At 71.6% G+C, this 113,212-nt stretch carries 110 protein-coding genes, 1 tRNA gene and 1 riboswitch (2 of these 112 only partly in view); of the genes, 35 read left to right on the top strand and 76 right to left on the bottom strand.

The genetic code is table 11. The features are described 5' to 3' along the window. The 4 genes from OH804_RS11460 to eis form a co-directional block, all read left to right on the top strand. Positions 1 to 394 carry the end of a cytochrome ubiquinol oxidase subunit I gene (locus tag OH804_RS11460; protein WP_196923111.1) on the top strand. Its footprint begins 1,019 nt before the window's first position, so 394 of the gene's 1,413 nt are visible here — the last part of the coding sequence; its start codon lies off the left edge, out of view; the stop codon is at positions 392 to 394. Positions 395 to 408: 14 nt separating this feature from the next. Next, entirely contained in the window at positions 409 to 1,407 is a 999-nt protein-coding gene (gene cydB / locus OH804_RS11465) for a cytochrome d ubiquinol oxidase subunit II (RefSeq protein WP_406064959.1), read from the top strand. A gap of 57 nt (positions 1,408 to 1,464) precedes the next feature. Beyond that, positions 1,465 to 2,298, top strand: a complete 834-nt coding sequence (locus OH804_RS11470) for an arginase family protein (RefSeq protein WP_406064961.1) — start codon at positions 1,465 to 1,467, stop codon at positions 2,296 to 2,298. Positions 2,299 to 2,574: 276 nt separating this feature from the next. Beyond that, the gene (eis, locus tag OH804_RS11475; RefSeq protein WP_406064963.1) at positions 2,575 to 3,762 is read left to right on the top strand and encodes an enhanced intracellular survival protein Eis; all 1,188 of its coding nucleotides are present in this window, start codon (positions 2,575 to 2,577) and stop codon (positions 3,760 to 3,762) included. A gap of 51 nt (positions 3,763 to 3,813) precedes the next feature. Here the strand turns inward: eis and OH804_RS11480 are convergent, their stop codons facing one another. Beyond that, positions 3,814 to 4,260 carry a hypothetical protein gene (locus OH804_RS11480; RefSeq protein ID WP_406064965.1) on the bottom strand — a complete coding sequence of 149 codons (447 nt, stop codon included), beginning with the start codon at positions 4,258 to 4,260 and terminating at the stop codon, positions 3,814 to 3,816. Between the two features lie 97 nt (positions 4,261 to 4,357). On the opposite strand from OH804_RS11480, the gene OH804_RS11485 reads away from it, so the two are divergent. Next, the gene (locus OH804_RS11485; RefSeq protein WP_196923106.1) at positions 4,358 to 4,810 is read left to right on the top strand and encodes a MarR family winged helix-turn-helix transcriptional regulator; all 453 of its coding nucleotides are present in this window, start codon (positions 4,358 to 4,360) and stop codon (positions 4,808 to 4,810) included. Positions 4,811 to 4,816: 6 nt separating this feature from the next. Here OH804_RS11485 and OH804_RS11490 read toward each other — a convergent pair whose 3' ends face one another. From OH804_RS11490 to OH804_RS11500, 3 genes are all read right to left on the bottom strand, one after another. Then, on the bottom strand, positions 4,817 to 5,500 hold the full coding sequence (locus OH804_RS11490) for a hypothetical protein (RefSeq protein WP_196923105.1): 684 nt from the start codon (positions 5,498 to 5,500) through the stop codon (positions 4,817 to 4,819). Positions 5,501 to 5,584: 84 nt separating this feature from the next. After that, entirely contained in the window at positions 5,585 to 6,046 is a 462-nt protein-coding gene (locus OH804_RS11495) for a peroxiredoxin (RefSeq protein WP_307788707.1), read from the bottom strand. Positions 6,047 to 6,091: 45 nt separating this feature from the next. Then, positions 6,092 to 6,925 (bottom strand): patatin-like phospholipase family protein, encoded by an 834-nt coding sequence (locus tag OH804_RS11500; RefSeq protein WP_196923104.1) that lies wholly within the window; start codon positions 6,923 to 6,925, stop codon positions 6,092 to 6,094. 88 nt (positions 6,926 to 7,013) lie between these two features. Between OH804_RS11500 and OH804_RS11505 the strand changes: the two genes are divergently transcribed. Then, positions 7,014 to 7,742 carry an SDR family NAD(P)-dependent oxidoreductase gene (locus tag OH804_RS11505; RefSeq protein ID WP_406064968.1) on the top strand — a complete coding sequence of 243 codons (729 nt, stop codon included), beginning with the start codon at positions 7,014 to 7,016 and terminating at the stop codon, positions 7,740 to 7,742. 61 nt (positions 7,743 to 7,803) lie between these two features. Here the strand turns inward: OH804_RS11505 and OH804_RS11510 are convergent, their stop codons facing one another. The 3 genes from OH804_RS11510 to zwf form a co-directional block, all read right to left on the bottom strand. Continuing rightward, positions 7,804 to 7,929 (bottom strand): hypothetical protein, encoded by a 126-nt coding sequence (locus OH804_RS11510; RefSeq protein ID WP_256442137.1) that lies wholly within the window; start codon positions 7,927 to 7,929, stop codon positions 7,804 to 7,806. Next, a complete protein-coding gene (locus OH804_RS11515; protein ID WP_406064970.1) occupies positions 7,926 to 9,356 on the bottom strand; it encodes an OFA family MFS transporter in 1,431 nt (476 codons plus the stop codon). The genes OH804_RS11510 and OH804_RS11515 overlap by 4 nt, the downstream gene beginning before the upstream one ends. Positions 9,357 to 9,498: 142 nt before the next feature. Then, entirely contained in the window at positions 9,499 to 10,878 is a 1,380-nt protein-coding gene (zwf, locus tag OH804_RS11520) for a glucose-6-phosphate dehydrogenase (RefSeq protein ID WP_406064972.1), read from the bottom strand. Between the two features lie 218 nt (positions 10,879 to 11,096). Here zwf and OH804_RS11525 point away from each other — a divergent pair, with 218 nt between their 5' ends. After that, positions 11,097 to 12,695 carry a beta-N-acetylhexosaminidase gene (locus OH804_RS11525; RefSeq protein ID WP_406064974.1) on the top strand — a complete coding sequence of 533 codons (1,599 nt, stop codon included), beginning with the start codon at positions 11,097 to 11,099 and terminating at the stop codon, positions 12,693 to 12,695. Positions 12,696 to 12,747: 52 nt separating this feature from the next. On the opposite strand, the gene OH804_RS11530 is transcribed toward OH804_RS11525, so the two are convergent. Next, a complete protein-coding gene (locus OH804_RS11530) occupies positions 12,748 to 13,212 on the bottom strand; it encodes a hypothetical protein (protein ID WP_406064976.1) in 465 nt (154 codons plus the stop codon). 250 nt (positions 13,213 to 13,462) lie between these two features. On the opposite strand from OH804_RS11530, the gene OH804_RS11535 reads away from it, so the two are divergent. From OH804_RS11535 to OH804_RS11545, 3 genes are all read left to right on the top strand, one after another. After that, a complete protein-coding gene (locus tag OH804_RS11535; protein ID WP_406064978.1) occupies positions 13,463 to 14,179 on the top strand; it encodes an alpha/beta fold hydrolase in 717 nt (238 codons plus the stop codon). A gap of 110 nt (positions 14,180 to 14,289) precedes the next feature. Then, on the top strand, positions 14,290 to 14,955 hold the full coding sequence (locus tag OH804_RS11540) for a hypothetical protein (protein WP_406064979.1): 666 nt from the start codon (positions 14,290 to 14,292) through the stop codon (positions 14,953 to 14,955). Positions 14,956 to 15,092: 137 nt separating this feature from the next. Then, on the top strand, positions 15,093 to 16,127 hold the full coding sequence (locus OH804_RS11545) for a hypothetical protein (protein ID WP_196923097.1): 1,035 nt from the start codon (positions 15,093 to 15,095) through the stop codon (positions 16,125 to 16,127). Between the two features lie 91 nt (positions 16,128 to 16,218). On the opposite strand, the gene OH804_RS11550 is transcribed toward OH804_RS11545, so the two are convergent. Then, positions 16,219 to 16,980 (bottom strand): hypothetical protein, encoded by a 762-nt coding sequence (locus tag OH804_RS11550; RefSeq protein ID WP_406064981.1) that lies wholly within the window; start codon positions 16,978 to 16,980, stop codon positions 16,219 to 16,221. Continuing rightward, a complete protein-coding gene (locus OH804_RS11555; RefSeq protein ID WP_406064983.1) occupies positions 16,977 to 17,528 on the bottom strand; it encodes an AAA family ATPase in 552 nt (183 codons plus the stop codon). The genes OH804_RS11550 and OH804_RS11555 overlap by 4 nt, the downstream gene beginning before the upstream one ends. 58 nt (positions 17,529 to 17,586) lie before the next feature. On the opposite strand from OH804_RS11555, the gene OH804_RS11560 reads away from it, so the two are divergent. Then, entirely contained in the window at positions 17,587 to 18,582 is a 996-nt protein-coding gene (locus tag OH804_RS11560; RefSeq protein WP_406064985.1) for a tyrosine-type recombinase/integrase, read from the top strand. A 6-nt stretch (positions 18,583 to 18,588) separates the two neighbouring features. Here OH804_RS11560 and OH804_RS11565 read toward each other — a convergent pair whose 3' ends face one another. From OH804_RS11565 to OH804_RS11585, 5 genes are all read right to left on the bottom strand, one after another. Next, a complete protein-coding gene (locus OH804_RS11565) occupies positions 18,589 to 19,263 on the bottom strand; it encodes a fasciclin domain-containing protein (RefSeq protein WP_406064987.1) in 675 nt (224 codons plus the stop codon). Positions 19,264 to 19,354: 91 nt separating this feature from the next. Further along, on the bottom strand, positions 19,355 to 21,457 hold the full coding sequence (locus OH804_RS11570) for a M14 family zinc carboxypeptidase (RefSeq protein WP_406064989.1): 2,103 nt from the start codon (positions 21,455 to 21,457) through the stop codon (positions 19,355 to 19,357). Between the two features lie 114 nt (positions 21,458 to 21,571). After that, positions 21,572 to 22,372 (bottom strand): MBL fold metallo-hydrolase, encoded by an 801-nt coding sequence (locus OH804_RS11575; protein ID WP_406064991.1) that lies wholly within the window; start codon positions 22,370 to 22,372, stop codon positions 21,572 to 21,574. Next, positions 22,369 to 23,169, bottom strand: a complete 801-nt coding sequence (locus OH804_RS11580; protein WP_196923092.1) for an alpha/beta hydrolase — start codon at positions 23,167 to 23,169, stop codon at positions 22,369 to 22,371. Before OH804_RS11580 ends, OH804_RS11575 begins: the two co-directional genes overlap by 4 nt. Before the next feature lie 106 nt (positions 23,170 to 23,275). Next, positions 23,276 to 24,055, bottom strand: coding sequence for an endonuclease/exonuclease/phosphatase family protein (locus OH804_RS11585; RefSeq protein WP_406064993.1), 780 nt, complete (start codon positions 24,053 to 24,055; stop codon positions 23,276 to 23,278). Between the two features lie 183 nt (positions 24,056 to 24,238). On the opposite strand from OH804_RS11585, the gene OH804_RS11590 reads away from it, so the two are divergent. Both OH804_RS11590 and OH804_RS11595 read left to right on the top strand, forming a co-directional pair. Further along, complete coding sequence (locus tag OH804_RS11590) at positions 24,239 to 25,012, top strand: TSUP family transporter (protein WP_307788704.1); 774 nt, start codon at positions 24,239 to 24,241, stop codon at positions 25,010 to 25,012. After that, positions 25,012 to 25,794 (top strand): GNAT family N-acetyltransferase, encoded by a 783-nt coding sequence (locus OH804_RS11595; protein WP_406064995.1) that lies wholly within the window; start codon positions 25,012 to 25,014, stop codon positions 25,792 to 25,794. The genes OH804_RS11590 and OH804_RS11595 overlap by 1 nt, the downstream gene beginning before the upstream one ends. A 147-nt stretch (positions 25,795 to 25,941) precedes the next feature. On the opposite strand, the gene OH804_RS11600 is transcribed toward OH804_RS11595, so the two are convergent. Next, on the bottom strand, positions 25,942 to 26,451 hold the full coding sequence (locus OH804_RS11600; RefSeq protein ID WP_091398002.1) for a peptide deformylase: 510 nt from the start codon (positions 26,449 to 26,451) through the stop codon (positions 25,942 to 25,944). A gap of 32 nt (positions 26,452 to 26,483) precedes the next feature. After that, positions 26,484 to 27,677 (bottom strand): chorismate-binding protein, encoded by a 1,194-nt coding sequence (locus tag OH804_RS11605; RefSeq protein WP_406064998.1) that lies wholly within the window; start codon positions 27,675 to 27,677, stop codon positions 26,484 to 26,486. 123 nt (positions 27,678 to 27,800) lie between these two features. On the opposite strand from OH804_RS11605, the gene OH804_RS11610 reads away from it, so the two are divergent. Beyond that, complete coding sequence (locus OH804_RS11610; protein WP_007460326.1) at positions 27,801 to 28,001, top strand: DUF5999 family protein; 201 nt, start codon at positions 27,801 to 27,803, stop codon at positions 27,999 to 28,001. 150 nt (positions 28,002 to 28,151) lie between these two features. Here the strand turns inward: OH804_RS11610 and gcvP are convergent, their stop codons facing one another. The 3 genes from gcvP to OH804_RS11625 all read right to left on the bottom strand — a co-directional run bounded on the left by gcvP (position 28,152) and on the right by OH804_RS11625 (position 33,223). Beyond that, positions 28,152 to 30,974, bottom strand: a complete 2,823-nt coding sequence (gene gcvP / locus OH804_RS11615) for an aminomethyl-transferring glycine dehydrogenase (RefSeq protein ID WP_406065000.1) — start codon at positions 30,972 to 30,974, stop codon at positions 28,152 to 28,154. Between the two features lie 73 nt (positions 30,975 to 31,047). After that, positions 31,048 to 31,146: riboswitch (glycine riboswitch) on the bottom strand. Positions 31,147 to 31,220: 74 nt separating this feature from the next. Continuing rightward, positions 31,221 to 32,063, bottom strand: a complete 843-nt coding sequence (locus OH804_RS11620; protein ID WP_406065002.1) for an NAD-dependent protein deacetylase — start codon at positions 32,061 to 32,063, stop codon at positions 31,221 to 31,223. A 92-nt stretch (positions 32,064 to 32,155) separates the two neighbouring features. After that, complete coding sequence (locus tag OH804_RS11625; protein ID WP_406066506.1) at positions 32,156 to 33,223, bottom strand: MerR family transcriptional regulator; 1,068 nt, start codon at positions 33,221 to 33,223, stop codon at positions 32,156 to 32,158. Between the two features lie 118 nt (positions 33,224 to 33,341). Here OH804_RS11625 and OH804_RS11630 point away from each other — a divergent pair, with 118 nt between their 5' ends. Continuing rightward, the gene (locus tag OH804_RS11630; RefSeq protein ID WP_406065004.1) at positions 33,342 to 33,998 is read left to right on the top strand and encodes an NAD(P)-binding oxidoreductase; all 657 of its coding nucleotides are present in this window, start codon (positions 33,342 to 33,344) and stop codon (positions 33,996 to 33,998) included. 24 nt (positions 33,999 to 34,022) lie between these two features. Next, the gene (locus tag OH804_RS11635; protein ID WP_406065006.1) at positions 34,023 to 34,301 is read left to right on the top strand and encodes a DUF1905 domain-containing protein; all 279 of its coding nucleotides are present in this window, start codon (positions 34,023 to 34,025) and stop codon (positions 34,299 to 34,301) included. Positions 34,302 to 34,347: 46 nt separating this feature from the next. Here the strand turns inward: OH804_RS11635 and OH804_RS11640 are convergent, their stop codons facing one another. From OH804_RS11640 to OH804_RS11710, 15 genes are all read right to left on the bottom strand, one after another. Beyond that, entirely contained in the window at positions 34,348 to 35,043 is a 696-nt protein-coding gene (locus tag OH804_RS11640) for a DivIVA domain-containing protein (RefSeq protein ID WP_406065008.1), read from the bottom strand. Between the two features lie 52 nt (positions 35,044 to 35,095). Next, entirely contained in the window at positions 35,096 to 36,277 is a 1,182-nt protein-coding gene (locus OH804_RS11645) for a globin domain-containing protein (RefSeq protein WP_406065010.1), read from the bottom strand. 2 nt (positions 36,278 to 36,279) lie between these two features. Beyond that, complete coding sequence (locus OH804_RS11650; RefSeq protein WP_196923084.1) at positions 36,280 to 36,678, bottom strand: group 1 truncated hemoglobin; 399 nt, start codon at positions 36,676 to 36,678, stop codon at positions 36,280 to 36,282. Positions 36,679 to 36,936: 258 nt separating this feature from the next. Continuing rightward, positions 36,937 to 37,533 carry a MerR family transcriptional regulator gene (locus OH804_RS11655; protein WP_196923083.1) on the bottom strand — a complete coding sequence of 199 codons (597 nt, stop codon included), beginning with the start codon at positions 37,531 to 37,533 and terminating at the stop codon, positions 36,937 to 36,939. Between the two features lie 159 nt (positions 37,534 to 37,692). Further along, entirely contained in the window at positions 37,693 to 38,157 is a 465-nt protein-coding gene (locus OH804_RS11660) for a bifunctional nuclease family protein (RefSeq protein WP_030327706.1), read from the bottom strand. Between the two features lie 185 nt (positions 38,158 to 38,342). Continuing rightward, positions 38,343 to 39,044, bottom strand: coding sequence for a MerR family transcriptional regulator (locus OH804_RS11665; RefSeq protein WP_196923082.1), 702 nt, complete (start codon positions 39,042 to 39,044; stop codon positions 38,343 to 38,345). A gap of 50 nt (positions 39,045 to 39,094) precedes the next feature. Beyond that, a complete protein-coding gene (locus tag OH804_RS11670) occupies positions 39,095 to 39,547 on the bottom strand; it encodes an FHA domain-containing protein (protein WP_007071101.1) in 453 nt (150 codons plus the stop codon). Between the two features lie 214 nt (positions 39,548 to 39,761). Beyond that, entirely contained in the window at positions 39,762 to 40,142 is a 381-nt protein-coding gene (gene gcvH / locus OH804_RS11675) for a glycine cleavage system protein GcvH (protein WP_091397961.1), read from the bottom strand. 60 nt (positions 40,143 to 40,202) lie between these two features. Beyond that, entirely contained in the window at positions 40,203 to 41,216 is a 1,014-nt protein-coding gene (locus tag OH804_RS11680; RefSeq protein WP_406065013.1) for a DUF881 domain-containing protein, read from the bottom strand. A gap of 11 nt (positions 41,217 to 41,227) precedes the next feature. Next, positions 41,228 to 41,560 carry a small basic family protein gene (locus OH804_RS11685; protein ID WP_030327710.1) on the bottom strand — a complete coding sequence of 111 codons (333 nt, stop codon included), beginning with the start codon at positions 41,558 to 41,560 and terminating at the stop codon, positions 41,228 to 41,230. Further along, positions 41,557 to 42,501 carry a DUF881 domain-containing protein gene (locus tag OH804_RS11690; protein ID WP_196923080.1) on the bottom strand — a complete coding sequence of 315 codons (945 nt, stop codon included), beginning with the start codon at positions 42,499 to 42,501 and terminating at the stop codon, positions 41,557 to 41,559. The genes OH804_RS11685 and OH804_RS11690 overlap by 4 nt, the downstream gene beginning before the upstream one ends. Continuing rightward, positions 42,498 to 43,130, bottom strand: coding sequence for a CDP-alcohol phosphatidyltransferase family protein (locus tag OH804_RS11695; RefSeq protein ID WP_196923079.1), 633 nt, complete (start codon positions 43,128 to 43,130; stop codon positions 42,498 to 42,500). Before OH804_RS11695 ends, OH804_RS11690 begins: the two co-directional genes overlap by 4 nt. Before the next feature lie 296 nt (positions 43,131 to 43,426). Further along, positions 43,427 to 43,894, bottom strand: a complete 468-nt coding sequence (locus OH804_RS11700; protein ID WP_406065016.1) for a MarR family winged helix-turn-helix transcriptional regulator — start codon at positions 43,892 to 43,894, stop codon at positions 43,427 to 43,429. Positions 43,895 to 43,950: 56 nt separating this feature from the next. After that, on the bottom strand, positions 43,951 to 45,123 hold the full coding sequence (locus OH804_RS11705; RefSeq protein WP_196923077.1) for a PP2C family protein-serine/threonine phosphatase: 1,173 nt from the start codon (positions 45,121 to 45,123) through the stop codon (positions 43,951 to 43,953). Positions 45,124 to 45,194: 71 nt separating this feature from the next. Further along, positions 45,195 to 45,941 (bottom strand): SAM-dependent methyltransferase, encoded by a 747-nt coding sequence (locus OH804_RS11710; RefSeq protein ID WP_406065018.1) that lies wholly within the window; start codon positions 45,939 to 45,941, stop codon positions 45,195 to 45,197. Positions 45,942 to 46,053: 112 nt separating this feature from the next. On the opposite strand from OH804_RS11710, the gene OH804_RS11715 reads away from it, so the two are divergent. From OH804_RS11715 to OH804_RS11725, 3 genes are all read left to right on the top strand, one after another. After that, a complete protein-coding gene (locus OH804_RS11715) occupies positions 46,054 to 46,935 on the top strand; it encodes a universal stress protein (RefSeq protein ID WP_406065020.1) in 882 nt (293 codons plus the stop codon). Between the two features lie 99 nt (positions 46,936 to 47,034). Continuing rightward, positions 47,035 to 47,247 (top strand): phosphatidylethanolamine-binding protein, encoded by a 213-nt coding sequence (locus OH804_RS11720; protein WP_088989541.1) that lies wholly within the window; start codon positions 47,035 to 47,037, stop codon positions 47,245 to 47,247. Next, positions 47,244 to 47,720, top strand: coding sequence for a hypothetical protein (locus OH804_RS11725; RefSeq protein ID WP_196923074.1), 477 nt, complete (start codon positions 47,244 to 47,246; stop codon positions 47,718 to 47,720). Before OH804_RS11720 ends, OH804_RS11725 begins: the two co-directional genes overlap by 4 nt. Here the strand turns inward: OH804_RS11725 and OH804_RS11730 are convergent, their stop codons facing one another. Then, positions 47,721 to 47,924, bottom strand: coding sequence for a hypothetical protein (locus tag OH804_RS11730; RefSeq protein WP_196923073.1), 204 nt, complete (start codon positions 47,922 to 47,924; stop codon positions 47,721 to 47,723). 134 nt (positions 47,925 to 48,058) lie between these two features. Between OH804_RS11730 and OH804_RS11735 the strand changes: the two genes are divergently transcribed. Beyond that, on the top strand, positions 48,059 to 48,709 hold the full coding sequence (locus OH804_RS11735; protein ID WP_406065022.1) for a hypothetical protein: 651 nt from the start codon (positions 48,059 to 48,061) through the stop codon (positions 48,707 to 48,709). A gap of 6 nt (positions 48,710 to 48,715) precedes the next feature. On the opposite strand, the gene OH804_RS11740 is transcribed toward OH804_RS11735, so the two are convergent. From OH804_RS11740 to OH804_RS11760, 5 genes are all read right to left on the bottom strand, one after another. Continuing rightward, positions 48,716 to 48,901, bottom strand: a complete 186-nt coding sequence (locus tag OH804_RS11740) for a hypothetical protein (RefSeq protein WP_036410487.1) — start codon at positions 48,899 to 48,901, stop codon at positions 48,716 to 48,718. Between the two features lie 73 nt (positions 48,902 to 48,974). Beyond that, a complete protein-coding gene (locus OH804_RS11745; protein ID WP_196923071.1) occupies positions 48,975 to 50,252 on the bottom strand; it encodes a hemolysin family protein in 1,278 nt (425 codons plus the stop codon). A gap of 80 nt (positions 50,253 to 50,332) precedes the next feature. Further along, entirely contained in the window at positions 50,333 to 50,530 is a 198-nt protein-coding gene (locus OH804_RS11750) for a hypothetical protein (RefSeq protein ID WP_030327722.1), read from the bottom strand. Positions 50,531 to 50,588: 58 nt separating this feature from the next. Continuing rightward, positions 50,589 to 51,326: a hypothetical protein gene (locus OH804_RS11755; protein WP_406065025.1), complete on the bottom strand. Its 738-nt coding sequence runs from the start codon at positions 51,324 to 51,326 to the stop codon at positions 50,589 to 50,591. A 70-nt stretch (positions 51,327 to 51,396) separates the two neighbouring features. Continuing rightward, positions 51,397 to 52,005 carry a TetR family transcriptional regulator gene (locus OH804_RS11760; protein ID WP_406065027.1) on the bottom strand — a complete coding sequence of 203 codons (609 nt, stop codon included), beginning with the start codon at positions 52,003 to 52,005 and terminating at the stop codon, positions 51,397 to 51,399. Between the two features lie 95 nt (positions 52,006 to 52,100). Between OH804_RS11760 and OH804_RS11765 the strand changes: the two genes are divergently transcribed. Beyond that, positions 52,101 to 53,141 (top strand): NAD(P)-dependent alcohol dehydrogenase, encoded by a 1,041-nt coding sequence (locus OH804_RS11765; RefSeq protein WP_406065029.1) that lies wholly within the window; start codon positions 52,101 to 52,103, stop codon positions 53,139 to 53,141. Between the two features lie 28 nt (positions 53,142 to 53,169). On the opposite strand, the gene selB is transcribed toward OH804_RS11765, so the two are convergent. From selB to fdh, 6 genes are all read right to left on the bottom strand, one after another. After that, the gene (selB, locus tag OH804_RS11770) at positions 53,170 to 54,939 is read right to left on the bottom strand and encodes a selenocysteine-specific translation elongation factor (RefSeq protein WP_406065031.1); all 1,770 of its coding nucleotides are present in this window, start codon (positions 54,937 to 54,939) and stop codon (positions 53,170 to 53,172) included. 3 nt (positions 54,940 to 54,942) lie between these two features. Then, entirely contained in the window at positions 54,943 to 56,247 is a 1,305-nt protein-coding gene (gene selA, locus OH804_RS11775) for an L-seryl-tRNA(Sec) selenium transferase (protein ID WP_406065033.1), read from the bottom strand. Positions 56,248 to 56,270: 23 nt separating this feature from the next. Further along, positions 56,271 to 56,366 (bottom strand) — tRNA-Sec (locus OH804_RS11780). Between the two features lie 13 nt (positions 56,367 to 56,379). After that, positions 56,380 to 57,588: an NrfD/PsrC family molybdoenzyme membrane anchor subunit gene (gene nrfD / locus OH804_RS11785; RefSeq protein WP_406065035.1), complete on the bottom strand. Its 1,209-nt coding sequence runs from the start codon at positions 57,586 to 57,588 to the stop codon at positions 56,380 to 56,382. Further along, the gene (locus OH804_RS11790) at positions 57,585 to 58,559 is read right to left on the bottom strand and encodes a 4Fe-4S dicluster domain-containing protein (RefSeq protein ID WP_196923064.1); all 975 of its coding nucleotides are present in this window, start codon (positions 58,557 to 58,559) and stop codon (positions 57,585 to 57,587) included. The genes nrfD and OH804_RS11790 overlap by 4 nt, the downstream gene beginning before the upstream one ends. Then, on the bottom strand, positions 58,549 to 61,821 hold the full coding sequence (gene fdh / locus OH804_RS11795) for a formate dehydrogenase (RefSeq protein ID WP_406065038.1): 3,273 nt from the start codon (positions 61,819 to 61,821) through the stop codon (positions 58,549 to 58,551). Before fdh ends, OH804_RS11790 begins: the two co-directional genes overlap by 11 nt. A 179-nt stretch (positions 61,822 to 62,000) precedes the next feature. Between fdh and OH804_RS11800 the strand changes: the two genes are divergently transcribed. Genes OH804_RS11800 through OH804_RS11815 form a run of 4 tightly spaced genes read left to right on the top strand, consistent with a single transcriptional unit; the run spans position 62,001 to position 69,281 of the window. After that, positions 62,001 to 62,348, top strand: a complete 348-nt coding sequence (locus OH804_RS11800; protein ID WP_196923061.1) for a CU044_2847 family protein — start codon at positions 62,001 to 62,003, stop codon at positions 62,346 to 62,348. Then, positions 62,345 to 64,102 carry a trypsin-like peptidase domain-containing protein gene (locus OH804_RS11805; RefSeq protein WP_196923060.1) on the top strand — a complete coding sequence of 586 codons (1,758 nt, stop codon included), beginning with the start codon at positions 62,345 to 62,347 and terminating at the stop codon, positions 64,100 to 64,102. Before OH804_RS11800 ends, OH804_RS11805 begins: the two co-directional genes overlap by 4 nt. 9 nt (positions 64,103 to 64,111) lie before the next feature. After that, a complete protein-coding gene (locus OH804_RS11810; RefSeq protein WP_307788703.1) occupies positions 64,112 to 65,122 on the top strand; it encodes a MoxR family ATPase in 1,011 nt (336 codons plus the stop codon). Next, the gene (locus tag OH804_RS11815; RefSeq protein WP_406065041.1) at positions 65,112 to 69,281 is read left to right on the top strand and encodes an SAV_2336 N-terminal domain-related protein; all 4,170 of its coding nucleotides are present in this window, start codon (positions 65,112 to 65,114) and stop codon (positions 69,279 to 69,281) included. Before OH804_RS11810 ends, OH804_RS11815 begins: the two co-directional genes overlap by 11 nt. Here OH804_RS11815 and OH804_RS11820 read toward each other — a convergent pair. The 6 genes from OH804_RS11820 to OH804_RS11845 form a co-directional block, all read right to left on the bottom strand. Then, positions 69,278 to 69,460: a hypothetical protein gene (locus tag OH804_RS11820; protein WP_196923058.1), complete on the bottom strand. Its 183-nt coding sequence runs from the start codon at positions 69,458 to 69,460 to the stop codon at positions 69,278 to 69,280. The genes OH804_RS11815 and OH804_RS11820 overlap by 4 nt on opposite strands. Continuing rightward, a complete protein-coding gene (locus OH804_RS11825; protein WP_406065043.1) occupies positions 69,447 to 71,042 on the bottom strand; it encodes a hypothetical protein in 1,596 nt (531 codons plus the stop codon). Before OH804_RS11825 ends, OH804_RS11820 begins: the two co-directional genes overlap by 14 nt. Positions 71,043 to 71,045: 3 nt before the next feature. Then, entirely contained in the window at positions 71,046 to 73,451 is a 2,406-nt protein-coding gene (locus OH804_RS11830) for a GTPase-associated protein 1-related protein (protein WP_406065045.1), read from the bottom strand. Next, a complete protein-coding gene (locus OH804_RS11835) occupies positions 73,452 to 74,657 on the bottom strand; it encodes a hypothetical protein (RefSeq protein WP_406065047.1) in 1,206 nt (401 codons plus the stop codon). After that, on the bottom strand, positions 74,657 to 75,589 hold the full coding sequence (locus tag OH804_RS11840; RefSeq protein WP_196923054.1) for a hypothetical protein: 933 nt from the start codon (positions 75,587 to 75,589) through the stop codon (positions 74,657 to 74,659). Before OH804_RS11840 ends, OH804_RS11835 begins: the two co-directional genes overlap by 1 nt. A gap of 881 nt (positions 75,590 to 76,470) precedes the next feature. Further along, a complete protein-coding gene (locus tag OH804_RS11845; RefSeq protein WP_406065049.1) occupies positions 76,471 to 77,031 on the bottom strand; it encodes a hypothetical protein in 561 nt (186 codons plus the stop codon). 704 nt (positions 77,032 to 77,735) lie between these two features. Between OH804_RS11845 and OH804_RS11850 the strand changes: the two genes are divergently transcribed. Both OH804_RS11850 and OH804_RS11855 read left to right on the top strand, forming a co-directional pair. Then, positions 77,736 to 78,077 (top strand): hypothetical protein, encoded by a 342-nt coding sequence (locus OH804_RS11850; RefSeq protein WP_091400038.1) that lies wholly within the window; start codon positions 77,736 to 77,738, stop codon positions 78,075 to 78,077. Beyond that, a complete protein-coding gene (locus OH804_RS11855) occupies positions 78,074 to 78,733 on the top strand; it encodes a nucleotidyl transferase AbiEii/AbiGii toxin family protein (RefSeq protein WP_307788702.1) in 660 nt (219 codons plus the stop codon). The genes OH804_RS11850 and OH804_RS11855 overlap by 4 nt, the downstream gene beginning before the upstream one ends. Before the next feature lie 39 nt (positions 78,734 to 78,772). On the opposite strand, the gene OH804_RS11860 is transcribed toward OH804_RS11855, so the two are convergent. Next, positions 78,773 to 79,675, bottom strand: a complete 903-nt coding sequence (locus tag OH804_RS11860; RefSeq protein ID WP_406065052.1) for an SDR family oxidoreductase — start codon at positions 79,673 to 79,675, stop codon at positions 78,773 to 78,775. A 186-nt stretch (positions 79,676 to 79,861) separates the two neighbouring features. Between OH804_RS11860 and OH804_RS11865 the strand changes: the two genes are divergently transcribed. Continuing rightward, on the top strand, positions 79,862 to 81,655 hold the full coding sequence (locus OH804_RS11865; protein WP_406065054.1) for a bifunctional metallophosphatase/5'-nucleotidase: 1,794 nt from the start codon (positions 79,862 to 79,864) through the stop codon (positions 81,653 to 81,655). 54 nt (positions 81,656 to 81,709) lie between these two features. Here the strand turns inward: OH804_RS11865 and OH804_RS11870 are convergent, their stop codons facing one another. Beyond that, the gene (locus OH804_RS11870; RefSeq protein WP_167362358.1) at positions 81,710 to 81,883 is read right to left on the bottom strand and encodes a hypothetical protein; all 174 of its coding nucleotides are present in this window, start codon (positions 81,881 to 81,883) and stop codon (positions 81,710 to 81,712) included. Positions 81,884 to 81,967: 84 nt separating this feature from the next. Next, positions 81,968 to 83,128: a geranylgeranyl reductase family protein gene (locus OH804_RS11875; RefSeq protein WP_406065056.1), complete on the bottom strand. Its 1,161-nt coding sequence runs from the start codon at positions 83,126 to 83,128 to the stop codon at positions 81,968 to 81,970. Positions 83,129 to 83,275: 147 nt separating this feature from the next. On the opposite strand from OH804_RS11875, the gene OH804_RS11880 reads away from it, so the two are divergent. Both OH804_RS11880 and OH804_RS11885 read left to right on the top strand, forming a co-directional pair. Continuing rightward, positions 83,276 to 83,512 carry a hypothetical protein gene (locus OH804_RS11880; RefSeq protein WP_091397890.1) on the top strand — a complete coding sequence of 79 codons (237 nt, stop codon included), beginning with the start codon at positions 83,276 to 83,278 and terminating at the stop codon, positions 83,510 to 83,512. Positions 83,513 to 83,597: 85 nt separating this feature from the next. Beyond that, a complete protein-coding gene (locus tag OH804_RS11885; protein ID WP_406065058.1) occupies positions 83,598 to 85,037 on the top strand; it encodes an MFS transporter in 1,440 nt (479 codons plus the stop codon). A 97-nt stretch (positions 85,038 to 85,134) separates the two neighbouring features. Here the strand turns inward: OH804_RS11885 and OH804_RS11890 are convergent, their stop codons facing one another. The 4 genes from OH804_RS11890 to OH804_RS11905 all read right to left on the bottom strand — a co-directional run bounded on the left by OH804_RS11890 (position 85,135) and on the right by OH804_RS11905 (position 90,144). Next, positions 85,135 to 85,692, bottom strand: a complete 558-nt coding sequence (locus OH804_RS11890; protein ID WP_406065060.1) for a hypothetical protein — start codon at positions 85,690 to 85,692, stop codon at positions 85,135 to 85,137. A 679-nt stretch (positions 85,693 to 86,371) separates the two neighbouring features. Then, positions 86,372 to 87,001: a hypothetical protein gene (locus OH804_RS11895; protein ID WP_406065062.1), complete on the bottom strand. Its 630-nt coding sequence runs from the start codon at positions 86,999 to 87,001 to the stop codon at positions 86,372 to 86,374. Between the two features lie 13 nt (positions 87,002 to 87,014). After that, complete coding sequence (locus tag OH804_RS11900) at positions 87,015 to 88,793, bottom strand: DUF4012 domain-containing protein (protein ID WP_406065064.1); 1,779 nt, start codon at positions 88,791 to 88,793, stop codon at positions 87,015 to 87,017. Positions 88,794 to 88,878: 85 nt separating this feature from the next. After that, on the bottom strand, positions 88,879 to 90,144 hold the full coding sequence (locus OH804_RS11905; RefSeq protein ID WP_196923045.1) for a glycosyltransferase family 4 protein: 1,266 nt from the start codon (positions 90,142 to 90,144) through the stop codon (positions 88,879 to 88,881). Positions 90,145 to 90,312: 168 nt separating this feature from the next. Between OH804_RS11905 and OH804_RS11910 the strand changes: the two genes are divergently transcribed. After that, positions 90,313 to 90,867, top strand: coding sequence for a low molecular weight phosphatase family protein (locus OH804_RS11910; RefSeq protein ID WP_196923044.1), 555 nt, complete (start codon positions 90,313 to 90,315; stop codon positions 90,865 to 90,867). Here OH804_RS11910 and OH804_RS11915 read toward each other — a convergent pair. Beyond that, the gene (locus OH804_RS11915; RefSeq protein ID WP_196923043.1) at positions 90,848 to 92,311 is read right to left on the bottom strand and encodes a polysaccharide biosynthesis tyrosine autokinase; all 1,464 of its coding nucleotides are present in this window, start codon (positions 92,309 to 92,311) and stop codon (positions 90,848 to 90,850) included. The genes OH804_RS11910 and OH804_RS11915 overlap by 20 nt on opposite strands. A gap of 337 nt (positions 92,312 to 92,648) precedes the next feature. Here OH804_RS11915 and nhaA point away from each other — a divergent pair, with 337 nt between their 5' ends. Beyond that, the gene (nhaA, locus tag OH804_RS11920; RefSeq protein ID WP_406065067.1) at positions 92,649 to 94,007 is read left to right on the top strand and encodes a Na+/H+ antiporter NhaA; all 1,359 of its coding nucleotides are present in this window, start codon (positions 92,649 to 92,651) and stop codon (positions 94,005 to 94,007) included. A gap of 105 nt (positions 94,008 to 94,112) precedes the next feature. On the opposite strand, the gene OH804_RS11925 is transcribed toward nhaA, so the two are convergent. From OH804_RS11925 to OH804_RS11970, 10 genes are all read right to left on the bottom strand, one after another. Further along, the gene (locus tag OH804_RS11925; RefSeq protein ID WP_406065069.1) at positions 94,113 to 94,316 is read right to left on the bottom strand and encodes a hypothetical protein; all 204 of its coding nucleotides are present in this window, start codon (positions 94,314 to 94,316) and stop codon (positions 94,113 to 94,115) included. A 4-nt stretch (positions 94,317 to 94,320) separates the two neighbouring features. Then, positions 94,321 to 94,644 (bottom strand): hypothetical protein, encoded by a 324-nt coding sequence (locus OH804_RS11930; RefSeq protein ID WP_406065071.1) that lies wholly within the window; start codon positions 94,642 to 94,644, stop codon positions 94,321 to 94,323. After that, on the bottom strand, positions 94,641 to 95,003 hold the full coding sequence (locus OH804_RS11935) for a DUF1622 domain-containing protein (protein WP_406065073.1): 363 nt from the start codon (positions 95,001 to 95,003) through the stop codon (positions 94,641 to 94,643). The genes OH804_RS11930 and OH804_RS11935 overlap by 4 nt, the downstream gene beginning before the upstream one ends. 39 nt (positions 95,004 to 95,042) lie before the next feature. Beyond that, positions 95,043 to 95,630, bottom strand: coding sequence for a TMEM165/GDT1 family protein (locus tag OH804_RS11940; protein WP_196923038.1), 588 nt, complete (start codon positions 95,628 to 95,630; stop codon positions 95,043 to 95,045). Between the two features lie 217 nt (positions 95,631 to 95,847). After that, entirely contained in the window at positions 95,848 to 96,813 is a 966-nt protein-coding gene (gene egtD / locus OH804_RS11945; protein ID WP_406065075.1) for an L-histidine N(alpha)-methyltransferase, read from the bottom strand. Between the two features lie 20 nt (positions 96,814 to 96,833). After that, a complete protein-coding gene (egtC, locus tag OH804_RS11950; RefSeq protein ID WP_406065077.1) occupies positions 96,834 to 97,610 on the bottom strand; it encodes an ergothioneine biosynthesis protein EgtC in 777 nt (258 codons plus the stop codon). A gap of 43 nt (positions 97,611 to 97,653) precedes the next feature. After that, on the bottom strand, positions 97,654 to 98,991 hold the full coding sequence (gene egtB / locus OH804_RS11955) for an ergothioneine biosynthesis protein EgtB (RefSeq protein ID WP_406066508.1): 1,338 nt from the start codon (positions 98,989 to 98,991) through the stop codon (positions 97,654 to 97,656). 80 nt (positions 98,992 to 99,071) lie between these two features. Further along, positions 99,072 to 100,307: an ergothioneine biosynthesis glutamate--cysteine ligase EgtA gene (egtA, locus tag OH804_RS11960; protein ID WP_406065079.1), complete on the bottom strand. Its 1,236-nt coding sequence runs from the start codon at positions 100,305 to 100,307 to the stop codon at positions 99,072 to 99,074. Positions 100,308 to 100,464: 157 nt separating this feature from the next. After that, positions 100,465 to 101,289: a hypothetical protein gene (locus OH804_RS11965; protein ID WP_406065081.1), complete on the bottom strand. Its 825-nt coding sequence runs from the start codon at positions 101,287 to 101,289 to the stop codon at positions 100,465 to 100,467. 16 nt (positions 101,290 to 101,305) lie between these two features. Continuing rightward, positions 101,306 to 101,953: an RNA polymerase sigma factor gene (locus OH804_RS11970; protein WP_406065083.1), complete on the bottom strand. Its 648-nt coding sequence runs from the start codon at positions 101,951 to 101,953 to the stop codon at positions 101,306 to 101,308. 522 nt (positions 101,954 to 102,475) lie between these two features. Here OH804_RS11970 and OH804_RS11975 point away from each other — a divergent pair. Together OH804_RS11975 and OH804_RS11980 are read left to right on the top strand one after the other, a co-directional pair. Beyond that, a complete protein-coding gene (locus OH804_RS11975) occupies positions 102,476 to 103,846 on the top strand; it encodes a protein kinase domain-containing protein (RefSeq protein WP_406065085.1) in 1,371 nt (456 codons plus the stop codon). Between the two features lie 124 nt (positions 103,847 to 103,970). Continuing rightward, positions 103,971 to 105,233 (top strand): nucleotide sugar dehydrogenase, encoded by a 1,263-nt coding sequence (locus OH804_RS11980; protein ID WP_196923031.1) that lies wholly within the window; start codon positions 103,971 to 103,973, stop codon positions 105,231 to 105,233. A 108-nt stretch (positions 105,234 to 105,341) separates the two neighbouring features. On the opposite strand, the gene OH804_RS11985 is transcribed toward OH804_RS11980, so the two are convergent. From OH804_RS11985 to OH804_RS12000, 4 genes are all read right to left on the bottom strand, one after another. After that, the gene (locus tag OH804_RS11985; RefSeq protein WP_406065087.1) at positions 105,342 to 107,816 is read right to left on the bottom strand and encodes an ABC transporter permease; all 2,475 of its coding nucleotides are present in this window, start codon (positions 107,814 to 107,816) and stop codon (positions 105,342 to 105,344) included. Between the two features lie 147 nt (positions 107,817 to 107,963). Further along, positions 107,964 to 108,629: a response regulator transcription factor gene (locus OH804_RS11990; protein ID WP_196923029.1), complete on the bottom strand. Its 666-nt coding sequence runs from the start codon at positions 108,627 to 108,629 to the stop codon at positions 107,964 to 107,966. Further along, a complete protein-coding gene (locus tag OH804_RS11995; protein WP_406065090.1) occupies positions 108,626 to 109,846 on the bottom strand; it encodes a sensor histidine kinase in 1,221 nt (406 codons plus the stop codon). The genes OH804_RS11990 and OH804_RS11995 overlap by 4 nt, the downstream gene beginning before the upstream one ends. Before the next feature lie 46 nt (positions 109,847 to 109,892). Continuing rightward, complete coding sequence (locus tag OH804_RS12000) at positions 109,893 to 110,600, bottom strand: DUF305 domain-containing protein (protein WP_196923027.1); 708 nt, start codon at positions 110,598 to 110,600, stop codon at positions 109,893 to 109,895. Positions 110,601 to 110,738: 138 nt separating this feature from the next. Between OH804_RS12000 and OH804_RS12005 the strand changes: the two genes are divergently transcribed. Then, the gene (locus tag OH804_RS12005) at positions 110,739 to 112,184 is read left to right on the top strand and encodes an LVIVD repeat-containing protein (protein ID WP_196923026.1); all 1,446 of its coding nucleotides are present in this window, start codon (positions 110,739 to 110,741) and stop codon (positions 112,182 to 112,184) included. 75 nt (positions 112,185 to 112,259) lie between these two features. Here the strand turns inward: OH804_RS12005 and OH804_RS12010 are convergent, their stop codons facing one another. After that, positions 112,260 to 113,212, bottom strand: the 3' portion of a protein-coding gene (locus OH804_RS12010; RefSeq protein ID WP_406065093.1) for a linear amide C-N hydrolase. It continues 58 nt past the right edge of the window; the window shows 953 of its 1,011 coding nt (coding positions 59–1,011); the start codon falls outside the window, past its right edge — the gene reads right to left on this strand; it ends in the stop codon at positions 112,260 to 112,262.

The raw sequence follows: 113,212 nt of genomic DNA on the forward strand, positions 1-113,212 counted from the left end.
CTTCGGGATGGCGGCCGGCGCGATCGCCCTGCTGGTGCTCTGGAGCCAGCGCAAGGGCCGCACCCCGAGCAGCAAGTGGCTGCTGCGCGCCGGGCTGGCCATGCCGGTGCTGCCGCTGCTGGCCAACTCCTTCGGCTGGATCTTCACCGAGATGGGTCGCCAGCCGTGGATCGTCTTCGGCGAGATGCTCACCCGCAACGGGGTGTCCCGCAGCGTCTCGCTGGCCGAGGTGCTCACCTCGTTCACCGCCTTCACGCTGATCTACGCCACCCTCGCCGTGATCGAGGTCAAGCTGCTGCTGCGCTACGCCAAGGCCGGCGTGCCCGACGTCAGCGAGCAACCCCCCACCGACGACACCGACGACGCCGAGCGCCCGCTCGCCTTCGCCTACTGATCCCGGAGCCCATCGTGGAACTGACCACCATCTGGTTTCTCCTCGTCGCCGTGCTGTTCACCGGGTACTTCATCCTGGAGGGCTTCGACTTCGGCGTCGGCATGCTGCTGCCCGTTCTCGGCCGCGACGACCGGGAACGCCGCGTCCTGATCAACACCATCGGCCCGGTCTGGGACGGCAACGAGGTGTGGCTGATCACCGCCGGTGGCGCCATGTTCGCCGCGTTCCCCGAGTGGTACGCCACCCTCTTCTCCGGCTTCTACCTGCCGCTGCTGCTGATCCTGCTGGCCCTGATCGCCCGGGGCGTCGCCTTCGAATACCGGCACAAGCGCCCCGAGGCGTCCTGGAAGCGCCGCTGGGACGCGGCGATCGTGGTCGGCTCGCTGCTACCGGCGATCCTGTGGGGCGTCGCCTTCGCCAACATCCTGCGCGGCGTGCCGCTGGACGCCGACCACGAGTACGTCGGCGGCCTGCTGGACCTGCTCAACCCGTACGCCCTGCTGGGCGGCGCGACCACCCTCGCGCTGTTCCTCACCCACGGCGCGGTGTTCATCGCCCTGAAGACCACCGGCGACATCCGGGAGCGGGCGGGCGCCCTCGCGGTGCGCCTGGGTGTGGGCGCCGCCGTGCTCGCTGTTGTGTTCCTGACCTGGACGCTGAGCATCCGCTCCAGCGCGGCCGCCGTCGTGCTCGCCGTCGGCGCGGCCCTGGCCCTGCTCGGTGGGCTGGCCGCCGCCCGGGTACGCCGGGAAGGCTGGGCGTTCACCGGCACCGCAGTGGCGATCGGCCTGGCCGTGGCGACCCTGTTCGCGGCGTTGTTCCCGAACGTGCTGCCCTCCACCCTGGACGCGGCCGGCACGCTGACGGCCACCAACGCCGCGTCCACCCCGTACACCCTGAAGATCATGACCTGGGTGGCGGTGATCTTCACTCCGGTGGTGCTGGCCTACCAGGGATGGACGTACTGGGTGTTCCGCAAGCGCATCGGCGTGGCCAACATCCCGCAGCACTGACCTCCCGCGGCACTGACCGACAGGGTGCGCAGCCAGTCGGCTGGGAAGATCGCCACCATGTGGAACCGGGATCTCGACGTACTGGTACCGATGTGGCAGGGCGCGGACGACATCCGGGTGCGCGACGGTGCGGCCGTGTTGGGCGCCCTGACCGCGCCGGGGGCGCGGCGGGTCACCGTGCCGGTCCCGGCCGGCGGGTCGGAGCGGGAGAAGGGCGTCCGCCACCGCGCCGCAGTCGTCGACGCGTACCGCGCCCACCGGGACGTGCTCGGGCGGCACCGCCCGCGGCGGCTGCTGACGTTGGGCGGGGACTGCGCGGTCGAGGTCGCGTCGGTGGCCCACCTCGCGGGCCACTACGCGCAGCGGCTGTTCGTGCTCTGGATCGACGCGCACGGTGACCTCAACACACCCGCGAGCTCGCCGAGCGGGACGGCGCACGGCATGCCCCTGCGTCTGCTGCTCGACGCGGACGCGGACGGCACGCTGCCGGCACCTGGTTGCCTCACGCCGGGGCAGGTCGCGCTGGCCGGGGTCCGGGATCTCGACCCCGCCGAGGTCGAGTACGCGCACCGGCACGACCTGACGGTACTGGACTGCGCAGCGCTGGGCGCGCAGCCCACCCGGCTGACCGAGCTGCCCCCACCCGGCGCCGCTGTCTACGTGCACCTGGACCTGGACGTGCTGGACCCGTCCGCGTTGCCTGCCGTGGCGGTGCCCACCCCCGGCGGCCTGACCCCCACCGCCTTGGCACTGTCGCTGACCGCCCTGCGCGCCCACCACCAGGTGGTCGGGGTGGGGATCACCGAGTACGTTCCGCAGCTCAAGCACGACCAGCAGGTGCTCATCGAGGTGCTGGACGCATTCGGCCTGAGAAAAGACCCTCCCACCTGACACCCCCATGCCCGCGCCCCGCGCCCGCGCCCCGCCGGTCTTGCAGTTCCGGTTGCCGGGATGCGCGGAATGCCCCCTACGTCGGTGCAGCAACTGCAAGATCGCGGCCCTTCCCGGTCGATCATGCAGTTGTGGTGCCGGGTTTGGCTCGGTGAGACGTGCTTTGGCGCCCACCACAACTCCATGATCGACCGGGTGGGGGGAGGCGGGGGACGGCGGGATACTGGCCGCAAAAAATCGGCGGTCGCCGGGAGGCCGTCCCGCTACGGTGTGCCGATGCCCGCCACCGTGCACGTTCGTGAACTCAGCACTGACGACCTCGACGCCGCCTGGGAGTTGGGCCGGTTCGCGTTCGGCTCCGACCCGCAGCGGCCCACGCAAACCACCGCCACGCCCGCCGGCCTGACCCGTTACGGCGCGTTCGACGACGCCGGTCGGCTCGTCGGTAAGGCCGTCGACCTGCACCACGACCAGTGGTGGTCCGGGCGGGCGGTGCCGGCCGCCGACGTGGCCGGCGTGGCCGTCCCGCCCGAGGCTCGGGGTCGGGGTGTGGCTCGCGCCCTGCTCACCGCGCTGCTGCGCGGCGCCCGCGACCGTGGGGCGGCGATCAGCGCGCTCTACCCGACCGTCGCCGCCCCCTACCGGGCCTGCGGGTGGGAGGCGGCCGGGGTGCTGCGCACCGTCGACCTGGCCACCGCCGCGCTGCCCCGGCACCGGCCCGCGTCGCACCTCACCGTCCGGGCCGGCACGCCCGCCGACCTGCCAGCCGTCGACGCCCTGTACGAGCGGGTCAGCCGGCACCGCAACGGCATGCTGACCCGCCGGGGTGAACTGTTCGACGCCGCCGACCGCGGCCTGCCCGGCGACGGGGTCACCCTCGTGGAGGCCGACGGTGAGCTGGTCGGCTACGCCACCTGGCAGCGGGGTCGGGGCTACGGGGCCGACTCGGTGCTCACCGTCGACGAGGCCCTAGCGGTCACCGCCGAGGCCGCCCGGGAACTCGTCGGGGTGCTCGGCAGTTGGGCCAGCGTCGCGCCGACAGTGCGACTGTGCCCACTCGACGGTGACGCGGTCAGCGTCCAGCTGCCGTTGGAGTCGGCCCGCGAGCACGAGCGGGACCTGTGGATGCACCGGCCGGTGGACGTGGCCCGGGCGGTGCGCGCACGGGGCTGGCCCGCCCACGCCCGGGGCGCCGTCGACTTCCACCTCACCGACCCGCTCGCCGACTGGAACACCGGCACCTGGCGGTTGGCGGTCGCCGACGGTGCCGCCGAGCTGACCCGCGTCGACGGCGAGGCGGGTCTGCGGCTGGACGTCCGGGGTTTCGCGTTGCTGTACGCCGGGGCCGCCCACGCCCGGTCGGTCGCGCAGGCCGGCCTGCTGCGCTGTGCTGGTGACGCCGACCCGGCCGCCCTGGACCTGCTGGGCGTCGGAGGTCCGGCGCAACTGCTCGACTACTTCTGACCCGACCGGGCCCGCACCCCGTCGGTATCGCGCCCGGCGGGCTCATGTCCGTCAGGTCGGGGTCGCGGCCAGTTCGGCGTTGGCGCGCTGGGTGACCACTGTGAGCGCCCGGGCGGCGGCGCTCGCCTCGTCGGTGGGGATGTCCGCGTAGAGGCGGGCACTGATGTCCGCGACAGCGTCGGCGATCCGGGCCTGCACGGCGTGGCCGGCGTCGGTGAGCAGCAGCCGCGGTGTGTCGGCGTCGTGGTCGACCTGGGCGAGGTTCGCGTCGACGAGGGTGGTGAGCACCCGCTGCACCTCCCGCTCGTCAACCTTGAGGGTGCTGGTGATGCGCTGCGTCAGTTGTGCCGGTTCGGTCGGGCCGTTGGCGAGAACGTTGAGGGCGAGCACCTGGTTGAACTTGACGCCGAGGGGAGCGGCGGCTCGTTCGAGCAGTGCCCGGGTGGCGTAGTGGGCCTGGCCGATGACCTGACCGTTGAGGGTGGGGACTGTGGACATGACGCCTCCTTCGATACGTTGGCTTAACCAACGTTGGCCGGACCAACGTAACATCCGATCGTGGGTCGCGCCAACGATTCCTGGTAGGCTGCAACCCATGGACAACGCGGCCCCGCAGTCACCCGCCGGGCTCAGCACCACCGGGACCTGGCTGCTCAACCAGACCGCCAGCCACGCCACCCGCCTGCTCAGCGAGGGCTTCGCCGCGCACGACCTACGCGGCTACCACTACCGACTGCTCGCCAGCCTGGCCGAGGACGGGCCAGCGAGCCAGGCCGACCTCGGCCGGCGCTGCGGCATCGACCGCAGCGATGTGGTGGCCGCCATCAACGACCTGGCCGGCCGAGGGCTCGTGGTGCGTGCCCCCGACCCGGCCGATCGCCGCCGCAACGTCATCAGCGTCACCGACGCCGGCGCCGACGAGGCCCGCCGCATGGGCGCGACCCTGGATCGCGTCCAGGACGACCTGCTCGCCCCGCTGTCCACCACCGAACGCGAGCAGCTGACGCGCCTGCTCACCCGGCTGCTGCGCCACCACAGCCAGCGCTGACCCGCCTCAGCGGGCCTCGCGCAGCTCCGCCAGCCGGGCCTCGATCTCGGCCAACTCGGCGCGCAGCTTCTCGGCCTGCTGCTCCGCCTCGGCCCGCTCGGTGCCGAGGATCTGCTCCACCGCCTCCTGCACCCCCGGCACGTCGACCAGGGCCACCATCTTCAACGCCTCCGCCGGCTTCACCACGTACGGCTTCGCCAGGGCCTTGCTGCCCTGCTGCGCCGCGACGGTCCACTCACCGTCGGCGTACGCCAGGGTGACGGTGAGACCCGCGGGGCCCTTCGGCTTGACGGCCTTGACCGCCCGCCGCGCCGGCGGCTTCTCCGTCTGCTCCACCTTCGGCTCCTCCTGTCGCTGCGCGGGCACCCGCGGCGTGTCCAACACGAACTCCGGCGCGGCCACCGCGGGCGGCTCCGGCTCGGGCTCCGGCTTCGGCTCCACCACCCGACGCGTGACGCCCTTGGGTGCCACCGCCAGGTCGGCGGGGGAGAACGGCAACTCGTCGCGACCGAAACGCACCACCACGAACTCGTCGGACACCTCGGGGTCGGTCAGCTCGATCACCTGACCGACCTGACCGGCGATCTGCCCCGCCGCCGCGGTGAACACCACCCGCGGTTTGCGCCCGGCCGCCAACGCCTCCCGGATGCTCTGCACCTCGCTAGTGGACAAACCCTGGCCGGCATCCATCACAACCCTCTTCCGTACACCTGTTTGATTGCTGTCTTGATACCAGCCGGCTGCGACACCCGCCGCACGGGGTTCACACCCCGCTCAGCCTCCCAGCGCCCGCAGCGCCCGGTCCGCGTGGTCGTTCATGCTGACCTCACTGTGGATCACCTCGATGACCCGCCGGTCGGCGCCGATCACGAACGTCATCCGCTTCATGCTCAACGGCCCCAACGGCACCCGCCGCTTGACCCCGAACTGCTGCGCCACCGCGCCGTCGGCGTCCGACAGCAGCGGATAGTCGAAGCCGTGCAGCTTCGAGAACTCGGCCTGCTTCGCCACCGGGTCGCGGCTGATGCCCACCCGCGACGCCCCCAGCGCCGTGAACTCCGCAGCGAGGTCGCGGAAGTGGCAGCTCTCCGCCGTGCAGCCCCGGGTCATCGCCGCCGGGTAGAAGAACAGCACCACCGGCCCGCCCGCCAGGAACTCCGACAGCCGCCGCGGCGTGCCCGTCTCATCCGGCAGCTCGAAATCCTGCACCTCGTCGCCGACACCCACACCCGCCACCGCGCACCTCCGTCGTCTGATCGACCGCGCGGTGAGCGTAAGCGATCACTCCCAGAGCGCCGCCACCTCGTCGGCCACCACGTCGGCCTGGGCCCGCCCGGCCCGCGCCGCGCCCGCCCGCCGCGCCGGGTCCAGCACGTTGCGGCCGATCGCCGTACGCGCCGCCGCGTCCGGGGTCAGCACCACGACCCGCGACCCGGCCGCCCGCAACGCGTCCACCTGCGCCGACAGCCGTGGCATCGGCCCGAACGCCGCCGACGTCGGCGCGAGCACCAGCACCCTGCGCGCGTCCGCCGCCAGGTCCGCGTTCACGCTCGAGCGCATCCCACCGTCGACGAAACGGCGCCCGCCGATCGTCACCGGCGGCCACACCCCGGGCACCGCGCAACTCGCGCCCACCGCGTCCACCAGGGACACCCCGCTGTCACTGTCGAACACCACGAACTCACCGGACGACGCGTCCACCGCCGTGATCAGCAGCCGCCGCTGCGGCCACTCCCGCTCCGGCAGACGGGCCTCGATGACCGCGCGCCGCGACGCCTCCGACTGGGTACGCGCCGCCACCGCCATCGCCCCGATCCGCGCCCGCGAGCGCACCGCGTCGCGGGTCCGACCACCGGCCCAGATCAGCCGCGCCAGCGTCGCGAAGCCCAACCGTGCCGCCAGCTCACTCGACGGCGGCGCCAACTGCTCGGCGTAGAAACGCTCCACGGGCGACCCGGAGCACACCTGCGCGCCGACCAACGAACCCGCCGACGTGCCCACCACCAGGTCAGCCTCGGTGACCGGCACGCCCCGCTCGACCAACCCGGCCAGCAGCCCCAACTCCCAGGCCACCCCGGTCACCCCGCCGCCGCCGAGCACCAACGCCCGCTGCATGTGACGCTCCTCTCGACGACCGACCCGCGCCGGTCACGGTAGCGTCGGCACGTCCATCGCGCAGCCGTCAGACCCGCCGGGAGGCACCGTGGCACCCGTCACCGTCATCACCGGCGGCGGCCGGGGCATCGGCGCGGCCACCGCCCGCCGGCTCGCCGGCGCCGGTCACCACGTCGCCCTGTGCTACCGCCGCGACGAGGCCGCCGCCACCGCCGTCCTGGCCGACCTGCGGGCCGCCGGCGCCCAGGCCGTCGCGGTACGCGCCGACACCACCGACCCCGAGCAGGTGCACGCCCTGTTCGACGCTGCCGCCCAACTCGGCCCGCTCACCGGCCTGGTCAACAACGCCGGCGTCACCAGCCTGATTGGGCCCTTCACCGAGCTGCGCGTCGACGACCTGCGCCGGGTCGTCGACGTCAACCTCGTCGGCTACGTCCTCTGCGCCCAGCAGGCCGCCCGGCGGCTCACCGACGGCGGGGCGATCGTCAACGTCTCCTCGGCGGCCGCGACCCTCGGCAGTCCGGGGGAGTACGTGCACTACGCCGCCGTGAAGGCCGCCACCGACACCCTCACCGTCGGCCTGGCCAAGGAACTCGCCCCGAAGGGCATCCGGGTCAACGCGGTGGCCCCCGGCATCGTGCGCACCGACATCCACGCCGACTCCGGGGTGCCCGACCGCGCCGAGTCCGCCGTCGGTCGCATTCCGCTGGGCCGCGCCGGCGAACCCGACGAGATCGCCGCCGCGATCGCCTGGCTGCTCGGCCCGGACGCCTCGTACGCCACCGGGACCGTGCTGCGCGTCTCCGGCGGCCTCTGACCACGCGTCTCCGGCGGCCTCCGTCGGGCGTTCACGCCGGTCGGAGACCGCCGGATCCGGTTCAGTGGGTGAACAGCTTCGCCGCGGTCACCACGGTCTGCGCTACCCCGTAGCCGAGCAGCGCCGCCACCACCAACCAGGAGATCCACAACCGGGCCTGCTGCCCGGGTCGGCTGTCCTCACTCATCGCGTACCGCTCCTCTGCGCCGTCGTGTCCTCGTCCACGTCCCGATCCTGATGTGCGTCCTGCTCCGCCGCCGGTTCGTGGTAGCGCTGTGGCACCGGCCGTACCAGCAGGTTCGCCAGGAAGCCCACGGCCAGCACCCCCACCATCGTGAACAGCGCCGGGCGGTACGCCGCGGCCGTCAGCGAGCCCGGCTCACCCTGCGCGTCGAGGAACCCGTTGACGATCAGCGGACCGGCGATCCCGGCCGCCGACCAGGCGGTCAGCAACCGACCGTGGATCGCGCCAACCTGGAAGGTGCCGAACAGGTCCCGCAGGTACGCCGGCACTGTCGCGAACCCACCGCCGTAGAACGACAGGATCACGCAGGCCAGCAGCACGAACAGGGCCGTCGAGGTCTGCCCGACGAGCGCCAGCAGCGCGTACAGCACCATGCCGACACCGAGGTACACCAGGTAGATCGGTTTGCGGCCGATGAGGTCCGAGGTGGACGACCACACGAACCGGCCGGCCATGTTGAACAGCGACAGCAGACCCACGAACCCGCCGGCCGCCGCGACGGTCACCGCCGAGGTGCCGTTGTCGCGGAAGAAGTCCTGGATCATCGGGCTGGCCTGTTCCAGGATGCCGATGCCGGCGGTCACGTTGCAGAACAGGACGACCCACAGCAGCCAGAAGGAGCGGGTCTTCACCGCGTTCGCCGCCGACACGTTCGCCGTGGTGACCAGCGGCTTCGCCGCCACGCTGGACGGGTCGAAGCCGGCCGGCCGCCAATCCTGCGCCGGCACCCGGACGTTCGCCACCCCGAACATCATGATCACGAAGTAGCCCAGGCCGAGCGTCACGAACAGCCACACCAGGGCGCTGCCCGACGCGGTCGACCCCGCGTTGGCCGGGTCGTAGCCGGCGTCGTAGAACGACAACAGTTGCCGCGACAGGGGAGAGGCGACCATCGCCCCACCACCGAACCCCATGATCGCCAACCCGGTGGCCAGGCCCGGCCGGTCCGGGAACCACTTGATCAGGGTGGAGACGGGGGAGATGTAGCCGATGCCTAGCCCGATGCCGCCGAGCAGCCCGTAGCCCAGGTACAGCAGCCACAGCTGCTTCGTGGCGATGCCCAGCGAGCCCACCAGGAAACCGGCCGCCCAGAAGCAGGCCGAGACGAACATGGCCTTGCGCGGCCCGTTCGCCTCCACCCAGGTCCCGGCGACCGCGGCGGACAATCCGAGCATCACGATCGCGATGCTGAAGATCACCCCGATCGCCGTCTGGCTGGTGTCGAAGTGGGCGATCAGCGAGTTCTTGTAGACGCTGGTCGCGTAGACCTGACCGATGCAGAGGTGGATGGCCAACGCCGCCGGGGGGATGAGCCACCGGCTGTAGCCGGGTGGCGCGACGGTGTGCCGACGATCGAGTGCGGAAAGCATGCGCTGCTTCCTCTCCGATGAGGACGAGAAACGTCGCCCCCAACGTGCCCACACCACTCGTGAGCGGCAAACCTCACCGTCGCCGGACGGTCGTTCCGCTGAGCTGAGCGGTCAGTCAGCGCCCGCCCGGCCGGGGCCGCGACTACCGCAGCTCCGGGAGGTGCCAGCCGCCAGCCAACGCGTCGGCGTCCGCCGGACCCCAGCTGCCCTTCTCGTACGACTGCACCGCCGCCGGCAGATCCAGGATCGGCTCGACGATGCGCCACTCCTGCTCGATCGTCTCGGCACGCGCGAAGCGCAGGTGCTGCCCGTCCATCGCGTCGTCGAGCAGCCGCTCGTACGCCTCCTGCCGACGACCGAGAGCCGAACCGAAGTCGACGGACAGGTCCACCGGGCGGCTCGCCACCTCGGCACCGGGGCTCTTCGCCTGGATCGACATGGTGATGCCGTCACCGCGCCCGAGGCGGAACCGCAACAGGTTCGCGGCCCTCGCCGTGCCCCGCTCGGCAGGGATCAGCGAGCGCTGGGGCTGCTTGAACTCGACCACGACCTCGGTCGCCGTGCCCGGGAGGGACTTACCGGTGCGCAGGTAGAAGGGCACGCCCGCCCAGCGGAGGGAGTCGACGGTCAACCGGGTCGCCACGAACGTCTCCGTGTTCGAGTCGGGTGCCACGCCCGGCTCGTCGAGGTAGCCGGCGTACTGCCCCCGGACGGTGGACTCCGGCGACAGCGGCGCGACCTGCCGCAGCACCGCGGCCTCCGCCTCCCGGAACGCGGTGGTGTCATCGCTGGCGGGCGCCTCCATCGCGATGAGGGCGACGACCTGGAGGATGTGGTTCTGCAGCACATCCCGGGTCGCGCCCACCGTGTCGTAGAACCCGGCCCGGCCCTGGGTGCCGAAACCCTCGGCGAGGGTCACCTGGATGTTGTCGATGTGCTCGTTGTTCCACAGCGGCTCGAACAGCCGGTTGGCGAACCGGAAGGCGTAGAGGCCCTCGACGGCTTCCTTGCCCAGGTAGTGGTCGATGCGGAACACCCGCTCCGGGGCGAAGGCCGCGCCGAGCGTGCGGTCCAGCTCGCGGGAGGACTCCAGGTCACGCCCGAACGGCTTCTCCACGATCACCCGACCCCGGTCGGCCAGACCCACGGCCGCCAGGCCCTCGACGACGGAGCCGAACACCGCCGGAGGGATCGCCAGGTAGAACACCGGCCGCTCGGCGTCGCGCAGCCGCTCAGCCAGCCGCTGGTACGTCGTCGGGTCCGCGTAGTTGCCGGAGATCATGGAAAGGTTGTCCGCCAGCCGATCGAAGATCTCGTCGTCGGTCTCGTCATGAGCTTCGGTGACCGACTTGCGGGCCATGGTGACCAGTTGCTGATCATCCCAGGGGGAGCGGGCCACGCCGATCACCGGAACGTCGAGGCGGTCGCGCCGGGTCAGCTCGTACAGCGCCGGGAACAGCTTCTTCGAGACGAGGTCTCCCGTGACGCCGAACAGCACTACCGCGTCTGAGCGCATGTGCATGGCACTTCCATTCGATCATCCGAACCTGATCTTCCGAACGGACAACCCCACGACCCGCTCCAGGAATTCCCAGCGTGCGACGTACGTGAGGTCGGCGACAGCACCGGCTCGACGATCCCTTATGTTAAGGAAGGTTTACAGTACAGGCGGAACGCCGGTAGCCTGCGATTCTCATCTCTCATCGACGAATGTCGATCATGACGAGGCCTGGAGGTACCGTGCGTCGCCGACACACCACCACACGGCTGCTGGCCATAGCCGCACTCGCGCTACCACTCACCCTGCCCGCCACCCCCGCGCCCGCCGCGGCGGCCCCCACACCAGCCCGACACCTCAGCGACGTCATCCCCGCACCGGTCGAAACCCGCCCCGACGCGCACAACGCGTTCCGGATCAGCCCCCTGACCGTCATCCGCACCACCCCCGGCTCGGCCGCCGCCCGGCGCATCGGCCACCAACTCGCCACGACACTGCGCCCCGCCACCGGCCACCCCCTGCCCGTCCTGCCCGTCCGCTCCACCCCGCTACCCGAGATCGCCCTGCTCATCGGGGACGCCGACACCCGCATCGGCCAGCAGGGCTACCAACTCGACGTCACCCGCCGCGGCGTGACGATCCGCGCCAACACCCCCGCCGGACTCTTCGCCGGCACCCAGACCCTGCGCCAACTGCTCCCCGCCGACATCGAGGCACCCGACCGGCAGCGGATCACCTGGACGGTCCCCGGCGGACGAATCGTCGACTACCCACGCTTCGCCTACCGGGGCGCGATGCTCGACCTCGCCCGGCACTTCCACACCGTCGACGACATCACCGCCTACGTGGACCTGCTCAGCCAGTACAAAATCAACTACCTGCACCTGCACCTCACCGACGACCAGGGCTGGCGCATCCAGATCGACTCCTGGCCCCGCCTCACCACCGTCGGCGGCGGACCCGGCACCGGAGTCGACGGCGTCGGCCCCGGATACCTCACCAAAGCCGACTACCAGGCCGTCGTCGCCTACGCCGCCGCACGACACATCACGATCATCCCCGAGATCGACATGCCCGGGCACACCAACGCCGCCCAGTCGACATACCCCGAACTCAACTGCGACGGCGTCGCACCACCCCCGCGCACCGACATCGCGGTCGGCTACAGCTCCCTCTGCATCAACGACGAACTCACCTACCGCTTCGTCGAGGACGTCATCCGCGAACTCGCCGCCATCACCCCCGGACCATTCCTGCACATCGGCGGCGACGAAGCCCACGCCACCACCGACGAGGACTACCGCACCTTCATGAACCGGGTCCTGCCCCTGGTCGCCAAGTACGGCAAGCGCGCCTCCGGATGGAACGAGATCACCCAGGCCGACCCGTCCACCGACGTCGTCGCCCAGTTCTGGGGCACCGGCACCACCAACGCCAGCCTCGCCGCGGCCGCCGCCCGCGGCAACAAGGTAATCATGTCGCCGGCGAACAAGACCTACCTGGACATGAAGTACGACGCCAACACCCGCCTCGGCCTGCGCTGGGCCGGCCTGATCGAGGTGTCCGACGCGTACGGCTGGGACCCCGCCACCCGGGTCACCGGCGTCGGCGAGAACGCCATCCTCGGCGTCGAGGCCCCGCTGTGGTCCGAGACGCTGCGCACCCTGGACGACATCGAATACATGGCCTTCCCCCGCCTACCCGCGATCGCCGAACTCGGCTGGTCCACCACCGCCAGCCACGACTGGGAATCGTTCCGGACCCGGCTGGGGGAGCAGGCACCCCGCTGGAGACTGCAACAGGTCAACTTCTACCCGTCCCCGCAGGTGCCCTGGATCTGAGCCGTACCCGTTGACAGTGGGCACCGGCCGACCCGGCCGGTGCCCACGACGATCAGCGACCGCAGGCGGTGTCCAACGCCTTCAGCGGCGGGTCGAGATCCGGCGCCTCGACCTCGGTGGCCTTCGGACTGGCCAGGTGCTTCTCCACGCCCGCAGCCAGGGTCTCCAACGCGGTGCGCACCTGCGGATCGGCAGCGGTCGGCGCCGCCGTCCGGAGGTCCTGCAACAGTGCCGTGTAGTGGCCACGGACCTTCGCGCCCGCCTCCTTGGCGCTGACCGGCTTGTCGATGGCGGCGATCGCATCGTCGGCCATCGCCACGTAGTGCTTCTTGACATAATCGAGACTGGCGTCGCAGACCTGCTTGCTGTTCGCCGCCACGTCGACGGTCGGGCTGGGCGCCCCGGTCGGCGACGGCGCGCCAGCCCCCGCGCTCTCCTTCTCGGCAGGCTGGCAGCCCACAACGAGGCCGACGGTCGCGACCAGGCCAACGACAATACGGACAGGCTTACTCGTCAAGGTGTTCCCCCGTGGTGATGCGGCCCCACCGTTCGCGATGAACGCGCAGTGGCCAGAGCGCACCACTGTAGACAGCCGACGTCGATGCCGCACACGGCTTTCACCCGCCGGCCCGGCGTCCCTGCTCACCCCGCCAATCATGAGACGTTGGAGCACACGGCCAAACTCCAGCGAGGACTCCTCCATGCACCTGGCGTACGACCAATCAGCAGACACCGGACCAGCGGTGGTGTGCCTACCCATGTTCAGCATGAGCCGCACCGCCACGGCCACCGCCTACAGCCCCGCCCTGGCAGGCGCGGGCCTACGAGAGATCTACCTGGACCTGCCCGGCCACGGAGACACCCCCGCACACTGCCCACCCACCTCCCAGGCGGTGCTGGACACCGTCTGCGCCTGGCTCGACCACCACCTCGACACGCCAGCCCTGCTCGTCGGTGGCTCCTACGGCGCGTACCTGGCCGCCGGCATCGCCCGCCAACGACCCGACCTCGTCCGCGGGCTGCTCCTCGTCTGCCCCGGCGTCACCATCGCCCGTCACAGCCGGAACCTGCCCGACGAACCACCGCTCGAAGCGCCCACCGGCTGGCTCGCCGCCGCCCCCACCGCCCTGCACGCGCACCTCGACGCCGCCCTGGGCCACCGCACCCCAGCCGTCGTCGCGACGGTGCTCGCGGCACTGAACTCCGGCGGCCCCGGCGACGCGACATTCCAACAGGAGTTGCAGAGCGGCCCCGGCTACGCGCTACCCGACGAGGACGCCGACGTCACCTTCGACGGCCCGGTCAGCGTCATCACCGGCCGACAGGACCATATCGTCGGGTACGCCGACCAGTTCCGCGCCATGCGCCACTATCCCCGCGGCACCTACACCGTGATCGACGCGGCCGGGCACTACCTGCCGTACGAACAACCCGCCCTGCTGCGATCGCTCACCCAGGACTGGCTGCGCCGCACGCACGCCTGACAGCCCGAACTGGGGGAGCGGGCCTTGTCCACGCCCATTCACATCGATTAATGTTCTCTGCGGTGCCAATCAATACGGGGAGCGGCACCAACCAACACGGGGAGAACTGAATGACGCGTACAAACGCGCGCCGCAGGTCCATCTCTGCGGCGGCACTGCTGGCTCTCGCGCTGGCGGCCTCCGGTCTGACCTCCATCCCGGCGAACGCCGCCGCACCGACCTCCACCGCCTCCACCGCGACACTGGGCATGGCCCTGGTCGGCTTCGACGCCGAGGTCGCCAACGCCCACGGGCACCGGATCGTGACCCTGCCCGACGGATCCCAGGCCTCGGTGCCCGCCGACAAGGCAGAGGCAGCCACCAAAGGCAGCTACGTGCCCCAACAGGGCGTTCTCAAGAAGGGCAGCTCCTTCTCGACCAACAGCTACGGCCAGGCAACGGGTGACTGCGGCACCTCCTGGGTCGGCCTCGACCCGAGAGGCGGCGGTCGTGCCGTACTGACCACCGGCATGACTCTCGTGCACGACTCCGGCGGCCCGTGGGACATTCACTGGCACGTCGAAATCGCCGACAACGGCGGTTACTCCACCCAGAACTACGACGAGTACGACGGCTACTACTCGGGCCTCGGCCTCGGCTGGGCCGCCAAGGCCCGCACCCTGAACCTGACCCGCGGCTGGGCGAACGCCACCGTCACCTGGGGCAGCTTCACGATCACCGCGAACGGCTGGCTCTGCTACTCGTACTCGCCCACCACCTCCACCACCATCACCTGAGCGGAAGAGACCCTGGTTGCTGGCCGGGCCACACCCAGCCCGGCCAGCACCTTGGCCCAACCTCGCCCGCTACCAACCGCACTGGCACCATGATGAACGGCAGCAGGGGACAGCCCCGTACCGACGAGGAGGCCGGGATGAGACGCGACCCGTCGCCCGACCCGGACGAACGCTTCGTGCAACAGACCGAACGCGTCCGCCGGGAACTGCTGGACAGCGCGACACCGGTCGTTGCCCTCACCGGCCCCGACCGCCCGGCCACAGAATGCTTCGCCGGCACCGAAACCTTCAACAGCACGATCACCGTCGTCCGGATCGTGCACGGCGACCCCACCGCCGGACCGTGGGCGACCGTCGACACCGCCCGCTGGGCCGACCTCCCGGTCAACGCCGGACCGTTACGCACGCACCTCGAACACCACATGCGACTCGCCGGAGACCGGTTCTCCGACGTCGAATGGACCGAGAGCGACACGACTGTCCTGGTCGACGAGCAGCCCGTTCCCGGCCGCACGGTACGAGCCGGCCACCGGTGGTGGGCGACCCGCTGCGAACGCGATGGTGTCGAGATCACCGTGACGGCCCGCGACTGGCACCCGGCCACCGTCCACCTCGGCGCGGTCACCGACCTCACGCCACTGCTCGACGCACTGGGCAGCAGACGTCTGGCGGAGACACCGCCCACGGCACCGGTCGCCCTGCCGCCCGGCCTGGCCCGCGAACCACACCGGGCGCTCATCGACGCCGCACTGCGCACCCGTCGGGACCACAACGCCTGGATGGCCGACGGGGGAGCACCACCGCAGCTGCCCCCGTACTGGTCGACACTCTGGCAGGCCGCCGTACGCCGACAGAGGCAACTCGCCGATCAGGACGAACCCGACGCCGACCGTGCGGTCAGCGACATCGTCGCCCATGTCACCAGCCTCGCCGACGTCACCACCTGGTTCCAGGAGCACGCGACGCTGCGTGCCCGCGCCATCAACGAGATCCTGCTGTACGGCACCCGGGTGGGTGAAGGTGTGTCCAGCCAGCCGGCTCAACACGCCTGGCGCGAACGGCAACACCTCATGCCCCGACAGGGCGCGCCCATCAACGAGCGCGAGGCGGTCGACCAGCGCTGGCGTGACGCCTGGGCCAGGTGGGCCGACACCGCCGCCGAGGAGTTCTGATCGGCCGCCCACCGGCCAGCCGCGCAGATAATCCCGATTCGATAATGCACATTATGTAAAGTAGCGCGTTCCGGGGGTCCCCTGATCGGGGTCAGTCGCGGGTCAGGCCGGGTGGGCACGCGTCGTCGTCCTGCCCGACGAGACGCGCGTTCACCAGCGGGTTGCGCCGCAGGCCCGCGAGCACGGCCGCGCTGGCGCCGATGTCGGTCCAGGTGTCGTCCCACAGGGCCGAGACCAGCCAGGAGCGATCCGCCGGGAAGAACAGATCCGGCAGCGCCCCGTCGCCGCGCATGTGCCCGGTCCGCCAACTGAGGGCCTGTTCCGGCCCGGCCTCGACGAGCACGTACGACCAGTCCCAGTAGAGGGACACCCTCGGGACGTGCGGGAAGACCACGTCGTGGGCGCCGGTGTCGAGGAAGCCCAGCCACCAGGGTTGCGCGGGCGTGCACGCCGCCAGTTCGTCGATCACCGCGTGTTCGTGCGCGTGGAGACCGACCCCGGCGGGCGGGTGGAACGTGCCGTACGCCTCGAACACCGGCGGAATCGCGGTGGTGACCGAGAAACCCTGCGTGGTGCGCCCAGCGAGCCAGGCGACGTCGGTGGCCGTGCCGATCCGCCAGCTCCGCCCATCCTTGTCGCCCTGGACGGGGCCGGTCCGGGTTGTGGTGTCACTGGCGTCGCGGGGTGCGGTGACGGCGGTGGGCGTCGCCCATGGGGACCACCCGGGCCGGTCGGTCGCCCGCCACCGGTGCCCCTCGGGACAGACCCAGGCCATGGGATCGTCCGGATCTCGGTACACGGTGGGTGTGCCGGGTTGACCACACTCGGGGCAGGTGGCACCGGGCGACGTCATGTCGCGCACGATACGTGTTCCTCGATCAGGGCCACCCGTGTCCGCACCGGTCCGGCTGGCACATCGACCAACTGGTGCCCGTGTTCCTCGTACACCTCCTGGTGCACTCGGGCGAAGGCCAGCGCGTCGGCGTAGCTGATTCGGCGCGCCGCGGTGTGGCGGATGAAGCCCAGCGGGCTGATCAGGAACACCGGGCGTTGGTAGGTGCGCTCACGCATGATGCGGTCCACCTCGGCGGTCAGCGCCGGGCCGATCGGTCTGCCCAGATGGCGGGCCAGTGCCAGGGTGCACAGCGGCGACCGGTCGTAGAACTGGACCGGCTGACGCGCGTCGGCTCCGACCTGCCGGTGGTGTTGCAGCGCGACGACGGCGTCGACGAAGTCGCTGTCGTGCCACGGCTCGGCGTACCCCTGTGCCTGCCTCTCGGCGATGAGGTCGGTGGCGGCTTCTCGGACGGTGACGTGTCCCCTGTGGTGCAGCGCCTCGATCGTGGTTGTCTTGCCGGCGCCGGGCGCTCCCGTGAGGACGTACCGCCGTGGTTCTGGCATCTCCTCCCCTCTCTCGGTCCCCTTCCGGGAAACCCGAAAATGCTGCATAATATCCCTTATGCATGACAAAAAGGACGAATCGCTCGCAGTGCTGATCGAGGAGTTCCTGACCGCGCGGGCCACCCGCAAGCCCTCCCCGCACACCCTGGCCGCGTACCGCAGGGATCTGCACGCGGTGGCCACCCTGGTCGCGGAGGCTGCCACCCCTCCCCTCCCCCTGGACACGCTGTTGATCACCGACCTCTCCCCCCGGGTGATGCGGGCGGCCTTCGCCCGGTTCGCCGCTCCCCGGGCGCCCGCGTCGGTGCATCGGGCCTGGTCCACCTGGAACAGTTTCTTCACGTTCCTGGTCGCTGACGGGTTCGTGGCGGGCAACCCGATGCCGGCGGTCGGGCGTCCTCGGGCGCTACTCCCCCAGCCGAAGCCGTTGCGCGGCGCGGACACCCCCGAGGTGTTGCTCGCGTCCGTCGCGCGCGACGACGGTCGGCAACGCGACCCGTGGCCGGAGCGGGACGTGGCGGTGTTGGCGGTGGCGCTCTGCGCGGGGCTGCGCCTGTCGGAGCTGTTGGCGTTGCGCGTCGACTCGCTCGGCGGTCGGCCCGGTGAGCGGCGGGTCGAGGTGGCGGGCAAGGGTGGGCGGCCTCGGGTGGTGCCGATCGAGGCGGATCTGGACCGGGTGCTGCTGGACTACCTGGACAGTCGGGCGCGGCGCTTCGGTTCGCGGTCGGTACGCCCCGACTCGGCGTTCCTGGTGGATCGGCGTGGTGAGCCGTTGCGCCGTGGTGGCCTTCAGTATCTCGTCGAGTCGTGTTACCGGCGGGCCGGCATCGGTGACCGGGTGCCGCGTGGTGCGCGGCTGCACGCGCTGCGGCACACCTTCGCGACCCGGTTGGCGGAGGACGGTGCGAGCGCGGCGGAGATCATGCGGTTGTTGGGGCACGCGTCGTTGGCGTCGTCGCAGACGTACATCGAGGTGACCGCCGGGCAGCAGCGTGACGCGGTCCGGGCCAACCGGACCAACCGCGCGCTGGCGGGTCTGGTGCCGCCCGGGTGAGGGTGGTCAGTGTGCGCGGTGGCCGGTGCCGTCGGCGGTGACCGGCAGTGGGCCGAGGACGGCGTCGATGATGTGGATGCGCGCGTTGGTGGCCTGGTAGTCGGCGCAGACCGCGTCGGCGCGGTCGCCGAGGCGGGCGGTGGGCCCGGTGTGGGTGACGGTGACGGTGACGCCGTCGAGGGTGGTGGCGGTGCCGGCGTCGACGAGGTCGGCGATCGGGTGGGTTCCGCTGATGAGGTGGGCTTTCAGCAGGGTGCGGAGTTGGTCGGTGTGGTGGGTCATGAGGTCGTCCCAGTTGTCCTCGGAGAAGGTGGCGGCGAAGGCGTCGTCGGAGGGCGCCAGGACGGTGACGCCGGCTGGCAGGTCGGTGAGGACGCCGCTGGTGCGCAGGGCCGCTTCGAACGTGGTGAGGGTGGGGATCCAGCGCAGCGCCTGGTCGACGGGTTGACCGGCGAGGAAGCTCGGGTTGCCCGGCTCGGTGCCGGTGGGCAGGGCGGCGCAGAGTGGACCGGTGACCTGCGGTCCGGCGGTCGCTGCCACGGTATCCGTGCGGGGAGCCGCGGAGGTGCCGGTGCAGGCGGCGAGCAGCAGGGTCGGTAGGAGCAGGCCGAGTGCCAGTCGGGCGTTGTCCGGGCCGCGGAGCCGTCGGGGGTGGCGTGGTGGGGTGGCGGGTTGCGACACGGCGGCCTCCACGGGTGCGGGGTGGGTGGTGGGGTGCCGGCGGCGGGGCGTTGGGCCCGCGCCGCCGGCACGACGGTTGGCTAGTCGTCGGTCACAGTGCGGCGCACTGGGTGGTGCGGGGGCCGTGGACGGTGTTGGCGATGCCGAGGTTGTGCGGGGTGGGGTTGTTGCCGGTGCAGCTGAGAGGGCCGCGGATGGTGGTGCCGGCGAGCACCGGTGCGTCGGTGCCGGTGGTGTTGCCGGAAAGGTCGGTGGGGCCGGCGATGGTGGCGTCGATGATGGAGATCGTGTCGGTGGTGTTGGCGATGCGGACCGGGCCGTTGATGGTGCTGTCGGCGAGGAGGACGCCGGCGGCGCCGGCGGCGGTGAGGGGGCCGCTGATGGTCGTTGCGGTCGTGACGAGCGCCGCGCCGGCCCGGACGGTGACCGGGCCGTTGATGGTGGCGTCGTCGGCGCAGGTGAAGCCGCTGACGACCAGGGGTCCGTTGCGGCGGCCGGTGAGGGTGGGGTGGATGCGTTCGCCGTCGGTCAGCTTCTCCACGCCCTTGGGGTCGAGGAGCAGCGGGATGAGGCCGCGTTCGGGTTGGTTGAGGGGGACGTAGTGGTCGTCGCCGATGGTGATGACCTTCCAGCCGTGGGCGGCGATGCGCTGGGCGACGGTGGTGCCGACGCCGCCGGGTCCGTCGGTGCGGGCGCCGTTGTACTGCGCGTCGGTGAGTTTGTAGGCGCAGGGCGGGGTGTCGAGGATCAGGTCGGCGGGGGGCGCGTCGAGTGGTGGTGGGCTGTCGCCGGGGTGTGGTGCCGGGTGGGCGGGGATGGGGCGGGAGCCGCGGAAGACGAGTCGGCCGGTGTTGGCGGCCTGGGTTTCGATGGCCTCGGCGCGGGAGTTGAGGATGTCGGCGCGGTCGGCGCGGTGGTAGTCGAGGAACTGGTGGAACGTCCACACGGCGGAGTAGGTCTTGCGGCGTCGGTTGTTGGCGGTGTTGCCCTCGTCGGGGCGGGTCTGGCCGCCGGAGCTGCGCAGTTCCAGCAGGGAGTTGGTGACGTTCTTGAGCCCGAGGGTGTTGCGCAGGATGGTTTCCTCGCTGAGGCCGACGTTGCCGCCGCCTTCGCAGCCGTAGGGGCAGGCCCACCAGCCGGCTTCGGCGCCCTTGGCGTACATGTGGCCTTCGATCATGTCCTGGGACTGGTCGAAGATGGGTTGGGCGACGTTCTGGTGCCGTGGGGGCAGCATCGGTAGGTCGCCGGCGCGGGAGTTGCCGAACTCGTGGCCGTCGTAGCCGGCGACGGGTCGGTAGTCGCGGACCATTGTGATGTACGCGGTGGTCTCGGGTTGGCGGATCAGGGAGTAGTCGCGGTTGAGGTCCTGGCCGGTGGAGTTGCCGCGGGTGTTGTTGGCGCGGCCGTCTCCGTTGATGGTGGGGACGATCAGGACGGTGGTGTGGCTGAGCAGGTCGGTGATGCGGGGGTCGGTGCTGAAGGCGAGTTGGCGGGCCATGATGAGGCAGGCTTCGCGGTCGCCGGGTTCGTTGCCGTGCACGTTGCAGTTGATGGCCACGGGTGCGGTGGCGGCGACGGCCGCGGGGGTGGCCGGTGGGGTGGGGTGGCCGATGACGAGCATGTTGATGGGTCGGTTCTGCACGGTTCGGCCGAGTTCGACGACGCGGACGCGGTCGCTGAGGGCGTCGATGGCGGCGGTGTAGGCGTACTCGTCGGTGTCGCTGGTGTATTGCGCGGCGTGGGTGGTTTCCCAGCCGGTGCGCAGGCCTTCGCCGGGGGTGTCGGGGTTGCCCCAGGGTGCGGTGGTGGTGGCGGTGACCGGGTCGGAGTAGGGCTGTTCGGTGGTGCCGGTGCGGGCGCGTACGCGCCATTGGAAGGTGTCGCCGGGGTTGTAGCCGGCGTCGGCGAAGGTGGGTGCCTGTTGGTTGATCTGGCGGTTGGGTCGCCAGATGCCGACGATGGTGGGTGCGCCGGTGGGGGCGCCGTCGGCGTCGACGGGGGTGCGTTCGATCTGGTAGTCGGTGGCGCCGTCGACGGGTTGCCAGGCGAGGGTGGTGTATCCGTCGGCCTGGTGGGCGGTGAGGGCGGTGACCTGGTCGGGTGGTGCGGCGGTGGCGGGGGTGGGTGCTGCGGTGGTGAGGGTGATGGCGATGAGGGTGGACACGGCGATGAGGGTGGGTCGCTGGCGTCTCATGTGGCCTCCGACGAGTTGATCGTGGCGCGTATCGACCAGCATGATCGTCGGAGTTCGTCGATGCAATGATCTTGAGGGAATCTTGCGGCTCGGCGGTCCGCTCCCCCGCCCGTGTCAGGCGTCGATGGTGGTGGGTTCGCCCGGTGGGAGCCAGTGGATGCTGTCGCGCACCGGAGGCGGTGCGGCGGTGAACACCCGTTCGATGGCCTCGCGGGGTTCCTGGAAGTGCTGCCAGCCCTCGTAGTGCACCGGGATCACGGTGTGGGGCCGAAGCTCGGCGCACAGTTTCGCGGCTCGCCGGGCCGTCATCGAGTAGCGCAACGGCCCGGTGACGGGGAATCGCACCCCACCCAGGTGCAGCAGCACCGTGCCGACCCCGATGCGGGTGGCGACTCGGCGTACCCGGCGGGTCAGCACGGTGTCGCCGGTGACCCAGAGCGCGCCGTGTTGTTGCCCGACCCAGCGCAGGGCGAAGCCGATGACGGTGCCGACGATCGGGCCGCTCAGCGGCGGGCCGTGCCGGCACGGCGTGGCGGTCACCTCGATCGTGGGTCGTCGGGGGTGCGTGAGCCGGGTGCTCTGCCCGGCGCGCAGGCCCCGGGTGTGGGGGCCGAGCCGGCGTGCCCCGGGCACGGTGGTGAGGACCGCGCCCGCACCGTTGAGGAGCGCCCGGCCGTCGTCGTCGAGGTTGTCGCCGTGGTGGTCGTGGCTGAGCAGGACCGCGTGGACCGGCCCGAGGTCGGCGGCGGGGATCGCCGGGCCGGTGAGCTTGCGCGACGAGGTGCCCCAGCCGAACGTGTAGCGCCGCCCGGGTGGGTCGAACGTGGGGTCGGTGAGCAGCCGCCACCCGCCGACCTCGATCAGCGTGGTGGGGCCGCCGATATGGGTGATCCGCACCTGGTGTGCGGTGCTCACCGGGCGTGCCGCAGGGCCCAGTCGAGGGCGACGTCGGCGATGCGCTGCCAGCCCTGCTGGGCGGGCAGCAGGTGCGCGTACCCCTCGAAGAGCTCGACCTCGGTGATGGTGTCGCCCCGGTAGAGCGCGGCGTTCGCGCGTTGCACGCTGGGCGGCATGATGTGGTCTTCCGAGCCGGAGATGAACAGCAGCGGCGCGCGCTGCTCGTTGTGGTAGTCGACGGCGATGTCCTGGGGGCCGGGCAGCAGGTTGGCCAGGACGCTGTCCCAGAGGATGCCGCCGGCGGCGGGGATGGCGTAGCGCTCGTACAGGGCGCGGGCTTCCTGCTCGTCGAAGGTGTTGGTGAACGCGTAGTTCCACTGCTCGAAGGTGAACCCGACGGCGCGGTGCCGGTTGGCGGGGTTGCGCAGCACCGGGAAGGTGGAGCGCAGTTGCGAGAAGGGGATGTTGCGGACCCCTTCGGTGGGTGCCGAGTTGAGCACGACGGCTGAGGCGCCGTACCCCCGGTCGAGCAGCACCTGGGTGAACGCCCCGCCGGCGGAGTGGCCCATCAGGATCGGCGGCGTGGGCAGTGCGGCGACCACCTCGGACAGGTGCGCGATGACCTGCGGCGCGGTCAGTGTCTCCAGGGGGCTGGGGTCGGCGTTGATCGCCTCGACCTCGCCTTCCAGACCGGGGTAGGTGGGGGTGAGTACCCGCAAGCCCTTGTCCTGGTAGTGGGTGACCCAGTTTTCCCAGCTGCGGGGGGTCACCCAGAATCCGTGGATGAGCACGATCGTGTCCGGCGTGTCGCTCATGGTCAGCTCCGTGATCGTCGGGGGTGGCGATGGCGCAACGGCGGTGGTGTCGGTGAGCCCACCCTAGACATTGGTGAGCCGCGATGTGGCCGGTTGGCGATGATGCTCAGCCGAGGTCGACCAGCAGGGGGCGGTGGTCGGAGATGGTGGACGCCGGCGTGGTGACGGCGCGTACCGGTGGGAGGGCGGAGAGGGCGTGCCGGTCGGCGAGGATGTGGTCGAGTTGGACCCGCGGCTGCCCGGAGGGGTAGGTGGGGCGGCGGCCCAGGGGGTGCCAGCCGGAGATGAGCCGGGCCGCGCCGGCGGGCAGGTTGAGGTCGCCGAGCAGGACGCGGGGCCCGGGTAGGGCGCGCAGGGCGCGGACGGTCTGGCGTAGTTGGCGGGCGTTCCAGCCGGGCACGAACGACAGGTGGGTCGCGGCGACGGTGAGGGGGCCGTGCGGGGTGTCCAGGACGGCGGCGAGGACCACCCGGGGTTCGTCGTGCAACAGGATGAGACCGCCGCGGGGGCCGGGCACGTAGACCGGTGAGCGTACGGGCGCCGGCTTGAGTCGGGTGACCTGCCAGCTGCGGACGGGGTGTCGGCTGATCAGCCCGATGCCGTAGCAGGGTTCGCCGTGGCCGTCGTCGTCGTGGCGCAGCGGGCGGAACTGTTCGCCGGGGGTGCCGACGACGGCGGCGGCGAAGCGGTGGTGGGGGGCGTCGAGGGCGCGGGCGGCGATGGCGGTGAGGTCGAGGTTGCCGCTGCGGCGTTGGTCGCGGTCGACCTCCTGCAGGGCGAGCACGTCGGCGTCGAGGGCGCCGATGGCGGCGGCGAGCCGGTCGGAGTCGACGAGCCCGTCGGTGAGGGACCGTCCGTGCAGCAGGTTGAAGGTGGCCAGGCGCACTCCTGCACCTTACGTGCCCGTGGCATGGTTGCCGGGTGGTGAAGGTGTTGCTGTGCTCGGTGCTGGTATTCGTGGCGGTCGGGGCGTTGGGGGTGTGGTTGCGGCGTACGCGGGGTCGGTGACCCGGTGAGGCTGGCCACTCGGGTGCCGCTGCGGCGCGTCGGGTGGGCAGAATTGCCGCCCGTGGACGCCGTGACTCTGAGTACCCTGCTGGCCGCCGCCGCGATGGCCGGGTGGGTCGATGCCGTGGTCGGTGGTGGCGGGTTGTTGCTGCTGCCGGCCTTGCTGGTGGCCGCCCCGGGGTTGCCGGTGGCCACCGCGCTGGGCACGAACAAGCTGGCCGCGATCTTCGGTACGGCCACGGCGGCGGCGACGTACGCCCGCCGGACGAAGGTGGACTGGCGGGTGGCGGGCCCGGCGGCGGGGTTCGCGGTGCTCAGCGCGGGTGTCGGCGCGGCGCTGGCCGGGTCGGTGCCGGCGTCGGCGTACCGGCCGGTGGTGTTGGTGGTGCTGGTGTCGGTGGCGGTGTTCGTGCTGCTGCGTCCCCGGATGGGGGTGGTGGCGGCGCCTGCGAAGCGCACCCCGCTGCGGGTGGCGGCGGTGATCGCGGTGGCCGGGGTGGGCATCGCCCTGTACGACGGGTTGATCGGCCCGGGCACCGGCACGTTCCTGGTGTTGGCGTTCACCGCTCTGGTCGGCGCGGACTTCGTGCACGGCTCGGCGATGGCGAAGGTCGTCAACGCCGGCACGAACCTGGGCGCGCTGGTGGTGTTCGGGGTGACCGGGCACGTGTGGTGGCTGCTGGGCGCCGGCATGGCGGTGTGCAACATCGCCGGTGCGGTGCTGGGGGCGCGGATGGCGTTGCGCCGCGGCTCGGGGTTCGTGCGGGTGGTGCTGCTGGTGGTGGTCGTGGCGTTGGTCGCGAAGCTGGGCCATGACCAGTGGGTGGCCCGCTGATGCCGGTGCGGGCCGAGCACGACCGGGTGGTGCTGGCGCGGTTGCTGGGGCGTGACCCGGTGCTGCACGCCTACCAGTTGGGTGATCTGGACGATTTCTTCTGGCCGTACACGTCGTGGTTCCGCCGCGATGACCAGGTCGCGTTGCTGTACCACGGGAGCGACCTGCCGACGTTGTTGGCGTTCGCCGCGCCGGCGGACACCGCGGCGTTGTCGGTGTTGCTGGCGCAGGTGGCGCCGGTGCTGCCGGCGCGGCTGTACGCGCACCTTTCCCCCGGTCTGGCCGACGCGTTTTCCGGGTCGTTCCGGTTGGCCTCCGGCGGTCGGCACCACCGGATGGCGTTGACCGACCCGGCGCGGCTGGGCACTGTCGCCCCGGCGGGCGTGGTGCTCGGCACGGCGGACCTGCCGCAGGTGCGTGCGTTGTACGCGCAGGCGTACCCGGGCAACTGGTTCGACGAGCGGATGATGCAGACCGGGCAGTACCTGGGGATACGCGACGGGGGTGCGGTGGTCGCGGTGGCCGGGGTGCACGTGTTCTCGCCGGCGTACCGGGTGGCGGCGCTGGGAAACGTCACGACGCATCCGCGCTGGCGGGGGCGAGGGCTGGGCGCGTCGGTGGTGGCGGCGTTGTGCGCGCGTCTGCGGGAGAGCGTGGAGCACGTGACGCTGAACGTGAAGGCGGACAATGTGGCAGCGGTGCGTCTGTACGAGCGGGTGGGTTTCACCCGGGTCGCCGACTACGACGAGTGGACGTTGACGGCGCTAGGGCCTGTTTCATAAGAACTGGCCGGCCTGCGGCAGGCCCGGACGACGACCGGCGGCGTTGCGGTTTCGTCCGGATACAACACCGGTATCCGAACAAAACCGCGCCTTGCCGGATCGCCGCCCGGACCCCGCCTCGGCTCGACCGCCCTTATGAAACAGGCCCTAGCCGCGGCGGCTGGGTGAGTCGAAGCGCCCGGCGCGGATCTCGCGCAGGGCCCGGCGGCGGGTGTCGCCGCGCAGGGTGTCGACGTAGAGCTTCCCGCCCAGGTGGTCGGTCTCGTGTTGCAGGGCGCGGGCCAGGAACCCGCTGCCGGCGATGGTCAACGGCTCGCCGTGCTGGTCGACGCCGTGGGCGGTGGCGTGCAGGGCCCGCACGGTCGGGAAGTACAGCCCGGGGATGGACAGGCAGCCCTCCTCGTCGTCCTGGAGCTCGTCGGACAGCTCCAGGGTGGGGTTGATGAGGTGGCCGCGGTGCCCGTCGGCGTCGTAGACGAACACCTGGGCGCTGACGCCGATCTGCGGTGCGGCGACGCCGGCGCGGCCGGGGGCGCCGAGCAGGGTGTCCATCAGGTCGGTGACCAGGGCGCGCAACTCCGCGTCGAAGGTGGTGACCGGTTCGCATCCGGTGCGCAGAACAGGGTCGCCGATGATCCGGATGGGCCGCATGGTCATGGGAGACAGCGTATCGCCGTGCGGTGCCGGGGTCAGCGCCCGGCCAGGGTGGCGCGGATCGGGGTGGTCTTCGCGGCGGCCTCGGCGACCTCGGCGCGTGCGTCGCTGTCCCAGGTGATGCCGCCGCCGGCCCAGGTGTGCAGTCGCTGGCCGTCGGCGGCGGCGGTGCGGATGGTCAGGCCGAGGTCGACGTGGCCCGGGGTCACCCAGCCCAGCGCGCCCATGCTGGCGCCCCGCCCGACGGGTTCGAGGGCGCTGATCTGGGTCAGGGCGGCGAGTTTCGGGGCGCCGGTGACGGAGCCGCCGGGGCAGGTGGCGCGCAGCAGGTCGGCGAGGCCGAGGCCGTCGGCGGCGGCGGCGCGCACTGTCGACTCGGCCTGCCACAGGTCGCACCAGCGGCGGACGGCGAACAGGTCGTCGACGGTGACGGTGCCGGTGCGGGCGATGCGGGCGAGGTCGTTGCGTTCCAGGTCGACGATCATGATGTGTTCGGCGCGTTCCTTCGCGCTGGCGAGCAGTTCGGCGCGGCCGGCGGCGGTGGCCGGGCGGGTGCCCTTGATCGGTCGGGTGATCACCTGCCCGTCGGTGACCTCGACGAGGGTTTCCGGGGAGGCGCAGCCGATGGCCCAGCCGTCGCCGGTGAGCACGCCGCCGTAGCGGGCGCCGGGGAGCGCGCCGAGGCGGCTCAGGGCGGGCAATGGGTCGCCGGTGTAGGGGGCGGCGGCGTGGCCCACGAGGTTGCTCTGGTAGACGTCCCCGCGGCCGATGGCGGCGCGGACCGCGTCGACGGCGGCGGCGTGCTGGCCGGGGGTCCAGCTCTCGACCCACTCACCGAGCCACCACTGTCGCGGCGGGCCGGGCCGGGGTGCCCGGGTGGTGCCGTGCTGGTAGACGACGACGGCGAGGTCGGGCAGCGTCGGCGCGGGCTCCGGTGCCCCGGCGGGGACGCCGGCCAGCAGCGCCCCAGCGGCGGCGGACAGGTACAGCGCCGCGCCGCAGACCCCGGTGCCGTGCGGCCCGGTGGCGGGTCGGGTCAGGTCGTGCAGGGGCAGGCCGTGCGCGGCGAGGAACTCCTCGGCGAGGGCCGCGGGGTCGCCGCCGTCGCCGCGGGACCAGTGCAGGCGGGCGCGTTCGGTGAGCGCGCCCCGGCACGCGGCCGGCGCGGCGGGTGCATCGACCAACCTCTGTGGGAGCGTTTCCACGCCGTACGGTCCAACCTTCCTCATCCGTTCAGTGGATTTCCCGGGCACCAGGCGGGGACCTGCTCGATGCTGGACACTTTCGCTTGGTACTGTGCGTCACTGGTCATGTGAACCATGACACAGTGCCCCCACAGTCCGGAGAACCCGATGTGCCAGCACCAACCGACCTGCCCCTCCGCTGAAGCTACCGACCGGGAAGCCGCGCGGGTCCTCGCCTGCTTCCGTGAGCAGGGCTGGAGCCTGCTCTGCAACGGTGTCATCGTCTTCGAGGACACCGGCGAGCTGCTCCCCGACGGCAGCAGCATCGCACCGCACCGCGGCCCCGCCCGCCACGCCCTCGTGGCTTGACCGACCACTCAGCGTCACCGTTTAGCCGCCGTCGACCCAGGCTAGTCCCCCGGTAGGGGACGTCCCCGCCCAGGTCGCAGCGGCTGCCGGGGCAGGCCGTACCGCCCGCCCCGGCGCGCCGTCGTCAGTCCTCGACCGGCTGCGGCGTTGTCAGTCCTCGAACGCCTCCGGCGACGGGCACGAGCAGACCAGGTTCCGGTCGCCGTACGCGCCGTCGATGCGCCGCACCGGCGGCCAGTACTTCCCGGCCCGGTCCACCCCTGCCGGGTACGCGCCCACCGACCGCGGGTACGCGTGCGACCACTCGTCACCGCTGACCATCGCCGCGGTGTGCGGCGCGTTCGCCAGGGGGTTGTCCCCCGCCGGCCACACCCCGGAACCCACCTGCTCGATCTCCGCGCGGATCGCGATCATCGCGTCGCAGAACCGGTCCAGCTCGGCCAGGTCCTCGCTCTCGGTCGGCTCCACCATCAGCGTCCCCGCCACCGGGAACGACATCGTGGGCGCGTGGAAGCCGTAGTCGATCAGCCGCTTCGCCACGTCGTCGACGCTCACACCGGTCGCCTTCGTCAACGGCCGCAGGTCGAGGATGCACTCGTGCGCCACCAGGCCCTTGTTGCCGGCGTACAGCACCGGGAAGTGCCCGCGCAGCCGCGCCGCCACGTAGTTCGCCGCGAGGACCGCCACACCGGTGGCCCGGGTCAGCCCCTCGGCGCCCATCATCCGCAGGTACGCCCACGGGATCGGCAGGATGCCCGCCGACCCGTACTTCGCCGCCGAGATCGCTGGCGTGGCGTCGGCGTGCGCGCCCAGCGGGTCACCGGGCAGGAACGGCGCCAGGTGCGCGCGGACCGCCACAGGGCCCACCCCGGGGCCACCGCCGCCGTGCGGGATGCAGAACGTCTTGTGCAGGTTGAGGTGCGACACGTCAGCGCCGAACTTGCCGGGCTTGGCGAACCCGACCAGGGCGTTGAGGTTCGCCCCGTCGACGTACACCTGCCCGCCGGCGTCGTGGACCTTCGCGCACAGCGACGCGATGCCCGTCTCGTACACGCCGTGCGTCGACGGGTACGTCACCATGATCGCGGCGAGCGCGTCGCGGTGCTTGTCGATCTTCGCGTCCAGGTCGACGAGGTCGACGTTGCCGTCGTCGTCACAGGCCACCACCACGACCCGCATGCCGGCCATCACCGCCGACGCCGCGTTCGTGCCGTGCGCCGACGACGGGATCAGGCACACGTCGCGGTGCGTCTCGCCCCGCGACGCGTGGTACGAACGGATCGCCAGCAACCCGGCCAGTTCCCCCTGCGAACCGGCGTTGGGTTGCACGCTCACCGCGTCGTAGCCGGTCACCTCGGCCAGCCACGACTCCAGCTGACCGATCATCTCCCGGTACCCGGCGGTCTGCGCGTCCGGCGCGAACGGGTGGATGTTCGCGAACTCCGCCCAGCTGACCGGCTCCATCTCGGTGGTCGCGTTCAGCTTCATCGTGCACGACCCGAGCGGGATCATGCCCCGGTCCAGGGCGTAGTCGAAGTCCGACAGCCGCCGCAGGTAGCGCAGCATCGCCGTCTCCGAGTGGTGGCTGCGGAACACCGGGTGGGTGAGGAAGTCGCTGCCGCGCGTCAGGTCGACCGGCAGGGCCGCGTCCACGGCCCCGTCGAACGCGGGCACCCCGAACGCCGCCCACACCTCCCGCAGGTGCGCGTCGGTCGTCGTCTCGTCGCAGGACACCCCCACCCGGTCGGCGTCGACCAGCCGCAGGTTCACCCCCCGCTGCGCGGCCGCCGCGACGACCTGCGCCGCCGCGCCCGGCACTGTCGCGGTGACGGTGTCGAAGAACGCGACGTCCGCGACGTCCACGCCACCGGCGCGCAACCCGGCCGCGAGCCGCGCCGCCATCGCATGGGTACGCGTCGCGATGTCCCGCAGCCCGTCCGGGCCGTGGTAGACGGCGTACATGCCGGCCATCACCGCGAGCAGCACCTGCGCGGTGCAGATGTTGCTGGTCGCCTTCTCCCGCCGGATGTGCTGCTCACGGGTCTGCAACGCCAACCGGTAGGCCGGGTTGCCGTCCGCGTCGCGGGACACCCCGACGAGACGCCCGGGCAGCATCCGCTCCAGGCCCGACCGCACCGCCAGGTAACCGGCGTGCGGCCCACCGAAGCCCATGGGTACGCCGAAACGCTGGGTGGTGCCGGCGGCGATGTCCGCGCCGATCTCCCCCGGTGCGCGCAGCAGCGTCAACGCCAGCAGGTCCGCCGCGACGGTCACCAGGGCGCCGACGGCGTGCGCCGCCTCGACCAGGCCCGCGTGGTCGCGCACCGCCCCGGACGCCCCCGGGTACTGCAGGTGCAGACCGAAGAACTCCGCCGGCAACTCGTCACGCTCGACGTCGAGGACCCGCACGTCGATGCCGAGCGGTTCGGCCCGGCTGGTGATCACCGCGATGGTCTGCGGCAACGCGTCGGCGTCGACGACGTACACGGCGCTCTTGCTCTTGGAGGCCCGCCGCGCGAGGGTCATCGCCTCCGCCGCCGCGGTGCCCTCGTCGAGCATCGAGGCGTTCGCGGTGGTCAGGCCGGTCAGGTCGGTGACCATGGTCTGGAAGTTCAGCAGCGCCTCCAGGCGGCCCTGACTGATCTCCGGCTGGTACGGCGTGTACGCCGTGTACCAGGCCGGGTCCTCCAGCACGTTGCGGCGGATCACCGCCGGGGTGTGCGTGCCGTGGTACCCCAACCCGATCATGGAGACGGCGACGGTGTTGCGGGACGCGAGGGCCCGCAGCTCGGCGATCGTCTCGGCCTCGGTGGCCGGGTCGGGCAGGTCGAGGGTGCCGTGCCAGCGGATCACCTCGGGGATCGCGGCGTCCATCAGCTCGTCGATCGAGTCGTGACCGACGACCTCCAGCATCCGACGCTCATCGTCGGGGCCGGGACCGATGTGACGGGTGGCGAACTGCTCTACGGTCATCAGGGGCACTCCCGGGGCGAGGTCGACGTGTCGGCCTCCCCCTCTGTCGCACCCACAGGGGCACTCCACAGTGCCTACCCACGAGGTCCTTTTGCCTGAGAGGTTCCGGGGAGGATTTGCCCCTTCGGCGCCGCCCTGCGTGCTGTCGGGCGGTCTCTCCCACGTGGGTGTTACCGGCGCGCTCAACGCTACCAGCGTTGGTGTTTCCGGCGGATGTCCTCCCCCCGGGGCCCCAGGGCCCTGCCGTCACACCTTGAGCGGGGCTCCAGCGGCGACCCGGGCGGCCAACTGCGGCAACACCGCGCCCAACGGGGCGTCGACGCACACGGTGGCGTGGCCGTCACCCCGGGTCGGCCCCTGGTTGACGATCGCGACCGGGATGCCCTGTTTCGCGGCCCGAATCACGAACCGGCGCCCCGACATGACCGTCAACGACGACCCGAGCACCAGCAACGACCGGGCCTGCCCCACGGCGGCGAAACACCGCGACACCCGCTGCGGCGGCACCGTCTCGCCGAAGAACACCACGTCCGGTTTCAACATCCCGGTGCCGCAGATCCCGCAGTCCACCGGCCGGAACGCCGCCACCTGCTCATCGGGGAGATCAACATCACCGTCCGGGTTGACCGCGGCGACGCGGGCCACGAAGTCCGGATTGGCCTCGCGCAGCCGCCGGTCAAGCTCCTCCCGGGAGGTCAGGTTGCCGCAGTCCAGGCAGGTCACCTCGTCCAGGCGGCCGTGCAACTCGATCACCGACGGGCTGCCGGCCGCCCCGTGCAGACCGTCGACGTTCTGAGTGATCACCGTGTCGACCAGACCAGCGTGTTGCAGCGCCGCCACCGCCCGGTGCCCGGCGTTGGGCGCCGCGCCCGCGATCAACCGCCACCCCAGGTGGCTACGCGCCCAGTAACGCCGCCGGGCCAGGGGGTCCCGGGTGAACGCCTGGAACGTCATCGGCGTGTGCCGTCGCGCCACCCCGCTGGGCCCCCGGTAGTCCGGAATTCCCGACTCGGTCGACAGGCCGGCGCCGCTGAGCACCACCACCCCACCACCGGCCACCAGCGAGGTCAACGCGTCGAAACTCTCCATCACCTCTCCATGCTGCCTCAACCCGTCCGCCAACGCCGAGCCCCGCGCCGGGTGGGCGACCCCACCCGACGCGGCCCGACGTCGACGACCCTCTACGCCGCGACGACGTCGGCGACGACGCAGGCGACGTTGTCCGGCGCCCCCTCAACCCGCGCCAGATCGATCAACGCCCGCACCGTGTCCCCGGGATCGTCCGTCGCCGTCAACGCCGACAGCAGGTCACCCCGGGCGACGACAGCGGACAACCCGTCGGAGCACAACAGGTACCGGTCACCGGGCAACGCCGTGCGCAGCGCCAGATCCGCCTCGACCTGCCGACCGCCGCCGAGGGCGCGCACCAGCACCGCCCGCTGGGGATGCGCCGCGGCCTGGTCCCGGTCGAGCCGGCCCTGATCGACCTGGGCCTGCACCCAGGTGTGATCCTGCGTGAGCAGCGACAGCTCACCACCGCGCAACAGGTAGGCGCGGGTGTCACCGACGTGCACCAGCCCCAGCCGGGAACCGCTGAACAGCAACGCGGTCAACGTGGTGACCGGCTGGTCGACGTCGGTGGCCAACCCGTGCACGGCACCGTCGGCGTCGCTCACCGCGCCGGCCAGCATCGTCAGCAGGTCGGCGGCCGGCACGCCGCTCAGTGCCAACGGCTTCAGAGCGTCGACGGCGGCGGCGCTGGCCGCCGCGCCGCCAGGCCCCCGCATACCGTCGGCCACTGCCAGCAACCGCTCGCTGGCGTACGCGGTGTCCTCGTTGCTGTCACGCACCAGCCCGGTGTCAGCACCGGCGGCGCAGCGGACGACAACGGCGGAATTCGGGTCAGACATGGTGGTGCCCCCTTCAGAGAGGTGATCCACGAGGAGGGTGGCGAGCCGGGCGCGCGCCGCGGTGTCCGCGCTGACCTGCCGCCAGTACGCGCTGATCGCCTCGGCCGCCGCCGCGGACTCCAGGCCACACACGACCCGGATCGTCGCCAACGGCATACCGAGCCGACGCAACTGGGCCACCAGCCGGGCCACCGGCAGCTGAGCCGGGTCGTAGAGCCGGTAACCGGACTCCGGATCGACAGCGGCCGGCACCAACAGCCCACCCCGGTCGTACAGGCGCAACGCCTTCGGCGTCAGCCTCGCCGCCCGGGCGAACGCCCCGATGGTCATCAGCCCCACGTCGACATCCTCCTCGCGCCGGTCACGGCGACCGGCACCCACCAGGCTCAGGGTTACCCGAAGGTCAAGGTCAAGCCGGCGCCGCCGCCGGCACCGGCGGCGCCGGTAGGTTGGGCGCATGCGCGTCGTCATCGCCGGAGGCCACGGCAAGATCGCCCTGCTGCTGCAACGTCACCTTGTCGGGCGCGGCGACACCGCCGTCGGCCTCATCCGCAACCCCGAGCAGACAGCGACGCTGCGCGCCGCCGGCGCCACCCCCGTCGTCTGCGACCTGGAACACACCGAGGTCGCGCAGCTCGCCGACCACCTGCACGGCGCCAACGCGGTGGTCTTCGCCGCGGGCGCCGGCCCCGGCAGCGGCGCCGCCCGCAAGGACAGCGTCGACCGGGCCGCCGCCGCGCTCCTCGCCGACGCCGCCACCCGCGCCGGCGTCCACCGCTACCTGCTCGTCTCCTCCATGGGCGTGGACGACCCACCCGCCCCCGGCGGCGACGACGTGTGGGCGGCGTACCTGCGCGCCAAACGCGCCGCCGAGGACGACCTGCGCGGCCGCGACCTGGCCTGGACGGTGCTACGACCCGGCCGGCTCACCGACGACCCACCCACCGGGCGGGTCACCCTCACCCCACACGCCGGTCGGGGCGCGATCAGCCGCACCGACGTCGCCCACGTCCTCGTCGCCCTGCTCGACGAACCGCGCACCACCGGCGCGACACTGGAACTCGTCGACGGGCCCACCCCGATCGCCGAGGCCGTCCGCGCCGCCGCCAGCTGACCGACCGTCGCGCCGAGGAGAGCCATGGACCCGCAACCACTGGACTACCGCTTCACCGCGCCCATCGAGAAGGACGGCGCGTTCGCCACGTACGTGACAGTGCCCGACTCCGCGAACCTGCTCGGCACCCGACGCGCCGTCAAGGTCACCGGCACCATCGACGGGCACCCGTTCAACGCCACCCTGATGCCCTCCGGCGCTGGCCCCCACTGGCTGCCCATCCGCGCCGCCCTGTGCAAGGCCATCGGTAAGAGCGCCGCCGGCTCCGAGGTCACCTTCCACCTCGACCAACGGCTCAGCTGAGCCGAGTGGGGTCCGCTGACGTGCGCGGACCCCACTCGGCGACGACTCAACGCTGCTGGTGGCGCGGCAACGCCGCCTGCCCCAGCACACCACCCTCGAACGGCGCCCCCGGCGTCTCCGCCGCGATCCGATCCATCGTGCGCGCCAACTGCTCACTGCCGTCGTCGAGATGCCGCGCCGCCGCCTGCATGTGCGACACCATCATCTCCCCGAAGATCCGCAACGCCTCCCGGGTCGCCACCGTGTCGTCGAAGCTCGGCCCCGCCGCGCTGCGGTACTCCGCCACCGCCCGCTCCGCCTCCTGCTTCGCCTCCGCCTCCGCCGCCTGCAGGTAACTCTCGTACTGCACCCGGGCGTACTCGGCGACCCGACGCGCGTAATCGTGCGCCTGCGCGATGATCTGCTCGGCCTCCCGCTGCGCCGCCGACAGCAGATTCACCTCCCGCGCCGCCGGAACCTTCGCCGCCGCACCCGTACTCGGAATCACCCCGTGCCGGTGCAACTCCACCCGATCGGTCAGCCGCTCATTCTCCGCCCGCAACGTCGCGATCTGCGTCGCCAACAGGTCCAACTCGTCAGCGACCTGCATCCGGAACCGGTCCACGTCGGCGTTGTCGTACCCACGCCGGGCGAACGACGCCGCACCGAACTCCCACCGCCGAACCCGATCGGCGGTCATCCGCACCTGCACACCGCCGGAAACCTGCACCCCGTCATACCGACTGATCGGTGTCGCGCTCACCTGTGCAGACCTCCGTTCGCGACTGCGGGGCTCGCAAGCTCACTCCTCGCGCTCACCTGTGCCCACCTCCCGAAGCGTCACCCGCAGCCGACTGCTGCACCGCCGTCCGCCACGCCGCGCCGTACCACTGCGCACCCAGGCCCTCGTGGTGCACCTGACCCTCGTGGTAACCCGCCTGCACCAACGTCCGCACCGCGTGCGACACCATCTCGTCCGACCCACACACGAACACGTGCCGGGAACGCCAGTCACCGTCGGCCAACGCCCGGTCCACCGCCTGCACGAACTCACCCGGCCGGTGCACATCGGCACCCACCACGTACGTCACCGTCAACCACGGATACGACGACGCCAACTTGTCGATCGCGTCGCTGTCGTAGAACTCGCTACGGGAACGGGCCCCCACGTAGAGGTCCACCCGCCGGCGGGAACCCTCCGCGGCCACCTGCTCCACCAACGCCTTCACCGGCGCCCAACCGGTGCCCGCGACCAACAGCAACAGGTCACTGGAGCCCGCCGACCGCAACCCCAACCGGTCCCCCACCGGCGCCGCCAGGTGGATCCGATCCCCCACCGCCGACCCGTACACCAGCCGCGACGACACCGCGCCACCCGGCGCGGCCCGCACATGCAACTCCAACGTGCCGTCCGCCCGCGGCGCGTTCGCCGGCGAGTAGTACCGCCACGACCGCACCGACGGGTGCGACACCCCGATCGACTGACCCGGAGTGAACGGCAACAGGTACTGCGGACGCACCGTCAACACCGCCACGTCGAACGCCCGCCGCTCGTGCGCCACGATCTCCGCCACCCACCACGGCGGATTGACCGCCTCAGCGGCCTGCGCGGCCTCGATCATCACCTGGGCGACCAACCCGTACGCGGCCGTCCAGTCCGCGGCCAACTCGTCGGTCCACTGCTCGGCGAGGAAATGCTGCAACGTCGCCACCAGCGCCTCACCGACCGCCGGGTAGTGCTCCGCGCGGACCGCGAACTTGCGGTGATCCGCGCCGAGGTCCTGCAGGAAACCCACCAGCCGATCCACCTGGTCCACGTTGGACACGATGTGACCCAACGCGGTCACGAGGCGGTCCCGCTGACCGGCCATGTTCGTGGGGAACATCTGCCGTGTCTCGGGATGAGCGAGGAACAACGTCGAGTAGAAGTAGAGCGGCACCTGGTCACCGTGACCGGCGACCACCGACCAGCTCTGCTTGAGGCGAGCCGCGTCCACGCTCAGACGCCCGACCTGTTCCCGGCAGCCACCACCTGGCCCTGCACCTGCCCCAGCACAGTCTGCACGTCAGCGAGGATGTCCGCCGGCACCCCCAACTCGGTCAGCGTCACCGTCAGGTGCTCGCCCACCTTCGCGTAGTGCTCCACAGTGATGTTCAACGGCTGGTGCGCCTCGGCCAACCCGCGACCCGTGTACTCGTTCGGGCCACCCAGCACGACGGTCAACATCAACGCCAGATGCCGCCGCTGAGCCGCCATGTCCACGTCAGCGAAGTAGCCCGCCAACTCCGGGTCCGCGAGCACCTTGTCGTAGAACAGCTCAACCGCCGCCTTGACCGAACTGGCACCGCCAATGCGGTCGTAGTGCGAGGCGGGAGCAGTCTCTTCCGTAACCGTCACGGTCGTTCCTTCCGGGGTGAAAAGGTCCAGAACCGTGAGGGACCATAGCGTGTCAACCGCCTCCGGTCAGCGCCCCCTTATCGGATTCCCGACAACACGGCACCACGCTACGTCACCACTACCGACGGGTATCTCCACAATCGGCCACCGAAACGACACCCACAGTATCCACAGTGGACCGCAACCGCCGAAGGACCCCGCAAACCGTCACCGACGGTCGCGAGACAACAACCGAAAAAAATCCGAAAGTTCGAACGGTCAGCCGGCGCGCCGCCGCGCTCGCCGCGCCGCCAACTCGTCACCCACCGGATCCGAACCCGACGCCACCGCCGGCTCCACCGGGCCGCTCGTCGCCGGCTCCGCCGGCAGATGCGACAACGACCCCTGGATCTCCTTGAAAGCCCCACCGATCGCGATGCCGAAGACCCCCTGGCCACCCTGCAACAGGTCGACCACCTCCTCCGGAGACCGGCACTCGTACACCGTCGTCCCATCAGAGATCAGCGTGATCCCCGCCAGATCCTCCACACCACGCGACCGCAACGCCTCGATCGCCTTACGGATGTTCTGCAGGGACACCCCCGCATCCAACAACCGCTTCACGACCTTCAACACCACCAGGTCCCGGAACGAATACAACCGCTGCGTCCCCGAACCCGAGGCATCACGAACGCTCGGCACCACCAGCGTCGTCCGCGCCCAGTAATCCAACTGCCGGTAACTGATACCCACCGCGTGGCAGGCCGTCACACCCCGGTAGCCAACCGAACCGTCACCCTCAGCCGCCACACCTGGCGACGAGGCACCCGACTCGTCGAACTCTGCACCCGGATCGGAATCCCGCGGCTCGTGCATCCGGACAACCTCCCCGTCAGTGTGGCGACGCATCGTTTCCGGGACGCGCACCCCTCGACATGGAAACCCTATCGCCACCGTCAGGGGTTACCACGGAGGAACCGACGCGACACGCCGCGCAGCCACCAGGAAAGATCACCAACCGAGCCCGGGCACACCTCAGCCCGCGAAATCCTCCGGACGCACCTGCTCCAGGAACTCGCGGAACTTCTCCACCTCGTCCTCCTGCTCGTCAGGGATAACGATCCCCGCCTCGCTGAGGACCTGCTCCGCACAACGAATCGGCGCACCAACCCGCAACGCCAACGCGATCGAATCGCTCGGCCGCGCCGACACCCGCACCCCATCGCCGATCAACAGATCCGCGTAGAAGACGTTCTCCTTCAGCTCGGTGATCTCCACCGCCTGCAAGGGCGCCTTCAACGCCGCCAACACATCCCGCAGAAGATCATGGGTCAACGGCCGGGCCGGCTTGACCCCCTGCTGCTCATAAGCGATAGCCGTCGCCTCGACCGCGCCGATCCAGATCGGCAGATAGCGGTCCCCCTCGACCTCCCTGAGCAGGACGATCGGCTGGTTGCTGGGCAGCTCCACCCGAACTCCGACCACGCTCAGCTCGCGCACCGCCGCCTCCGTGTCGTTGTCACCTACGCCGCACCGCGCCCTTCCCTGCACGGTACACGGACCGCAACACGGCCGTCCCATGCGCTACAGCACCACGCCCGCGCCGAAAAGGGGTTACCCCGGCAAGCCTACGGCACGCTTCCCGGAAGAGATCTTTCCGCTCAGCCACCACCCACCGGGCACCCTCACCGACCCAACGTCGACCGCAAACCCACCCGCACCAACGCCGCGTGCAACTGCTCCGACAACGCCACCAACTCACGCGCCGTCTCCGCCGCCCGCGCCCGCGCCGCCGGATCACTCTGCCGCGCCAACGGCGCCACCAACTGCGCGAACAAACCGACCTCCCGGTCCGCCGCCGTCCGATAACCCCGCAGGTGCCGCGGCTCCAACCCGTACGCCGCCAACCCCGCCACCGCCGACGCGATGATCAGAGCATCCGCGTCATACCACCCCGGCGGATCCGACACCAGCACACCGAGCCGCTCCAACTCCACCAACGTCGACTCGTCGATCCCACTGCGCGCGACCAGATCCGCCCGGCCGAGCCGCACCTGCGACGACTCGGCCGGCTCCGCCACCTCACGACCCGGCACCGCACCATCAGGACCAACCGCCACCAACGCCGGCCGCGACCGCCCCGGCTGCTCACCGGACGAATCCCACTGGGCCAACTGCTCCCGGATCACCCGCAACGGCAGGTACTTGTCCCGCTGCGCGGTCAGCACGAACCGCAACCGCGCCACATCGTCCCAGCTGTACTTCCGGTAACCCGCCGCCGTCCGCTGCGGCTCGACCAAACCCTCGGCCTCAAGAAACCGCAACTTCGAAATCGTGGTGTCCGGAAAATCCACCCGCAACTGCCCAAGCACCTCACCGATGCTCATCAGCGGCTCAGACCGAGCCGCCCCGGGTGACATGGAGGCCGCAGGCTCGTTCACCCCCGGCCGGCCTCCTCCTCCGGGCGCGGACCGGCGATGAACACCACCCGGAACTTACCGATCTGGACCTCGTCACCATTGCTCAACGTGGCCGCCTCAACCCGCTCACGATTGACGTACGTGCCATTCAGGCTGCCCACGTCCCGCACCGTGAACGTCCCACCATCACGGTGGAACTCCGCATGCCGACGCGACACCGTCACGTCGTCCAGGAAGATGTCACTGTCCGGGTGCCGGCCACTGGTCGTCACATCGTGGTCCAACAGGAACCGGGCACCCGCATTCGGGCCTCGACGAACCACCAGCAGCGCCATACCCGGCGGCAACGAACCGGACATCCGGCTCGGCACCACATCGGTATCCGGCCCCTCCAGCACTTCGTCGAGCGAACCGAGATTGAGCGTCGAAGTGACGTCGAGTGGGGGGAACTCGTCGTCTGGCCGCGTCATGGGACCACCTCACGGATCTGTTCGGTCGGCGTCGGGTAATGGCGGGTCTGGCCGCCGGGCACTTGAACACCCGGCGGCTGGCTCCCCGTGCCCGGGAAGGCAATTCCGCAACGCTCAACTATTGGGTTCTCGGTCGACTGGGCGAGCCTAGCCAGCGCCGAAATGCAGGGCAACCGGACGCGCGCAGACATCCCACGCACCGGATCAAGCACACTCAGCCTTCGGTGATCTTCTGATACGCGGCCGCCGTCAGCAACCCATCCGTGGCAGTCGGATCATTCGGCGTGATCTCCACCAACCAACCCTCACCGTACGGATCAGTGTTGATCAGCTCAGGCGTGTCAGCCAACGCGTCGTTACGCGCCGCCACCGTACCGGCCACCGGCGCGTAGATCTCCGACACACTCTTGGTCGACTCGATCTCACCCAACGAGTCACCGGCCGCGACCACCGCACCCGCCTCGGGCAACTGCACGTACACGATGTCACCGAGCGCGTCCTGCGCGAAGTGGGTGATGCCGACCCGGACCGAAGCCGTGCCGTCACCCGCCACCCACTCATGCTCGGCGGTGTATCGCAGATCCTCGGGAATCACCAGACGCGTCCTTCATCCATCGGTGCCCCGGACCACCCGGGTCCGGCGCGGCCGCGCCGGTCAGGAGACCGGACGGGCGTGTTCCAACTTGATCGGCACGTGCAGCGCCGAAACCTCGGCAACCTCACGCTCCCCAAACGTCACGTTACCGCCGCCACCCCGGACCGACGCCACCACCCCACCAGGAATGTTCAACGCCGTACGCATCGTCGCCGGATCACCGATCACCGTGATCGTGTACGGCCCCGTCAACCGACGCCCCTCGACCACCAACGACCCGTTGTCCCCATCCAGGAAGTACGTCGATGCGATGATCCGCACGGTCGCCCGATCCCCACCGGAGATCTGCATCGCCTCCGCGCCCGCACCACGCAGCTCCTGCACCGCGTCCAACACCCGGTTCGCCGAGATCGGCTTCACACCGGCGTCGAACTGCACCGTCAACCCCGGCCCCACCGCCGGCAACGTCCCCGCCAGGATGCCCAACTCGTCCGCCCGCCGCGTCGCCTCATCCAACGCCGCCTGGCGACCCTGCTCACCCGACTGCAACTGCCGCTGACTGTCCTCCAGGGCCCGGATGTCCTGCTGCAGGCGGTTCTCCCGCGCATCCAGATCCGACAGGATCCGGACCAGGTCCTCCTGCCGCGTCGCCCCCAACGTCGGGTCCGTCGACGTCGTCTTCAACTGCACGACCAACGTGAACCCCAGCAACGCCAACAACGCCACGATCATCACCCCGGCCGTACTCCACCGGGACCGACCAGCCACCGCCGGCGCCGTCGACTCCCCCACCGGCTCGGCCAACCCGTCGGAACTCGCCACCGGCTCCCCCGAGCGCGACATCGTGCTCAGGTCCACCGTCGCACCGTCGTCGACCGGCTCCACACCCGGCTCCGCCGCAGGCTCATCATCCGACGGCCCCGGCTGCGCGGGCGACTCCGGCGCCAACGGACTCAACTCGTCCGGGTCCGGCGCATCCGGCCGCGGATCCGGCTCACCCGCCGGCCCACCCGGCCGCACCGGACCCGCCGGCTGCGGCCACCCGGTGCCCGTGTCGGTCTGCTCGTCACTCATCGCAACCCAACCTACGCCCGGAACAGGTGCCGACGGATCGCCGCCACGTTGCCGAAGATACGCACACCCAACACAACGACCACACCGGTGGACAACTGCCCGCCCACCCCCAGCTGGTCACCCAGATACACGATCAGACCAGCGACAAGCACGTTCGAAATGAACGACACCACGAACTGCTTGTCGTCGAAGATGCGGTCCAACCGGGCCCGCACCCCACCGAACACCGCGTCCAACGCGGCCACCACCGCGATCGGCAGGTACGGCTGCAACGCCGCCGGCACCGTGGGATCAAGCCACACGCCCAGCACCACACCGGCGAGCAACGCCAGCACCGCGATCATCGGCCACCTCCGGAGGGGCTAACAGTCGTCGCCGGACCGGACGACCCGGGACTGCCGGACCGGACACCCGACGCGGAAGGGCTCGGACTGACCGACGGCTTGGCGTAGCGTAGCTGCGGCTCCGGCGCGGCCGGCAACGTGAGGTCATCGGACTCCCGCACACCGAACGACAACCCGGTCTTCTGCGCGACCTCCCGCATCAGCGCCGCGTTACGGCTGTCCTCGAACTTGCGCCGCATCGAACCCGGCCCGATCGCCGACACCTCGTACGGCCCGGTCACCGGCCGGAAATCCACCAGCATCGCCTCACCCGCCGACCGGATCGTCGACGTCGCCGTCAACCGCTGCCCGTTGATGGCGATCGCCTCCGCGCCGGCACTCCACAACGCGTTCGCCACCCCCTGCAGGTCGCTGTAGAGCACCCGCGGCGGCCCAGCGCCGGCACCGGTCACCGCGTCCGCGTTGTCCGGCGCGTCCGCCAACCGCACCACCACACCGTCACCACGCACCCGCCCCAACCCGGTGCTCGCCTCCAGGTTGCGCAACCGGGCGGCAGCCGAGCCGCTCAACGCCGCGTCCCGCTGCCGACTGACCTCCTCGCGCAGCTGGTCCGCCCGGGTGGACAACCGATCGGTCTGGTTCTCCCGCTCCTTGATCTGCGCCACCAGCCCCGAGCGGGCCTGACTGCGACCCGGCTCGTCCGCCATCGTCTGCCGGTACGCGACAGCGAACAGGAAACCGAGCATCACCACCACGACCAGGCTCACCGACCGCGCCGGCAGGGCCCGCCACCCGCGCGCCGGGGCGGACCCCTCCGAGCGCCGACGCGCGGCAGCCGCGTCCGCGTACCCCGGATCCAGCGGGTTGCGAAACAGTTCGGTGAGGAAGTCCGGCGCGTACACCCGGTCCTGGCCGGGTTTCCCCAGCCGCGGCCCGCTCACGCCGCCGCCCCCGGGCCACGCGCCGCGCGCACCAGCCGGGACGCCTGCACGACGTACATCCCGCCGGCCACCCAGTAGAGCACCAGTCCCCACCACGCCAACGCCCAGCCGATGGCGCTCGCCGCCGTCGCCACGTCGGTCGCCGCGGTGGCCAACAACAACACCGGGAACGCCGCGAGCAGCAGGAACGTGGCAGTCTTGCCCACGTAGTGCACCGGCGGCGGCCCGTACCCGTAGCGACGCAGCACCGCCAGCGAGGCGAGCAGGAGCACCTCACGGGCCAGCAGCGCCGCGGTGAACTGCCACGGCACCACCTCCCGCGCGGTGAAGGCGACCAGGGTGGCGAGGATGTAGAGCCGGTCGGCGAGCGGGTCGAGCAGCTCGCCCAGGCGGCTCACCTGACGCAGGCGGCGGGCGATCCAACCGTCGACCCAGTCGGTGGTGCCACCGATGGCCAGTACGACGACCGCCGCCACGTCGGCCCGCTCCACCAGGAACAGGTAGAGGAAGAGCGGCACGCCCAGCAGCCGCCCGAAGCTGATCAGGTTGGGCAGGGTGAGCACCTGGTTGCCGGGAGCCTCGTCACCGGTGTCCCGCGGTTGCTCTGCCCGAGCCTGCCGACGCGACACCGATCCTCCTCCACGGCACGCGGGCCCCCGGCCGACGCCGGGCGCGGCTGAGGGTCGTACGCGCTGTCGGGCCGACCAGCGCCGGCTCTCCCCTGCGGCCCCGGGCGGGGCCCCTTCCCCTGATGCGGCCCGCGATCTCGACGATCGCGGGCCGGGTAGGTGCGCTGCCACTATATCGGGCTTCCTCTCGCTGGCCGGGTGCCGCCGCCGGGCTGTCGGTGCGGTTGTGCCGCACTGTGGCGTGGATCACCACGCGTAGAGCGTCCTAGGATACTAGTGGAAGAGGGAGGCGACGCTCAGGCCGTCTGCGCGGCGGCGGGATCGGTCTGCTGCTGCTCCGGCACCGAGGTCGCCGCGCGAGCGAACCCGACCAGCGCCAGCAACAGCTCGTGCTGCGTCCGCGCCGGCATCCGGTCCAGCACCGCCTGCACCGCGCGCTGCCGCCGCTCGGCCAACTCCCCCAACAGGGTCAGCGCCGCAGCGGTCGGCACCAACCGCACCTCCCGCCGGTCGCGGGGGTCGGCCACCCGGCGCAACAGCCCGGTCGCCTCCAACCGGTCGCACAGCCGGCTCGCCGACGAGGGCACCACGTCCAGCAGCTCCGCCAACCCGTTGACGTTGGTCTCCGGCCGACCGCTGATCAGCGTGAGCACCCTCAGCTGGGTGGGCGGCACCTGGTGCCGCGCCGCAGCCGACTCCAGCACGGCGATCAGCGTCGAGGCGGCCGCGTCGATCGCCGCGGCGAGATCCGCAGGTCGCTCCACCTGATGTCCCCTGCCGTCGTCGCGCTGGTGCCCGCCCGGCAACGCGGCGGCGAATCTCACCTCGTGCCCCGATCGGGTGGACCGTGCCAGTCCAGACAGACCACGACGGCGTCGTCGCGCAGATCGGAATCCGCGTGGTAGGCGTGCAGTTCGCGCATCACCGTACCAACCGCCTCAGCGGGCGGCTGCAGCCGCGTGGCGCGCAACGACCGCGCCATCATCCGCTGCCCGTACGGCTCCTGACCCGGCGGCTCGGCGGCCCACACCCCGTCGCTGACCACGAAGAGCCGGTCACCGGGGGCGAGTTGCACCTCCTGAAGCTCGTAGCGGGTCTCGGCGAACATGCCCAGCGGCAGCTGCTGATCCAGCTTCATCGGCTCGACAGTGGACCCGCGCATCCGCAACAGATGGGGGGAGCCCGCGTCGACCGCCCGCACCCGGCCGAGGCGGGTGTCCACCTCGAGCAGCAGGGTGGCCACGTACCGGGCGCCCCGATGTTGGTAGAAGACCGTGTCCGAGGCCAGCTCGGCCTGTTCCACAAGGCCGCCGCCGGAACGACGCGCGTTGCGCATCGCGTTGACCGTGACGGCGGTCAACAGGGACGCGGCCAGCCCGTTGCCCTCGCCGTTGAGCACCGTCACCGTGAGACGGTCGCCATCGAGCGACCAGTCGAAGTGGTCGCCGCCCACCGTGTACGCCGGTTCGAGCTGACCGGCCAGATCGAACGCGTGGTGTGACACACCGCGGCCGGGCAGCAGGTCCCACTGCATCTCGGCGGCCATCGTCAGTCGCTCCCGGCGGCGCGCCCGGCGGTAACGGTCGGTCTCCCGGTCCGCCGCGCGCATCGCCACCGCCAGGGAGCCGGCGATGTCAGTGGCCCGACCGGTGACCGCCGCGTTCGGCACTGTCGGAAGCTCGATCAGCAGCACGCCGAGCCGCTCTCCCCACACCGTCAACGGCAGGTAGAGCCGGCACGGGCCCTCGCCGTCGCGTACCGGTTGCTGGCTGCTGAAGCAGCGCTGCGCGACGGTGTGGCAGGCCAGGAAGCCGCCCGACGGCAGGTCCGGGTCCAAAACCGGCCAGAGGCCGCTGATCCGGTAGTCGGCGACGAAGACGTCGGTGCGCAGCGCACCCATCGCCGACCGGATCGCCCGGTCCGCGGCCTCCGCCAACTGGTCGGGCGGGGCCTCGCGCAACGCGCGCGACACCACGTCCGGCGCGTCTACCATCGTCGTCCTCCCCAGAAGCTTGCTATAGGGCAAGCATCATACGGACGCCCCTGGACGGACGATCGGCGCGGTCAGTCCGCCGCGCGGGTCGCCAGCACACCATGGAACGCGTCGGGCACCCGCGGCGGCGGGCCGTCCGGCCGCCACTCGGCGACCGGCACGATCCCGTCCGCCGTCGGCGCCCATCGACCCAACAGCGGCGCGAACGCCGCCGGTGGGCGCATCCGGAACTGCGGGCCCATCATGGCCAGCGCCTGCGGATGACCGGCCAGCTCCTCGGTGTCGAAATCCACGGCGAGCAGGCTGCCCGGCGCGGCGGCGGCGTACAACTCGTCCAGGGTGCGGGTCAGCGTGGCGTCGTCGAGGAACGCGGCCAACCCCAGGAAGACCACTCCGACCGGCCGCCGACCCCACCCCGGCACGAAACGGTGCAGCTGCGCCGGATCGACAGTGCCGATGTCGGTCGCGTCACCGAAGCCGTAGCCCGCCCGGTCGCTGCCGGCGAGGATGCTCTGTCCCAGTCGGATGGTGACCGGGTCGACGTCGGTGTAGAGCACCGTCGCGTCCGGGGCGACCTCGTGCACGTTGCCCATCGTCGGCACCCCGGCGCCGAACACCAGGAACCCGTCCACGGCCTCGGCGGCCATGGCCCGCACCGCCCGGCCCAGGAACGCCCGCAACTCCCGGAACACCGGGGCGCACGGCCCGTACGCCTGCTCGAACGCGTTCGCGGCGGCCACGTCCACGGGAAAGTGGTGCTGCCCGCCGAGCCAGAAGTCGATCATGCGAGCGGTACTCGGCTGGTCCGGTTCACCCATCGGCGGCGCTCCCTCCCCGGTCGTCGCCAGCGTACCGACCGGGGAGCGCTCAGCGGTATCGCGGCGCGAGGGCGTCCGGGCCCGCGATACTGGCCGCGGGCGGAGGTGGGCGGTGAACTCGGCAAACAACGCGGCAGTGGTGGTCGGCGTCGACGGCTCGGAGTCGGCGCTGCGCGCCGTACGCCTCGCCGCCACCGAGGCGGCACGCCGCAACCGACCGCTGCGGGTCGTGCACGGCTTCATCTGGCCGCTGCTGCACGTACCGGTCTCCCCCGCCCCGGACGCGCCGCCCGGCGGTGGACTGCGCCACCGGGCCGAGGAACTGGTCGAGGCCGCGGTGAACGAGGCCGAGGCGACAGTGCCCGGCCTGTCGGCCTCCGGCGAGATCATCGACGGTGAGGCCGCCGCGGTGCTGGTGGGCGAGTCCCCCAGCGCCGCGCTCATCGTGCTCGGCGACCGCGGGCTGGGTGGGTTCTCCGCGCTGGTGGTCGGCTCCGTCGCGGTGCAGGTCGCCGCGTACGCCGACTGTCCGGTGCTCGTCGCGCGCGGCACGGAACGACCCGACGAGCCGGTGCTGGTCGCGGTGGACGGCTCGGACGCCTCCCGGCGGGCGGCGGACTTCGCCGCCGAGACCGCCGTGTCGCGTGGTGTGCCACTGGTGGCGGTGCACGCCTACCGACACCCGGGCAGCAGCGGGCCGGGCGACATGCAACCCCTGGTGTACGACGAGGCGAAGCTGCGCGGCGAGCAGGAGCGGATGCTCGCCGGGTGGCTGACCGGGCTCACCGAGGAGCACCGGGGTCTGCGGTTGACCTGCCAGGTGGTCCACGGTCGACCCGGCAGTGTGCTCGCCGAGGCGTCCCGCTCCGCCCAACTGGCTGTCGTCGGTGGGCGCGGGCGCGGCGAGGTGACCGGGTTGCTGCTGGGGTCGGTGAGTCAGTCGATGCTGCACCACGCGCAGTGCCCGGTCGTCGTGGTCCGCGCGCCCCAGTAGCCCGCCGTGGTTGGTCCGCCGCCAGACGGGTAGACGGCCGCGGTACGCCCAGCGGACGGTGGGCAGCACCAGGTGCCCAGACCGACGAAGGAGGCACAGATGCCAGGACCACGGCCGGGCAGTAACGCGTACGACAAGCAGCGGGCGCGGTTGCGCAACGCGATCGACGACTCCGGACGACGGGTGCCGGACGGTAAGGCGAACCAGGTCGCGAACCGGATCCTCCAGGAGGATCGCGGCCAGCGCGGCGTGGTGCGCGGTGACCGGACGTACGGCCCGAAGAGCGAGCGCGAACCGGGCGACCCGAAGTGAGGACTGTCGACGTGGCCGACGGCGCGATCGCGGGCGCCGTCGGCAGCACCGCGCTGAACGTGGTCAGTTACCTCGACATGGCGCTACGGGGACGGCCGGAGAGCGACGTCCCGCAGGAGACCGTCGACCGGCTGGCCGGGATCGCGCATGTGGACCTGGGGAACGGGGCCCGGGCGGCCAACCGCCGCTCGGGCCTCGGCCCGCTGATCGGTTACGGGCTGGGCGTCGCCGCCGGCGTCGGGTTCGCGCTCTACGCCGGTGGCCGGCGTCAGCCGTTGCCGATGGCCACCGGGCTGCTCGGCGCGGGCGTCATGACCATGACCGACGGGTCGATCACCGTGCTCGGGATCAGCGACCCGCGTACCTGGCGGCGCTCCGACTGGATCTCCGACATCATCCCGCACCTCGCGTACGGGCTGGCGGCCGCCGCAACCTGGAACAGGTTGCGGCGGCCGCCAGGTCGCGGTCGCTGATCAGCGGGTGTCGCTGTCGTCCTCGGCCACCGGCTCGCCGGCCGGGCCGTACGGCGACACCTGCCCCTTGGGCACCGGTCGGCCGGCGTCCCCGCGCGACGATCCACTGTTGAGCGGGTGCCCGGTCGGCTGGGGCCCCTTGCTGTCCTGGCTGGTGGCGCCCTTGGCGTTGCGGCGGAACTCTTCCTGCTGCGGGTTGACCACTGGTGTCTCCCTTCCGGGTACGGGGGCAGCATCGACCGCCTCCACACCTCGGCATACCCGCCCGCCCCGGTGGCATTCCGACAGTGGTCGCCGGTGCGACGGCTAGCCGGTCCCCAACTGGGTAACGCCTCGGGGTGGGTGACGATCGAAGTGTGGTGCGGGTCCTGCTCGACCGGCGTGGCCGCACGTACGCCGAGGAGGCCGGCATCCGGCTCGCCGACCGGCCGGGGCCGCTGTACCAGCTGCTGGTGCTGACCACGCTGCTGAGCACCCGGATCCGGGCGTGCGTGGCGGTGGACGCCGCGCGGGAGCTGTTCGCCGCCGGCTACCGCACCCCGCAGGCGATGGAGGCGGCCGGTTGGCAGCAGCGCGTCGACGCGCTGGGTCGCGGCCACTACCGCCGCTACGACGAGCGCACCGCCACCATGCTCGGCACCGGCGCCCGGCAGTGCCTGGACCGCTGGCACGGTGACCTGCGGCGCCTGCACCGGGAGGCCCAGGGCGATCCCGCCGGGCTGCGGCGGCGGCTCACCGAGTTCCCCGGCATCGGCCCCACCGGTGCGGACATCTACCTGCGCGAGGCGCAGACGGTCTGGTCGGACGTGCGCCCGTACGCCGACCGGCGGGCCCTGGCCGGGGCGAAGCGGCTGGGTCTGCCGGGTTCCCCGGACCGGCTCGCCGGTCTGGTCGACGAACCGGACTTCGGCCGGCTCGCCTCAGCGCTGGTACGGGTGGCGTTGGGTGAGGAGTCCGCCGGTGAGGTCACCCGGGTCGCCGCCCGCTGAGGCGCTTCACTTGACCGTCTTGTCCCCCGGGCGGGTCAGGTGCCACACCAGCAACGCGGCGAGCAACGCCAGGACCACCACCCCGCCGGAGATGCCACGGCCCTCCTCGGGGCTGCGGCCGGCGCTGCCGAAGTAGATCACCGCGAGGCCGGCCAGCACCGTGACGAACGTACGCAACCCTCGGTCCTTCACGTCTGGCACCGTAGGCTTGCCCCGATCGCCGTCTCGCCGATTTGGGGCTTTTGTCATTCTTCTGGGTGACTGGTCAGCGCTCGGCGACGAACCCGCACAGCCGCACCCGGCGCACCGCCCGGTCGGCGACCTCCACCACCTGCAGGGTCAGCCCGGGCAGTCGCACCGTCTCACCCGGGGAGTCCGGCAGGTGCCGCAGCCGGGCCAGCACCAGACCAGCCACCGTCGTGTAGTCCCGGGACAACGGGAAGCTCAACCGCACCCCCAGGTCGGGCAGGTCGTGCAGCGGAAAGTCACCGGGCACCAGCAGGGACCCGTCCGGTTCCCGGACGACCCCGCGCACGTCACGGTCGGTCTCGTCGTACAACTCGCCGACCACCTCGGCCAGCAGATCCTCCATGGTGACCATGCCGTCGATGCCCCCGTGCTCGTCGACCACCAGAGCCAGTTGCTGGTGCTCCTGCCGCAGCTGACGCATCGCGTCGGCCACCGGCAGGGTCACCGGCAGCAGCAACGGCGCGCGGACCCGCTCGCCCACCGGGGCGGTGCCGGCGCGCACCAGGTCGCGGATGTGCACCACCCCGAGCACCTCGTCCAGCCCTCCGGGGCCGGTGACGGGAGCACGGGACCGCCCGGCGGCGGCGAGCCGCCGGACCCCCTCGTCGGCGGCCAGTCCGGCCGGCAGGGTGGTCACCTCCCGCCGGGCCACCAGGATCTCCCGCAACGTCCGGCCGGCGATGTCGAACGCGCCGGTCAGGATCTCCCGCTGCTGCGTCGACAGGCCACGCTGGCTGGCCAGCATCTCCCGCAACTCCTCCTCGGTCATCTCCTCCCGGTTGGCCCGCGGGTCACCACCGGCGAGCCGCACGACCGCGTCGGTGGCCCGGCTGAGCAGCCATACCGCCGGCCGCGACACCCGGGCCAGCAGATCCAACGGCCTCGAGCTGAGCAGCGCCCACCGCTCAGCCCGCTGCATGGCCAGCCGCTTCGGGGCCAACTCTCCGAGCACCAGCGTGACGAACGTGAGCAGCACCGTCACCAGCAGCACGGCGGCGGGACGCGCCGCCCCGCCGAGGAAACCCAGCGGACCGACCAGCGGGCCGGCCAACGACACCGCGGCCGCCGCCGAGGCGAGGAACCCCGCCAGGGTGATGCCGAGCTGAATGGTGGCCAGGTAGCGGTTCGGGTCGCGGGACAGCTGCACCAACCGGTCGCCGGCGCGGCTGCGCCGGCCCAGCCGCCGCAACTGCCCCTCGCGCAGGGTCACCAGCGCCATCTCACTGCCGGAGAGCGCCGCGTTGACCAGCACCAGCACGGCCACCAACGCCAACTGCCCGAGCTGACCGCCCATCGCGTACCCCCGTCCGCCGCCTGAGGTCACTCAACCCCAGCGGGGCGCACCGCGGGCCCGGTTTGCGACCGCGTCCCCGCTCAGTCGACCTCCAGGTCGTCCAGCGATATGGCGTGGGTCATCAGCCACCGGGCCAGCGCCGACATCCCGAACAGCCACAGCGGCACCGACTCGGTGGGGCCGTTGGTGGCGTAGATGGCGAAGCGCAGATCCGGTGCCCGGTACGCCTCGATCCGCCACCGGTGCTGCCGGTCCCGCCAGACCGCCGAAGGGTCCATGGCGTCACCGTAGGTGACCGTAGCCGACCTCGGGGCCGGTTGGCCCGGCACCACCGGCTCAGCCCGGCACCACGGTCGTTCCGAGCACGCCCCGAGCGACCGACACCAGCAGGGCGATCCCGAACCCGGCGAGCACCAGCCAGCCGACGCCACGCCACCCGGAGGCGCGGTCGAGGACCGGCGGCGGCGGCCTCCACAACTCCCGGTAGGTCCAGGCCAGGACACCCACCCCGAACGGGATCAGCCCGACCCAGAACCAGAACCACCGGCTGCCCGCCAGCGGCGGCGCGCCACCGATCAACCGGCCCAGCCACAACACGGTCAGCACGCCGGCGAGCAGACCGGCGGTGCCCGCGATCCGGTGCGCGAGGTCGCCGCCGGCATGCCACGGACCGGCCACGGCGGCGAGCCGCGCGTCCTGCCCGGCGTTCGCCGACAGGTCCGGCTCGCCCAGGTATGACGCCGAGGCGGGCGGGCCGACGAAGGCGTACCGGATCTGGCCGTTCGGCACCGTCCAGGCGAGCATCCCGCCGTTGGTCGCATGCTGCGGCCGAGGTCGGCTCCCCCAGTACGCGCCGTCGTCGGCCCAGCCCTGCGCCCGTTGGAAGGTCACCACCCGGCCGGCCGCGAGATCCCGGTCGAGCTGCGCCTCGGTCGACTCGCGCGGCTCGACCCACCACGCGAGGGACGCCCACACCACCCACAGCACCGGCAGCGCCCAGCGCAGCGCCACCGGGACGACCGCACGCCACCGGCGGCGGGAGGCCCGTGACCGGGTGGGGATCGCCTCGACCATCAGCTCACCGTCGCACCTCGGCGCACTGTTGTCAGCCCCGGATCGGACGCGACTGACGGCCGCGCGGTGGTCAACGGTCCAGTTGATCCTCGTCCGACGGCACAGTGGCTCGCCGGACGCAGTCGCGCAGCAGGGCGCGGCGTTGATCATGAACGTCGTCGGGTTCCAGGCTGCTGGCCGCGTAGACGTTGCTGACCGGCGACCAGGCCATGGACATGGCGATCACCAGAGCCATGAGGTCGAACGGGTCACCCGCGCGCACCCGCCCGGCGGCCTGCGCCTCGGCGATGGCCGTGAGCTTGCGATCGTCGTAGTGCTGGTGGGTCTCGACGAGATGCCCGGCGGGCCGACGCTCCAGCCGTGTCCAGGTCGCGAGGCGGATGAGATCGGGGCGGCGCAGGTATTCGTCGTAGAGGCGAACGGCCCAGTCCGCGAGATCGTCAGCGTCGATCGGCACGACGTTCGTGATGCGCTCCAGCGAACTGAGGAAGATCGCGTCGAAGAGCCGTTCCTTGTCGCCGAAGTAGGCGTAGAGCTGCGCCTTGTTGGTGCGCGCCGCCGTCACGATGCGTTCCATCCGCGCCCCGGCAATGCCGTGCTGGGCGAACTCCTCGGTGGCGGCGTCCAGGATGCGCTGGTAGGTCGCGGCGCCTCGCGAGGTCGGTGGCTGCTCCGGCATGCCCGCACTTTAGCAAACAGAACGGTTGGTTTGCTACGCGCCGCGATGGGGTCTACGGTGAAACAGACCGAACAGTTTGTTTTAGGAGTTCACCGATGCGGACGACCACCGGATGGCAGGCGACCGGCCCCACCACGCTGCGCCGTACGTTGCTGGAGCGGCGCGACCTGCGCCCCGATGACCTCGCGGTGCGGATCGAGCACTGCGGCGTGTGCCACAGCGACCTGCACGCCCTCAACGACCACGATCAGCGCGTGGACGCGCCTCTGGTGCCCGGTCACGAATTCACCGGCGTGGTGACCGAGACGGGCCCCGAGGTGACCGCCTTCACCGTCGGCGATCGCGTCGCGGTGGGCAACATCGTCGACTCCTGCGGCGTGTGCGCGATGTGCGCGGCCGGACAGGAGAACTTCTGCCACTCCTTCCCGACGCTCACCTACAGCGGCACCGACCGGCAGGACGGCTCGACCACATTCGGCGGCTTCTCCCGCGACTACGTCGTCCGCGACGCCTTCGCCTACCCGCTGCCCGCCGGCCTCGACCCGGCCGCGGCCGCCCCGCTGCTGTGCGCCGGCGTCACCGTCTGGGAACCGCTGCGCGCCCTCGGTGTGGGCCCCGGCAGTCGCGTCGCCGTGGCCGGGCTCGGCGGCCTGGGCCACCTCGCGGTCAAGATGGCCGTCGCACTCGGTGCCACCACGACCGTCATCAGCCGCACGCAGGACAAGCGCGACGACGCCCGCCGGCTCGGCGCACACGACCTCATCGCCTCCACCGACACCGGACGGATGGCCACGGCACGAGACACCTTCGACGTCGTCATCGACACCATCTCCGCACCACACGACCTCGCCCCCTATGTGAAGCTGGTGGCGATCGACGGCACGCTCAGCCTGCTCGGGTACCTGGGCCCGGTCACCGTGCAGGCCACCGACCTGCTTGTCGGCCGCAAGAAGCTCAGCTCCGCCGGCAGCGGAGGCCGCCGCTCGACAGCCGAGATGCTCCAGTTCTGCGCCGACCACGGCATCGCCGCCGACGTCGAGGTGCTCCCGTCGGCGCAGGTGGAGACGGCACTCGACCGCCTCCGGCGAAACGACGTCCGCTACCGCTTCGTGCTCGACATGTCCGACCTGGACTGACAGCGGTCGACCCGGTCGTGGCGCCCGCTCAGGTGACGACGATCCGGGCGTCGTCGGGCAACCGACGGGTCGCGCCCCGCCGGTCCAGCAACTCCAGCAGGGGCACCGCCACCCGGCGGGTGGTGTCCAACGCCTGCCGGGCCGCGGAAAGGGTGAACGGCTGCGGCAGCCCTGCCAACACCCGGACCGCGTCGTCGAGCGCGTCGGGCAGCAGCACCACGTTGTCGGCCAGCCGCAGCAGCGCGCCGGCCCGCACCGCGGCGCCGATCTCCCGGGGGCCCAGGCCGAGGTCGACGAGGCGGTCCGCCTCGGGGGCCCGGAACGGCCGGTCGCCGTACTCGGCGCGGACCCGCTGCACGGCCCGGGCCACCGGTTCGGGCAGCGCGTCCGCGCCCGCCGCCCCGACCCGACCGGCGTGGATCCGCAGCGGCGGCCGGACCAGCGCCTCGACCAGCACCCGGTCGGGCAGCGCGAGGCGCTGACGCAGCGCGTCCACCGGCATCCCGGGCTCCAACGGGTGCTCCCGCGCGTGCCGGGCGACCTCCTCGGTCAACTGCTCGCCGAGTCGCCGCCAGTGGGCGGGGTCGGCCAACCAGTCACCGGCCACCGGCTCGGCGTACGCCGGCCCGTTCTGCGCCGGCACACCCATCCGGAGCAACGCGCCGGACCGGACCAGCCGGCGACGGCGCAGCTCCCCCGCCAGGTCGGGTCGACCGTCCAACTCGGCGAGGACCTGGGCGCGGGCGGCGGCCGCACCCCGTCGGCCCAGCGGTGGAGGTGCCACGTCCAGCACCCGCACCCCACCGCTGACGTGGTGGCGGCCCGGGTCGCGCAGCAGCGCCCGGTCACCCACCAGCAACGGCAACGGGCGGGCCAGCCGCAACCGGACGGTGTCCGGGCCGAGCGGGCGCACCCGCACCGGCACCGCCGCCGACCCGACGTGCAGGGTGAGGGTGGCCGGCAGGTCGGCGGCCGGGTCGCCGGCGAGCCGGACGTCGACCAGGTCGGTGTGGTGGAACCGGCCCGGGGTGAGCAACGCGTCGCCCCGGCCCAGCCGGTCGCGGGGCGTACCGCGCAGGTTGACCGCCACCCGGGCGACCGCACCCGCCTCCGCGCGGGCCTCGCCCAGGGAGTGCAGGCCACGGACCCGGACCGGTTCGTCGGCGCCGGCCAGCTCCAGCTCGTCGCCCACCCGCAGCCGACCGGCGCCGAGGGTGCCGGTGACGACGGTGCCGCTGCCCCGCACTGTGAAGCTGCGGTCCACCCACAGCCGGACCGGGTCGTCCACCACCGGCGTGGGCAGTTGGGCTGCGAGCCGGTCCAAGGCGGCCCGCAGCTCCGGCAGGCCGGCGCCGGTCAGGCCACTGACCGCCACCGCCGGCACCGCGCCGAGGCTGGTCGCGGCGATCTCGGCACGGGCGTGCGCCGTCGCCGGCCCCGGATCGGCCAGGTCCGCGCGGGTCACCGCCAGCAGGCCGTACGCGACACCGAGCGCGTCGAGCGCGGCCAGGTGCTCGGCGGACTGCGGCATCCAGCCCTCGTCGGCGGCCACCACGATCAGCGCCGCCGGGACCGGGCCGACGCCGGCGAGCATGTTCGGCACGAACCGCTCGTGCCCGGGTACGTCGACGAAGGCGACGGTGCCGCCGGACGGCAGCGTCGTCCAGGCGAAACCCAGGTCGATGGTCATCCCCCGGCGGCGTTCCTCGGCCCACCGGTCAGGTTCCATCCCGGTCAACGCTCGGACGAGTGTCGACTTGCCGTGGTCGACGTGCCCGGCGGTCGCGACGACGAACACGACTCAGTCGTCCCCGGGTACGCGCAGCACGGCCTCACGGACGGCCTCGTCGGCGTCGGCGGGCACACAGCGCAGGTCGAGCAGGAGCCGGCCGCGCACCACCCGACCGAGGACCGGCGGGTCTCCGGTGCGCAGCGGCACCGCGTACCTCTCGGGCAGGCTCAACGCCCACGAGTCCAACTCCACCCCGGGGGCGCCGCCGCCGCCGACCACCGCGACGGCCGGCACCACCTCGGCCTTGCGGCCGTCCACGCCGAGCCGGTCGCGCAGCCGCTCCACCCGTTCGCGCAGGGCACCGGGGTCGGCGTGCAGCGCCACCCGGGTCGGGGTGTTCGGTTGGTGCACTGTGGCGGCCAGCGCGGCCAGGGTGAGCTTGTCCACCCGCAGCGCCCGGGCCAGTGGGTGGCGACGCAGCCGGTCGATCACCTCGACGTCACCCAGCAGCAGCCCCGCCTGCGGCCCGCCGAGCAGTTTGTCGCCGCTGGCGGTGACCAGCGCGGCGCCGGCGCGCAGGGTGCTGGCCGCGTCCGGTTCGTCGGGCAGCAGCGGGTCCGCGCCGAGCAGCCCGGAGCCGATGTCCGCGACCACCGGCACCCCGAGCGTGGCCAGTTGCCGTACCCCGGTGGCGGAGGTGAACCCGGTGACCCGGAAGTTCGACGGGTGCACCTTGAGCACGAAGCCGGTCTGCGGGCCGAGTGCGGCGGCGTAGTCGGCGAGGGTGGTGCGGTTGGTGGTGCCCACCTCGTGCAGCCGCGCGCCGGTGCTTTCCAGCAGGTCGGGCAGGCGGAAGCCGTCGCCGATCTCGACCAGCTCGCCCCGGCTGACCACGATTTCCCGGCCGGCGGCCAACGCCGTGGCGGCCAGCACCAGCGCGGCGGCGCCGTTGTTGACGACGTGCACGGCGGCCGCGTCGGGCACGGCGGCGGCCAACGCGTCGAGCGCGCCCCGGCCACGGCGGGCCCGCCGGCCGGTGGCCAGGTCCAACTCGACGTCGGTGTGCCCGGCGGCGGCCACCACCGCGGCGACCGCGGCGGGCGACAGCGACGCCCGGCCCAGGTTGGTGTGCAGCACGACACCGGTGGCGTTGAGCACCGCCCGGGGGCCGGGGGTGGGCAGCGCGGCGACGGCCGCGTCGCGTACCTCGTCGGGGTCGAGCTCACCGCGGCGGGCGCGGTCCTGCACGCGGTTGACGACAGCCTTGACCTGCTCCCGGCCGAGGCTCGCGGCGGCGGCGGCCAGCACCGGGTCGGCGAGCAGCGTGTCCGTACGGGGCACCCGGCGTCGCGGGTCCACCGGGCCGTCGCCCATCACGTCATCTCCTGCAAGCGGTGTGGCGGAGACGGACGGGAATCGAACCCGCCTGGCCCGGGTCCCGGACCACTCCGGTTTTGAAGACCGGGAGGGGCACCAGCCGCCTGAACGCCTCCACCGGACATTCGATCACACCGCGGGCGGGACCGCCCGATCAGATGGAAGATCCATGCCGGTTCGCCGCGCTTCGACCCGTTCGCGCTGCGGCACCACCGTGTAGCGGGGGTCGCGGGCCGAGGCGACGCCGCCGTAGAAGATGCCGAACCGGGTCAGCACCGACGCGGCCAGCAGCGCGGTGCCGGAGAGCGCCCCGACCACCCGGCTGCGCCGACCCAGCAGGGCGCCCGCCACCCCGCCGGCGGTCAACAGCCGCCCGGCGCGCAGCAACCGGCCCGGCCGGCCCAACCGGTAGGGCTCGCTGAGCAGGCCGAGGCGGGTCTCCACCCGATGCGCGCCGTACAGCTCCAGGGCCGCCCCGGCCACCGCCATCCGCCGGGCCGGCCCGGCCTGGGCCGGCGGCGCGGCGAGCAGACCCACGCCGGCGCCGCTGGCCAGCGCGCTGCCCGCGAAGATCACCGGCAACTCGGGGTACGCCTCATGCCACGACGGCACCGCCGTGTCGGCCAACAACACCCCGGTGTACGTGGCCAGCGCCGGCGCGGTGCCGGCGGCAATCAGCCCGGCGGCGTGCCCGATCGGCGGCAACGCCCGACCGGCCAACCCGAGCAGACCGTGCCGGGGCAGCACGCCGGCCGCCTCGGCGATCGCGGCGACGCCCGCCGCCGGCCCGTACGCGGTGAGGATCCAGGTGCCCATCGACATCGGCGAGGTCGGCTTGGCCACCCGCAGCATGTGGTGGAACCGCGCCGGCCGACCGAGGTCCTTGACCAGAAAGACGGCGCTGGCGCTGACGGCAGCCAACGCGGTGACCCGACCGGCGCGCCGCAGCGCGGGCCGCCCGGTGAGCTGCCCACCGGCGGCGAGCAGCGACGAGCCGGCGGCCAGCCCTCCGGTGAACAGGTACGCGGCGATGTCCCACTTCCAGACCGGCCCCTTCAGGACCGGCCGACCGTAGTAGGAGGTGAACTCGGCCTCCGGCACCCGCAGTTCCTCGCCGCCACCACCGCGCCGCCTGCGTCGGCGGCCGGATGCTTCGGTCGTTCGCCGCGTCGTCAGGTCGCCGCGGCGGCTGTTGGCGGACCCGTCGCCGCTGGCGACGTTCCGGTCGCTCGCGGCGGTGGGTCGCTCGTCGCTCGTGTGTGGTTGGTGGCTGCCCTCGGCGGCGAGCCGCTGCCGGAAGCGACGGAACCGGTCGCCCACGGGGCCCGGTGGGGTCATGAGGATCCTCCGACGAACGCGGCGACGGTCGCCGCCGCCATGGCGAGCGCGGCGAGGCCGGCGCGTTTCCACATCTTCGGCAGGTCCCGTGTGGTCACGACCGGGTCAGGCGGCAGCCCGTACACCTCAGGCTCGTCAAGGAGCAGGAAGAACGCCCCGTCACCACCGACACCGTCGTTCGGGTCGTGCCCGTACAGGCGCGCCTCCGGGACCCCCCGGTCGTGCAGCGTCGCCACCCGGGCGGCGGCCCGTTCGCGCAGGTCGTCGAGGGGGCCGTACTGGATCGACTCGGTCGGACACGCCTGCGCACACGCCGGAGTCATGCCCGCACCCAACCGGTCGTAGCAGAGCGTGCACTTCCACGCCCGGCCGTCGTCCTTACGCTGATCGATCACCCCGTACGGACACGCCGAGATGCAGTACCCACACCCGTTGCAGATGTCCTCCTGCACCACCACAGTGCCGAACTCCGTCCGGAACAACGAACCCGTCGGGCACACGTCCAGGCAGGCCGCATGGGTGCAGTGCTTGCAGACGTCCGACATCATCAACCACCGGAAATCCGTGCGCTCCTCGACGCCCGTGCCCCGGCCCGGCGGCTGCGCCCCCGGCATCCCCAGGAACTGCGGTCCCGTCCCCGCATCGGCCGGCCGGTCCGGGCCGGCGTCGACCGGCGCGCCGAGAACGTCCGCCGACGGCGCGTCTTGCCCGGCCGGGCGCGGCTGCTCGATGAACGCCACGTGTCGCCACGAGTTCGCTGTCAACGCGCCGGTGTTGTCGTACGACATGCCGAGCAGGTCCAGGCCGCTCTCCGGCACGCCGTTCCACTCCTTGCAGGCCACCTCGCAGGCCTTGCAGCCGATGCAGACGCTGGTATCGGTGAAGAAACCCATCCGGGGCGGCGCGTTCTCATAGCCTGCCTCGGGTGCCGGGTCCAGCGGACCGTACAGGCTGTTCGGGTCAGGAAGCACCGTGCTCCTTCCCCTCGTTGTCGGTGGTCACGGCCGGGGCATGCTGGCCCGGGATGATCCCGGCGCGCCGCTGGTAGTCGGCCACCAGGTCGAGCAGCGCCCGGCCGGTGGGACGCCGGCCCGGCCGCACGTCGCAGGTGCCGACCTTGCTCTCCTGGATCAGCACGTTCGGGTCCAGGCTGATGCCGAACAGGTCGTTGGCCGAGTCACCGGTGACAAGGCCCTCGAAACCGAAGTGGTACGGCAACCACACCTGGTGGATGATCCGACCGTCCACCCGCAGCGGAGTGAGCCGGTCGGTGACCAGCACCTTCGCCTCGATCACCGCGCGGCCGCTGACCAGGTGCGCCCAACCCAGATGCGTCAGCCCCACCTCGCCGGCCAGGTCCGGAGACACCTCCACGAACATCTCCGGTTGCAGCTCCGCAAGCGGCGACACCGTCCGGCTCATCCCGCCGGCCGTGTGGTGCTCGGTGAGCCGGCTGACGGTGAACACGTACGGGAACACCTGGGCGTGCTCCTGCGGCGGGCTCGGGTTCACCGAGTTCACCGGATGCGCGTACATCTTGCGGGTCGGGTTGGCCTGCTGACCGTAGAGCGGGTTACGCACCGGCGACTCCACCGGCTCGTAGTGCGTCGGCAGCGGCCCGTCCAGGACACCGCTGGGCGCGTACAGCCAGCCCTTGCCGTCGCCCTGCATGACGAACGGGTCGTCGCCGGCGATGCCCTCCGGCCCGGACGCGCCGGGTGGCGGCCGGTACGACGGCGGCTTGGTCTTCTCGAAGTCCGGCACGTCGTAGCCGGTCCACTCGGCCTTCTCCGCGTCCCACCACACGTAGCGCTTGCGCTCACTCCACGGGTTGCCGTCCGGGTCGGCGGACGCACGGTTGTAGAGGATGCGCCGGTTCGCCGGCCACGCCCACCCCCACTCGGCGGCCACCCAGTCCTGCTCGTGCCGGGACTTGCGCCGGGCCGCCTGGTTCACCCCGTCCGCGTACACCCCGCTGTAGATCCAACAACCGATCGCTGTGGAGCCGTCCGCGCGGGCCTCGGCGAAGCCGGACAGCGGGCGGCCGGTCGCCACGTCGTACCCGTTGATCTCGCGCAGCACCGCCTCGGCGCTCGGCTCCGCGCGCGGACCGTGCGTGGGGTAGTCCCAGGTGAGGTCGAGCAGCGCCCGGTCGCGCGGCAGCGGCGAGTCGGCCAGCTTCTCCCGCAGTTTGCGGCCCAGGTGATAGAAGAACCACAGCTCGGAACGGGCGTCACCCGGTGGCTCGACCGCCTTCTCCCGCCACTGCAACAGGCGCTGCGTCTGGGTGAACGTGCCCTCCTTCTCCACATGCGACGCGGCCGGCAGGAAGAACACCTCGGTGCGGCACTCCTCCGGCACGATCTCCCCGGTGGCGACCTCCGGACCGTTCTGCCAGAACGTCGCACTCTCGATCATGAACAGGTCCCGGACCACCAACCAGTCGAGGTTGGCCATCCCGAGCCGCTGCGCGCGGCCGTGCGCCGACCCGACCGCCGGATTCTGCCCGAGCAGGAAGTACCCCTTGATCTTCCCGTCGATCATGTTGAGCACCTGCTGGTACGTGCCGTGATCACCGGTCAGCCGGGGCAGGTAGCCGTAGCAGAAGTCGTTCTCCGGCGACGCCGCGTCACCCCAGTACGCCTTGAGCAGGCTCGCGGCGAACGACCGCGCGTTACCCCAGAACCCCTTCTGCCCCGGATGGCGGATGCTCTCCACCCACTCGTCGAAGCTCGGGTGCTCGGCGTGGTGCGGCATCGGCAGATAACCGGGTAGCAGGTTGAACAACGTCGGGATGTCGGTGGAGCCCTGGATGCTGGCATGGCCGCGGAGCGCCATGACTCCGCCACCGGGGCGGCCCATGTTGCCCAGCAACAGTTGGATGATCGCGCCGGTGCGGATGTACTGCACACCCACACTGTGCTGCGTCCACCCCACCGAGTAGATCAGCATGCCGGTGCGGTCCCGGCCGGAGTTCGCCGTCCACGCCCGCGCCAACTCCAGGAACTGCTCCTGCGGGATGCCGCAGACCCGCTCCACCATCTCCGGGGTGTAGCGGGAGAAGTGTCGCTTGAGGATCTGGTAGACGCAGCGCGGATGCTGCAACGTTTCGTCGCGCCGGGTCTGACCACCCACCGGCGCGCCGTGCGACTCGTGCGTCAACCCCGCGGCGCTGTCCCGCTCCTGGGCGGTGTGCCCACTGCCCGACGAACCCTCGTGCCCCTCGTACTGCCAGCTGTCCTGCACGTAGGTGCCGGTCTCCGGGTCGAAGCCGGAGAAGAAACCGTCACCGTCCTCGGTGTCGCTGAACTCCTCGCTGACGATCGTCGCCGCATTGGTGTACGACAGCACGTACTCCCGGAAGTCCAACTCGTTGTCCAGGATGTAGCGCACCACCCCACCGAGCAAAGCGATGTCCGTGCCCGCCCGGATCGGCAGGTACGTGTCCGCGACCGCACTCGTCCGGGTGAACCGCGGGTCGACGTGGAAGACCTTCGCGCCTTTGCGCTTGGCCTCCATCACCCACTGGAAACCCACAGGGTGCGCCTCAGCCATGTTCGAACCCTGGATGACGATCACGTCAGCGTTGGCGATGTCCTGCTGGAAATCCGTCGCACCGCCACGACCGAAGCTGGCCCCCAGACCGGGGACGGTGGCGGAGTGTCAAATACGGGCCTGGTTCTCGATCTGGAGCGCCCCCATCGCGGTGAACAACTTCTTGATGAGGTAGTTCTCCTCGTTGTCCAGCGTCGCCCCACCCAGACTGGAGATACCCAGCGTCCGGTTGAGCGGCCGACCCTGCGTGTCGACGTCCTCCCAGGTCTGCTCGCGGGCGGCGAGGATCCGGTCGGCGATCATGTCGAGCGCGGTGTCGAGCTCCAGATCCTCCCACTGCGTCGAGTACGGCCGGCGATAGCGGACAGTGGTCTGCCGCAGCGGACTGGTCACCAGACTCTTACTCGCCGAACCCTTCGGGCAGAGCCGACCCCGCGAGATCGGGCTGTCCGGATCACCCTCGATCTGACTGACCTGCCCGTCCTTCACGAACACCCGCTGACCACAACCCACGGCGCAGTACGGGCAGACGGACCGGGCGACACTATCAGCGTCCTCGGTGCGGGCGGTGAGCGCACGGGACCCGTCGGACTTCGCCGCAGCACCCCGTCCCAGCGGGTCGGTGCCGGTGAGCTGGCGGTAGACCGGCCAACCCTCGATAAAGGTCCGTAGACCCAACCCCGACACCCCCTCCCACGCGAGCGACCCCCTGAACATAGGTCACCCGAGACAGGTTCGCGAGCGGGAGGGTCCTCCGTATCCGGAGCCGCAAGGAGCAGGTTGAGTCAGCGACCCGACAGCGGCTTTGTACACAGTGGTCGATGCTCAACCGAACCTGGGCTTCAATGGGAGGTTTGATGCCAACCGAGCTGATGCGTGTCCGCACCGAGGACGGGGAGGAAGTCGTCTTCGAAATCGACAGGCGAGAGAGCGGTTTCAGTGAGGCGGGGCTCGGTGCGGACCAGATCGTCGAGGCGCGGAAGCGATTCGAGGCGGGTCTACGAGAGATCAACGTCGCGGCGCAGAAAGCCCTCACGACCTTCCGCGAAGCCGTCCACCGACCGGACGACATCGAGATCGAGTTCGGGGTCAACTTCACCACTGAGGCCGGGGCCGTCTTCGCCAGGACGGGCGTCGACGCTCACCTCACGGTCAAGCTCAGCTGGTCGGGCGGTGCCTCGCGCACCGAGGTCGCCCAACGGTGAGTACCGCACCGCGGTGGCAGGTGCGAGTCGACGCTGCCGGCGGATCCGGCAGCGGCTTCCTGATCGATGCCCAACACATTTTGACCTGCGCGCACGTAGTGGGTGACGCGGCAGCCGTCAGGGTGTCGTTCCTGCAGCCCAGCCTCGGCGGCCTCGACGGTGACGTGGTGTTCCGGGGGCCCTGGTCAGCAGGCGAGGTCGACGAGGGCGACGTCGCGGTGATCCGCCTGACCGAGCCCGTGGAGGTGGAGCCGGCGCGGCTCGCACCACTGAACGGGGTGGAGATCTTCGCACGACAGGAACTCGGTGCGTTCGGCTTCCCCGACGGCTACCGGAAGACCGGCCAGATCGCCCACTTCCACGCCGATGCGTACCCCCGGCTGGCCGGGCAGGCGTGCCAGACCACCGCGAGCCAGACCAGAGGCACCCGTCTGGCACGCGGTTACAGCGGCTCGGCCGCCTACGTGCAGGGGACCTACGAGGTCGTCGGCATGGTGATCTCCGCCGACCGGGACCCGGACATGCGAACCGGGGTGGTGCTGCCGCTCGACGAGATCGGCCGGCACTGGCCACCCATCATCGACCGCATGCGCCTCGGCCCGTTCGATCCGATCGCGTACCGGGAGCTGCGTTCCATCCTGGACGGCCTGACGCTCCCCGACATGCGCCGGCTGCCGACGGCGGTGCTGGGGCACCCCACCCGGCTCACCCCCGACCTGCCGCAACGACCGATGAGCAGCGTGCTCGCCATGGTCGAGTGGATGGCGGTGAACACCACCTTCCCCGACGACGAGGTTGTCGACCTCGTCGTCACCCTCCTGCGGCGGATCGGCCTGAAGTCCCCCGAGCACAGCGCCGCCCTGCGCGAATGGGTGGGACGACACGGGTGGAATACGGAGGACGCGGCGCCGGTGGAGCCGGCAGTCGACGACCTCGGTCCCCGGCCAGGGTGGGTGGTGGTCCGGATCGCGCCGTCGGCGGAAGGGCGCAAGGCCCACCACGTCACCATCTGGACCGCCACGAACCCCGACGGTGGCCTGGACGAGCGGATCCTTGAGGAGACGGTCACCGAGGACAGGATCCAGGAGACCGTCGAGCAGCACCTGCCCGAGGCGTACCGGAAGATGGCGCACGCCACGTACGAGACGATCGCCGTCGAGTTCGTGCTGCCCCGTGGTCACCTCGGCTGGCCGGTCGACTCCTGGCGTGCCCTCGACGACCATGACCAGGTACCGCTCGGTTGGAGCCGGCCGGTCGTGGTGCGCGCCCTGGAATGGTTCGACACCACCGATCCGCGCATGATCGAGGAACGGACCCGACAGCTTCGCGAGCGTCCCGGCCACCTGAACGCCACGATGAGCTGGCGCGACTGCTCCCACCGCACCGGGGAACTGCGGAAGTTCAAGGCGTGGTTGCGCTCCGCGAATCGCCCGCTGGCGCTCGGGCTGGCGGGCCGCTGGACAGAGCCGGACCGGGTCGGCTCCGCGGTGGCGAGTGGCCTGCCGGTCCTGCTGTGGCAGCGGACGGCCTGCGCCTGCCCCGACACCGAGACCATCTGCGCCAGCCGGCGTTTCAGCGGCACGATGGCCAGCCGACTGGGCGACATCCGCAGCGAGGAGTTGCCCGCGCGGGTCCGCGACCTGCGGGTGGAGGCCGGCGAACTCGACGACGAGGACGAACACTGCGGCCGCGACGTCACCCTGCTGTGGGACGAACCTCGGCGTCGACCGACCGGCCTGAGCTTCGCGGAGTGAGGAGTGAGCGTGTCCGAGAAACCAGGATGGTGGATCTATGAAGGCACCGGAGTTCCTCACGACGGTGTCGATCGGCTACCCGCCCCACCGCCGTGGCGGGTCTTCGACGAAACCGCCACCCCCACCGCGCCGCAGGTGAACGAGACCGAGGCGGACATCCGTCGCGGTGCGAACTATCGGCCGGACCCGGCCACCGTCGAACTGGTGAACGCCGCCCTGTACCTGCGTCGTCCACTGCTGGTGACGGGCCACCCGGGCACCGGAAAGTCGACGCTCGCGACGGCGATCGCCCACGAGCTGAAACTCGGCCGACCCCTGCGCTGGAACATCACCAGCCGGGTGACCCTGAAGGACGGCCTGTACCAGTACGACCCGTTGGCACGGCTCTACCAGACCAGCCGACGTGCCGACGGCAGCGCCGCACCTTACGACGGTGAGGACCTGGGCCGTTTCATCCGGCTGGGTCCGCTGGGCACCGCCCTGCTGCCCTCGACCAGACCCCGGGTGCTGCTGATCGACGAGATCGACAAGGGCGACCTCGACCTTCCCAACGATCTGCTCACCATCTTCGAGGACGGCGCGTACGAAATCGGCGAGCTGGTGCGGCAGTCGGACCGTGCCGCCGACGCCCAGGTGATGACGGCGGACAGCACCCATCGTGTGCCCGTCCATCAGGGGCAGGTCAGGTGTCGCGCCTTCCCGGTCATCGTCATGACCAGCAACGACGAACGGGAGTTCCCACCCGCGTTCCTCCGGCGGTGCATCCAGGTCACCCTCCCGCAGCCTGACGAGGACAAGCTGACAAGCATCGTCGACGCGCACCTTGACGGTCTCGCCCAGGACAGCGCAGACCTGATCGACACCTTCCTCGCGCGTCGGGAGCCGGGCGACCTCGCCACGGACCAGTTGCTCAACGCGATCTACCTGACCGACCAGGCAGGCCGCTCCGGCGGTGTGGACCGGGTGCAGCTGGCCGAGAAGGTGATGACACACCTGTCCCGCCGGTCCGATGACGATTGACAGACTCCGCGACGCCATTGTCGCGGCGGGTGGTGATCCGACCGCACGGGACCTCGCGGAGACGCTCTGGCTCGGCCACCATCTGCGACCACGCGCCCCTGCCGTGCAGCCCGGACCGGCGGCGGACGCCCCGGCTGAGCCCGAGCCGGTCGACGACGCTCTCGACGACGCGCCGGCACCGCTCAGCGGGGCGGACCCAGCGCCCGCGCCGGTGCCGCCCCGTCCGCCGACACCCACCAGCCTGCACGTACCCCCGTCCCGGACCGGAACGGCGACGGCCGCCGAGGTCGCGGTACCCCGCTCGATCGCGCTCGCCGACCGACTGGGATTCCAGCGATCGTTGCGCCCGCTGATGCGAAGGGTGCCGAACCGGCGGCTCGACGTCCTCGACGAGGAGGCGACGGTACGTGCCGTCGCCGAACACATGCTGGCCGAACAACCCTGGCGTGCGGTGCTGACACCGTCGACCGAGCGGTGGCTTGACGCGGCAGTGGTGGTGGACAGCACCGCCTCCATGACGCTGTGGCGGGACCTGGCCACGAGCGTGGCCGACACCCTCGCCTCCTCCGGGGTATTCCGGCAGGTCAGCAGGTGGCGGCTGCACGGCGATGACGCCGCGGTCGATGCCGTGCTGTCGAGCTGGCGTGGGGAAGCGCGTCGTCCCGCCGAACTCATCGACCCCACCGGACGGCGCGTCATCATCGTCATCAGCGACTGCGTCCACCGGATCTGGCACACCGGTGCGGCGGGTGCCTTCCTCCACCGCTGGGCCCGGCACGGTCCAGTGTCGATCCTGCAACCGTTGCCGGAACGCATGTGGTCCCGTACCGGCGGACGGACCGTGGTGGGGGCGCTCAGCGCTCCACGCCCGGGCGCACCCAACACCGACCTGCGGTTCGCCGCGTTCGACGGCCTACCCGCCTCCGACGGCACCGTGGTGCCGGTCCTGGAGATCTCGCCACGCTGGGTCGGCCGCTGGACCCGGCTCCTCTCCGGTACGACGGCGGTGACGGCTGCGGTGACCGTGGTCACCGGCGAACGAACCCCCAGCATGCCGGTCCGGGAACGGGTGGCGCCCAGTCCGACCGACCGGGTCCGGCACTTCCGCTCGTCGGCGTCACCCGAGGCGTTCCGTCTCGCCGGCTACGTCGCGATGAGCGAGCCGGTGCTGCCGGTGATCCGCTACATCCAACACGCTATGTTCCGCTCCGCCCCGCCGTCACAACTGGCGGAGGTGCTGCTCAGCGGCCTGCTGCGGGTCGTCGACGGGCAGGCTGGACGCTACCGGTTCGTCGAGGGAGTCCAACCCCTGCTGCTGGACACGCTGCAGCGTCCCGACCTGTTCCGTGCCGGGGAACTGCTGGACGAGCTGTCCCAGGCGGTGCAGGCCCGGGTGGGGGTGGCCCGCGACCACTTCACCGCGCTCACCCCGGGCCCCGGGCGGGCCGCGATCACGACCGACAGCCGTCCCTTCGCGGTGATCAACAACATTGGCCGGGCGCGACTGGATCGCGTCGCAGCACGGACAACCGGACCCGCCGTAGCTCCGCTCACCGATACCGCGGAACTGGCCGACACTGGCCCTGCCGACCCGGGCCTCGACCCGGTGTCGGGTGACGCGGCTGGCGAGGATCCTGCGGCGCGCGACGTGGCCGCGGCGACGGACGCACCGGCGGACCTGCTGGCTCCACACCACCGGGTGGTGCGTTTCAGCGGCCGTTCGGCCGAACTGGCCGACCTGCGACGGTGGTGCGACAGCCCCGGCTCGGCGGTGCGGGTGATCACCGGCGGCGCCGGCCAGGGCAAGACCAGACTGGTGCTCGAACTTCTCGACACCCGTGAGGGGCGCTGGCGGAACGCTCCGGTGTCCGACGCCGACACGGCAGACGGCGGGCTGGTCGTGGTGGACCACGCCGATAGGCGACCGGACGCGGTGCGCCGGGAGCTGGCCCGTGCGGCACACGGCACGAAGCCGCTTCGTCTGCTCCTGCTCGCCCGTTCCGCCGGCGACTGGTGGCAGGAACTGCGCCGCACCGATCCCCTGTCCCGGGAGGGAACCGTCCGGCAGTTGCCTGCGCCCTGGGCGGCCGGGCGCGCCCGGCAGGCCGCCCTCAGCGACGCCCTGACCGACCTGGCGGCACGGTTGGACGCCGGCTCCGGCACCGACTACTGGCGGCGGCACGCCGCCTCGATCACCCTGCCCAACGCCGACGACGACCATTACTCCGCCCCCGTCACGCTGCACCTGGCCGCGCTGCGACTCCTCGTTCGCACCGGGACGGAGCGACCTCCCATCTCCGTAACGGAGGTCGTGGCCGCGATGGTCGCCCAGGAGCGCCGGTACGGCGAGGGCACTGCCGTGGCCGCCCGGATCTCGTACGCGCGACCGGGCCAACTCGACGAGTACCTGGGGGCGGCTGCCCTCTACGGCGCGGACCGGATCACCGACGCCCATGAGGTCGTGCGGCGGATCCGCCCGGAGGACGCCAACGACCGGGCCACCGTGCACCGCCTGGCGACCTGGCTGCACGAGCTGTATCCGGGCGCCGACGGCGGATACTGGGGGCCGGTCGAGCCCGACGCGGTGCGACACGATCTCGCGGTGACCGCCGCGTTGCGCAACCCTGCCGTGGTCACGGGCATCATGGGGTTCTGTACGCCGGCGCAAGCTGGTCGAGCGATGACGGTGCTCGGCCCGGCGTGTCACCGGCACCCACACCTCGCCGAACCACTCTGGCAGGTGGTACGCGAGCAGCCGGCTCTCCTGGTGATGTTGCTGCAGGCGCTCGCTACCACTGCCCAAACCCTGCCACCGGCCCTGGCGGACCGGCTCCGCGGGTTGGTGCAGGATCCCCGCACCCCGCATCCGATGATGCGGGCCGTGGCCGAGGGCATGCCCGACCCTGGGCCTCTCTTCGCCGGCCAGCCGGCGGCCGAGTCGGCCACGCTCGTTCAGGGCGCCCGCCGACTGGGCGAGATCGACCGTTACCTGCCCTGGCTCGCGGAGGCGCTCGGTCAGCACCGTCGGCTCCTGCTGGCCAACAGATCCGACGCGGACGTGCTCGACGTGCTGGCCGACGAGGTGGACCTGTGGCAACGGATCGTCGACGCCGCCAGGCAGTCGGCTTCGCCGCGGTTGGTGCAGCGGCTGACCTCGACCCTGGATGCCTGGGCCGACCAACTGCACCGCGCCGGTCTGACCGTGCAGGCGCTCACCGCCACGAACCGGGCGGTGACGCACCATCACCAGATTCACCTCGACCAACCGGACAGCCACCTCACCCCGGTGTGCGCCAGCGAGATCCGGCAGGCATGGCTCCTCGGTGAGCTGGACCGCACCGAGGAGGGTCTCGCCGCGGCGCAGTCGGCCGTACGGCACGCGCGGCTGCTCGTCGACGCGGAACGACGCCGCAGCGACCGGACGACCGGGACGGGCGAAGGATCGGCGCACGACCAGGCAGCGGTCCTCGGTCATCTCGGTGACGCGCTCGGCACTCTGGCCGCTCTACACCGGCTTCGCCACGATGCCGCGTCCGCTCTCGCGGTGGAGGACGAGCGGGTGGACCTGCACCGCCAACTCGTCACCGGCAGCCAGGTCAGCCAGGTCCCGGCCCTGGCGAAAGCCCTGCTGAGGCAGGCCATGGACCTCGGGGAGGTCGGGTCGCCGCAGGCGGCGCTGACGGCTGCGGACGAGGCCGTAGGGCTCTACCGCACCCTCGTGGCGGGCGGGAGCACCGCCGTCCTCGCGGCACTGGCGACGGCCCATCACTGTCGAGCCGTCCTGCTGCACGACCTCGAACGGCGCGACGAAGCCACCCTGGCGTTCCGCGACGTGGTGCTCATCCACCGCCGACTTGCCACCGCCGACCCGGCCCGCTATGGGAAGGACCTGGCGGCGGTACTCGGGCAGCAGGCCGGCCTGCTGCTGGAGGCCGGCGACGTCGGAGCGGCCATCGAGGCGCTCACCGAGAGCTGCGAGATCCGGGGTCGATTGTTCCGCGACGACGCGGCGAACGTCACGCTGCGCGACCGCCTGGCGCGGGAGCACCGCCAACTCGCCGGCCTGTGGGAGCGGGTCGGCGACGAGACGCACGCCAACCGCCACCGGGTGCAGGCTCGCCTGCTCGACGAGGGACGACGCGCCCGCGGTCAGGGCTAGCTCAACGGGCTCCACACCCACCAGGAGGCCCGCAACACGTCTGCCATGGTGCGGGAGATCGCCTGCGGCAGGCCGACCCACACCGACCACGCCACCAACGCCATCGCGGCGGCGAACGTCAGGACCAGGATGGCCAGTCGGGTCGTCCGATAGGAGGTGGGCAGGTCAGCGGAGCGCACTTGTCACCTCCGAGCGGAGGGCTCGCTCGCCGCGCAGCAGCCACATCAGCGGACCGGGCGACGGCGGGTCGCTCTGGCCGTGCAGGAAGTACCGGACCTCGCCGAAGTCCCGGTTCGCCGACATCAGGAGACCGTCGAGGCCCTGCTCGACCAGCAGTCGCTCGATCTCCGTCGAACCCGCTCGAAGCGGTGCGACCCCCGGTAGCAGGCTGAGCAGGTCACCCTTGGACACCACTATGGCGAGCCGGCAGCGGCTCGTGTCGACCCCCCGATACCGCATGCCCACGACCACTGCCTCGTACGAGTCCACCAGATCGTGCTCGGCGACCCGCACGATCGGCACCAGGTGCGGCGGCAGCCCGGCCACCTGCTCACGCACCCTTGGCAGTGACAGGGGGTCGAGGACGAAGACGAAGTTCCGCGTGTTGTCCAGGTAGCCGTAGTTCGCACAGATCTCCCGGTCGACGAGGCCCCGGCCGGGCGCGTCGAACACCTGCACCCGTTGCGGGGCGCGGTGGGCCTGCAGCGTCACGCCGACGGCTCGCGGCCCACCGCGCTCGTCGCGCCATCGCACGACGGCGCAGCGGTCCGGGGGGAAACGTGCGGCAAGTGCGGCCACCATGGCGTCGACAAGCGTGGACTTCCCCGCGTCGGGTGCACCGAAGAGTGCCACTCTGATCTCGGTGGCCCGCCCGGTACCGGTGGCCAACGGGGTGTCGCACTTGGGACACCGCGCCGTGAGCCGCGCGCCCGCCGACGCCTGCCGGACCGGCAACGACGTTCCACAGCCACAGCGCCGCCGCCACAGCCCCTGCATGCCGGGCCGCAGCGCCCGGTGCCGGTCAGAACCCGTCGGGGCGCTCGACGGGTGGGTCGTCGGGCAGGCGAAGACGGGCAGGTCGACCAGGTAGTAGCAGTGCGTACAGCAGGTCTGTGTGTGCCAGGAGGCCCGCCACCGCCGATCGACGACGCGCAACCCCGCCGTTACCGTGGTCCCGAAGATCCAGATCGACACGAAGACCGCCACGACGACGACACTGAGCACGGCGACGCCGGTCACCACCCCCACGGTGAGGCCGGCGAGCCCCGCGCCGGGCAGGGCGAGCACCGGCCAGGCCAGCAGCACCGTCCAGGTTCGGGTCCGGGTCGACCCGTCCGGGCCGGCGCCGTCGGAGGAATTGTGCCCATAACGCCTGTGGTAGCGGGGCAGTCGGGGCAGCGACCGCCACGTGGAGGTCCACGACCGGGTCACGTGGCGGTGGCAACGCTCGACGACGGCCCACAGGTCGTACCCCGCCTGCCAGACGGCGTAATGCGACCAGGCGTAGTCGATGTGGCGCGACGAGGACCTGCGGGGGCGCACCGCCGTGAACTGGTCCCGCGGGGTACGCGCCCGCGGCGGGTCGAGCAGCCCGCCGTACGTCCGGGTGGTCTCGACCAGGGCGAGGACCAGCCCTGCGAGGAAGCCGGCCGACAGGACATAGAGCACGTACGGCGTCAGGATGATCACGACCAAGCCGTACAGGGCCACCACGATGAGCAGCGCCAGCAGGACGAGCGGGATGGCGAGCAGCCCAGGCATCCATCACCCCCGTCTACGCTGCCGCAGGCGCCTGACCAGCCCACGCCGGTGCGAGCGCGCGAACGTCTTCCACAGTGCCGACCACATCGGCCCCAGCCCGTCGATGTGCGTCGTTATCTCCCGGAACCGCTTCTCCGAACAGCGGGACACCACAGTTCGCACCTGCCGATCAAGGTCGGCGCGTACGCCCGGCTGGATCATCGAGGCCATCACGGCCGACTGCGACCCGATGTTCAGCAGCACGAATGCCAGGGCGACGTGTGCGGGGTTGGAGTTGTTCATCAACTCCCCGCACAGCTTGCGGGAACAGGGTTCGGTGAGCTGCTGGACGTGCACGTGGGTGAGCACGGTCAAAGCCACCGCGACCACCGGCGCCCGCGTTATCGCCTCGCAGAGGTCCGGCATCTGCGCCCACGCCAGATGTGGTGGCACGTCGTCCAGGGCCCTGAGCAGCGCCGACCCGTCGAACGTCGGGTCGGCCAGCTGGTCGAACACGTAGGCGAGTGCACGGTGCCCGGTGATGGCGTGGAGCGTGTCCACCTGCGGCACCCACAGGCCGTGCGCTATCACGACAAGCGCCGCGTCGATGTACTCCCGCTTTGATCGGTAGTCGATGACCTCCTGGTGCAGCAACGCGAACACCCGTGAGTCCAGTGGGGTGTCGCGGGGCAGCAGGTGCGCCAACAGGTGCGCCTCGGCACGGCTGACGGCACGGTGTGTCCAGATGACCGAGGCGGTGCGGTTCACCATCGCCACCGGGCGCGTTGCGGCCAACGCGGTGCGCAGGCACTGTTCGACCAGGTCGAGCTGCTGGCGTGCGGGCAGATGGCGCAGGGCGGCCTCCACCACCGCCGCGTCCAACGGCTCGTCGAGTCGCATGGGTTCGCGCAACAGCACGTCCCACCAACTGTCGCCGAGGTCGTACGCCCGGTCCGGCTCGTGCGCCAAGCGCTCGCCGAGTTCGTGGCGCAGGAGCCGCTGGATCTCTTCCGCGCAGGCCCACGACGCGACCTGGTATGCGTGATCCGGGTTGTCAGCCCAGTCCAGCACGAAGCGATCCAGGCCGGGTTGCAGATCGGCGAGTGGGGGACGGAGCCCGAAGCGCCCGCACAGCCGGAGCAGGGTCTCGAACATGGGCGGCTCGGCGAGGCGCATCTCCCTGATGATCGCGGCGAGTAACCGCTCGTGCTCGGCCGGAGTCCACTCACCGCTGAGCGGGGGGGCTCGCTCGGGGCGGACGACACCCGCCACCGTCGCCTCGCGCAACTCGGCCTCGATCAGAGCGAGCCGCACCTGCGCCGCTCGATGCCATGATGTGGTGGCGCGGCTGACCTCGTCGAGGCTGCGCAGCACCTCCACCGGCCACTGCGACGACGCCGCCACCAGGAGGTCGACGATGCCGCTGCCGTAACGCCTGACCAGCTGCGGCGGCCCCTGCCGCAGCCAGCCGACCAATCCGGCAGCCTTCTCCGGAGGGGGGCGGCGGCCAAGGATGGCCGCGAGAGCGACAGTGGTACCACCGTCGTCGTCGAGCCCGGACGCCGCTGCGACCTCGACGGCATCCACCACGTCCATCGGGTCCTCGGCGAGGAACAGCTCCGTCCACTGCCGCGCCGCTCGGGTGTGGGTGACCCGACTCCAGTCGTGCCGGACCAGGTCGAACACGGCGTAGCCCTGATCGTTGTCGAGCGTGGCCTCCGCCCCACCCCAGTCGGGATGCACGGCGAGGATTCGATGCGGCGCGAATGCGGGATTGAGCGTGAACACCTTGAACCCGATCCGCAGGGCCTCCCGCTGCGGTATCAACAGGGTGACCGCGGTGATCCATCGCATCACCTCGGCCGCCTCACGGGCGACGAAGAGAACCCGCCGGCCAAGCTGGCCGGAGGGAGGGCGCAGCGTCGACAACAGCGCCCCGAGCAACTCATCTCCGTCGGGTGCGCCGCGAACGAACGTTTGCGCCTCGGCCGCGCCGAAGGAACCCGGATGCCAGCCCGGGAGCAGTGCCGGGCATTGCGTGGTCCGTGCCGGCTCAGCGGTCCAGAACGGCGCACCAAACATCTGGGCCGGCCGCACGAGGCCGTACGCGGCCGGGTCGTCGGTGACGATGGCATGGGTGAGCTGGTTACCCTCCCGGCCCCCCACACTCTCACGACCCAGGTAGACGCCGGCGGCGGTGGCAAGCAACCCGTCCCAGACGTGGGCGAACGAGGCGGGGTAGTCGCTGACCGGGCGACGCTGCCCCATCCACCGCGGCGGCGGCTCGTAGAGCAGGTTCCGCTGCACGACGGCCTCCGCGTTCCGGTCCGCGCCCGCCGACCGGGCCTGGAACTGGAGACCAGGTGTCCCGCGGAGCCCCTGGCCCTCCCGGCAATCCGTCCAGATCAGCGCCTCGAACCGCCCCGTCATTCAGCGCTGCCTTGGTACGACGCCGAAACGGCGAAGGCTGAGCAGCCAGAGCAACGGCTCGTCGACCCGGTACGGGCGAACACCTCCGGGCTCGACCATGGCGTTGTCGTAATCCGGTGGGGCCCCCAGCGCGGAGACAAAGAAGTACCGGAAGGTCGTGTAGTTCATTCGCAGGTGCTGCTCGATGTCGTCGCCCTGCCAGTCCCGAAGCAGGGCGGCAACCTGCTCGTGGGTGGCCCGGCCCACCTGTTCATCGTACGCCGGCCCACGCTTCGGCTCATGGCACAGCGGGTGGTCCCGGCCCAAGACATCAAAGAAGGCATCCATCTTGGCGAACGCGACCGCGACCGGCTTGGTGATCCGCTGACTGCCGCCCACTCCGTTGCTGGAACGCAGGCTCTGGGTGAGTCGGTCGACTACCGCGATGGTGTCCTCCTTCGACCGGATCGCCGAAGGCGGTAGTCGAAGCCGCTCCCGCGCCTCGGGCAGCATGAACGGGTCGAGCAGCAGGATCAGGCCGTCGGCGGCGCCGATGTAGGCCAAGTCGTTGGCGCCGCTGAGGGTGCCGACATCCTCGCCCGCCGTGTCGTGGAACGACAGGTAGCTGGTGCGGTACACCGGCTTGCGCCGCCACCGACGGCGCTCACCCCGCCACTCGAACACCAGCGGACTCTGCCGGCCGCCAACCGCGGGCGGGGTCGCCTCGAACAGCTTGTGCTCGGTGAACATCCGGTCGACGTTCTGCTCCAGCCACGCCCGCGGAGCTTTGAAGCCACCCTGCCCGTCGCCGGTCATCCTGATGTCCGCGCCGAACCGACGACGCAGGTCGCGGCTGCGCATCTCATGAGCGAGAACCGTGAGGTAGACGGTCTTGCCGGTGCCCTTCCCGCCGAACATGGCGATCATCGGGCTGGACGCCTCCCCGAAGTTGGGCGGCACCGGGGTGTGGCAGGAGGGGCACGCTCGGATCCCCGTGCGGCCACCGCAGTCCGGGCACCAGGCGATCCGTGCCGGCCGGAGACGCTGGTTGCGTGGGGGTGCGAAGACCGGAAGCATCGTCTCGGTGAAACCGGTCATGTTGTGGCGCGCCGTGTCGGTGCCGGGCGCGCAACCCTTGTGGTCCGCGTCGCCCTTGCCCAGGCACTGGAACCACAACTCCGAGCCGTCGATGCGCTCGTAACAGAACGGGCAGGCGACGTTTACCACTATGTCAACCTCATCGATTCGACGGGAGGACCGGTGACCACTGTCGGTACCGGACCGCGCAGGAAACACCGGACCCAGTACGGGTCTTGACGCCGGGGCAGCACCGGAACGGGGATCGTCAACTCTCGAGCCTGGTGGGCGACCAGGCTGAGGCCCTCGTGCTCGACGAGCACGGTCCCGTGATCCGCGGACGGCGGCATCGCGAGATCCGTGCCGAGCACGACGGTGAGGACGAGGTCGACGAGATCCGTCTCCGCCCGCAGCCGGACAGCGAGATCCCGCCGGCCGAACCTCCACAGCCGGTGCCGGGTCAGGGTGTACGAGACGGGTATCGACCGCGGTGGTAGCTCGACTTCGCGGGCCCGCGAACACGCCTCATCGGCGGCGACTGCGGTGAGCACCGAGACCCGGACCACCCCCGGATCCAGGGCGGCCGGGATGCGAAAACCGTTAGACCCCGCGTAGCCGGAGCGGGTGACCTGATCCTGTCGTACGCCACCTGACGCCGTCCACTCGACAGTCGCCAGTCTCGACCCCTCCGGCCAGACCCAGGTGACGATGACGTCGTCGCCGCGGCGTTCGGCCCTCAGTCTGCGGACCGGTTCAGCCAGACCAAGCGCAACGAACCGACCAACCACAGCCTGGTCCCGCTCCACCAGGTACGGCACGTAGAGGTGGTAGCCCACCGGCACCTCGGCGAGGAGACTCACCTCGCCGTCGTGCACCTGGTGGGTGCCCGCCAGCTCGGTGCCGAACGCCGTCAGCGCCGACACGGGGAGGACGCTGCCGGACGGCCATGGCGGCGGCGTCTCCGCCCAGCGGATCCCCAACCCCTCGGCATCCGTCGCTGACCAGGACACCCGCACCTGGCACCTGTCGTCACGGGCACCGAGCGCCTGGATGGTGAGTTCGGCGGGTTGGACCGACCGCACCCACTCGTTCAGCTTTGGAGGCGCACCTGCCTGCCGCGTGGCGGCCCCCGCATCCGATGCTCCGTCCGACACCTGCGGCGCACCGTCCGGGGAGCCACCGCTCCCGGCGACCCGACCGCGTCGAACGGCAGGTCGCTGTGGTTCACGCGGGACAGCGGCGCCGGAGTCGTCGAGGCGGGCACGGATGAAGTCACGTGCCTCGGCCCGCCACCCAGAAGCGTCATCCGGGACCTCGGAGCGTGGCTCGGCAGGCCGAGGTGGCTCCGCCCGAGCCAGGCTCGGCGGGGGTATCCGCGACGGCCGCCCCGCATCGCTCCGCGTCGCCGTCGCCTGCTCCTGCCACCACGCGGGGTCGTAAATCAAGGCACCGACGTTGCGAACGAGTGCCTCGTCGGCCTGAATCAGCAATTGGCAGATCTCTGCCCGGCTGTCCGGCCCTACGGCGCGGTCCTGCCAGAACTGTCGTAGCTGCCTGAGATGTACGGCCAACTGCTCGGCGGTCCAGCCGGGCTCGACCGCGTAGCGCAGGAGAAGGTCACCGGCGGGGAGTCGTCCGTGTCGACCGCGCAGCGGCTTGATGACCTCGCGGTCGTAACGCTCGGCGTCGAACGCCATCAAGTTAGCAAACGCCGGTCTGCGGCTGAACGAAACAGTCGAAGACACTGTTCATATCCACTGTGGACCATCACCGCCTATTCATTCACGACAACGACTTGAGATCATCACAATCCTGAAGGTGTTTACAAGCATCTGTCAGTCCACGGACACTCCGACTTCGCGAGGAGACATCGCTGGCCGGCACCCCGGGTTGCGGGTGCCGGCCAGCGGTCGGTGTTCTCACGGTCCTACCGTGCTGTGGTGCTTCCGTGCGGTGGCGGGGGTCAGCTGTTCCAGTGTTGGGCGACGAGGTCGGTGGCCTGCTGCTCCCACTGGGCGTAGGCGTCCGGGTACGCCGACACCTGGACGGTCTGCGCGGCGTCGGTCAGGGCCATGTCCTGCCACCCGTCGACCTGCTTGAGGCCCTTCAGGAACGCGGTGGTCGAGTACTCCGGGTCGGTGATCTGCTCCGGGGTGCCCCAACCCGAGCTCGGGCGCTGCTGGAACAGGCCCAGCGAGTCGTGGTCATTCATATCGCCGAGGTGGCCGAGGTTCTCCAGCTTCGACTCCTGCAGGCTCGTCGCGATCGAGATCACCGCGGCCCGCTCCGGGAGACCGGCCTTCTTCGTGGCGGCGATGATCGCCTTGACGTTGGCCGTCTGCTCATCATTCAGGCCGATGTGGGACTGCTCGCCCTGCGGCTTCGGCGCGTTGGTCTGCACGGCCACGGCGACGGGCTTGGCATCCACCGGGTTGGCGTGGGCGGCGATCGGACCGGCGAACACACCACCGGCGAACGCGAGACCAGCAACAGACAGCATGCTCTTACGGAAGATCGTGTTCATGAGGGGTAGCTCCTTCGGGGGTAAGAACACCCCAACCACCAAGGGGGAAGGTGGCAGGGTGTGAGCACCTCGTCCGGCGCTGCACGTACAAGGGGAAAAGTCTGGGGGGTGACGCCCTGTCGGGCGTCAGGTCGGCGACCTCGCGAGCCGGGGGGCTCGTGGCGCCGGGACCCTGTGTAACGACCGGCGGGCCCAGGTCATTCCGGGGTGGCCCATCCATCGGCACCCTCAACAAGGCGATGCCTGCGGTCGGTCGTGGGGACTGCAACGACCGGGCGCGGGTCGGCATTCCAACCCGCCGGACCTGCATCCCAAACCCCATGCGGGGCGGGCGGCGGGTCGTGGTGCTGCGATCGTCAGGGTATGTAACGACCCCGCCCCGGCCAGGATTCCAGCCCACCAGTGCACCAGGTCACCACCCACAAGCACCCACCAACCGACAAACCACCCAGACAGCGCCCGACCTGCGGCGTCAATCCACCCCTCACCGGCGTGATCCACTCGGGCTCACGGAAGTCGGGGCATCCCAGACTCCCGGACACCCCGACTTCATGAAACGCGAGTCGACCAGCAATGCGCTGACCGCATCAGCAAGCGCAAAGCGGACAAATTTCGGGGCGATGACGGCCAGGCTGGCGCGGCTTGAGCAACGCGTTGGGATAGACCTGAGCGACACGGGCTCTGGTGGGCGTTACCCTGACACCATGCAGGCCGTCTCCCCCACCGCGACCGGCGTGGCTTTTCTGGCCCGCCCGGGTCGCCCTGCTGTGGTGGCGCGGACGCTCGCTGAGCTGGCCGGCCCCACCCGAGGTGTGGTGGAGCTCCCGGTACGGCTGATGTGGAACGCCGAGCGCACCTTCGACCTCGGCGACCCTGATCAACTGCTCTGGATGTACGAGAACGTGCTTCGCGAGACCACCCGGGCCGACGATCTGCGCGCTCTGATCAACGGACGGACGCTGCGTCGGGTGTGGCGGCTGCTCAACCTGCCTCGGGGCGTACGCCAGGCGTGGGAGAGCCGGCACCGCGGCCTGCGCGCGGCGTGATCCAACCTCATCTGCACGACTTCTACCGGGAGGTGGCCCGGGTGGCGCTGGCCGCCGCCGGGCCGTACCGGTTCGTGCTGGGTGGTGGGGTGGCGTGGGCGGCACACGGGCTGGTCGCCCGACCGACGGAGGACGTCGACCTCTTCGCGGACGTGGAGGGTGCCGCAGCGGCGGCGTCCGCCGGCGTGCGCGTGGCCCTGGAGCGGGCCGGGTTTCTCGTCAGCGACGCCGACCCGGACAGTGAGCTGGCCGAACTGTTCGACGGGTACGAGCAGGACATGAAGGACTTCGTGGTGAGCCGCGACGGGCGGCAGATCCGGCTCAGCCTCGCCCGGTTGGACCGCCAGCAAAGCCCGGTGGTGATGGACCTCGGCCCGGTGATGGATGTCCGTGACCTGGTAGCCAACAAGATCGCGGCGTTGGTGAACCGGCGGGAGGTCCGCGACTTCATCGACGTGGCCGCGGCGCTCGACCACTACGACGTGACCGAGTTGTTGGTGCTGGCACGGCAGGTCGACCCCGCGTTGGACCCGGACGACGTGCGCGCCGCCGGCCGTTACCTGGATCGGCTCTCCGACCAGCGCTTCGGCCGGTACGGTCTGGGCGCCGCCGACGTCGCCGAGATCCGGAAACGCTTCGCCGCCTGGCCACGCTGACCGGGTGGGCATCTCGGCGGACGCCCACCCGGCGACGGATCACTTGGTCGGTCGACCGCCCGTGACCCCCAGGATCTCGCCCGTCACGTAGCTGGATTCCTGCGAGGCGAAGAAGACGTACGCGGGCGCCAGCTCAGCCGGCTGCCCGGGACGCCCCTCCGGGGTGTCGGTGCCGAACTGCTTCACCTTCTCCTCCGGCATGGTGGACGGGATCAGCGGCGTCCAGACCGGGCCCGGCGCGACCGCGTTGACCCGGATGCCCTGCTCGGCCAGGTCTGCGGCGAGGGCCTTGGTGAAGTTGGCGATGCCCGCCTTCGTGGTGGCGTAGTCCAGCAGCTGCGGCGACGGGTCGAACGCCTGGATCGACGACGTGTTGATGATCGCCGACCCTTCGGCCAGGTGCGGGATGGCGGCCTTGCAGAGCCAGAACATCGCGTACAGGTTGGTCTTGAACACCCGGTCGAACTGCTCGGTGCTGATGCCGAGGATCCCCTTGTCCTGCGACATCTGGTACGCCGCGTTGTTGACCAGAATGTCGAGGCCGCCCAGGTCCTGCACCGCCCGATCGACCAACTCCTGGCAGTGCGCCTCGTCGGTGATGTCACCGCGTACCGCGACGCCCTTCCGGCCGGCGGCCTCGACGAGCCGGATCGTCTCGCGGGCGTCGGCGTCCTCCTCCTCGCCGAGGTAGGAGATGAGCACGTCCGCGCCCTCCCGGGCGAAGGCGATCGCGACCGCCCGGCCGATCCCCGAGTCACCGCCGGTGATCAGCGCCCGCTTGCCGTCGAGCTTGCCGCTGCCCCGGTACGACTCTTCCCCGTGGTCCGGCTTCGGGGTCATCTCCCGGGTCGAGCCGGGCGCTGACTGCTGCTGGGCGGGCTGACCGGACTGCTGGCCGTACTGGCTGGTCGGGTCCTGCTGGGTGTGCTGGTCCTCGCTCACTGAAATCTCCTCGCTGCGCGCGGGAAGCGGGGCTCTCCCGCGATTTGTCGTCAGTGTCCGCCCTACCCTGCGGCGGCCTGCGGAAACCGCTGCAACAGCCGGGGCTGGCGTGGCGGGAGCGACCGGTGCTGGTTATGGTGCGCAAGGCGCTCACGAGGCGCGTCCACCCCCATGGAAAGGCACGTCATGACCTCTCCCTCCGGCCCGTCGCGCCGCCAGGTGCTCGTCGCCGCGGCGGCCGCGGCGACCGCTCCGCTGATCGCCGCCGCGCCCGCGCAGGCGGCCGGCGCGGCCCGGCCGCGCACCTGGGACCTCACCCTCCTGGGCACGTCGGACACGCACGGCAACGTCTACAACTGGGATTACTACCGCGACGCCGAGTACGACGACAGCAAGCAGAACGACATCGGCGTCGCGAAGCTGGCGACCCTGATCAACCAGATCCGCCGGGAGCGGCGCGGCAAGGCAACGCTGGTGCTCGACGCCGGCGACACGATCCAGGGCACGCCGCTGGCCACGTACTACGCCAAGCAGGAGCCGATCACCGCCACCGGGGAGAAGCACCCGATGGCCCGGGCGATGAACGTCATCGACTACGACGCGGTGACGCTGGGCAACCACGAGTTCAACTACGGTCTGCCGTTGCTGGACCTGTGGATTCGTCAGCTCGGCTTCCCGGCGCTCGCCGCGAACGCCGTCAACGCGAAGACCGGCAAGCCGGCCTTCCTGCCGTACGTCATCAAGAAGGTCTCCCTCGGTTTCGCCGCGCCGACCCTGCGGGTCGGCATCCTGGGGTTGACCAACCCCGGGGTGGCCATCTGGGACAAGGGCAACGTCGAGGGCAAGCTGCGCTTCGACGACATGATCGCGACCGCCGCGAAGTGGGTGCCGATCATGCGGGCCCGCGGCGCGGACCTCGTGCTGATCTCGGCACACGGCGGGGACAGCGGCACCTCCAGCTACGGCCCCGAGCTGCCGAACGAGAACCCGGTGGCGCTGATCGCCCAGCAGGTGCCGGGGATCGACGCGATTCTCTTCGGTCACGCGCACAACGAGGTGGTCGAGCGGTTCGTCACCAACGAGCGCACCGGCACGCAGGTGCTGCTCTCCGAGCCGTCGAAGTGGGGCCAGCGGCTCACCCGGATGGACTTCACCCTCTCCCGTGAGCGTGGCCGGTGGACGATCACCAAGAAGGCCGCCACCATGCTGAACACCAACACGGTGGTCGAGGACCCGAAGGTGCTCGCCGCCGTGCGGGCCCAGCACCAGAAGACCATCGCGTACGTGAACCAGGTGGTGGCCCAGGCCACCGTCGAGATGTCCACAGTGGAATCCAGGTACAAGGACACTCCCATCCTGGACTTCATCAACCACGTCCAGGCGGAGACCGTCACGAAGGCGCTGGCCGGCACGCAGTACGCCGACCTGCCGGTGCTGTCCCAGGCCTCGCCGTTCAGCCGTACCGCGGTCTTCCCCGCCGGGGACGTGAAGATCCGTGACGTCGCAGGGCTCTACGTCTTCGACAACACGCTCGAAGCGGTCGTGCTCAGCGGCGCGGAGGTGCGCACCTACCTGGAGTACTCGGCGAAGTACTTCCGGACCCTCGCCCCGGGCGCCCCGGTCGACCCGGAGCAGATCAGCGACTCGCCGGCGGTGCCGGACTACAACTACGACGTGATCTCCGGCCTGGACTACGACATCGACATCTCCAAGCCGGTCGGGCAGCGGATCACCCGCCTGGTGCTGGCCGGCACCGACACTCCGGTGGCGGACAACGCGCAGTTCGTGATGGCGGTGAACAACTACCGGCGCAGCGGCGGTGGCAACTTCCCCGGCATCGTGAAGACCCAGGTCTACAACGCGCAGCAGGAGATCCGCCAGCTGCTCATCGACTGGGCTCAGGCCAAGGGGACGATCGACCCGGCCGACTTCTTCCAGCAGAACTGGCGACTGGTACGCGAGGGCGTGCCGGTCTTCTGATCGCACACCGTCGACGGGCCGTGGGTGGCGACACCCGCGGCCCGTCGCGCGTTCTCAGCCCTGCACGTTCCAGCGGATCGGGTCCTCGGACTCCTCCGGCCGGTCGCGCCCGGGATCGGTCTCGGTCAGGGCCACCCGCTCGTCGGGACGGACGGCGGGCGGCAACTCCCCGAACCGCGCGTGGCGCAGAAACGCGTACTCGTCGTCGGTGAACGGCTGCTCGGTCATCAGCGCCTCCTCCTGCTCCGCCCTGATTGTCCTGCGGCCGGATCGGTCGGCGCCAGTAGCCGCCCGCACACCCTGTAAGGCGTCCTAGGATCCTGGGTGAGCGGTCGTGGCCTGGCGCGATGGCTGGGACAACCGGTCGAGCACCGCGAGAGCGGCCCGGATGGGGCGACGGCGGAGCATCTCGTCGAAGCTCGCCCGCCCCTGGCAGAACTGCACGAACATCCGCCAGCCCGGCGGGGTCGCCAACAGGGCGTGGAACACGTCCGGGCGGCGGGTGAACACGTCGAGCAGCCGGAACCCCGCCCGCATCTCCGGCAGCAGACGCTCGGCCACCGCCCGCTCGTACCCGGCCAGATCACCACCCGCGACCGCCGCCCCGGCCAACTCCCCGGAGCGCAACGCGAAGCTGATGCCCTCCCGGCTCCACGGCTCCAGCAGCCCCGCCGCATCGCCCACGACCAGCACCCGGCCGTTGCGCAACGGTGAATCCTCCGCGCGGCAACGGGTCAGGTGACCGGAGTCGTGCTCCGCCGGCAACCCGGTCAGACCCAACCGGTCGACGAACCGTCGCAGGTACTCGCGGGTCCCCTCCCCCGCACCCCGACCGGCGATCACGCCGACGGTCAGCCGGTCACCCTTGGGAAAGACCCAGGCGTACGAGCCCGGCATGTCGCCCCAGTCCAGCAGCAGCCGACCCCGCCACCGCTCCTGCTCGGCGGGCGGCACCGGAATCTCCAACTCCAGACCCAGATCCACCTGCCGGTACCGCACCCCGACGTGCCGGCCGGTCACCCCCGACGAACCGTCCGCCCCGATCACGGCACGAGCCGCGATCGTCGTACCGTCGGCCAGCCGCAGGCGTACCCCGTCGGGGTCCTGCTCGATCGCGCGGACCGCGACCCGCTCCCGCAGCTGCGCGCCGGCGGCGACCGCCGCCGCGCGCAGCCGGTCGTCGAACTCCTCCCGGCGCACCATCGTCACCACCGGGCTGTCGTTGCGGCGGGTGAACTCCCGACGGCCGTCGCGGGTGAACGTCACCCGGTCCACCCGGTCGTGCGCGGGCACCTCGATCCGATCCTGGACGGCCGCCAGCGAGGTGCCGATCAGACCACCGCCACAGGTCTTGTACCGCGGGTGCACCGCTCGCTCGACAACCAGGGTGGAGACGCCCGCACGGGCAGCGGCGTGCGCCGCGGACAGCCCCGCGGGGCCAGCGCCGACGACGACGAGATCCCAAACGATCACGGAAGCAGCCTAGGGCACCGCCCCGCGGCGACCGCCGGACCCGCCCGCCGCCGCGACCGCCCGATCGGGTGTGCATCTTCGGGCACCGAGGGGGTAACCGGCGCACGGCAACCGCCACCGCAGTGGCGGACGAGCAGAGGAGGAACCATGCAGCAGGTGCAACTGTCGGAGGCCGAGCAACGGGTGTACCAGGCGGTCACCACCCTGGAGGCACGCGGGCAGGTGCCCTACCCGGACCTGATCGCCGAGGAGTCCGGGCTGACCGCGGAGCAGGTGGGCAGTCCCCTGCACCTGCTCACCGAGAAGGGCCTGCTGCACCGCGAGGATTCACCGATGGCCGGCCTCGACTTCGGTCCCCGGTTCTGCGCCCGCCAGATGGCGTGACCGACGGAACCAGCCGGCACGGTTCGCCCCCCGAAGACCCGGGTAGCGGTCAACCATGGATGACCGAGGGTCGACGGGGGGCACGATGAGCGCGGCGCAGACGCCGCAGCCGGTGACCGCGGCCGAGAACCGACGCCGCTGGCAGGCCGTCGGCGTCGGGCTTGTCGCCGCGTTCATGACGCTGCTCGACGTGAGCATCGTCAACGTCGCCGTGCCGTCGATCGACCGGGCGCTGCACGCGTCGTCGAGCGACCTGCAGTGGATCCTCTCCGGGTACGCGCTCACCTTCGGCCTGGCGCTGGTGCCCGCCGGCCGCTTCGGTGACGCCCGCGGCCGGCGCAACGCGTTCGTCTTCGGCATCGCGCTGTTCACCATCACCAGCGCGCTCGCCGGCCTCGCCACCTCCCCGACCTGGCTGGTCATCGCCCGTCTGCTGCAGGGCGCCGCCGCCGGCATCGTCAACCCGCAGGTCATCGGGCTGATCCAGCAACTGTTCCGCGGGCCCGAACGGGCCCGCCCGTTCGGGCTGCTCGGCGCCACCATCGGCATCTCCACCGCCGTCGGGCCGCTGCTCGGCGGGCTGCTCATCGCCATCGGCGGCGAGGAACACGGGTGGCGCTGGGTCTTCTTCGTCAACGTGCCCGTCGGTGTCCTCGCGGTGATCCTCGGCTGGCGGCTGCTGCCCGGCCGCCCCACCGGTCAACCCGGCTGGCACCGACTCGACCCCTTCGGCGTCCTGCTGCTCGGCGTCGGAGTGGTCCTCGTCCTGCTGCCACTCGTGCAGGAGCAGCAGTGGCGGACCCCCTGGAAGTGGGCGCTCATCCCGGTCGGCCTGGCGGTGCTGGTCGCCTTCGGGCTCTGGGAGCGACGGTACGCACGTCAGCACCAGCCCCTGTTCGACCTTCGACTGTTCAGCTTCCAGTCGTACACCCTGGGCTCGATCCTGGCGCTCGTCTACTTCGGCGGCTTCACCGCGATCTTCTTCATCTTCACCCTGTTCCTGCAGATGGGCCTCGGCTACAGCGCGCTCGTCGCCGGCCTGGCCATCACCCCCTTCGCCCTGGGCTCGGCGGCCGCCGCCGTACTCGGTGGCCGCATCGTCAACCGCTTCGGCCGACCACTGGTCGCCATCGGACTGCTCACCGTGGTGATCGGGCTGGCCGCCACGGTGATCGCACTACGCCTCTTCCCGGACGCCCCGGCGCCCTGGGTCACCGCCGGCCCGCTGCTCATCGCCGGCATCGGCAGTGGGCTGGTGATCGCCCCCAACCAGACGATCACCCTCTCCGAGGTGCCGGTCGGCCAGGCGGGTAGCGGCGCGGGCATGCTCCAGACCGGTCAGCGGATCGGTGCCGCCGCCGGTATCGCCGCCGTCGGCTCGCTGTTCTTCTCGACGCTGGCCGACAGTCGCGGTGACTGGACCACCGCCTTCGAACAGTCCCTCATGCTGGCCACCGGCATCATCGCGCTCGCGCTGATCACCGCGCTGATCGATATCTGGCGGAGCCACAACCACAAAACCTGACAGGGGTACGCCGCTGGCCGGCACCCCGGGTTGCGGGTGCCGGCCAGCGGTCGGTGTCGTGCTGTGGTGCTGTGGTCTTGCCGTGCGGTGATGTGGGTCAGCTGTTCCAGTGCTGGCCGACGAGGTCGGTGGCCTGCTGCTCCCACTGGGCGTAGGCGTCCGGGTAGGCGGAGACCTGCACGGTCTGCGCGGCGTCGGTCAGGGCCATGTCCTGCCACCCGTCGACCTGCTTCAGACCCTTCAGAAACGCAGTCGTCGAGTACTCCGGGTCGGTGATCTGCTCCGGGGTGCCCCAACCCGAGCTCGGGCGCTGCTGGAACAGGCCCAGCGAGTCATGGTCATTCATATCGCCGAGGTGGCCCAGGTTCTCCAGCTTCGACTCCTGCAGGCTCGTCGCGATCGAGATCACCGCGGCCCGCTCCGGCAGACCGGCCTTCTTCGCGGCGGCGATGATCGCCTTGACGTTGGCGGTCTGCTCATCATTCAGGCCGATGTGGGACTGCTCGCCCTGCGGCTTCGGCGCCTGCACGGCCACGGCGACGGGCTTGGCATCCACCGGGGTGGCGGCGTGGGCGGCGATCGGACCGGCGAACACACCACCGGCGAACGCGAGACCAGCAACAGACAGCATGCTCTTACGGAAGATCGTGTTCATGAGGGGTAGCTCCTTCGGGGGTAGGAACACCCGAACCACCAAGGGGGATGGTGGCAGGGTGTGAGCACCTCGTCCGGCGCTGCACGTACAAAGGGGAAAAGTCTGGGGGGTGACGCCCTGTCGGGCGTCAGGTCGGCGACCTCGCGAGCCGGGGGGCTCGTGGCGCCGGGACCCTGTGTAACGACCGGCGGGCCCAGGTCATTCCGGGGTGGCCCATCCATCGGCACCCTCAACAAGGCGATGCCTGCGGCCGTTCGTGGGGACTGCAACGACCGGGCGCGGGTCGGCATTCCAACCCGCCGGACCTGCATCCCAAACCCCATGCGGGGCGGGCGGCGGGTCGTGGTGCTGCGATCGTCAGGGTATGTAACGACCCCGCCCCGGCCATGATTCCAGCCCACCGGTGCACCCGGTCACAACCCACACCGCCCACCAACCGACAAACCACCCAGACAGCGCCCGGCGTGCGGCGTCAATCCACCCCTCACCGGTGTGATCCACTCGGGCTCACGGAAGTCGGGGCATCCCGGACTCCCGGACACCCCGACGTCATGAAACGCGAGTCGATCACCAATGGACTGACCGCATAAGACCCGCAAAACGGACAGGCTGGCGCCCGTCGGAGTGTTCCGACGGGCGCCAGCTTCAGTGCGATCCGGGCACAGCCCGATGGTGTGGATTAGTGCGCCGCACCACCGAAGCGCTGGCGGCGACGCCAGGCCAGGGTCAGCAGCAGCATGACCGCTCCGGCGCCGACCAGGCCGCCGCCGAGCTTCATGGGCGTGCCGAGGCTGTCACCCGTGACGGGCAGCGGCTGCTTCTTGTGCAGCACCCGCAGCTCGGTGGAGGCGGTACGGCCGGACTCCCGGCCCGTGGCGGTGAAGGTCAGCAGACCCGTCACCGACGGCTTGTAGTGCTTGGTGAAGCGGCCCTGGCCGTCGGTGTAGGCCGTGAAGTGCAAGGGCGCGCTCGCCTGGTAGGCCACCGGAGCCATGGCCACGGTGCTGCCGTCGCTGCGGCGAGCCGGAGCCGCACCGCCAGCCGGGGCGGCGAACGGGGTGACCGTCACAGTGATGTCGACGGTCTCGTTCGGGCCGAAGTTGGTACCGGTCAGCACGACCGTCTCGCCGAGGTAGATCGTCGGGCGGTTGACGGTCAACGACGCGGTGGTCGGCGGGTACGGCGGCGGTTGCGGCGGGTCGGTGGTCGCGCTGGGCGTCGGCTGCGGCTGTGCCGCCCCCGCTGCCGTCGGCACGGCCACCACGGCCAGGCCGACCGTGAGCGCCATGATGATGCGGGATAGCCGCATGATTGGTTCCCTCCTACTGATCACAGCTTGGTGCGGAATGAACTTGGGTGGTCCAGGGGCTAGCGGTGGGGGTCAGCCACAGCTCGGCCTGCCCGACGCCGGTCTTGGCCGTCAGCACCGTGACTTCCAGCGCCCTCTCGGCACCGGGGCCGATGTCGACGCTGGCCGTCGCCACCTGGCGGCGGCGTTCGGTGCCGCTGCCGAGCGCCGTTTCGGCCCCGTCCAATCGGGCCTCGAGCACCGCTCCACCTGCCGGGCTGAAGATCGACACCAACGTGCGGGCGGTGTACGGATCGCCAGCCAGACCGAGGCCGAGAACGGATTCGCTAAGTCCGGACTTCGGTGCAGTTGAGCGCAGGGTCACCCGCAGCCGGAGCTCACGGCGGCCGTCCGACCGGCATTCGCCGACCGTCAGGTTCGCCGTCGGCCGCAGGTAGTAGCCGAGCTTCGCGCCGCTGCCGTCGTTGAGGAACACGCCGACAGTCGGCACGGTGTCCTGTTCCGGAAGCGTCCCGGCCATCCGGCTCTCGCCGAATGTCCGCTGTTCCTCAGGTCGGGCACTCCAGAACAATATCCGGCGTTCGGTGATAGCACGGTCAAATGCGGACAACAACACCCGTGGGTTGACATTCTTCTTGAAGAAGGTGTCGAACACCGAGGCGGCTGATGCCGCGAAGAAGTCGTCCTGCTGTTTGACGTCGAGGCGCTGGTAGCTGTCGTTGAGCAGGGTCTGCACGACCTTCTCGCTGGCGAGCGGGACACCGCCGGGCACCAGCACCGGACCGGTCGCCTTGAGCAGGTAGGACAGCACCACCGGGTCGACGGCGAGCACCCCGTCGACTGTGGTGCCGGTCTTGCGGCGGAACATCTCGCGGTACAGCGTCGCGGCGGTCGGGAAGTGCGGGGAGAGGTTGACGTCGGCGGGATAGATGCCGGGCAGGTCCGTCCAGAGGGCCCGGGTCTCGGCGGGCACCTTCACCGCCGGGGTGAACCGGCCGAGCGAGGCACTGCTGCCCTGCTTACCCATCTTCACCTTGCCGTTCTCCGCCTCGATCATCGCGTACGCGCCGAACATGCCGCCGGTGGCGCGCAGCTCGGCGAGGTTCTGCGAGACGAGTAGGTAGCGGCGTGGGCCGTTCGCGCCGAGCAGCGGCGGGAGCAGGCGGGCTCCCTGGTCGGCGGCCGTGGTGAGGCTGGCCAGTCGGTCGATCTCGTCGCGCAGGTCGGTCAGCGCCTGCCGGATCTGGCTGACCAGGCTGTCGGCTGGCACCGCCGCCAGGTTCTGGCGGGTACGTTGCACCGACTCGTGGACCCCGGTCAGCTGCGTGGAGACGGCGGCGAGTCGGGCGAGGTCCACCCGGCCGCCGGACGGCACCAGGCTGGCCAGGTCCGTCCGGAGCAGGGTCGGGAACGCATGTCGGGCCAGTTCGTCGATGGCCACGGCGATCTGCGCGACGGCGTCGAGGTCGTCGCCGGCGAGCGGCGTACGTCGTCCGAGTTGCCAACTCGGGTCGGCCGTCGCCGTGCGGGCAGCGCCGGCCTGCTCCTGGAGGGCGGCGAGCGTCCGCAGGGCACGGTCGGTGTCCCCACCGACGATCTGGGCGCTCAGCTCTCGGGCCAGGCCAGCGGCGTTGAGCAGGTGGTTGCGCGCCTGCCAGCCGCGGAAGCCGATCCACCCGCCGGTCGTCAGCAGCAGCGAGCCGACCACCAGGGCGCCAAGGAGGGCCCGTCGCAGTCGGGCCCGCCGACGACGCCGGGACCGGCTCCGCCGCCGGATCGGTCGTTCACTCACCGTCACACCACACTCCCGTTCGCGGAATCGGACAGAAGGTCGATTTCCCTGACGTTCTTAGCACGCCTCAGGGAAGTTCGTACCGTTATTGCGATTGTCGTCCTTTTAGCGAGTTTTCTTCGTGGTTCCGTGACGGCTGCGCGACACGCCCGGCCGCCTCGTGCAACAGCCGTTCGATCTGGTCCACGCCGGCCGGCAGCGACATCTCCCGCAGGTACGCGGCCCGCCCCCGTCGACCCATCTCGGTGCGGGTGGGCGGCGGAATGGTGGCGGCCAACCAGAACCGGTCGGCCAGCGCCGCCCAGTCCTCCGGTGGGCAGGACAGCCCGGCCCGAGCCCGTTCGACCAGCTCGGCCGTGTCGCCGCCGGCCGACGCGATCACCGGTGCGGCGCAGGAGAGCGCGGCCTGGAGCTTGCCGGGCACCGTGCCGCGCAGCTCCGGAAGGTCACGCACCATGACCAGCTGGTAGTCGGCGGCGGCGTACAGCTCGGGCATGTCCACCGGCGAGCGCCGCTCCAGGAAGCGGACGTTCTCCGCGCCCAGCTCGGCGGCGAGCCCCCGCACCCGCCGCTCCGCCGCGCCCGAACCGACCAGGACCAGATCCATCGTCCGGTCCAGCGCCGCCGCCGCCCGGACCGCCGTCTCCAGCCCCTGCCGCGCGCCGATGGTCCCGGCGTGCATCACCACGCACCGACCGTCCCGACGGACCAGCTGGCGGGCCGCCGCGCCGGGCGTTGCCGGGTGGAAGATCCGCTCGTCGGTCCAGTTCAGCACCAGTCGGACCCGGGTCGGGTCGGCGCCGGCGGCGACCACCAGGTCCCGCATCGAGGGCGCGGCGACCGCGATGCGCGCTGCGGTGCGGTAGATCCGCGACATCGCGCTGCCCATCCGCGCCGCCCAGCGCCCCTCGCCGCCCTCATCCGCGCCGTCCCGGGCCCAGACGTCCTGCACATGCAGCACCGCCGGCACCCGCCCGAGCAACCGGAGCACAGCGGCGGCGGCGAACGTCGTCGCCGGCAGTTGGAAGACGTAGAGCGCGTCCACGTCGCCGAGGAACCGGCGTGCGACCAGCCCCGCGCTGCCGGCGAAGGAGAGGTAGCTGGCCATCCGGCCGCCGACGGAGGCGGCGCCCCCGGGATACCGGGGCACCCGCCGGACGCTCAGGCGTTGGCTGTGCGTCTCGTGGTACCACCGCTGCCGCCAACCGGGATAGACGTGCCCGCCGGGGTAGTCCGGAAAGCCGGTGAGGACCCGTACCTCGTGCCCCCGCGCGGCCAACTCCTCGGCGAGGCTCCCCGGGATGAACGCCGGCTCGGGCGGGAAGTGGTACGAGAGAATGCCGATCTTCACCGGTACGCCCCCGTCCCGGAGGGATCGCCGGCGGCCGGCGCGGCACCACGACCGACGCGTGCCCGGCCCGCGTACGATGCCGACAACCCCTCACCGCACGGCCACCGGCGTCGACGCACCGCCCCCACGGTGCGAGCGCCCGTGTCCGTACCGATGAGAGGGGCACCGATGGCTGATCGCGTGTTGTTCGTCTGCCACGCCAACCTGTGCCGGTCGCCGATGGCCGAGTACCTGGCCCGCCGGCTGCTGGCCGACCGACCCGTCGAGGTGGCCAGCGCCGGCACCGACGCGATCGACGGCCTGGCCATGCACCCGTACGCCATGGAGGTCGCTACCGAGAGCGGCGCGGACCCGGCGGCGTTCCGGACCCGGGGCTTGCGCCCCGAGTACCTGGTCGACGCGACGCTCGTGCTGACCGCGACCCGACGCCAACGCTCGGTCTGCACCGCGTTGGCGCCGGGAGCGCTGCACCGGACATTCACGCTGCGCCAGTTCGGCCGGCTGGCCGCCGCGGCTGAGCCGCCCGCCGACTCGGCCGACGACCCGTTGCGGGCAGCGATCGCCGCCGCCGCCCAGGCCCGGGGACGGCTGCAACCCGCCGCCCCGGACGAGGACGACCTTCGGGACCCGATCGGCGGTACTCCCGCCGACTTCCGACGCTGCGCCGAGGAGATCGAACGGTCGCTGCGACCCCTCGCCGCGCTCATCGGGGCAGCCGGGTGAGTTCCTGGGTGTGGTCGGGGACACCGTTGACCCCGCCGGCGGTCGCGCTGTGCCGGCCGGACGCGGCCCGGTCGGCCGGCACCGACGTCTCGGCGGTCGAGGCGACCACCCGGTAGGCCTCGTACTGGTACGCCTCGGCCTTGGCCACCTTGGCCATGTTCAGCACGCAGCCGAGCAGCCGGACCGAGACCGAGTGCAGCGACCGGGCCGCCGCGGCGACCTGGGTCCGTGAGGTACGGCCCTGCTGGGTCACCAGCAGTGCGCCGTCGGCCTGCACGGCCACCACCACACCGTCGGTCACCGCGAGCAGCGGCGCGGTGTCGATGATCACGATGTCCGCCGACTCCCGCAGCGCCAGCAGCAGGTCCGACATGGCCTTGGAACCGAGCAGCTCGCTCGGGTTCGGCGGGGCCGACCCGCTGGGCAGCACCAGCAACGACTTGTCTCCCCAGCGCTGGACGACGTCGCCCACCTTCACGTCGCCGACGAGCACGTCGGTGAGGCCGACGCCGGCGTCCAGGCCCAGGTAGTCGTCGACCTTCGGGCGGCGCAGGTCGGCGTCGACCAGCAGCACCCTCCAACCCGCCTCGGCCAGCGCGATGGCCAGGTTGCAGGAGAGGGTGGTCTTGCCCTCGCCCTGCAGGGCGCTGGTCACCGCGATGACCCGGGCCGGCTCGTGGACGTCCACGAAGCGCAGGTTGGTCCGCAGCTTGCGGACCGCCTCGGCGCGCGCCGAGGTCGCCGCGTCGCCCACGATCAGCGGGGCGCTGCGGGCGTTGGCCTCGAACGGAATCTCACCGAGCAGCGGGCTGCCGGTGGCGCGTTGCAGGCCGGCCGCGTCGCGCAGTCGGACGTCGGCGACGCCGCGCAGGATCGCCAGACCGATGCCGAGGATCAGGCCGACCAGGCCACCGAGGGTGAGATTGCGGACCGGCTGTGGCGAGACGGGGTCGGCGCTGACCCGCGGACCACTGACCATTTCAATCTTGATGGGCGTCTTGCCCTCCGGCGTCGTCTCCACCTTCTGTACGAGTTCGACGAACTTGTTGGCGAGGCTTTCCGTCACGCGCAACGCGCGGGTCTGGTCGGTGTCGGTGACCGACGCCCGCAGTAGAACGGTGCCCGTCTCGGTGGAGGTGCTCACCCGGCGCTGCACCTCGTCCGCGGTGAGGCCGACCGGGGTCTCGGCCACCACGCTCTGCGCCAGCCGGTCGCTGCTGAGCAGGTCGGCGTACGACTTGACGCGCTGCTGGAGGAAGAGGCCACCCTGATAGGCGTCGGTGACGCCGGTGCTGGGGGTGGTGACGAAGAACGTCACCGAGGCGACGTAGCGAGGTTGGGCCCGTACGGTCAGGAACGCCGAGACGCCGAGAGCCACCATGACCGTGACCAGCGCGACCCACCAGTGCCGACGCACGTGGCGCAATTGGCGGAGCAGGTCCATCAGGAGCGCCCCCGTGCCGGTCCGGTTACGGCAAAGAACTTCACGAAAACCCCCAAGGTCGTCTCTAAACTCGTGAAACCATTAAAGCGGCTCATACGGCTTATGTCCGGAGTTATCTATTTTCCGGTAGCGAGATCTGCTCCCGCATGACCAACCCGACAAACGTCCATTCGGCTGCGGCGGCACCCGGGAAAAGTCCAGGGCCGACCGGATGGCGTCCGATCGGCCCAGCGGTCGCCGACGACCCCGCCGGCGGATAGGGTCGACAACGGTGTGCCGGGAAGCCTGGTCGGCGAGTGGATCCCTGCCGTCCCGACCCCTATAGGTGAGCCCGTAGATGACCTCCCGCACCCCACCCTCAAAGCCGCGTCCCCCGAAGATCCGGCTCTTCTCCCGCTCGTCCTGGCCGGAGGCCCGGCACCTGGCCGACGTGCTGCGTACCGAGACCGTCGGCGGCGCGCTGCTGCTGTCGGGCGCCGTGATCGCGCTCGTCTGGGCCAACTCGCCGTTGTCCGACTCGTACACGCGGCTCGGCGACGTCGTGCCCTGGCCCGGCGCGCCCTGGCACCTCGACCTGGATCTGGCCACCTGGGCGGCTGACGGCCTGCTGGCCATCTTCTTCTTCGTGGTGGGCCTGGAACTTAAACGGGAGTTCGTCGCCGGTGACCTCCGCGACCCGCGCCGGGCCGCCCTGCCGATCGCGGCCGCGCTCGGCGGGATGCTGCTGCCGGCGCTGATCTACGTGGGGGTGGTGCTGAGCGCGGGCGGAGAGGGCCTACGCGGGTGGGCAATTCCGACCGCCACCGACATCGCCTTCGCGCTCGCCGTGCTCGCGGTGGTCAGCTCACATCTGCCCCAGGGCCTGCGCGCATTCCTGCTCACCCTCGCGGTGGTCGACGACCTGTTCGCGATCACCATCATCGCGATCTTCTACACCGCGGAATTCCATCCCGTTCCGCTGCTCGCCGCCCTGGCGGCGATCGGCCTCTTCGCGGCGCTGGTGCAGCGCGGGCGTACCTGGTGGTGGGCGCTGATCCCCCTCGCGATCGCCGCCTGGACACTGATGCACGCCTCGGGGGTGCACGCCACGGTGGCCGGTGTCCTGCTCGGGTTCACGGTCCCGGTGCTCGCACGTCGACCGAAGGGGGGCGGCCAGCCAGCCACCGCCAGTGCCGAGGCGGGCGAGGGTGGGCTCGCCGCCCGCCTGGAGCATCGCTGGCGACCGGTGTCGGCCGGCGTCGCAGTGCCGATCTTCGCCCTGTTCGCCGCCGGGGTCACCCTGCGCGGCACCGACCTGGGCGCCCTGCTGCGCGACCCGATCGTGATCGCCATCGTCGCCGGCCTGGTGTTCGGCAAGAGCATCGGCATCTTCGGCTCGACGTACCTGCTGGCCCGGTTCACCCGCGCCGAACTGGACGAGGACATCACCTGGGCCGACCTGCTCGGCATCGCCCTGCTGGCCGGCGTCGGGTTCACCGTCTCGCTGCTCATCGGCGACCTGGCCTTCGGGGCGGGCAGCACGGCCGACGACCGGGTCAAGGCGGCAGTGCTGCTCGGCTCGGTGATCTCCGCCGGGCTGGCCGCCATGGTGCTCGCCCGCCGCAACGCGGCGTACCGGCTGGTGGCCGAACGGGAGCGGCTGGACGCCGACGGGGACGGCGTACCCGACGTCTACCAGCACCCCGACGCCCGCTGACCGCCCCGGCGGCGCGGGCTCGGCACGCACCGGACGCCGAGGCGGCGGCCCGGCCGGCGAGTGCGGTCTCGCCGGCGGGCCGCGCCGGGCACCAACCGTGCGGGCCTACGCTCGGCCGCGACGGTCGGCGGGCGGCAGGTCCTCGGTCTCCTCGGCCAGCGCATCGGCCGCCGGCCCGGTCAGGTCGTCGCCCGGCACCGCCACCGCCTCGGCGCGATCCTGCTCATCGGCCTTACCGCCGGGCGGGGGCTCCGGAGCGGTGCCATCGCCGGCGAAGCCGTACTCGTTGGGTTCGTCGTGCCGGCCCATGTGGTCATCCTCCCGCTTTACCGGTTTCACCTGTCGACGCCAACGGTAGGTGGTGATCGTCCTCGGCGCAGCGCGCCGGGGATTGTCGGCCGGACCATGGCGGTGGGCCGCTCAACGCCGCCCCGAGCAGCTGACGCAGGGCGATGATCGCGACAGCGCCGGCCAGGCCGTTCCAACCCGGATCGCCGGCGAGCCGGAGCAGGCCGGCCGCGGTAAGCAGGTCCAGCAGTACCCGGACGCCGCCGCGCAGCGCCCCGGTGCTGAGGGTGATGATCACCCCGGTGACCAACGCCAGGGCGGTGACCACCGTGACCAGGACGGCCGTCACGCTGGTCGCTCCCCCTCGGCCACCTGACGCTGCTCCTGGCGGATCTCGCGACCCAGGAAGTAGTTCAACGCCGTTCGGATCGTCGCGATGGCGGCCAGCTGACCGATCTGCGTGAACGACGGGGACACCGCCGTGCGCAGCACGTCGGCCGCCAGCTGGAACTCCAGGCCGAGGGTCAGAAAGCGACCCAGCGAGAGCCGGATCGACGTGAAGCGGGCGGCGCTGCGGTGTCGCAGCCCCTCGACCACGAACCGCACCGCCGCCCACACCGCGCCAACGAAGATCACCAGCGCGCCGGCCACCTCCACCACGGCCACCAGCACCTGGTCGCCCTGGCGCAACAACTCGGCCGGCTCCACCCCGGGCCGTTACCCGCCCACGGGGCAGCTAGTCGGCGCTCAGGTCAGCTCATTCACCGCCTCGAGGATCAGCCAGAGACCGGAGATGGCGAAGAGGATCGCGGCACCGTACTTGATGGTCTTCTCCGGCAAACGCCGACCGAGCATCCGGCCGACCAGGATGGCCAGCGCGTCCGCGGCCACCATGCCGATGGTGGAGCCGAGCCAGGTGCCGAACCAGCCGTACTTGGTGGCGAGCGTGATCGTGGCGAGCATCGTCTTGTCGCCCAACTCGGCGAGGAAGAACGCCACCGACACCGCCACGATCGCGGTCTTGCTGGTCTTCTCCGCCTTGCGCTTCTCCTCCTCGGTGAGCTTGTCGCCGCGCAGCGTCCACGCGCCGAAACCGAGGAACGCCACGCCGGCCACCAGAGAGATCCAGTCGGTCGGCAGCACCGCCCCGAGACCCACGCCGATCGCGACCGACGCCAGGTGCACCACCGCCGTGGCGACAGTGATGCCGATCAGCACCGGGATCGGTTTGAACCGCGTGGCGAAGGTCAGCGCCATCAGCTGGGACTTGTCCCCCAGCTCGGCGACGAAGATGACGCCGAAGCTGACGACCAGCGCGGCGAAAAATCCCTCCATGACGTCCTTCCCGTTCACGCCGGGAGGAGGTACAGGGGCGCCCTCGACCCGGCTGCAACAGCCTGAGTCGAAGGTCTCGCCCGCCCCGAGAGAACCGGGGCCGCGTGGCCGGATGCGGAACGCACCAGTATGTCGACCACGACATTGGGGGCTACTCCCCTTCGCGTGATCAGCCTATCGGATCACCGTCCGGCCCGGCCGCGCCGGGTGAACAGGCTCACCGCGCCCGCGCCAACGTCACGCCGAAGAGCCCGTCCGGGTCGGTCCAGAACTCCTCCGTGGTGAAGCCGGCCGAAGCCAGCTCCGCGGCGATCCCCTCCGGGTGGAACTTCGCCGAAACCTCCGTACGCAGCTCCTCCCCCGCCGCGAAGTCGACGGTCAGCCCCAGCACCCGCACGCTCATCGGCCGGGTCGCCCGCAACCGCATCTCGATCCACTCGTGGTCCGGATCCCAGACGGCGACGTGCTCGAAGGCGGCCGGGTCGAAGTCGGCGCCCAACTCCCGATTGATCACGTGCAGCACGTTGCGGTTGAACTCGGCGGTGATCCCGGCGGCGTCGTCGTACGCGGGCACGACCACCGACGGGTCCTTCACCAGGTCCGTGCCGAGCAACAGCCAGTCGCCGACCTCCAGCGCTGCGCGCATCGCCGCCAGGAACGCGGCCCGCTCCGCGGGCAACAGGTTGCCGATGGTGCCGCCGAGGAACACCACCAACCGCCGGCCGCCGGTGGGCAGCCGGTCCAGTTGCCGGGTGAAGTCCCCCACGATGCCCCGGACCCGCAGGCGGGGATAGTCGGCGGCGATCTGGGCGGTGGACCCGCGCAGCGCGCTGACCGACACATCGAGAGGGACGAACGTGCCCAGCCCGCCCCGGCGGGTGAAGGCGTCCAGCAACAGCCGGGTCTTCTCCGACGAGCCGGAGCCCAACTCGATGAGCGTCTTGGCCCCGGTCACCGCCGCGATGTCGGAAGCGTGCCCGGCCAGCACCGCCCGCTCCGCGCGGGTCGGGTAGTACTCGGGCAGTCGGGTGATCTCCTCGAACAGCTCGCTGCCCCGGGCGTCGTAGAACCACTTCGGCGGCAGCCACTTCTGCCCGGCGCTCAGCCCGGCCCGGACGTCGTCGCGCAGGCCGCGCTCCAGGTCACCCTCTTCGAGGTAGATCTCCAGGGGTTCCGCTGTCATCGGTTCGCTCCTCTTTTCGATCAACCGTTGCCGGCCCGCCCGGCATGACGCACCGGGGTCGGCAGTGGACGTACCCGCACCTCGCCCGCGGCGGCGACGACCAGGTGCCCCTCCGGCACCGACCGCCACCCGGGACCGTCGTCGTGTGGCTCGGAGGCGAGCAGCACCGAATCCGGCGTCTCGCGGACCGACAACGCGTGCCCCGCCACGCTGGCCACCACCCGGTGCCCGTCGGTGAGCAGCAGGTTGAGCCGCGACCCGGGTGCGGCGGCGGCGACGTCGGTCACCGTCCGCCCGACCGCCTCGACCGGGTCGGCGCCGGCGCGCAGCCGATGCCGCACCAGCGCCCAGAGCAGCGCCGAGTCGGTGGCGGCGTCCAGGGTGAGCAGGTCACGCACCGGCAGGCCGGCGGCCAGCGGCACCACGGCGTCCGGCCAGCCGCGCACCACACCGTTGTGGCTGAACAGCCAGCGCCCCTCGGCGAAAGGCGCCGCCGCGCCGTCGAGCACCGCCATCCCGACCGTGGCCGAGCGCACCGCCGCCACCACCGCCGCGCTGCGGGTCACCGCCGCGAGCTGGGCGATGGTCGGGTCGCTCCAGATCGGCTGCGCCCGCCGGTACCGCACCGGCTCACCCGCGCCCGCGTACCAGCCCACGCCGAACCCGTCGGCGTTGATGGTGCCGCCGCCTCGCATGTCCCGAGGCGCCCAGGACTGCCGCACCAGCGAGTGCGGTGGGTCGAACAACAACTCGGCGAGGGTGACCGGCGGCCCCAGGTAGGCCAGGTGGCGACACATCAGCGCCCCCGGCCCGCCGCCGGGCCGCCGGTCGTGCGGCGACTCACCGGTACGACTCGTCCGGTCGCACGTCCCGGGCGCAGCGGAAACCGCTGAAGATCTGCCGGCGGATCGGATAGTCCCAGTTACGGAAGGTGCCCCGGCAGGCAGAACGGTCGGTGCCGAACGAACCACCGCGCAGCACCCGGTAGTCGCCGCCGAAGAACACCTCCGAGTACTCGCGGTACGGGAACGCGGCGAACCCCGGATGCCCGTCGAACGCCGTCGAGGTCCACTCCCAGACGTCGCCGATGAGCTGGTGCACACCCAACGGCGAGGCACCGGCCGGGTACGCGCCCACCGGCGCCGGCCGCAGATGGCGCTGATCGAGGTTGGCGTGCGCCTCGATCGGGTCGTCGTCACCCCAGGGGTACCGGCGCGACCGGCCGGTCGCCGGATCCCACCGGGCCGCCTTCTCCCACTCCGCCTCGGTCGGGAGCCGCTTGCCGGCCCACGCCGCGTACGCCTGCGCCTCGTACCAGCACACGTGCACCACCGGCTCGTCGGCGCGGACTCGCGCCCACTGACCGAAACGCCGATACGACCAGTCGTCGCCGTCGGAACGCCAGTGCATCGGCGCGCTGAGCTGCTCCCGAACCCGATGCTCCCAGCCCGCGGGGCTCCACCAGCGCTGCTCGGTGTAACCGCCGTCGGCGATGAAGGCCGCGTACTGGCCGTTGGTCACCGGGGCGGCGTCGATGACGTACGCCGGCAGGTCGACCCGGTGCGCCGGACGTTCGTTGTCCAACGCCCACGGATCCGTGTCGGTGCCCATGGTGAATTCACCGGCCGGCACCAGCACCTCCGCGCCGACCCGGGCCGACGGCTCGGGCGGCGCCGGGGCGTGCAGCACAGCCGGCCCCGAGCGCAGCTGGTGGGTGGCGAGCATTGTCTCGTCGTGCTGCTGCTCGTGCTGCACGATCATGCCGAAGGCGAACCCGTCGGCGACCAACGGGCGCTCGGTGAAGGCCACCGCGTCGAGCAGGTCATGCACCTTGTCCCGAACCGTGGCCAGGTAGGCACGCGCCTCCCCGGGCGGCAACAGGGGCAGCGCCGGGCGGTCCCGACGCGGCTGCTTGAACGCGTCGTACAACTCGTCGATGTCACACCGGACCGGCTCCCGGCCCCCGACGTCCCGGACCAACCACAGCTCCTCCTGATTACCGACGTGGGCGAGATCCCAGACCAGCGGTGACATCAGCGGCGAATGCTGGCGCATCAGGTCGGCGTCGTCGACCGCCTCGGTCAACAACGTGGTGCGGGCGCGGGCCCGCGCCAACTCCACAGCGATGCGGTCGCGCAACTGCTCCCCGTCGACCCGACCAGACTGCGGGACTCGCAACCCCGGCTCACTCCTCGCGCTCACCGAGCCGCCTTCCGCTCGCGACTGCGAGGCTCGCAACCCCGGCTCACTCCTCGCGCTCACTGGTCTCTCCTCTCTGCGGCGGCCAGCCGCCGTCGTACACCTCGCTGAACCTCGTCGTGGGTGCCGGCCGGCAGCTCCAGCCGGGGCAGGGCGGTCAGGGCCAGGTCGAGCAGGGCCGCCGCGACGGCGGCCAACGCCGGGTCGGCCAGGCCGTGCCGGGCGGCGGCCGACCAGCGGTCGGCCACGGGCACGGCGATCGTGTACGTCTCGCGCACGGTGCCCGGGTCGCTGAACAGTGCGGTCAGCACCGCCAACGGCAGCCGCCAGTCCCGGTCGGGTTGGGCGTCCAGGTAGCGCAGCTCCAGGTAGCCGCGCGGCCGCACCGGCGGAAAGAGCGTGCTGACGTGGTAGTCGAGGTCATCGGTGGTGGGCGGTTGTGGCAGCGCGCCGTCGAGCCAGTTGGCGAAGGTCACGCCGGGTGGCGCTGCCCAGTCGGCGTGGTGCCGGCGCAGACAGAGCAGCGGCGCGGCGAGCACGTAGCTGATCCAGGTGTCGGTCGGATCGTCCCCGGCGCGGGCGGGCGACCAGACCGGGCGGGTCCGGGTCGGGTCGATGGCCAGCCAGGCGGCCATCCGGGCGGAAGCCCAACCCGTGCGCCGTCCGGCATGTCGAGCGGCAGAGGCGAACGCCGCGAGCAGTGCGGGCCCGACCGCGTGGGCAGCGGCCCAGCGGTCGGCGACCTGGTCCGGCTCGCCGGCGTCGAGGCAGATCTGCAGGCCGGCGGTGCTGTACATCATCGTGCGGCCGGCCGGGCCACGGCGGTCGAAGGCCCCGCGCATCGCGCGGTAGCGGGGGGTTTCCACCACCGGGCGGGGCCGTCGGTGGGGGTCGATGCCGCTGCGGCCCAGAATCAGCCCGGCGGTGGCCAGCAGGTCGGTGACCTGGGCGATGTCGGCCTCGGTGGCGCGGATCAACGCGGCGACCGAGGGGCGGGGCGGGGTGGAGATCTCCAACTGGCCACCCGGCTCCAGGGTGACCATACCGCCGTGTCGAAGCGGCTCGGCCGGGCTGGTGGCATCCAACGTTGCGGGGCTGTGCCGCCCCAGCGCCGCCCGCAGCCGCGTCGCGTCGACAGGGCGGGCGGGATCGGCGGCGTCGTGCACGGTCCATTCCAGTTCGACGCCGGTGTGGGTGGGTGGGCCGGTCTTGAAGCAGATCCGGGCGAGGTGTCGGACTGCGGCTGCGGACTCGTGCAGAATGGCGCTGCGGTCCAGGTCGGGTGACGTCACCAAGGGTCGAGCCCCCTCTCCGTGCGCCGGGTCCGGCACACTGTGCCACCGTAAACCCACCCACCGACACTGTCGGGGGCGAGCACGGCGCCACCAACCTCTGTCTAACAGACGAATTTCCGGTGCAGGGCGGAACCAAACCGCTGCCGCCGGCCCGCGCTCAGCCGCCGACGGGGTGGCCCGGTCGCGGCGGTGACGGTGGCGCCTTCGCCGATGGGGACGGCTTGATCTTCGCCGACCCGGAGGGCGTGACCTCTACCGATTCGGTCGGCTCCGGTTCGGGCACCAGCCGCTGGCAGTACGCCTCGACGTCGGCAGGGCCGCCGGCGGCTGTCACCAGCCGCTGGAAGGCCGGTGTGCGCAGTGCCCCCTCCCGCTGGTCGGGTTTCTTGGCCCGCCACGCGCGGCATAGTCCGTGCAGCTGGTCGGCGGGGGCGGTGCTGGCCGGTGGTGTGGCGGTGACCGGCGGCGGCGCACCCGGCGACGGGGCGCCGGGGGCCACCGACCGACCGGGCCCGGCCGAGCGGGGTTCGCTCTGGTGCGCCGAGGGTGACGGGTGCGACGGGGCCGGGACGACCGGATCCGGCGCTCGGTCCCGGGTGACCGCGGCGAAGGCGGCCCCGGCGGTGGCGGTGGCCGCCACCGCCCCGATCCAGGCCACCGCGCCGGTGGTCACCCGGCGACGGCGTGGTGGCTGCGGCCCGGCCGGCGCCGGGTTGGCCCGGGCGGCTCGGAACGCGGCCAACGCGGCCTCCTCGCCGGCCAGCTCGCCCGGACGGACGGGGCCAGCCGCCGCGGCGAGCAGCGCGGCCACCGGCTCGGCCGGGGGCACGTTCGGGGTGCTCAGATGCGCCTCAGGGGAGTTCGCGTCGACGTCCGTGGGCGTGACGGAGTGGCCCAGATCGGGCGTGGTGTCCACCCGGGCGTGGGCCGAGTCGAGCAGCCGCTCGGTGTCGGCGTGGTCGGCCCGCCGGAACGGGTTCATCGGGAGTCCCCTCACGTCAGCCGTCCGCCGGTTCCGTGTGCGGTGCCCGCAGGGCGGGGCCGCTCCCGGTGCGCGGCGGCGGCACCCCCTCGACCCCGACCGGCGACCCGGCCGGGTGTTGCCGCTCCAGCAGGACCGCGAGCCGGCGTAGGCCTCGGTGGGCGGCGGTCCGCACGGCGCCGGCCCGGCGACCCAGCACCCGGCCGGCTGATCCCGCGTCCAGCCCGATCACGGCCCGCAGCAGAACCGCTTCGGCCTCCCGGGGCGGCAGGGTGGCGATCAGCGCGAGGGCGGTCTCGGTGCCGATCGTCTCGTCGGCTCGCTCGGCGGTGTCCGCGTCGCTGGCCAGCTCGACGAGCGCCTGCACCGGGACCGGGAGCGAGGGGCGGCGGCGCATCCGGCGCAGGTGGTCCATCGCGCGGTTACGGGCGATGGTGACGGCCCAGGCGCGGAACTCGCCCCCGGTGAAGCCGGGCAGGTCACGGGAGATCTGGAGCCAGGTCTCGGAGGCGACGTCCTCGGCGTCGGCCCCGACGAGCGTGGTCAGATACCGCAGCAGCCCGGGCTGGAGGCTGCGGTAGAGGAAGCGGAACGCCTCCTCGTCTCCGGCCTGCGCGGCGCTCACCACCTCCGACAGGTCGGCGGTCATTCGCGGCCCACGCATCGTCCGGGGCGTGCCGGCCCGACGCGCCGCGCCGGGGCAGGCCACGCGGTACGAGCCGCCCGTCCGATCAGCATTCGCACCCACACCGCCCTCCGCCGCTCTGATCGTGCCCTCGACCATGATTGTCGGGGCGGCGTGTCCGGGGCCAACGCCAGGGGGTCGATCGGCGCGCTGCCCGCCGAGGTAGCCGGGCGGGGCCGAGCCGGGCTAACGCTAGGAGGGGGCTCACGGCGCGACAAGTCGGCGTCGTGTCACGGAAGAGTGACAATTATCAACCCGACGGGACGGCGCGTCGTCGTAACGTCTTGTGAGCAGCGGACGCCAATGGCGGCCGAAGGCGGTTTCTTGCCACCATCGAGGACCCGGACGATGGAAATTGTCGCTTTTCGTGACACCGCACATCCGCAGCGTCACCGACGGTGAGCGTCCACACAGGTCAGGCCGGATCAGCCAGGCTGAACCAGCCACCCGGCGGCCCGGCCGCGGCGCGCCGGCCCGCGCCACTCTGGGTACGGTAATGCCGTGTTGTCATCGGAGGTCGTGCTCAGCGGTCGCTACCGCTTGGACGAACGTGTCGCCACGGGCGGCATGGGCGACGTTTGGCGTGCCTCCGACCTGATCCTCGGCCGGCAGGTCGCGGTCAAGGTTCTGCTGCCGGCGTTGGTCTCCGATCCCGATTTCATCGCCCGGTTCCGCGCCGAGGCTCGGATCATGGCGGCGCTGCGGCACCCCGGCATCGTGCAGGTCTTCGACTGCGGCGAGGACGACCTCCCTGACGGCGGCCGGGCGGACTACCTCGTCATGGAGTTCGTCGCCGGTGAGCCGTTGTCCAAGCGGATCGAGGCGGCCGGGCGGCTCGACGTGGCCGAGACGATGTCGATCGTGGCGCAGGCGGCGGCAGCGCTCAACGCGGCGCATCGCGGCGGCATCGTGCACCGCGACGTCAAGCCCAGCAACCTGCTGGTGCAGGAGGACGGCACTGTCGTCCTGGTCGACTTCGGCGTGGCCCGCTCCACCGACATCACCAGCATCACCAGCACCAACGCGGTGCCGGGCACCGCCCTCTACATGGCTCCCGAGCAGGCCGCCGGCCGGCCGGTCAGCGGTGCCACCGACATCTACGCCCTGGGCGCGGTCACCTACTGCTGCCTCACCGGCAGTCCACCGTTCACCGGGGACAACCCGCTCCAGGTCGCCGTGCGGCACCTGGACGACGAGCCGCCGGAGCTGCCGCACGACATTCCGGAGGCGGTCCGCGCCCTGGTGTCGCGGGCCCTGGCCAAGGATCCGCTGGAGCGGTTCACCAGCGGAGCGGCGATGGCCGAGGCCGCCCGGACGGCGGTCACCGGCGGTGAGCCGCCGACGGCGATGGCCACGCCGGTCGCGCTGCGCGACGCTGGTCCGGGCACTCGCACGGACGTTCCGGCGGGCGCGGCGGTGGCGAGCGGGTCGCGGGCCCAGCGACGCCGGGGTCCGCTGGTCGGCGCGGCTGCGGCAGTGCTGGTCGCGCTGGTCGGGCTCGGCGCGGCTCTGGCCGCGGCGCGCAACGCCGGCGAGCCGGCGGTCCATCTGCCGACCACCTCGCCGACGGTGGCGCCGAGCGGCCCCGTGGACCTGCCCGCGGCGAACGAGCAGATCACCAGCGTCGAGCCGGGCCGGCCCGACCGGCCGCGCATCCCCGGCAACGCCCCGTCGGCCTCGGTCTCCGCCACGCCGAGTCTGCAGCCGAGCCAGACGGTCGGTCCGCCGACGCCGACGACGGGCGTCACCACGGCGCCGCCGACCAGCGCGGCGCCCACGACGGGCGCGCCGCCGACGACCGGCGCGCCGCCGTCCGATCCAGCCCCCACGTCGAGCGCGCCGGTTGATCCGGAGGTGCCGGCGGGCGGCTGAGCCGCCCGCTGTCGCCGACCCCGGCGGTCCCACCAGCACCGATATCCCCAAAACGGACTTACGTCGCCGAAGACGCCTCTACGCTCTCAGCAGGCCATTTACACCATCTGCTGCGGGAGCCTGGGTGAGCGCTGAAAAGCTGGTCGTCATCGGTCAGGGGTATGTCGGGCTGCCACTGGCCATGCGGGCTGTCGAGGCGGGGCTCGACGTGGTCGGTCTCGACGTGGACGCCGACCGGGTGAAGCGTCTCGCCTCCGGCGAGTCGTTCGTCGAGGACATTCCGGCCGATCGGCTGGGCCGGGCGTTGGGCAGCGGCCGCTACCACCCCAGCACGGAGTACACCGACGCCGACGGGTTCGACATCTGCGTCATCACGGTGCCGACCCCGCTGCGTGACGGCACCCCGGACCTGAGCTTCGTCGAGCAGGCCGGCATCGGTATCGGCCCGTACGTCCGCCCGGGCTGCACGGTGATCCTGGAATCGACCACCTACCCGGGCACCACCGAGGAGCTGCTGCGCCCGCTGTTGGAGTCGGCCAGCGGGCTGACCAGCCCCGGCGACTTCCACCTCGGCTACAGCCCGGAGCGGATCGACCCGGGCAACCCGACCTGGCGACTGGAGAACACCCCGAAGGTGGTCTCCGGTGTGGACCCGGCGTCGCTGGCCCGGGTGGACGAGTTCTACCAGCGCCTCGTGGAACGCACCGTACCGGTGGACTCCACCCGCGTCGCCGAGCTGACCAAGCTGATCGAGAACACCTTCCGCCAGGTCAACATCGCGCTGATCAACGAGCTGACCATGCTCTCGCACCACCTCGACATCGACGTCTGGCAGGCAATCGACGCCGCCTCGACCAAACCGTTCGGCTTCCTGCCGTTCCGGCCGGGCCCCGGCGTCGGCGGGCACTGCCTGCCGATCGACCCGTGCTACCTGTCGTGGCAGGTCAAGCGCCGCCTCGGACGGCAGTTCCGGTTCATCGAGCTGGCCAACGACGTCAACCACGAAATGCCCGAACACGTCGCGCAGCGGATCATGGCGGGGCTGAACCGGGACAGTCGGGCCGTCAGCGGCGCCCGACTCCTGCTGCTCGGTCTGGCGTACAAGAAAAACACCGGCGACATGCGCGACTCCCCCGCTGTCGACGTGGCGCGCCGGCTGCAGGCCCTCGGCGCCGAGGTGCACGCCGTCGAGCCGTACGCGGAGGCGCACCATATCCCCGCCGGGGTCACGGTGGTCGGGCTCACCGAGCGGGAGGTGCGGGCTGCCGACGCGGTGGTGGTGGTCACCGACCACGACGCCTTCGACTACGACCTCGTGGTCAAGCACGCCCGCTACGTCTTCGACACCCGTAACCGGTGCGTCGGCCCGATGGTCGAGCGCCTGTAGACCCGGCGCCGCTGGCCGGTCCCGCCGCCGGGGAAGATGGCGGGACCGGCCGGCGGATGTCCGTCCGGTGGCCGGGGCGAGACCCGGCCGGTGCGGACCGCGAGCGGGTCACTGGTCGGCGAGCGCCTCGACGACCGGGCGGGACAGCGCTCGGCGGGCCGGCAGCACCGAGGCGAGCAGGGCGGCCAGCACCGCGACGCCGAGGATCAGCCCGAGCTGGCCGAGTGGCAGCACCACGTGGAAGTCGCCGCCGAGGCGGTCCAGCAGGGCCATCGTGGACGCGCTGACTCCGGTGCCGAGCCCGATGCCGAGCACCGCGCCGACGAGCGCCATCAGCACCGCCTCGACGGCGAGCACCGCCCGCATCCGTGCTCGGGTGAGCCCGACCGCTCGCAGCACGGCGTTCTCCCTGGTGCGTTCGACCACCGACAGGCTCAGCGTGTTCGCCACGCCGACCAGGGCGATCACCACGGCCAGGCCGAGCAGCGCGGTGACGAAGGCGAGCAGCATGTCCACAGTGCCGGTGAGCATCTTCTTGTACGCGCCCTGGTCCATCAGGTTCACCGTCGGGTAGCGGCCGAGCACCGCGGTGATCGCGTCGCGGGCCCGCTCGGGGCTCACCCCGGCGGCGGGGTCGATCTCGGCCAGGTAGCCGCGCTGGGCGGGGAAGAGCGCGGCGAAGTCCTGGTCGGACAGGTCGATGACGTGACCCGCTGGCACTTCACGGCCGGGAGTGTCGTCGGTGACCACGGCGGCCACCCGGAACGGCTTCCCCCGGACGGTCACCGGCGAGCCGACCTGCCAGCCGCGGACCCGCGCCAACTCGCTGTGCACCAGCACCTGCCCCGGACCGACCCGCTCGGCGTCGCCGGCCAGCACCCCGCTCAGCGTCCGGCCGACCAGAGCCGGGTGGGCCGCGCGGATCTCGACGTCGTCGACGACGGCGCTGCGCTGCTCGTGCACCACACCCAACTCGGGGCGGGAGGCGAGTTCACCGACGAGCGCGGCCGGTAGGTCCTGACCGATTCCGCTGACCACGAAGTCGGTCCCGATCTGGGCGTCCACGCTGCGTTCGATGCCGTCTTTGGTGCTGCGCGCACCGACCATGAACGCTGAGACCAGTCCGATCCCGATCACCAGTGCGGTGGCTGTCGCGGCGACCCGTCGCGGGTTGCGCACCGTGTTGGCGACAGCCAGCTCACCGGTGGCGCCGAGCACGCGTCGTACCGGCCAGCCGAACACCCGGGCCAGCGCCGGGACGAGCACCGGCCCGAACAGCACGATCCCGAAGAAGGTGAGCACCCCACCGACCGCCACCAGCAGCAGCTGGCCGGCGCTGGCGGCGCCGGCCAGCGCGGCGACACCGACGGCGAGCACCACCGCGCCGATACTCAGCCGCACCCGACCAGCACCCCGGCTGGGTTGCACCGCGGCGTCGGTGAGCGCGGCCACCGGGGCGATCCGGGTCCCCCGCCAGGCCGGCAGCAGGGCGGCGCACACGGTGAGCCCGGTGCCCAGCAGCAGGCCCGTCAGCACTGTCGAACCGGTCACGGTCAGGTCCCCGGTGACCGGCACGTCCAGTCGGGGCAGCAGCAGCCGCATCCCGCCGGCGAGGCCCACCCCGAGCAGGACCCCGAGCGCGGAGGCGACCAGCCCCAACACGGCCGACTCCAGAACTGTGGACCGGAAGACCTGGCCCCGGGTGGCGCCGATCAGGCGCAGCAGCGCGGTGCGTCGGGTGCGCTGGGCCAGCACGATCGCGAAGGTGTTGGCGATCACGAAGCCGGCCACCACGATCGCGACCCCCACGAAGATCAACAGCAGCATACGGAACTGGTCCACGTTGCGGACCGCGTCCTCCACGGCCTCGTCGAGGATCTGCTGGCGACTCTTCACTGTGGCTTCGGCGCCGACAACGGCGCGTACCCGCTCGGTCAGCGCCGCGACGTCGGTGCCCGGTCGGGCCGCCACCATGATGCGGCCGTAGCCCCGCTCGCCGGTGAGGGCCAACGCGTCCGGCCCGACCATGCCGACGAACGGACCGCCGACGTCGCGGGCGGTGCCGGCCACGTCGACGGTGCCGACCACTGTGTACGGGCGGGCCGCGCCGCCGGTGGCGCCGATCCGGACCGCCGCGCCGAGCGGAAAGCCCTGCTCGGCCGCCGTCGGCGCGTCGAGCACCACCTCCCCGGCCCGGTCTGGCAACCGGCCGGCCACCACGTCGTACGAGCGCAGCGCGTCCTCGGTGGGGATGGCGACGAGCATGGTGAACCCGAGCACCGGCCGACCGTCGGCGCCGACGATCCCGGCGGTGTTTGTCAGCTCACCGCCGGCGGCGGCCACCCCGTCGACCGTCCGCACCCGGTCGACCAGGGCCGGGGGTAGCACCTCCCGGCCGGCCGAGTAGACCCCCAGGTCGGTGTGGCGGTCGAAGGTGCCGGCCCGCTCGTACGCCCCGCTCCGCATCCCGTCGACGAAGATCATCGTGCCGGCGACGAACGCGACGCCGAGCACGACGGCGAGCGCCGAGAGCAGCATGCGCAGCGCCTCGGCGCGCAACGAACGCAGGGTCAGGCGGATCATGCGGGGCTCCCGGTGCAGGTGACGGATCGGACCCCTCCGACGCTATGGCCGGCACCGGTCTGTCGATCTCCACCTGCGCGCTCGACCTGCGTGCGCCCCGGGTCGTGGTGCACCCGCCGGCCGCTACGACCCAGGTCGTACCCGGTGTCATCCGCCGGGCGTGACCAGCCCGCTCTCGTACGCCAGGACCACCGCCTGGACCCGGTCGCGCAGCTGCAGCTTCGCCAGGATCCGCCCGACGTGGGTCTTCACCGTCGCCTCGGCCACGTGCACCCGGGCGGCGATCTCCGCGTTGGACAGCCCCTGGGCGACCAGCAGCAGCACCTCCCGTTCCCGGTCGGTGAGCTGCGCGAGTCGAGGGTCGGCGCTCGGCGCGGCACCGAGCTGCCCGGCGAACCGGTCCAGCAGGCGCCGGGTGATCGACGGCGCCACCACCGAGTCACCCTGGGCCACCACCCGGATCGCGGCCAGCAGCTCCTCCGGCGGGACGTTCTTGAGCAGGAAGCCACTCGCCCCGGCCTGCAGCGCCGCGAAGGCGTCCGCCTCGGTGTCGAAGGTGGTCAGCACCAGCACCCGAGGGCCGCCGGCGGGCCGCTCGGCGCAGAGCCGACGGGTCGCCTCCACCCCGTCCATGGTGGGCATCCGAATGTCCATCACGACCACGTCGGCCTCGGTGCGGGCGAGCACCCGCAGGGCGTCCGCGCCGTCGATCGCCTCCCCGACGACCTCCAGGTCGGGCTGGGAGTCCAGCACCATCCGGAACCCGGCGCGGACCAGCGCCTGGTCGTCCACGATCACTACCCGGACCGTCATGCCGCGATCACCTCCGTTGCCGGCTCTGACGGTAGCGGCAGCCGGACTTCGACCTGCCACCCCCCGGTCAGCCGGGGGCCGGCGGTGAGGCTGCCGTCGTACACCGTCACCCGCTCCCGCATGCCGAGCAGACCGTGACCGCCGGGCGGCGCCGGGCTGACCAGCGGACGGCCGCGACCGTCGTCGACCACCCGGACCACGACGGCCTCGGCGCTGTACGACAGGACGACCTCGACGCCGGCGCCGACGCCGGCGTGCTTGAGCGCGTTGGTCAGCGCCTCCTGCACCACCCGGTAGACGGTCAGTTCCAGACCCGGCGGCAGGGCCGGTGGCGTACCGGTGACGGTGCTGCGGACGTGCAGCCCGGCGTCGTCGAACCGGGCCAGCAGCTCGGGCAGCTCGGCCAGGGCGAGGCGGCGGTGCTCGGGGTCGGCCGCCACCGCCAGCCCGTCGGCCCCGTCCGGGCCGGCCGGACCGGCGTCACGCAGGACGCCGACGAGCCGGCGCATCTCCTCCAGCGCCTGCCGGCCGGTGTCCGCGACCACCTTCACGGCGGTACGCGCCTGGGCGGGGTCACGGTCGAGCATGAACCGGGCCCCGTCCGCCTGGACGATCATCACGGCCATGCTGTGGGCGACCACGTCGTGCAGTTCACGGGCGATCCGGGTGCGCTCCTCGGCGACCGCTGCCCGGGACTCGGCCTCCCGCTCGCGTTCCAGGGTGGTGGCCCGCTCCTCCAGGCTGAGCACGTAGAGCCGGCGGGTCCGCACGTTCAGCGCGACCAACCACACCGCCCCGGTGACCAGCGCGTACCACAGCGCGGTCACCCACCACTGGATGACGTTGGGGGTCTGCGCGGCGGCCAGCAGCACGCCAACGGCCGCGACCGCGCCGGCCAGGACGCCGTCGCGCAGCCGCCGGCCGTACTTCACCACGCTGTAGAGGGCGATCAGGACGGCCACGTCGTAGATGAGCGGACCCCAGCGGGCGATCACCTGGACCAGGGCGAGCACCGCGATCGCGACCGTCACCGCGCTCGGGTGGGTGCGGCGGAACAGCAGCGCCACCGCCATCGCCACGCCGACCGCCGTGGCCGCCCAACCGCCCGGCTGGTTCACCGCCGCGGCCAGGGAGACGAGCACCACCAGGGCGGCGACGGCCACGTCGAAGGCGACGCCGCGCAGCGGGCGGCCGAACACTGTGCGTCTCACGGTCACCCAGCGTACGTGCCGGGACGCTGAACCTTCGCGCCCGCGGCCGTGCTCAGCGGGCGAGGATCTCGCGCATGCGTTCGATCTCGACGGTCTGCTCGGTGGCGACGGAGTTGGCGAACTCGTTGAGCGTCAGGTCGGAGCCGACAGTGAGAAGGTCGGTCGCCATCTGGATGGCGCCCTGGTGGTGCTCGGTCATCATCCGGACGAAGAGCCGGTCGAAGTCCGCGCCTCGGACCGCGGCGAGTTGCCGCATCGCCTCGGGCGACTGCATGCCGCGCATGGTGCCGTGGTCGTGCCCCTGGATCTCCGCTGGGAGGCCACGGGTCTGCAGCCAGCCGCGCATCATGCCCATCTCCGGCCCCTGGCTGGCCCGGATGCGGTCGGCGATGGCCCGGACGTCGGGGTCGGCGGCCCGGTCGGGGGCGAGCTCCGCCATCGCCAGGGCCTGTGCGTGGTGCGGGATCATCATCCGGACGAACCAGACGTCCAGCGAGTTGTGCGGGGCGGGGCCGGCGTCGCGGACCTCGTGCGCGGGGCGGGTGGCCGCCGTCTCGCCCGGGCGGCCGGGCGCGATGACGGTCAGGTCGGTGGGGACGGGGCTGGCCGTCGGCGACGCGGCGGAGGTGGCGGGCGCGGAGACCGGCTGTGGTGCGCTCGTACCGGTGTCGCCGTCGAGGCGGATCACCATGAACACCACCAGTGGCAACGCGAGAGCCAGTGTGACGACCGCCAGGGTGCGTGCGCGCCGGTTGGTCATGGGCCACTCCCTGCAGTCGAGGTCATCGCGATGCTATCCATTGAAGAACTCACTTTCATGTGATCCGGCTCACATCGACGTTCTTCGTCGGACGGTAACGTGTCAACCATCGTCTCCCCCTTGCGAAGGGCCCCGCCGATGATCAGACTCCACAAGCCACGGTTACGACAACTGCGTGTCGTGGCGCTCGCCACGACCGGCCTCCTCGTCGCCAGCGCCCTCGTCGCCCCGGCGAGCAACGCCCAGACGGTGTCGCAGGCGGCCCCGGCCCCCGCGCTCACCAACACGATCCCCGGCGTCGACCAGATCGTGAGCAGCCCCAACCTGCGCCAGATCGCCAACCTGCCAAAGGTCGCTCCACTGGACGCGACAAACAGCGACATCGCCTTCCAGGGCAAGTACGCCTTCGCCGGCAACTACAACGGCTTCGTCATCTACGACATCTCGCGGCCCAGCGCTCCGACGGTCAAGGCCCGGGTGCTCTGCCCGGGGTCGCAGAACGACATCTCCGTCCACGGTGACCTGCTGTTCCTCTCTACCGACTCGTCCCGCAGCGACGACTCCTGCAACAGCACCACGCAGGGAGCGGACGTGAAGGGCTCGTGGGAGGGCATCAAGGTCTTCGACATCAAGGACAAGGCCAACCCGCGCTACATCAAGTCCGTCGAGACCGCCTGCGGCTCACACACCCACACCCTGGTGCCGGGCAAGGACCGCAAGGCCGTCTACCTGTACGTCTCGTCGTACAGCCCGCGGGCCGAATTCCCGGACTGCCAGCCGCCGCACGACTCCATCTCCATCATCAAGGTGCCGGTGAAGAAGCCGACCGACGCGGCAGTGGTCGCGACGCCGAACCTCTTCCCGGACGGTGGCTTCCCCGGCAGCCAGACCGGCTCGGCGACCACCGGTTGCCACGACATCACCGCCTACCCGTCGAAGGACCTGGCCGCCGGCGCCTGCATGGGTGACGGCATCCTGCTCGACATCAAGAACCGCGAGGCGCCCCGGGTCATCAACCGGGTCCGGGACGAGGTCAACTTCGCGTTCTGGCACTCGGCCACCTTCAACAACGCCGGCACCAAGGTGATCTTCACCGACGAGCTGGGTGGTGGCGGGGCGGCGACCTGCAACGAGACCGTCGGCCCGAACCGGGGCGCGGACGCCATCTACGACATCGCCGGCCGCGGCAACGCTCGGACGATGACCTTCCGCAGCTACTACAAGATCCCCCGGGCGAACGCCGACACCGAGAACTGCGTGGCGCACAACGGCTCGCTGATCCCGGTGCTCGGCAAGGACATCATGGTCCAGGCGTGGTACCAGGGTGGCATCTCGGTGTTCGACTTCACCGACTCGGCCAACCCGAAGGAGATCGCCTTCTGGGAGCGCGGCCCGCTCTCGGCCGACACGTTCGTCGGCGGCGGCACCTGGTCCGCGTACTACTACAACGGCCACATCTACTCCAACGACATGGTGAAGGGCCTGGACGTCCTGGAGCTGAACGACTGGCGTACCTGGTCGGCCAAGCTGACCCGCTACTCCGAGCTCAACGTGCAGACCCAGCCCAGCTACCTCGGCTGGTAGGCACCGCGCACCACACCGGGCCCGGTCCCCGATCGTCGGGGGCCGGGCCCGGCCACGTCCGGGAGAGCCGACCCGTCAGCTCATCGGCAGTCGGTAGCGCCGCTCGTCCGCACCGGTCGCGGTGACCAGCCGGACCTCGCCGCTGCGCAGGCCGTACGTGACGGACCAGCGGGTGTGCCCCTGACGGACGGCAGCGAGCAGCCGGTGCGCCGCGGCGGCGTCCAGCACCCCGCCGGCGTCGGTCAGCGCGGCGGCGATCTGCCCGTACCGGTGGTCCGCACGCCGCCGCTGCTCGGGCACCCCGACGACCGGCACGTTAGTCAGCGCCTGCCAGCCGCCCGTGCCCCGTTCCACCCGCAGCTCACCATCGACGAACTCGATCACCGCTGACGCTCCGGTCGCGTCGGCCAGCAGGTAGTGCAGTGGCGGCCCGCCGTCGAAGTCGAGGTTGTGCCCGGTGAAGACGGCGATCGCCTCGTCGACGGTGGCGGCCCGGTCCAGCACCAGCCGCAGGATCCGGACCGAGCCGACGGTGGGCTTGCCCGGCACGGGGCGGGCCGTGGCCGCGTCGTCGGCGGCCAGCCCCACCGCGAGGCCCCGCTCGTTCATCCCGTCGAAGGGCAACAGCGGCGCGTTGAGCAGCCGACGATCACCGGCCGGGTCCGCACCGACCCCGAGGTAGGAGACGTCGACAAGCGAGAGGGACGCGTACCCGTCCGGCGGGTCGGTCCGCAGCACCAGCGCCGGGTTGGCGTCCCAGTCGAAGTTGCGGGCGAACACCGGCCGGTTGGGGCCGCCCGCGGCGACGAACAGCGAGCACCCGAACGGGCTGGGTGGCGGCGCGTCGGTGCCCACCGTCGGGTCGTACGCCCCGACGTAGGTCATCTCGTACAGCGGCAGGTCGTCCACCCGGCGCAGGCTGGCCATGGTCCGCTCGGCCTGCTCCGGGTCCTGGCGGGAGGCGGCCGGGGTGGCCGGCGGCGGGCCGACGCGCGACGGCTCCGGCGGCCCCGGCGGCTCTGACGGGG

Source organism: Micromonospora sp. NBC_00860, assembly GCF_045207375.1.
In the GTDB taxonomy this organism is placed as follows: Bacteria; Actinomycetota; Actinomycetes; order Mycobacteriales; family Micromonosporaceae; genus Micromonospora; species Micromonospora vinacea.

What these genes read in the sequence shown, in the direction of transcription:
- OH804_RS11865 (WP_406065054.1), top strand. Translation starts at nt 79,862, where the DNA reads ATGACCTCTCCCTCCGGCCCGTCGCGCCGCCAGGTGCTCGTCGCCGCG.
- OH804_RS11655 (WP_196923083.1), bottom strand. Translation starts at nt 37,533, where the DNA reads ATGCACGAGCCGCGGGATTCCGATCCGGGTGCAGAGTTCGACGAGTCG.
- OH804_RS11965 (WP_406065081.1), bottom strand. Translation starts at nt 101,289, where the DNA reads ATGAACCCGTTCCGGCGGGCCGACCACGCCGACACCGAGCGGCTGCTC.
- OH804_RS11540 (WP_406064979.1), top strand. Translation starts at nt 14,290, where the DNA reads ATGACGCGTACAAACGCGCGCCGCAGGTCCATCTCTGCGGCGGCACTG.
- OH804_RS11940 (WP_196923038.1), bottom strand. Translation starts at nt 95,630, where the DNA reads ATGGAGGGATTTTTCGCCGCGCTGGTCGTCAGCTTCGGCGTCATCTTC.
- OH804_RS11635 (WP_406065006.1), top strand. Translation starts at nt 34,023, where the DNA reads ATGGACCCGCAACCACTGGACTACCGCTTCACCGCGCCCATCGAGAAG.
- OH804_RS11895 (WP_406065062.1), bottom strand. Translation starts at nt 87,001, where the DNA reads ATGCGGCTATCCCGCATCATCATGGCGCTCACGGTCGGCCTGGCCGTG.
- OH804_RS11545 (WP_196923097.1), top strand. Translation starts at nt 15,093, where the DNA reads ATGAGACGCGACCCGTCGCCCGACCCGGACGAACGCTTCGTGCAACAG.
- OH804_RS11680 (WP_406065013.1), bottom strand. Translation starts at nt 41,216, where the DNA reads ATGAGTGACGAGCAGACCGACACGGGCACCGGGTGGCCGCAGCCGGCG.
- OH804_RS11470 (WP_406064961.1), top strand. Translation starts at nt 1,465, where the DNA reads ATGTGGAACCGGGATCTCGACGTACTGGTACCGATGTGGCAGGGCGCG.
- OH804_RS11870 (WP_167362358.1), bottom strand. Translation starts at nt 81,883, where the DNA reads ATGACCGAGCAGCCGTTCACCGACGACGAGTACGCGTTTCTGCGCCAC.
- OH804_RS11885 (WP_406065058.1), top strand. Translation starts at nt 83,598, where the DNA reads ATGAGCGCGGCGCAGACGCCGCAGCCGGTGACCGCGGCCGAGAACCGA.
- OH804_RS11890 (WP_406065060.1), bottom strand. Translation starts at nt 85,692, where the DNA reads ATGAACACGATCTTCCGTAAGAGCATGCTGTCTGTTGCTGGTCTCGCG.
- OH804_RS11925 (WP_406065069.1), bottom strand. Translation starts at nt 94,316, where the DNA reads ATGGGCCGGCACGACGAACCCAACGAGTACGGCTTCGCCGGCGATGGC.
- zwf (WP_406064972.1), bottom strand. Translation starts at nt 10,878, where the DNA reads ATGCACATGCGCTCAGACGCGGTAGTGCTGTTCGGCGTCACGGGAGAC.
- OH804_RS11605 (WP_406064998.1), bottom strand. Translation starts at nt 27,677, where the DNA reads ATGAGGAAGGTTGGACCGTACGGCGTGGAAACGCTCCCACAGAGGTTG.
- OH804_RS11595 (WP_406064995.1), top strand. Translation starts at nt 25,012, where the DNA reads ATGCCGGTGCGGGCCGAGCACGACCGGGTGGTGCTGGCGCGGTTGCTG.
- OH804_RS12000 (WP_196923027.1), bottom strand. Translation starts at nt 110,600, where the DNA reads ATGACCAACCGGCGCGCACGCACCCTGGCGGTCGTCACACTGGCTCTC.
- OH804_RS11510 (WP_256442137.1), bottom strand. Translation starts at nt 7,929, where the DNA reads ATGAGTGAGGACAGCCGACCCGGGCAGCAGGCCCGGTTGTGGATCTCC.
- nrfD (WP_406065035.1), bottom strand. Translation starts at nt 57,588, where the DNA reads ATGACCCCACCGGGCCCCGTGGGCGACCGGTTCCGTCGCTTCCGGCAG.
- OH804_RS11745 (WP_196923071.1), bottom strand. Translation starts at nt 50,252, where the DNA reads ATGGGCGGTCAGCTCGGGCAGTTGGCGTTGGTGGCCGTGCTGGTGCTG.
- OH804_RS11485 (WP_196923106.1), top strand. Translation starts at nt 4,358, where the DNA reads ATGGACAACGCGGCCCCGCAGTCACCCGCCGGGCTCAGCACCACCGGG.
- OH804_RS11705 (WP_196923077.1), bottom strand. Translation starts at nt 45,123, where the DNA reads ATGGTAGACGCGCCGGACGTGGTGTCGCGCGCGTTGCGCGAGGCCCCG.
- OH804_RS11600 (WP_091398002.1), bottom strand. Translation starts at nt 26,451, where the DNA reads ATGACCATGCGGCCCATCCGGATCATCGGCGACCCTGTTCTGCGCACC.
- OH804_RS11990 (WP_196923029.1), bottom strand. Translation starts at nt 108,629, where the DNA reads ATGACGGTCCGGGTAGTGATCGTGGACGACCAGGCGCTGGTCCGCGCC.
- OH804_RS11555 (WP_406064983.1), bottom strand. Translation starts at nt 17,528, where the DNA reads ATGCCAGAACCACGGCGGTACGTCCTCACGGGAGCGCCCGGCGCCGGC.
- OH804_RS11560 (WP_406064985.1), top strand. Translation starts at nt 17,587, where the DNA reads ATGCATGACAAAAAGGACGAATCGCTCGCAGTGCTGATCGAGGAGTTC.
- OH804_RS11515 (WP_406064970.1), bottom strand. Translation starts at nt 9,356, where the DNA reads ATGCTTTCCGCACTCGATCGTCGGCACACCGTCGCGCCACCCGGCTAC.
- eis (WP_406064963.1), top strand. Translation starts at nt 2,575, where the DNA reads ATGCCCGCCACCGTGCACGTTCGTGAACTCAGCACTGACGACCTCGAC.
- selA (WP_406065033.1), bottom strand. Translation starts at nt 56,247, where the DNA reads ATGGGCGACGGCCCGGTGGACCCGCGACGCCGGGTGCCCCGTACGGAC.
- OH804_RS11800 (WP_196923061.1), top strand. Translation starts at nt 62,001, where the DNA reads ATGCCAACCGAGCTGATGCGTGTCCGCACCGAGGACGGGGAGGAAGTC.
- OH804_RS11915 (WP_196923043.1), bottom strand. Translation starts at nt 92,311, where the DNA reads ATGGACCTGCTCCGCCAATTGCGCCACGTGCGTCGGCACTGGTGGGTC.
- OH804_RS11880 (WP_091397890.1), top strand. Translation starts at nt 83,276, where the DNA reads ATGCAGCAGGTGCAACTGTCGGAGGCCGAGCAACGGGTGTACCAGGCG.
- OH804_RS11630 (WP_406065004.1), top strand. Translation starts at nt 33,342, where the DNA reads ATGCGCGTCGTCATCGCCGGAGGCCACGGCAAGATCGCCCTGCTGCTG.
- OH804_RS11755 (WP_406065025.1), bottom strand. Translation starts at nt 51,326, where the DNA reads ATGGTCGAGGCGATCCCCACCCGGTCACGGGCCTCCCGCCGCCGGTGG.
- OH804_RS11710 (WP_406065018.1), bottom strand. Translation starts at nt 45,941, where the DNA reads ATGGGTGAACCGGACCAGCCGAGTACCGCTCGCATGATCGACTTCTGG.
- OH804_RS11620 (WP_406065002.1), bottom strand. Translation starts at nt 32,063, where the DNA reads ATGGAGAGTTTCGACGCGTTGACCTCGCTGGTGGCCGGTGGTGGGGTG.
- OH804_RS11580 (WP_196923092.1), bottom strand. Translation starts at nt 23,169, where the DNA reads ATGAGCGACACGCCGGACACGATCGTGCTCATCCACGGATTCTGGGTG.
- OH804_RS11750 (WP_030327722.1), bottom strand. Translation starts at nt 50,530, where the DNA reads ATGGACCCTTCGGCGGTCTGGCGGGACCGGCAGCACCGGTGGCGGATC.
- OH804_RS11720 (WP_088989541.1), top strand. Translation starts at nt 47,035, where the DNA reads ATGCCAGGACCACGGCCGGGCAGTAACGCGTACGACAAGCAGCGGGCG.
- OH804_RS11610 (WP_007460326.1), top strand. Translation starts at nt 27,801, where the DNA reads ATGTGCCAGCACCAACCGACCTGCCCCTCCGCTGAAGCTACCGACCGG.
- OH804_RS12005 (WP_196923026.1), top strand. Translation starts at nt 110,739, where the DNA reads ATGATCAGACTCCACAAGCCACGGTTACGACAACTGCGTGTCGTGGCG.
- OH804_RS11850 (WP_091400038.1), top strand. Translation starts at nt 77,736, where the DNA reads ATGCAGGCCGTCTCCCCCACCGCGACCGGCGTGGCTTTTCTGGCCCGC.
- OH804_RS11985 (WP_406065087.1), bottom strand. Translation starts at nt 107,816, where the DNA reads ATGATCCGCCTGACCCTGCGTTCGTTGCGCGCCGAGGCGCTGCGCATG.
- OH804_RS11490 (WP_196923105.1), bottom strand. Translation starts at nt 5,500, where the DNA reads ATGGATGCCGGCCAGGGTTTGTCCACTAGCGAGGTGCAGAGCATCCGG.
- OH804_RS11685 (WP_030327710.1), bottom strand. Translation starts at nt 41,560, where the DNA reads ATGATCGCGGTGCTGGCGTTGCTCGCCGGTGTGGTGCTGGGCGTGTGG.
- egtC (WP_406065077.1), bottom strand. Translation starts at nt 97,610, where the DNA reads ATGTGTCGCCACCTGGCCTACCTGGGGCCGCCGGTCACCCTCGCCGAG.
- OH804_RS11765 (WP_406065029.1), top strand. Translation starts at nt 52,101, where the DNA reads ATGCGGACGACCACCGGATGGCAGGCGACCGGCCCCACCACGCTGCGC.
- egtD (WP_406065075.1), bottom strand. Translation starts at nt 96,813, where the DNA reads ATGACAGCGGAACCCCTGGAGATCTACCTCGAAGAGGGTGACCTGGAG.
- OH804_RS11970 (WP_406065083.1), bottom strand. Translation starts at nt 101,953, where the DNA reads ATGCGTGGGCCGCGAATGACCGCCGACCTGTCGGAGGTGGTGAGCGCC.
- OH804_RS11670 (WP_007071101.1), bottom strand. Translation starts at nt 39,547, where the DNA reads ATGACGCGGCCAGACGACGAGTTCCCCCCACTCGACGTCACTTCGACG.
- nhaA (WP_406065067.1), top strand. Translation starts at nt 92,649, where the DNA reads ATGACCTCCCGCACCCCACCCTCAAAGCCGCGTCCCCCGAAGATCCGG.
- OH804_RS11830 (WP_406065045.1), bottom strand. Translation starts at nt 73,451, where the DNA reads ATGACGGGGCGGTTCGAGGCGCTGATCTGGACGGATTGCCGGGAGGGC.
- gcvP (WP_406065000.1), bottom strand. Translation starts at nt 30,974, where the DNA reads ATGACCGTAGAGCAGTTCGCCACCCGTCACATCGGTCCCGGCCCCGAC.
- OH804_RS11480 (WP_406064965.1), bottom strand. Translation starts at nt 4,260, where the DNA reads ATGTCCACAGTCCCCACCCTCAACGGTCAGGTCATCGGCCAGGCCCAC.
- OH804_RS11535 (WP_406064978.1), top strand. Translation starts at nt 13,463, where the DNA reads ATGAGCCGCACCGCCACGGCCACCGCCTACAGCCCCGCCCTGGCAGGC.
- OH804_RS11550 (WP_406064981.1), bottom strand. Translation starts at nt 16,980, where the DNA reads ATGACGTCGCCCGGTGCCACCTGCCCCGAGTGTGGTCAACCCGGCACA.
- OH804_RS11500 (WP_196923104.1), bottom strand. Translation starts at nt 6,925, where the DNA reads ATGCAGCGGGCGTTGGTGCTCGGCGGCGGCGGGGTGACCGGGGTGGCC.
- OH804_RS11845 (WP_406065049.1), bottom strand. Translation starts at nt 77,031, where the DNA reads ATGAACACGATCTTCCGTAAGAGCATGCTGTCTGTTGCTGGTCTCGCG.
- OH804_RS11665 (WP_196923082.1), bottom strand. Translation starts at nt 39,044, where the DNA reads ATGAGCATCGGTGAGGTGCTTGGGCAGTTGCGGGTGGATTTTCCGGAC.
- OH804_RS11570 (WP_406064989.1), bottom strand. Translation starts at nt 21,457, where the DNA reads ATGAGACGCCAGCGACCCACCCTCATCGCCGTGTCCACCCTCATCGCC.
- OH804_RS11825 (WP_406065043.1), bottom strand. Translation starts at nt 71,042, where the DNA reads ATGCCTGGGCTGCTCGCCATCCCGCTCGTCCTGCTGGCGCTGCTCATC.
- OH804_RS11910 (WP_196923044.1), top strand. Translation starts at nt 90,313, where the DNA reads ATGGCTGATCGCGTGTTGTTCGTCTGCCACGCCAACCTGTGCCGGTCG.
- OH804_RS11760 (WP_406065027.1), bottom strand. Translation starts at nt 52,005, where the DNA reads ATGCCGGAGCAGCCACCGACCTCGCGAGGCGCCGCGACCTACCAGCGC.
- OH804_RS11815 (WP_406065041.1), top strand. Translation starts at nt 65,112, where the DNA reads ATGACGATTGACAGACTCCGCGACGCCATTGTCGCGGCGGGTGGTGAT.